We start from the raw sequence: 112,093 nt of genomic DNA on the forward strand, positions 1-112,093 counted from the left end.
CCGTCCGGCGAACCGGCCTAAGCCCCAGCGTCCTAAGGAAGCGCAGAAGAGGCGCCGCTCAGCGGCGGCGCCGTCTCGATGGCCGGTTTATAGGCGGGACCCCTTTCTCCTGTCAACGCGCATTTTGAAAGTTTTTCGACAAAAATGGGTTCTGTCATTATTCCAAGGACTTAGACGAAAGTCGCGGTCTTCGACCCATGGAGAGGGGTTCTCCGAGAACCCTTTTGGCCGCCGGTCCTCAGCCCGGGCCATCCACGTCCATTCCGGATGACTGCCAGAGGCCGGAAAATGGCGGGTCTTCAGGGCTGAGAAGCGGCGTCGCTCAGGGCTTCTGCCAGGAAGGTGCTGAGAGCCGCCACGGCAGCCGAAGCACGGCCCGGCGCCAGATGCAGCGCGATCTCCGAGGCCGGCAGCGCCGGCAGGCCATACTCTGCCCCCAGCAACTGCAAACCGGGACGGGCTGTACCTGCCTTGACCACGGTGAGGGCCACGCCCGAGGCCGCCATCGCCTCGACGGCACCGATGCTCGAAGACGAGAACAGGATGCGCCAGCCCAGGCCGGTCTCGTTCAATGCCGCGAGCGCCCATTCACGAAACATGTTGGGCGCCTTGAGCAGGGCAAGCTGCAAGGGCTCCTCCAACGTGAAGGCGATACGGTCCGAGCAGGCCCAGGCCGTCTGCTCCTTGCGCAGGACCTCGCCGCGCCCGTCCCCCGCCTTCTGGGTCGCGAGCACGAGATCGAACTCCTCGCCGAGGCTGTTCAGGAGATCGCGCGTGAAACCCGTCGTGACCTCGAGCTCGACCTCCGGGTGCGAACGGGCGAAGCGCGCCAGCGTCTCCGGCAGGACGATGGTCGCATAATCATCCATCACCGCGAGCCGGACCCGGCCGCTGACGCTCTGGGCATTGATGACGTCGAGCGCCTCGTCGTGCAGCGCGACGATGCGGCGAGCATAGCCAAGGAACTGTTCGCCCGCGCGCGTGAGGAGAACCTCGTGGGGCGAGCGCTGCAGCAGCGTCTGGCCGGCCAGCTCCTCAAGGCGACGGATCTGGGTGCTGACGGTCGACTGGCTACGGAACAAGGCTGCCGCGGCGCGCGTGAAGCTCTTCAGCTCCGCGACCGTGACGAAGCTACGCAGCAGATCGACGTCGATATTGCGCAGCATGGTGCGACGCCCTCACCTCGTAGCCATCGAGCGAACCGTTATGGCAATTCGGAAACGATCTGTCCTGTAGGCGGGGACGGGAGCTGCCATGCGCGGCACCGATCATGGAAATCGAAGAATTCAATTTTGCCGCAGGGCGTACGGACGATAGCGTGTCGCCCAACGGGACAAATCCGAGCCCGAGACCGGAGACGCCAGACAATGCCTCGCTTGAGATCCGCCACCTCCACCCATGGCCGCAACATGGCCGGCGCCCGCGGCCTGTGGCGCGCCACCGGCATGAAGGACAGCGATTTCGGCAAGCCGATCATCGCGGTAGTCAACTCCTTCACCCAGTTCGTGCCGGGCCATGTCCATCTTCAGGACCTCGGCCAGCTCGTGGCGCGCGAGATCGAGAAGGCCGGCGGCGTTGCCAAGGAGTTCAACACGATCGCGGTCGATGACGGCATCGCCATGGGCCATGACGGCATGCTCTACAGCCTGCCCTCGCGCGAGCTGATCGCCGACAGCGTCGAATACATGGTCAACGCCCATTGCGCCGACGCGATGGTCTGCATCTCCAACTGTGACAAGATCACGCCCGGCATGCTGATGGCCTCGATGCGGCTGAACATCCCGACCGTGTTCGTCTCGGGCGGCCCGATGGAGGCCGGCAAGTTCATCGCCGAGGGCGTGCTGAAGAAGGTCGATCTGGTCGATGCGATGATCGCGGCGGCCGACGACAAGTACACCGACGCCGAGGTCGACGTGATCGAGCGCTCGGCCTGCCCGACCTGCGGCTCCTGCTCTGGCATGTTCACCGCCAATTCGATGAACTGCCTGACCGAGGCGCTCGGCCTCGCGTTGCCGGGCAACGGCTCGACGCTCGCCACCCATGCCGACCGGAAGCGCCTCTTCGTCGAGGCCGGCCACCTGATCGTCGACCTCGCCCGCCGCTATTACGAGCAGGACGACGAAAGCGTGCTGCCGCGCCAAGTCGGCTCGTTCAAGGCGTTCGAGAACGCGATGACGCTCGACATCGCCATGGGCGGCTCGACCAACACGGTGCTGCATCTGCTGGCCGCAGCGCACGAGGCCGAGATCGACTTCACCATGGCCGATATCGACCGGCTCTCGCGCCGCGTGCCCGTGCTCTGCAAGGTCGCGCCCGCCGTTGCCGACGTTCATATGGAAGACGTGCATCGCGCCGGCGGCATCATGGCGATCCTCGGCGAGCTCGACCGCGCCGGCCTGATCGACACCACGCTGCCGACCGTGCACAGCACGACGATGGCGGACGCGCTGGCGCGCTGGGACATCACGCAGACCGAGAGTGAGGCCGTGCGCTCCTTCTATAGCGCCGCGCCCGGCGGTGTGCCGACCCAGACCGCCTTCAGCCAGGATCGGCGCTTCGCCGAACTCGACGCCGACCGCGAGAAAGGCGTCATCCGCAGCGCCGAGCATGCCTATTCCAAGGATGGCGGCTTGGCCGTGCTCTCCGGCAATATCGCGCTCGACGGCTGCATCGTGAAGACGGCGGGCGTCGACGCCTCGATCCTGAAATTCTCCGGCCCGGCCGTGATTTTCGAGAGCCAGGACGCGGCGGTCGAGGGCATCCTCAACCGCAAGGTCAAGGAAGGCGATATCGTGCTGATCCGCTACGAGGGGCCGCGCGGCGGGCCGGGCATGCAGGAAATGCTCTATCCGACGAGCTATCTGAAATCGAAGGGCCTGGGCAAAGCCTGCGCGCTCATCACCGACGGGCGCTTCTCGGGCGGCTCCTCCGGCCTCTCGATCGGCCATGTCTCGCCGGAAGCGGCGGAAGGTGGCGCAATCGGCCTCGTCGAGAGCGGCGACATCATCGCGATCGACATCCCGAACCGCAGCATCTCGCTTAAGGTTTCCGACGAGGAGCTGGCACGTCGCCGCGCCGCGATGGAGGAGAAGGGCAAGGATGCCTGGAAGCCGGCCTCGCCGCGCAAGCGCAAGGTCACCACTGCGCTGAAGGCCTATGCCGCGACGACGACGAGCGCAGCCAAGGGCGCGGTGCGCGTCGTCGATTGACGTCGAGTTGGTTGCCCTGCCAGGGCACCCAACTTTTTTGAAAACGCGTGTCATCCCGGACGCAGCGAAGCGGAGATCCGGGATCCATTCCTGAACCTTCTTCGGAAGCCCTCCGGCATGGATCCCGGGTCTCCCTCCGGTCGCCCGGGATGACTCCGTGGTTCCGGGAACTATGAAAGGTCCCTAGATCGAAATTCCCCAATCGCGCGGCTCGAAAAGACGTTTCTGCCTTTTGCAGAAAAACAGCCGGCGCGACGACAGAATGGCGTTGCCCCGGCAATCGCGATCCGCCTATTGAGCCTGCACTATATTTGAGCAGCCCAATCGGCCGTCATGAGTTCCACTTCCCCTCCTTCTCCCCTGAGCCAGCGCTCGCGCTTCCGGTTCTTCGTGCCGATCCTGGCCGGTGCGACCTGGCGCGACCGCCTGGTCTCCTGCCTTGGTGCGCTCGTCTGCGTCGGCGCGACCGGGCTGATCTGCAGCCTGCTGCTCGGCAACGACCCGCACCTGCCGCTTCTCGTCGCGCCGATGGGCGCTTCCGCGCTGCTCCTCTTCGCGATCCCGTCGAGCCCTCTGGCGCAGCCCTGGCCTATCGTCGGCGGCAATACCGTCTCCGCCCTGATCGGCCTTCTCGTCAGCCGCTATGTGCCGGAGCCCGCGGTGGCGGCTGGCTGCGCGGTGGCGCTTGCGATCGCGGCGATGTCGCTTTTGCGCTGCCTGCACCCGCCGGGTGGAGCGGCCGCCCTGACCGCCGCGCTCGGCGGCCCCGCCGTCGCGGCCTACGGGCTCGGCTTCGCCTTCGTCCCTGTCGGGCTCAACGCGCTCGTGCTGACCCTGCTCGGCGTGGCGTTCCACCGCTTCTCCAGCCATAGCTATCCGCATCGCGCGCCAGCACCGGCGAACACCCACGGCACGAAGGACCCGCCCTCCGGCCAGCGCGTCGGCTTCAACGAGGACGATATCGACGCCGCACTGAGCGATGTCGGAGAGGCCTTCGACATCGACCGCGAGGATCTCGACCGGCTGCTCCGGCGCGTCGAACTCCACGCGCTGGCGCGCAAGCGCGAGCTGCCGCGCTGCGCCGACATCATGTCCCGCGATCTCGTTCGCGTCGACCAGCACGACGATATCGAGACCGCCCGCCGTTTGCTGCTCGACCATGCGATCCGCACCCTGCCCGTCGTCGACCGCGAGAACCGGCTGCTCGGCACGGTCGGCCTGCGTGAGCTGGCCCATCCGGGCCTGCGCGTCCGCGACGTGATGTCCCCTGCGGTGATCGCGCGCCCCGACGAGCCGGCCGTCGATCTCATCGCCGCCCTCACCGATGGCAGCCATCACGCCGTCATCGTCGTGGATGACGGCGAGCGTCTGGTCGGGCTCGTCAGCCAGAGCGATCTGCTGGCGATGCTGCTGCGACCGCTCCGGCGTGAAGCGGCCTGAAAAAAGCGGGTTTCCCCCGGCTGCCATCCTGCTCTAGCCTTGTGGCGGGATATCAACGGAGGAATCCTGATGCGGGCTGCGATCGTCGCCCTGAGCTGCCTTCTGTCGCTGCCGGCGGCAGCCGCAGGCCCTTTCGGCAAGATCGTCGTCGGCAACTGGTCGGGCGGCACCTTCACCAATGACCAGACCGGCGCCTTCTCGCATTGCGCCGTCAGCGCCCGCTACAAGAGCGGGGTGACGATGCTGACCTCGGTGACCGCGCAATTCTCCTGGCTGCTCGGCTTTTCGAAGCCCGAATGGAAGCTGAGAACCGGCGAGACGCTGAAGCTACGGCTCGTCTTCGACCGCAGCTCGACCATCGAGGTGACCGCCAGCATCAAGTCGCCGACGCTTGTCACGATCGCCATGCCGGCGCAGTCCACCCTGATTAATGCTTTCCGGCAGGGGCGCTATCTCGAGCTGGTCGCCAATGACGCGCGCTATACCTTCGCGCTGACCTCGACCGGCGAGATGCTGCCGGCGCTGGTCGAATGCGTGAAGCAGAGCGCCAATGTCCGCGGCCCGGTCTCCCCCGGCGCGCCCGTCAGGGCCCAGACACCGGAAGCCACGGAGAAGGAGCGCGCGGCGCGGGCCGAGAAGAAGGCCCTGCTGGAGAAGACACGCGATCTGATCCGCAGCAAGATGCTGGCCTGCATCGGCCGCGAGGGCGCGCCGATGCTGCTCACGGACGAGAAGGCAGAGGTCGTCGCCAAGGCCGCCATGATCTTCTGCAAGGGCGATGTCGACGCCCTGACCACGGCCACGATCGAGCTGATCGAAACCGAGGACGGCCGGCCGACCAATCGCAACGCCGTGCGTGAAGCCGCCGAAAAGAGGGTGCAGGAGGTGGTCACCGCGCATGTCATCCGCACCCGCGGCGAGATGATCGGCAAGGGGCAGCGGCCCGGCAATCCGGCGCCGAGCCGGCCGACCGACCCGGGGACGCGTCCCTCGCAATCGCTTTGAGCGATGCTCCCACCTGATCGCAGCGACTTTAAACCCCACCTTGTCATTCCGGGGCTTCGCATAGCGAAGAACCCGGAACCCACGACCGGGTGAGCGGCCCGAACGCGGCATGGAATGTCTCACCCAGTCGTGGGTTCCGGATCGGCGCCGCTCGCGCGGCTTGTCCGGAATGACAAAGCGTTTCCCTTAACGAACCCTATGAACGAGAAACGCCGCGCCTCACGGCGCGACGTTCCGGAAACTGTCGCCTGCGGAAGATCAGCTCTTCAGCTTGGTGTTGCACTGGCTCCAGTAGCCGCCGCCCTTCTCGATCCACTTGAGATCGCCATTGGCATTGGTCGCCTTGTTGGCGTTGTACTGATCGACACAGGTCTTGAGGCGCGCCTTGCCAGCGGTCTCGCTCGAATATTTCTGCGAAACCGCCTTCGGGAAGATCGCGGCCTTGGCCTTGCCCGCCGGCATCGCCGCGGGCTTGGCAGCCGACCCGGCCGGCATGGCGGAAGCGGCAGGCTTCGCCGGCTCGGCCGGCATGGCAGCGGCTGCCTCGTCGTCAGCGGCGTCGTCGTCGCCGCACTCGGCCTTGCGGAAGTCGTTCCACTTCTGGCCCTTCAGCGTATTGGCCTTCTTGGCGTCCTGATACTTGACGCTGCATTCCTTCATCGTCAGCGCCGAGGCGGGCGCCACGGAGAAGGAAACGAGCGCGAAGGCCGATGCGGATGCGAGAATGAGAGTCCTGAACATGGCGTTCTCCATGGCAAAGCGTGTTGCCGCCGGTCGGCATGCCACTCCGATTTGCGCCCCGAAGCAAGTCCCCTCCGGCGCGTGAGCAATGCTTCGGACCACAAGATGTTCCTTTTCGGGCAGGCTTTTCATGCCCAGGCGTCGATCGACGGCGCTCGACCCTCGCGGTGTAGCACGCGCCCCTTGCGATATCCCGGCATTTCCCTGCTATATGACGGGCCGCCGAACCGCTGGAGACGACATGGCACGGCCGTCAGACGCCGCAAAGGACCGCGAGCTCATTCGCATTCTCACCGAGAATGCCCGCTTGCCGCTGTCCGAGATCGCCAAGCAGCTCGGCGTCTCCCGGGCGACGGCGCAAGGGCGCCTCAGCCGGCTCGAACGCGACGGGGTGATCGCCGGCTACACCACGATCCTCGGCAAGGCGAACCGGCCGGCGACCACGATCGCGGCACTGATCCTGATTGAGCTGGAGATGAAACAGCAGGGCGGCGTGGTCGCGGCGTTGAAAAAACGCCCGGAAATCGTGCAATGCCACACGCTGAGCGGGCATTTCGATCTCAGCGTCAAGATCGAATGCGAGACCTCCAGCGACCTCGACACGATCATCGACTGGATCGCCGAGATGGAAGGCGTGCGTCGGACGACCTCCTCCGTGATTCTGGCCCGAAAATTCGAACGCTGAGAGCGTCGGCGCCGGCGGAAGGCGGGATTTCCCATCGCATTCGGCCATATCCCATCGAATTGCACCATCATAACGCACTCCTCCGACGATCCGCCCGTTAAAGCCCGCCCGGCTTGCGGCGATGATCCGCGTCGAGGGGGAGGCTCCTGGCCGACCCGACACCCAACCAGGAGATCGCGACATGACCATCCAGAAGCGCATTGCCGTGCTCGGCGCCGGCCAGATCGGCGTCATCATCGCCGGCATGCTGGCCGAGCAGGGCCATCAGGTGACGCTGGCCGACGCTTCCGCGGCGCAGCTCAAGCACGCCGCAGGGGGCCGTTTCGCCACCGAGACCGTCGATGCTTCCAATCTCGATGCGCTGCGCGTCTTCCTGAAAGACCGCGACATCGTCGTCAGCGCCTGCCCCTATTTCCTGAACAAGGGCATCGCCAAGGTCGCGGCCGAGACCAAGACCCATTATTTCGACCTGACCGAGGACGTCGCGACCACTGCCTATATCAAGGAACTCGGCGAGACCTCCGATGTCGCGCTCGTCCCGCAATGCGGCCTGGCCCCGGGCTTCATCTGCATCCTCGGCGCCGACATGGCCGCGCGCTTCGAGAATGTCCGCGCCATCAAGATGCGCGTCGGCGCGCTGCCGCTCTATCCGACCAATGCGCTGCGCTACAACGTGACCTGGTCGGTCGACGGCCTGATCAACGAATACTGCAACCCCTGCGAGATCGTCTTCGACGGCCAGCCGACCCTGGTGCCGGCGCTCGAAGGCATCGAGAGCGTGATGATCGACGGCGTCGCCTACGAGGCCTTCAACACCTCGGGCGGCCTCGGCACGCTGACCGAGACGCTCGCCGGCAAGGTCCGCAACATGAGCTACAAGACGCTGCGCTATCCCGGCCATGCCGAGATCATGAAGCTCCTGCTGCGTGACCTCGATCTCGCCGACGATCGCGAGACGTTGCGCCGCATCCTCACCCACTCCGCGCCCTTCACCCGCAAGGACGTGGTGGTGATCTTCGTGACCGGCGTCGGCGAGCGCAACGGCCGCCTCGAGGAGGAGAGCGTCGTGCTGCGCTATGACGGCAATGACGATCTCGGCGCGATCCAGCTCACCACCGCCGCCGGCTGCGTCGCGATGGTCGAACTCTTCCTCGCCGGCAAGCTGCCCGCCAAAGGCTTCGTGCGCCAGGAAGACGCCGTGCTCGCCGATTTCCTCGCGACCAAGGCCGGTGCCCGGCTGGTCGGCGAAGCCCGCGGCGTCGATGCCGCCGGCCTCGTGCCGAGCGTCGCGATCAAGAGCGCGGCCTGAACGCCCGCGCCCTCACAAGTCAGGCTCTGCCGGTCAGAGCCTGACGCCCAGGCCGCGCAATTCGGCGCGCAGGTCGATGGGCTCGACGAAATGGACGGCCCGCATGCCGGCGGCGCGGGCCCCCACCACGTTCTTCTCGCTGTCGTCGACGAAGATGCAGTCCCCGGCCGTCAGGCCATAGCGATCGAACAGCACCTCGTAGATCGCGCGCTCCGGCTTCAGCATCCGCTCATGGGCGGAGACGACGACGCCGTCGAAGCTCTGCAGGAACGGGAAGCGGATCAGGCATTCGGCCCATTTCTCGCGCGAGAAATTGGTGATGGCATAGACCTTCTCGCCCTGCCCCTTCAGCTCCTCCAGCACGGCGACGCTATCGGCGATGGCATGGGGCACGCTGTCGTGCCAGCTCTCGTCGAAGGCTCGGATCTCGCGCTCCCATTCCGGATGCTGTTTCACCAGAAGCGCGACGCCCTCCTCCCAGCTCCGGCCGCGATCCTGCTCCAGATTCCAGTCGCCGGTGCAGATGTTCTGCATGAACCAGTCGAGCCGCTCCGCCTCCGGGATCAGCGCGCGATAGATCAGCCGCGCATCCCAGCGCAGCAGGACATTGCCGACATCGAAGACGACGGTGGGAGTGCTAGAAGCCATGGCCAAACCCGGTTGAAAGGGCCGGCAGGACAAACCATTCACGCGCTTGTGTCCAGACGTGCAGGACAGCAGCCGACCCCATCGTTTATGCCGGGGTCATGAGCACCCGCACCACGAATACCGCCTTACGAACCTGGCTGCCCTGGACCGACCGGCAGGGCCGGTTCTCCGGCCTGCGGGCTGCGGCCTTCGCTCTGCTCCTCGTGCCGGCACTCATGCTGCTCTACGCCGCCTGGATGCACCAGCTCGGCTCCAAGCCCTGGACGCAGGCGATCCACCAGATCGGGACCTGGACGGTCAGGATCCTCATCGTCACCCTCGCGGTCTCGCCGTTCCGGCGCCTGTTCGACTGGGGCAAGCTGATCGGCATCCGTCGCATGCTCGGCCTTGGCGTCATGGCCTATGCGCTCGGCCATCTCGCGCTCTACTGCATCGACATGGCCTTCGACTGGGGACTGATCGTCTCCGAGATCGTCAAGCGCTTCTACCTGACCATCGGCTTCGTCGCGCTCATCGGCCTCGTTGCGCAGGGCGTGACCTCGACCGACGGCATGATCCGCCGACTCGGCAAGAACTGGCAGCGCCTGCACAATCTCGTCTATCCGATCGCGGTGCTGGCCCTGCTGCATTTCGCGCTGCAATCGAAGATCGACGTCACCGAGCCGGTGCTGATGAGCGGGCTGTTCCTGCTGCTCCTGCTCTATCGCGGCCTGTACCGCTGGAAGCTGCCGGTCTCGGTGCCGGTGCTCGCAGGCGTGTCACTGCTGGCGGGGCTGCTCACGGCCGGGCTGGAAGCGGGCTGGTATGCGGCGACCTCCGGGGTCTCGGCCTGGCTGGTCTTGCAGGCCAATGCCGACATCCTGACCTATCAGGACTATGCCTCGATCCGGCCGGCGCATTGGGTCGTGCTCGCGGGCCTCGCGGTAGCTCTCGGCCATGGCTTGCGTGCTCGAAAAGCCCGCCCGCCGCGGCAGGCTCGTCAGAGCGCGCCCGCTCCGGCGGCGTGAGAGAAAAACTTTCCAAGTTTCGACATCTTCCAGATGGAAAGGGTTTCCCCCTCCAGCACTCATGCTCTAACCCTGTGACATGCCTGACGACCCGCACGCCCAGCCCACGGCCGATGTCGTAGAAGCCGAGCTCGCCTCGGAGGGCATCAAGCCTACCCAGGCGCGGGTCTCGCCCTTCGTCCCGCTGCAGCAGCCGATCTTCCGCGCCGTCTGGTTCGCCAGCCTGGTCTCGAATTTCGGCGGCCTGGTCCAGGCGGTCGGCGCCTCCTGGATGATGGCCTCGATCTCGCCCTCGGCCGAGATGGTGGCGCTGGTCCAGGCCTCGACGACCTTGCCGGTGATGCTGTTCTCGCTGGCGGCCGGGGCCATCGCCGACAATTACGACCGACGCAAGATCCTGCTGACCGCGCAGGTCTTCATGCTGACGGTCTCGATCGGGCTGGCGGTCTGCGCCTGGTTCGGCCTGATCACGCCCTGGCTGCTGCTGACCTTCACCTTCCTGATCGGCTGCGGGACGGCGCTGAACAACCCGGCCTGGCAGTCCTCGGTGGGCGACATGGTCCCGCGCCGCGACGTGCCGGCCGCGGTGACGCTCAACAGCGTCGCCTTCAACATCGCTCGCAGCGTAGGTCCCGCGATCGGCGGCGCGATCGTCGCGGCGGCCGGTGCTGTCGCCGCCTTCATCATCAACGCCTTCAGCTATATCCCGCTCTTGATCGTGCTGGCGCGCTGGTCGCCGCCGAAGGTCGAGCGCCTGCTGCCGCGCGAGACATTGTTCATCGCAATGAGTGCGGGCATCCGCTATGTCGCGATGTCCCCGAATATCCGGACCGTCACGCTGCGCGCCTTCGTCTACGGCTTCGGCGCCATCGTCGGCCTGGCGCTGCTGCCATTGATCGCGCGCGATCTCGTGCGCGGCGGCCCGCTGACCTATGGCGTGCTGCTCGGCGCCTTCGGCGCCGGTGCCGTGGCCGGCGCCTTCATGAGCGCACGCCTGCGCCGGGCGATGAGCACGGAAGCGCTCGTCCGCTCGACCTTCATCGCCTATGCCTGCGGCGTCACGCTGATCGCCTTCAGCAAGACGATCTGGCTGGCGATGGCGGGCCTGTGCGTCTGCGGCGCGTGCTGGGTTCTGGCGCTTTCCACCTTCAACGCCACGGTGCAGCTCTCGGCGCCGCGCTGGGTCGTCGGCCGGGCGCTGGCGATGTACCAGATGGCGACCTTCGGCGGCATGGCGATGGGCAGCTGGGCCTGGGGCCGCTCGGCGCTGCATTTCGGCGTCGAGAAGGCCCTCCTGATGTCGGCGGCGATCCTGCTGGTCGGCGCCGCACTCGGTCTGCGCTATCGCCTGCCGCCGCTCGAGGCCCTTAACCTCGACCCGCTCAGCCGCTGGCGCGAGCCCAAGGTCGCGGTCGATATCGAACCGCGCTCGGGCCCGGTCATCGTCACCATCGAATACATCATCAAGCCCGAGGACGTCGTCGCCTTCCTGACCGCGATGGCGGAGCGCCGGCGCATCCGGCGCCGCGACGGCGCAAGGCACTGGACGTTGCTGCGCGACCTGACCGATCCGACGCTGTGGATCGAGCGCTATGACAGCCCGACCTGGGTCGAATATGTCCGGCAGAACCAGCGCGTCACCCAGGCCGATGCCGAGATCGGCGAGCAGGTCCGCGCGCTGCATAGCGGCCCGAACCCGCCGGTGGTCCACCGCATGATCGAACGGCAGACGGCCTCGCTGCCGCAACTCACGCCGAGCCGGACGCCGACGCTCGCCGACTCGCTCAACGACCCGGCGCGGCCTGCCTGAGGCAACTCGTCATTGCGAGGAGCGTAGCGACGAAGCAATCCAGGGAGACGTCGAGCTCTGCCGCCCCTGGATTGCTTCGCTACGCTCGCAATGACGGGAAAGCGTTGCGCGCTCAGCCGACGATCCAGAGGCCGGCCAGGCCGACCATGCCGACGATGATGCGCCACCAGGCGAAGGGCGCGAAGCCGCGCTTCGAGACGAAATCAAGGAAGCTGCGCACCACGACCAGCGCCGAGATGAAGGCGGCGACGAAACCGACGCCGATCATGACGCCGTCGTCGAAGGTGAGGAACTTGTAGCTCTTCAGCAGATCGTAGGCGAAGGCGCCGGCCATGGTCGGCATCGCCAGGAAGAAGGAGAACTCGGCCGCCGCGCGCTTGCTGGCGCCGAGCAGCATCGCACCGACGATGGTCGAGCCCGAGCGCGAGACGCCGGGCACCATCGCCAGGCACTGGATCAGACCGATCTTGAAATACATCGGCAGCGGGAAGGTGGTGGCGTCGCTGTGCTTCTCCTGCAATTCCAGCTCGTCGACGACGAGCAGGATCAGGCCGCCGGCGATCAGCGTGCAGCAGACGATGAAGGGATTGAACAGCACGGTCTTGATGAAGCCGTGCAGCAATGCGCCGATCACCGCCGCCGGCAGGAAGGCGATGAGCACGCCGATGACGAAGCGGCGAGCCGAAGGGTCGCTGGGGATGCGCAAGGCGATATCGAGCAGGCGGCGGAAATAGACCAGCGTGATCGCCAGGATCGCGCCGAGCTGGACCAGAACCTCGAAGGTCTTGCCGTTGGATTCGAAGCCGAGGAAATGGCCGAGCAGGAGCAGGTGCCCGGTCGAGGAGACCGGCAGGAACTCGGTCAGGCCCTCGACGATGCCGAGGACGAAGGCTTCGATCAGGTTGTGCATGGAAGGCTTTCCTCGCGCGAATCAGGCGGCACGGACGTTCGTCTGCACCAGCCTTCCGCCGGCTTACGCCCAGCTCTTTGCAAATTGGTTACCACTTCGCGAAGCAGCATCGGCAAATTGCGGGCTTCGGCATCGCCGCGGGTTGTGGCGTTTTTCCGGCGTGATTATAGCAAGCCGCCGTCGCCTATCGGGTCGCTGCAAGCCCGGCGGCCCTGCTTCCGTCGCATTTCACCTGCTTCACAGTGCTCATGAGTGCCATGGCGACCCTGTATCATTACCCGCTATGCCCGCATTCGCGTTTCATCCGCCTCGCGCTCAGCGAGTTCGGCATGGAGGCCGAGCTGGTCGAGGAACGCGTCTGGGAGCGCCGACGGGAGTTCATCGAGCTCAATACCGCGGGCACGACACCCGTCTTCCAGGAGCAGAATGGCCTCGCCGTTCCCGGTGCCGGGCCGATCGCGGAATATCTCGACGAGACGCGAGGACTTGCGCTCGGCGATCGCCGCCTGCTGCCGGAAGGGCCTGGCGAGCGTGTCGAGGTGCGCCGCCTGCTCGACTGGTTCAACCTCAAGTTTCATGAGGAGATCACCGGCCCGCTCGTGCTGGAAAAGGTGATGAAGCGGTTCATGAGCCGCGACGATGGCGGCGGTTCGCCCGATATGAGCACGATCCGCGCAGCGCGCGCCAATGTGCGCTATCATCTGCGCTATATCTCCTGGCTGCTGGCCAAGCGGAACTGGCTCGCGGGCGCCCAGATGAGCTATGCCGATCTCGCGGCAGCGGCGCATCTGTCCTGCGTCGACTATCTCGGCGACGTGCCCTGGGAAGAGGATGAGGCGGCTCGCGCATGGTATGCGAGGATCAAGTCGAGACCGAGCTTCCGGCCGCTTCTGAGCGACCGCATACCCGGCATGGCTCCGAGCGCCCATTACGACAATCTGGATTTTTGAAGGCCGAGAAGCTGAAGCGCGCCGTCGCTGATCGGGCGCGCGACGAAGGTTTCGCGGTGATGCGCGTCGCCGGGGCCGATGCGATCCCGCAGGCGCCAGGCCGGCTCGAAGCCTGGCTCGCCAAGGGCTACCAGGGCGAGATGGGCTGGATGGAGGATCGGCGCGAACAACGCGCCGATCCGCGCCAGCTCTGGAGTGAGGTCCGCTCCGTCGTCATGCTCGGCATGAACTATGCCGGCGAAGGCGATCCGCTCGCGATGCTCGCCCAGCCCGACAAGGCGGCGATCTCGCTCTATGCGAGACGGCGCGACTATCACGACGTCATCAAGGGCAAGCTCAAGAGCGTCGCGGGGCTGCTCGCGGCGCGCGGCGGCGCCGACGTCAAGGTCTTCGTCGATACCGCCCCCGTCATGGAGAAGCCGCTGGCGCAGGCGGCGGGGCTCGGCTGGCAAGGCAAGCATACCGTGCTGGTCTCGCGCGAACACGGTTCGTGGCTGCTGTTGGGGGCGATCTACACGACGGCCGAACTGCCGGCGGATGCGGCCGAGCGCGACCATTGCGGCTCCTGCCGGCGCTGCCTCGACATCTGCCCGACCGACGCCTTCCCGGCGCCCTACCAGCTCGATGCGCGCCGCTGCATCGCCTATCTCACGATCGAGCACGCAGGCCATATCGACGCTGCCTTGCGGCCCGGCATCGGCAACCGCGTCTTCGGCTGCGACGATTGCCTCGCGGTTTGCCCCTGGAACAAGTTCGCCGCCGCCGCGCAGGAAACACGGCTCGCGCTCAAGGACGAGCTCGACGGGCTCGACCTTGCTTCGCTTTCCCGGCTCGACGATCCCGCCTTCCGCACGCTCTTCGCGGGCACGCCGGTCAAGCGCACCGGGCGCGACCGATTCCTGCGCAATGTGCAGATCGCGATCGGCAATAGCGGCCGGGCCGAGCTGATCGACAGCGCCCTGGCGCATCTCGCCGATCCCTCGCCGCTGGTCCGCGCCATGGCGGTCTGGGCTTCGGGAAGGCTCGATGCCGACCGCGCCAGAGGGCTCGCCACAGCAGGGCTCGACAACGAAACTGACCCGCAGGTGCGCGCCGAATGGCTCGCGCTCACGCCCCGGACGGAAGACGCCGCATGAACATCCTGATCCTCGGCCTCGGCTATTCCGCCGGGTTCTTCGCGCGCGCCGCGCTGGCGCGGGGCTGGGAGGTCACCGGCACCGTCCGCTCGGCCGAGAGGGCGGCCGAGCTCAGCCGCGAAGGCATCCGGACGTTGGTCTTCGGTGGCTTCGCGGTCTCGTCGGCGCTGGCCAGGGCCGTGGCGGAGGCCGATGCCGTGCTGGTCTCGGTGCAGCCGGCCGAGGACGGCGACCCGGCGCTCGGCCCCTTGCGCGCAGCGCTCATGGCGGCACCGAACCTGCGCTGGATCGGCTATCTCTCGACGATCGGCGTCTATGGCGACCAGGGCGGCGCCTGGATCGACGAAGCCACGCCGCCGGCGCCGACCAATGCCCGCACGCGCCAGCGCGTCGCGATCGAGGAGGCCTGGCTGCAGCTCGGGCGCGACAGCGGCAAGCCGGTGCAGATCTTCCGGCTGTCGGGCATCTACGGCCCCGGCCGCAACGCCATCACCAAGCTGCGCAGCGGCACGGCGAACCGCTTGATCAAGTCGGGACAGGTGTTCAACCGCATCCATGTCGACGACATCGCCGGCGTGCTGATGGCTTCGCTGGCGCAGCCGCGCCAGGGGGCGGTCTACAACGTCACCGACGACGAGCCCGGCCCGCCGCAGGACGTCATCACCTTCGCAGCCGAGCTGGCAGGCCTTGAGCCACCACCGGAAATCCCCTTCGAGCAGGCCAAGCTATCCCCGATGGCGGCGAGCTTTTATGGCGAGAGCAAGCGCGTCTCGAACGCGCTGGTGAAGCGGGAACTGGGTTATGCCTTCCGCTACCCGACCTATCGCGAAGCGCTGCGCGCCCTCGCCGAAGCCGGCGAATAGTCAGGCGGCGCGGCGCGGCGTCTCGCCCCCGTAATAGTCGGCATAACGCTTGTCGATCGCCGAGACCGGCAGCACGACGAGCACGTCGGTCGTGCCGAACTGGTGGTCGATGACGGCGCCGGTGCCGAAGCGGGCACCGATGCGCAGATAACCCTTGATCAGGGGCGGCAGCTGCTTGAGGGCGAGCTTGACGTCGACCATCTCCGGCGGCAGGCGGTCCATGCCGACAAAATGCTCGGCATGCGCGATCGCGGCCCAGTCGCCTTCCGAGCGGGCCTGATGGTGCAGGAAGCTCAGTGGCAGCGCCAGCGCATCGGGATCGGTGCCGTCGAAGGAGGCGCAGCCAAACATCGCATCGATGCGGTGATGCTGCAGATAGGCCCAGATACCGGACCAGAGCAGCTCCACCGTCCGCTTGGTGCGATAGGGCTTCAGGACGCAGGAACGGCCGAGCTCGAGGAAGCGCTGGCCGGGATGGCGCGCCAGCATCGGGCCGAGATCGAACTCGCCTTGCGTATAGAATCCGCCAAGCCGCTCGGCCGCGCTCTGGCGCATCAAACGGTAGGTGCCGACCACCTTGGGCTTGATGCCACCGAAGCGGCCGCGCGCGGCATGATCGATGACGAGGAGATGGTCGCAGGCCTTGTCGAAGCGATCGGCATCGCGGCGGAACATGCGCGAGATCACGTCCGGCTTGGCCGACATCTCCTGATAGAAGACGCGATAGCGCAGGCGCTGCGCCCGCCAGATCTCGCGCGGGCCCCGCGCCAGCCGAACCTCGAGCGAGCCGAGCCGGCCGAGCGTGCCCGACAGCGGCGGCGTCTCATCGACCCCGTCACCGGCACGGCGCATGGCTCCGCCCCTCATCAGCATCGACGGCGCGAATCGCGAGAACGGATTGCCGGCTGACGACCGGCCAGGCAGCGCGTTCTTGCTTCCAGAAACGTGCAGTGCCATCGCTTTTCTCATCTCCTGCCGCTACCGGCATGAGGTAGGCTTGCTCCGATGATCTTACAACTTCGCGACGAAACTGCGTCGGAGCGATGACGGCCGTCAAGCGCTCAGGCTGCCGGCCGCGTTCTGGGACAGGCGCTCCAGCCAGCGCAGCAGGGCCTCGCGCTCCAATGGTTTCGCCAGGCAATCATCCATTCCGGCAGCAAAGGCCGCAGCCCGGTCGGCCGCCGAGACATTGGCCGTGACCGCTACCAAAGGCAGCGTCGCGGCTCGGCCGAGCCGTCGTTCCAGGGCACGGATGGCGCGGGCGCAATCGAGCCCGGTCATCACCGGCATCCGGACATCGAGCAAGGCGAGCGCCAAAGGCGGCGCCGTGCCGGCAAAGCTGGCCTCCACCCGCTTCAAGGCCTCGCCCCCGTCACGCGCCCAGATTGCCGTGCAACCGAAACGCTCCAACGTGCGCGTCGCGAGCAGGGCGTTGATCTCGTTGTCTTCAGCGACCAGCACCGTCAGACCCGCACCCGGCAGGCGCGCGGACGTCGACGCCGGCACCGGCGCCTCGCCGATCGCTGCCGAGCCAGGCGGAAGCCCGGTGCCCAGGCGCTCATAGAGAGAGCGCGTCCGGACCGGCTTGATCAGGAATGCGGAGAAGCCCGCCGCCTGCGGCGACCCGAACTGCCGGCGCGCATGGGGCGAGAGCAGGATCAGGCAATCACGAATGCCCGCCGTCGCAACCGCAGCCGCGAGCTGCTTGGCCGGCTCATCGCCGAGTGCATGGTCGACCAGCACCGCCGTGACCGGCATGTCCCCGGCGAGCTTGACGCGCGCAGCCTCCGCCGTGCCGGCGATGGAGACGGAGGCACCGGTCGCCCGGATCGTTTCGGCCAGGAAGCGCGCGGCGAAGGGAGCCGGCGAGACCAGCAGGACATGCTGCCCCGGCCAGTGCGGAATCCGTGCCTCCGGCGCATCGGTTGCCGCGACCAGCGGCAGGGTGACACGAAAGGTCGCGCCCTCGCCCAATCGACTTTCGGCCCGCACCTCGCCTCCCATCAGGCGCGCGAGGCGGCGAACGATCGCGAGCCCAAGGCCGGTGCCCGTCTGCCGGGCGTCGATGCCAGGGTCGAGCTGCTCGAACTCGCCGAAGATGGTATCGAGCCGGTCGGCCGGGATGCCCGGCCCGGTATCGGCGACGGCGATCTCCAGGCGATCATCGCTGCAGGCCATGCTCAAGCCCACGCCGCCGGCTTCCGTGAACTTCACGGCATTGCCGACGAGGTTCAGCAGGACCTGGCGCAACCGGTCGCGATCGCCGACAAGCCTTGCCGGGAAGTCGGGCGCGACATGGGCTGCGAGCTCGATGCCCTTGGCCTGCGCGCGCGGCGCCATCAGTTCCGCGACGGTCTCGACGAGCTGGGCCGGATCGAAGGGTTCCTCGACCAGTTCGAGCTTGCCGGCCTCGACCTTGGCGAAATCGAGGATGTCGTCGACCAACGCGAGCAAGGCCTCGCCGGAGGTGCGCAGCGCCGCCACGTAGGTCGCCTGCTCCGCATCGGGGCCTGTATCGGTGAGAAGATCGGCCATGCCGAGAATGCCGTTGAGCGGCGTGCGGAATTCGTGGCTGACGGTCGCCAGGAAGCGCGACTTCGCCTCGTTCGCCGCCTCGGCGCGGGCCCGCGCCTCGACCAGCGCATCCTCGCCGGCAATGCGCGCCGAGATGTCGCGGCCGACGCGCTGGATCAGCGTACGCCCGTCAGGCCCGGGAACGACGGTCTCGATCCAGGAGATCCAGCGCTCGCCCTCATAGGTCGCGAGGCATTCGTCGAAGCTGCGGGCGCCGCCTTCCAGCAGCACGAGCGGGCGACTGGCGAGCTGCGGCAGCAGCATCCGGCTGCCGACGAGATCCTGCTCCCCGGCCCCGAACAAGGCGGCGTAGGCCCGGTTGGCATAAACGATCCGCGCGCCGTCGCGCCGGACGATCAGGTCGCCCTGGGCTTCGATCAGGCTGCGATAGCGTTCCTCGCTATCGGCGAGATTCCAGAGCCGGTCGTTGAGAGCCTCGGCATCATGGGCGAGCGAGGCCACCTGCCGGCGGAGGTCACCGCGCTGGCGCAGCAGCCACAGCACGACGCCCGCAACCGGGAGAAGCAAAGCCGCGAAGGCAAGGGCGAACCATGACCAGATCGAAGAAGCCATGCCCTTCGATCTACGCAGTTCGCCTTGAAAAAGCCGCCTGCGAATAGTGCGAATTCGACCGGTCGCGTGGGAGGATCGGTTAACCCTGCCGCCTCAGGCGGCCTGAACGAGGTCCTCCCCGCGCGCCCGGTAGGACAAGGCTTCGGCCAGATGGCGCCGGCCGACCTTCGCCTCCTCATCGAGATCGGCGAGGGTACGGGCAACCTTCAGCACGCGATGATAGGCGCGCGCCGTCAAGCGCAGCGCCTCCGCCGCATCCCGCAGCAGCGCGAGCCCGGCATTGTCCGGCCGCGCAACCTCCTCGATCACCGGCACGGGACAGGCGGCATTGGTCATGACGTGACCGAAGCCGAGGCTCTCGAAGCGCGCCGCCTGAAGCCGGCGGGCCGCACCGACGCGCGCCGCGACCGTCGCCGAGCTCTCGCCTGCGGCAGGGCGAATGAGGTCTGCCGCCGTCACCGCAGGCACATCGATCGCAATGTCGATCCGGTCGAGCAGCGGACCGGACACGCGCGCCTGATATTGGGCCATGCAGCGGTCGTTCGGCTGGCGCCGACAGGCGAAGCCGGGCTCGGTCGCCCGGCCGCAACGGCACGGGTTCATCGCGGCGACGAGCTGGAAGCGCGCGGGGTAGACGACGCGGTGATTGGCGCGGGAGATCAGGACGTCGCCGGTCTCCATCGGCTGGCGCAGGGCATCGAGCGCCTGCGGCTGGAATTCCGGCAGTTCGTCGAGGAAGAGCACGCCGTGATGGGCGAGCGAGACTTCCCCCGGCCGGGCCTGCAAACCGCCGCCGACGAGCGCGGCCATCGAGGCCGAATGGTGCGGAGCCCGGAAGGGCCGCCGGTCGGTCAGGGCACCGTCGGCGAGCTTGCCGGCAACGGACAGGACCATCGAGACCTCGAGCAATTCGCGCGGCGAGAGCGGCGGCAGGATCGAGGGCAGGCGGCTCGCCAGCATCGACTTGCCGGCTCCGGGGGGCCCGTTCATCAGGAGATTATGCCCGCCCGCCGCCGCGATCTCGAGCACGCGCCTTGCGCTTTCCTGGCCCTTGACGTCGGCGAGGTCCGGCAAGGGACCGGCCTGGCGCGCGACCGCCGGTTCGGGCCGGGCCATGACCTGCGTGCCCTTGAAATGATTGGCGAGCTGGATCAGCGAACGCGGCGCCAGGATGTCGATATCGGCCGCCGCCCAGGCCGCCTCCGGGCCGGACCCCGCCGGGCAGATCAGCCCCTGCCCCTTGGCATAAGCTGCGATCGCGGCTGGCAGGACACCCGCAACGGGGGTGGTCGAGCCGTCGAGCGCGAGTTCGCCGAGGACCACGTAGCCGGACAGGGCATCGGCGGGGATCGCCCCGATCGCGGCCATGACGGCGAGCGCGATCGGCAGATCGTAGTGGCTGCCCTCCTTGGGCAGGTCGGCCGGGGCGAGATTGACGGTGACACGCTTGGCCGGCAGCGCAAGCCCCGAGGCGAGGAGCGCGGCGCGGACCCGCTCGCGGCTTTCGGCAACGGCCTTGTCGGGCAGCCCGACCAGCACGAAGGCGACGCCGCCCGGCGCGACCTGGACCTGAACGTCGACGGCGCGCGCCTCGATGCCCTCGAACGCCACCGTCGCGACTCGCGCCACCATCTTGCGCCCCGCTCCCTTACCGCATGGGAAGGCTAGCGAAGCTTCGGCGGCAACGCAAGAACATATCAGGAACTCAACAGATCGAAAAAGGGGAGACGGCGCCTCCTGCGTCTCTCGCTATCACAGGGGCCTGGGCGCGAGGGGCGCCATCACCGACGCGTGACGATGCCGATGGCCGCCTCCGGGCGCCGTCCGAGCCAGAGCAGCGCGAAGCCGAGCAGGAGGGCGACGACGGCCGCCGGCGCCCGCAACACCGTCAACAGCAGCGGGTCCCAGAGCCAGGGGTGAATGTTGCGCTCGATCGTCGACTGGATCAGCGGGTAGCGCTCCTGAACGAGAGCGATCAGCGCCTCGCTGACCGGCATGAAGCGCAATCCGGCATTCGCGATCGAGCGGGCGCCGTCGATCACCAGCGCGACGAAGCCGGCCGCGACGAACAAATAGCCGATCAACCGGAGAAGAAACCTCACCATCCGCTCCCTATCGCAATCCACCCCGGCCATCCACGCCGCGAAACGCGCGGCCGGCGCATCGCTTCGGTGCCCAGATGTGACCATGCCGGCCGCAGATCGCAACCGATGACCCGCGATTTACCGGGATTGTGCAAAACCCTGCATCTCGGCCCTTGAAAGATCACGGGCCGGCAGTCATAAGCAGCGCGCCGGACAGGTGGCCGAGTGGTTGAAGGCGCACGCCTGGAAAGTGTGTATACGGGAAACCGTATCGCGGGTTCGAATCCCGCCCTGTCCGCCATGCATTTCGACACTCAGCATATGTTTCGATTACGGCATCGATAGCTCAGTGTCGTGCTGACCCCAGCGATGACCCGACAGTCGCTCGCGTTCGAAGGTGTTCCGGGGCGGAATCAGCCTCGAGGCAATGCCATTCGGGTTTGCTCCAGAAGCTGGCCCTGGGGCTTCACCACAAGCTCATGCCAGCGGTTCCGGCGCGCGACGTCCGCTCTCGCCGCCATTCGGATGTCAGCCGCCAGCTTGCGTTATTCCCAAAAGCTGGCCGCCGCGAGCGGTCAGGAGCGGATCACCAGATTTGCGCCGAGTTTATCCCGTCATCATCTTCGGCAGGATGGTGACGATCTGCGGGAACGCCGTGATCAGGACCAGCAGCAGCATCAGCACGAAGAAATAAGGAATCGCCGCCTTCGTCACGGCAAGGATGTCCTTGCCGGTGATGCTCTGCAGCACGAACAGGTTGAAGCCGACGGGCGGGGTAATCTGCGCCGCCTCGATCAGGATGACCACGAAGATGCCGAACCAGAGCAGGTCGATGCCCGCCGCCTGCACCATCGGCAGCATCACCGAGGAGGTCAGCACGATGATCGAGATGCCCTCGAGGAAGCAGCCGAGGATCAGCATGAACACGGCCAGCACCGCCAGCAGCGCGTAGGGCGACAGATGCATGGCATCGACCCAGCTCGCCAGCGAGCGGGGAATGTCGACGAAGGCGACGGCGATCGTCAGGCAAGCGGCGCAGGCGATGATGAAGGAGATCATGCAGGAGGTCCGCATGGCCGCCATCAGGCCGTCCATGAAACTCGCGCGCGTCAACCCGCCACCGACGGCCGCCAGGATCAGCGCTCCGATCACGCCGATGGTCGCGGCTTCCGTGGGGGTGGCGATGCCGCCATAGATCGAGCCCACCACCGAGGCAATGAGCAGCGCCACCGGGATCAGGCGCCGCGAGCGGTAGACCTTCTCGAGGAACGGCACCGGCGGCTCGGCCGGCGGCATCTTGTCCGGGTTGAGCAGGCTCCAGATCGCCGTGTAGCCCATGAACAGCGCCATCAGCAGGATGCCGGGCAGGACGCCGGCGATGAACAGCCGCGCGATCGAGACCTCTGCCGTGACGCCATAGACGATCATGATGATCGAGGGCGGGATCAGCAGGCCGAGCGTGCCGGAGCCGGCCAGCGTGCCGATCGTCATGTTGAGCGGATAGCCGCGCTTCTCCAGTTCGGGCACGCTGATCCGGCCGATCGTGGCACAGGTCACAGCCGAGGAACCGGCCACCGCCGCCATGATGCCGCAGCCCAGCACGTTGACATGGAGCAGCCGGCCCGGCAGGCGCGACACCCAGGGCGCGAGCCCTTGGAACATGTCCGCCGACAGCTTCGAACGGAACAGGATCTCGCCCATCCAGATGAAGAGCGGCAGCGAGGTCAGCGCCCAGCCCCAGCTCGAATCCCAGAGCGTGGAGGCGATCAGCGAACCCATCGGCGCGGTGGTGAAGAGCCCCATCATCACCATGCCGACGGTGAGGAGCGAGAGCGCGACCCAGACGCCGCTGGCGAGCAGCAGGAGGAGCGAGCTGGCGAGGACCAGCGAGGCGAGAACGGTCGTGTCCATGATCGGCCCCTATGCCACCGGCCTGTCGAGTTCGACTTCGTCAGGCGCCTCGTAGCGCGGCTTGCCGCCGGCAAGGAGCCAGATCAGCTCGTCGATGAAGGCGATCGCCAGGGCGGCGATGCCGATGGCGACGCCGGTCTGCGGAATCCAGAACGGCATGGCCAGCAGTCCCGGGCTGACATCGTTGAACTCGCGCGATTGCAGCGCCAGCGATGCGACATGCCAGGCGAGGAACGACACGACGACCGTGCCGAGCAGGCAGTTGAAGACCTCGACGCCATGCCGCCAGCCTTGCGGCAGGCGGTCGACGATCAGGTTGATCCGCACATGCCCACCGCGCCGGAAGGTATGGGCGAGGCCGAAGAAGGTCGAGGCCGCCAGGCACAGGCCCGCCACCTCGGTGGCGTCCACAGTGACACCGCGCATGCGCCCCACGATCTGGGCGACGATGGCCAGCCCGATGCCGACCATGAAGGCGGCAGCGATGTAGCCGCACGCTTCATAGAACCTGTCGAGAACTCCGCGTATCACCGGTCACCCCACTGGCCATGATTTGATTGAAAGAGTGGCGCGCGGAAGCCGGTTACTTCAGGCTCTTCTGGTAGGTTTCATAGACGGCCTTCTCCTCGGCCGTGGCGGTGCCCAGCCAGTCGGCGACCATGCCCTTGCCGGCCGCCTCGATCGCATCGAGGATATCCTTCGGAGACTGGGCGATGGTCACGCCATGGCTCTTCAGCACGCCTTCGCGTTCCTCGCCGGCTTTCTTGGAGAGTTCCCAGCCGCGCTTGGTCGCAGCCTCGCCGGCCTCGAGCACCACTTTCTGCGTCGCCGGGTCGAGCTGGCGGAAGGCGCGCTCGTTGACCAGGATCGCGTTCTTGTTGTGCATCGTGCCGGTATAGGTGAAGTGCTTGACGTAGTCCCAGATCTGGACGTCGGTGCCGGTCTGGGCGCTGGTCCAGAGCGACTGGATCATGCCGGTCGAGAAGGCCTGCGGCACCTCGGCGAAAGGCAGGATCAGCGCTTCCATGCCGAGCTTTTCGCCCATGATCTGCGTCTGCTTCGAATAGATGCGCAGCTTCTGGCCCTTCAGGTCGGACAGCCCCTTGAGCTCGGCCTTGGTATAAAAGCCCTGCCCCGGCCAGGCGACATAGGTGATGGCGCGCAGGCCGCTCTTCTTGAACATCGCCTCAAAGAAGGGGGCCTGCGCCTCCGTCAGCTTGGTGGCCTGCTCATAGGTGGTCGCGACACTGGGAATGTTGTCGAGGTTATACATCGCCGCCTCGTTGCCGTAGACGCCGAGGCGGATCTCGCCGATCTGGATCTGGCCGGACTGGACGGCACGCTTGACCGCGTCGAGCTTGATCAGGCTGTCGTTCGAGCGCAGGTCGATCTTGAGCTTGCCGCCGCTCTTCTGCTCGATCTCCTTGATCATCTCCCGGACGTTCTGGGTGAAGAAGCTGCTCTCCGGATAGCCCGAGGCCATGGTCCAGCTCGTTTGGGCGCTGGCGGGAACGGCGAGCCCGAGGCTCACGGCAAGGGCGGCGGAGGCGATCAAAGCTCTGCGGTTCATGGTTCCCCTCGTTCTTGTCGCGCTGCGGAGATATCCACGCGCGTTTGGAGCCGGAGCCGTGCCGAAGCCCGATCGACGGCTAACGATAGTCCACCGCGTTCCGCCGATAGCAGCCAATTGAATTTTGCTGTTTTCGCGATGCATTTTCTTTATCGAGGATATCCCGCCGCTATCCGCTCGCGCGGCTGTGCCGGAAAGAAGCGATGCCGAACTGGACGCTGAAGCAGCTCGAAAGTTTCGTCTGGGTGGCCAAGCTCGGCAGTTTCCGGGCGACGGCCGAGCGCCTGAACACGACCCAGCCAAACATTTCCGTGCGCATCTCGCAGCTCGAATCGGTGCTGGGCGTGCGGCTGTTCCATCGCGATTCCGGCTCGGTCGCGCTGACCCCGATCGGCCATTCGCTGCTCGGCCAGGCCGAGCGGGTGCTGCAGGCGTCGGAGGAGTTCTCGCAGCAATCGATCCGCTCCGACCAGCAGATCGGCATCCTCAGGCTCGGCGTCGCCGAACTCATCGCCCAGACCTGGCTGCGCGACTATCTGCTCGACCTCAGGCAGGTCTTTCCGAATGTCGATGTCGAGCTCCGGGTCGACCTGACGATCAACCTGCGCGAGGAGCTGGTGTCGCGGTCGCTCGATCTGTGCCTGCTGAACGGCCCGATCTCGAACTTCAACATCACCAATGTCGATCTCGGCTCCGTGCCCTATCTCTGGGTGGCCTCGCCGCAGCTCGGGCTCACCGGCGCCGATCTCGCGACCATGGCCTCGCACACGATTCTGACCCATGCCCGCAACACGCGGCATTTCGTCGAGCTCTCGGCGCATTTCCGCGACAACTGGGAGAGGCCGGTCCGGATCGTGCCGTCGAGCAGTCTCGCGGCCAGCCTGCAGATGACCATCGACGGCCTCGGGATCGCGCCGATGTCGCGGACGCTGGTGGAGAAGCTTCTCGACACCGGAGAGCTTGTGGAGTTCCCCTATGAATGGAAGCCCAGCGCTTTGATCTTCACGGCCTCATATGCCCACACGCCTGCCAGCTTCCTGCTCAAGCGGGCAGCCGAACTCGCCAGCGAACGGGCAGCGCGGCATCATCAGGGCGATGCGAGGCGGCCCGCCGAACGCGCCGAGCGTGGATCGAACTGATAAATATCCTTTATCAAATATCATAGATAATAATAATTCGACGACATCGACGGCGCATTCCATCCTCGCCTCATCAGACAACGGAGGCGCTTAAGCCATGTCCATTCTCGGGGCCCGCCTGGGCGTCGATATCGGGGGAACCTTTACGGATGTCGTGCTCGAGCAGGACGGACAGCGGTTCTCGACCAAGGTCCTGACCACGTATACCGCCCCTGAGGATGCGATCATCGAAGGCATGCACCGTGTCTGCGAGAAGGCCGGCATCGCGGCCTCGGCGATCGGGCAGATCATCCATGGCACGACGCTGGCGACCAATGCATTGATCGAGCGGCGCGGCGCCAAGACCGCTCTCATCACCACCGAAGGCTTTCGCGATGTCATCGAGATGCGCACCGAAAGCCGCTTCGAGCAATACGACCTCAATCTGACGCTGCCGGAACCGCTGCTGCCGCGCAACCGCCGCTACACCGTCAAGGAGCGCATGGATGCGCGCGGCAAGGTCCTGATCCCGCTGGATCGCGCCGCCGTCGAGACCCTCGTCGATGAATTGCGTGAAGCCGGCTACGAGAGCGTCGCGGTCGGCCTGCTGCATTCCTATGTGAACGACGCGCATGAGCGCCTGATCCAGGAGGTGCTGACTGAGCGCCTGCCGGGTGCGATGGTCTCGCTCTCCTCGGAAGTCTCGCCGCAGATGCGCGAATACGAGCGCTTCAATACGACGATCGCCAACGCCTTCATCAAGCCGCTGATGAAGAGCTATCTCGTCCGGCTGAAGGGGCGACTGGCAGCCGAGGGCGCCTCCTGCCCGATCTTCCTGATGCATTCGGGCGGCGGCATCATCTCGCTCGAAAGCGCATCGGAGTTTCCGGTGCGCCTCGTCGAATCCGGCCCGGCCGGCGGCGCGGTCTTCGCCGCCGACATCGCCGCGCGGCACGGCCTAAAGAAGGTGCTGTCCTTCGACATGGGCGGCACCACCGCAAAAATCTGCCTGATCAAGAACTACACGCCGAAGACCGCCCGCGTCTTCGAGGTCGCCCGGACCTATCGCTTCAAGAAGGGCTCGGGCATGCCGATCTCGATCCCGGTGATCGACATGGTCGAGATCGGGGCCGGCGGCGGCAGCCTGGCGCATGTCGACTCGATGAACCAGATCCGCGTCGGTCCGGAAAGCGCCGGCTCCGAGCCCGGCCCGGCCTGTTATGGCCGCGGCGGCAAGCGCCCGGCCGTGACCGATGCCGACGTGATCCTCGGCAAGATCGATCCGGACAACTTTGCAGCCGGCACGATCCCCCTCTTCGCCGACCAGTCGGCTGCGGCGCTTGAAGCCGAGATCGGCCGCAAGCTCGGCATGGCGGCCGAGGAAAGTGCCTGGGGCGTCGCCGAGGTCGTCGACGAGAACATGGCCAACGCCGCCCGCGTCCACGCCGTCGAGAATGGCGAGGACCTCTCGGAATACACGATGATCGCCTTCGGCGGCGCTGCACCGCTCCATGCCGGCCGCCTCTGCGAAAAGCTCGGCATCGCCCGTTGCCTCGTGCCCCCCGGAGCCGGCGTCGGCTCGGCCATCGGCTTCCTCAGGGCGCCCTTCAGCTTCGAGGCTAACCGCACGCTGTTCATGCGGCTCGCGCAATTCGATACCGCACGCGTCACCAAACTCTTCGACGAGATGGAAGAGGAAGCGACGCGGGTGGTGCGCTCCTGCGGCTGGGCCGGCGCGATCCAGGCCGAGTACAAGATCTATATGCGCTATGCCGGCCAGGGCTGGGAAATCCCGGTCACGCTGACGCCGGAAGAGGCCCGCGCCGCCGATCCGGCGACCATTCTCCAACGCTTCGAGCACGAATACGCCAATCTCTTCGGCCGCACGGTGAAGGGCCTCGCGGCCGAGATCACCGTCTGGTCGGTCAACGCCCACACGCCGCAGGAGGCGGTTGCTCCGGTCGCGCCGGTCTCGCAGATGCACGACACGCCGGCCGAAAGCAGCCGCTCGGTCTTCGATGCAGGGCTCGGCCGCCGTGTCGAGGCCGAAGCGCATAGCCGCACCGCCCTGCCGGCCGGCAGCCGGATCAGCGGCCCCGGCATCGTCACCGAGGACGAGACCACCATCGTCCTGCCGTCGAGCCGCTTTGCCGTCACGCTGAACGATGGCTGCATCGATATCCGCCTGACCGAAGCCGCGCCCGCCGCTGCTGTCGCTGCGCGCAAGGAGCCCGCCCATGTCTGAGATCTCCAAGGTCGCCCATCAGGTGATGTGGAACCGCCTGATCTCGGTCGTCGAGGAACAGGCGCAGGCGCTGATCCGCACCTCCTTCTCGACCTCGGTGCGCGAGGCCGGCGACCTCTCGGCCGGCGTCTATAACGAGAAGGGCGAGATGCTGGCGCAGGCGGTGACCGGCACACCCGGCCACGTCAACGCCATGGCCGATGCCGTCGCCCATTTCATCCGCCGGATCGGGCGCGAGAACATCGCCGAGAGCGATGTCTACATCACCAACAACCCCTGGGAGGGCACCGGCCACCTGCACGACATCACCGTCGTCAGCCCGTCCTTCCACCAGGGCCGCCATGTCGGCTTCTTCGCCTGCACGGCCCATATCGTCGATATCGGCGGGCGCGGCTTCGGCGCCGATGCCAACTCGGTCTATGAGGAAGGCCTGCATATCCCGATCATGAAGTTCGTCGACCGCGGCACGGTCAACGAGACGCTGGTCACGATCATCCGCGGCAATGTCCGCGAGCCCGACCAGCTCGTCGGCGACATCTATGCGCTGGCGACCTGCAACGAGATCGGCCATCGCCGGCTGGTCGACATGATGGTCGAGTTCAGGCTCGCCGACCTCGCCGGCATCTCCGACTTCATCCTGACCAATTCGCGCCAGGCGACGCTGGACAAGATCGCGGCCCTGCCGCGCGGCGAGGCCCAGGGCCATATGCGGATCGACGGCTACAGCCGGCCGATCGACCTCAAGGTGAAGATCTCGATCGAGCCGGATGGCGTGCTCTGCGACTGGGCCGGCACCTCCGGCGTCGACAAGAACGGCATCAATGTGCCGCTGGTCTATACGAAGGCCTATACCTGCTACGCGCTGAAATGCGCGATCGCGCCGGAAATCCCGAACAATGCGGCGTCGCTGGAGCCGTTCCGCATCACCGCGCCGGAGCACACCATCGTCAACGCCGTCTGGCCGGCGCCGGTGGCGCTGCGCCACATCATCGGCCATGTGGTGCCGGACACGATCTACGACGCGCTCGACAAGCTCCTGCCCGGCCTCGTCCCGGCCGAGGGCGCCGGCAGCCTCTGCAACTTCCAGGTCTCGCTCCGGCCGCGCAGCGACGGCCCCTGGCCGGCCGACCCCGTGCGCGCCGAGGTTCTGACCTTCAACTCCGGCGGCTCGGGCGCACGGCCCGCGCTCGACGGCATGAACGCCACCGCCTTCCCGTCCGGCGTGATGACGATGCCGGTCGAGGCGACCGAGCAGGTCGGCCCGGTGATCGTCTGGCGCAAGGAGCTTCGGCCCGATTCCGGCGGCAAGGGCCAGCATCGCGGCGGCCTCGGCCAGCATATGGAGGTCGGCGCCTGGGAAGGCTACGAGTTCGACATCCAGGCGATGTTCGACCGCGTCCACCATCCCGCCCGCGGCCGGCGCGGCGGTGGCGGCGGCGCGCCCACCACCATCGCGCTCGACGACGGCACGGCGATGAAGGGCAAGGGCAAGCAGTTCGTGCCGCATGGCCGCAAGGTCGTCATGGCCTTCCCCGGCGGGGCAGGCTATGGCGCATCCGCCGAGCGGGCCGCAAGCAGCGTGGAGCGCGACCTCGCCCTGGGCTATGTCTCGGCCGAAGCGGCCCGCGCCGATTACGGCCTGTCCGAGGAGCGGGTGGCCGACGTGCTGGCGACGTCCCGGCGCGGTGAACTGCCCCGTTAGCGGCAGCGGCATGGCGGCCTGCGCAGCGCCGCAGCTTGTCAGCGATCGCCTGTCGATGCCTCACTGCGGCTTTCGGCCCGGATCGCCCGAACCTGGTCGCATCGGCACGACGGGGCCGTCAGACGCGAGGACAGCATGCCGCATTACAACCGCATCCTGATCACCGGCGCGGCCGGGCGCCTGGGCTCGCAGCTTCGCGCCGGCCTTGCTCCGCTTGCGAAGGTGATCCGCCTTGCCGACCGCGAGCCGCTCGGCCCGCTCGCCGCCCATGAGGAGGAGGCGATCTTCGACCTCGCCGACATGGAGGCGACGATCGCCGCGACGGAAGGATGCGATGCCATCGTGCATTTCGGCGGCGCGCCGACCGAACGCGAATGGCAGGTGATCCTCGATTCCAGTATCCGCGGCTCCTATCACATCTACGAGGGCGCGCGGAAACACGGGGTCAGGCGCATCGTCTACGCCTCGTCCGTCCACGCGATCGGCTTCCACGAGATCGGGGCGCATATATCGGTCGATGCGCCGGTCCGCCCCGATTGCCTCTATGGCGTCGGCAAGACCTTCGTGGAGAGCCTCAGCCGGCTCTACTGGGACAAGCACGGCATCGAGACGGCGTGCCTGCGCATCTTCTCGTCCTTCCCGGAGCCGGCCGATCGCCGGATGCTCTGGTCCTATCTGTCCTTCGCCGATTGCGTGCGCCTCGTCACGGCGGCGTTGAGCGCGCCCTATGTCGGGCACACGATCGCCTTCGGCACCTCCGACAACAGCGTGAAGGCCGTGGACAATAGCGGCGCCGGCCATCTCGGCTATCACCCGCAGGACAATTCGGAGCCGTTCCGGGCCAAGGTCGAAGCCAGCGCCCCGGCGCTCGACCCGCTATCGCCCGCGGGGCGCTATCTCGGCGGCAAGTTCTGCGAAATGCCGCATCCGGACGACGAAGCGACAGGCTGAAGTCCATTGCCGTCCAGTCGCGGCAAGCGGCTTCGCTTGCTGCTCGGGCGTTATGCCTGGCCATGGCGTTTGCGGCTGCGCCGGTGGCAGCATCGACATTATACGCGCGGCGCATTGGACAGTTTCGGAACGAATACCCATTTCTTGGGACGTGAGTTCGAAGGAGAGATCCATGGCCGCCTACAGGAAGACAGAAGCTGCAATCGCCAGGCTGTCGCCCGAGGAATATCGGGTCACCCAGCAGAACGGGACCGAGCGTCCCGGAACCGGCGCGCTTCTCGACAACAAGGAAGCCGGCATCTATGTCGACATCGTCTCGGGCGAGCCGCTGTTCGCATCGTCGGACAAATACGAATCGGGCTGCGGATGGCCGAGCTTCACCAAGCCGATCGAACCGGCGAACGTGAACGAGTTGAGTGACGACAGCCACGGCATGGTCCGCACGGAAGTGCGTTCGACCCATGGCGACAGCCATCTCGGCCATGTTTTCCCGGATGGGCCCCGCGATCGCGGTGGCCTGCGTTACTGCATCAACTCGGCCTCGCTGCGCTTTGTGCGACGCGACGAGATGATCGAGCAGGGTTACAAGGACTATCTCGACCAGGTGGAGGATATCTGATGACGACCGAACGCGCTGTTCTCGCCGGGGGCTGCTTCTGGGGCATGCAGGATCTCATCCGCAAGCTGCCCGGCGTGATTTCGACCCGGGTCGGTTACTCCGGCGGCGACGTGCCGAATGCGACCTATCGCCATCACGGCACCCATGCCGAGGCGATCGAGATCACCTTCGATCCCTCGCAGACCAGCTATCGCCGATTGCTCGAATTCTTCTTCCAGATCCACGATCCGACCACGCCCAACCGCCAGGGCAACGACCGCGGCACCAGCTACCGCTCGGCGATCTATTTCAGCGGCGATGAGCAGAAGGCCGTTGCGCTCGATACGATCGCGGACGTCGATGCGTCGGGACTGTGGCCGGGCAAGGTCGTCACCGAAGTCGAGCCGGCCGGTGATTTCTGGGAGGCGGAGCCCGAGCATCAGGATTACCTCGAACGCATTCCGAACGGCTATACCTGCCACTTCATCCGCCCGGACTGGGTGTTGCCGCGCAGGACAGGCGCCGCAGCCTGACGAATCCAGGGCTCTTCGCGTCTGACCGGTTTCGGCTCGACGCGGAGAGCATGATCACCGCAGGCGATCGTTCGACGGACGCCCTGCCCGCCATTTCCTGACTTCGACAGGTCTTGTCCAGCGCCAGCGCCTGCTGACCGGCATGCAGGGCGCCCCTTCGCCCGCGCGTGCTTCTCAAGCCGGCGGCTTGCTCCTACGGTCACCGCAGGACAGACGCGAATCCCGTTCAGGAAGGCTTCCATGGCGCGCCATCACTTCGTTCCGACACGCTACTCGAACGTGCTCGCCACCTTGCCGCCCGTGCTGGAGATCGCCAGCGGCGACAGCGTCGTCACCACCACGCTCGATGCGGCCGGCTTCGGCGGCGACGGCGCGCAGCATGCCCCGCGCGGCAACCCGATGACCGGTCCGTTCTTCGTCACCGGCGCCGAACCCGGCGATGCACTGCTCGTTACCATCGAGCGGATGACGCCGAACCGGAAGACCGGCTGGACCTATTCGCCCTTGGCGCCCGGCGTGCTCGACCCCGGCATGCTGCACGAATTGCCGAAGCGCGAGCGCTATGAATGGGCGATCGACGCGCAGGCCGGCACGGTGAAGCTGCTCGAACCCTCCGCCCGGATCAAGGACTGGAGCTTTCCGCTCGCGCCGATGCTCGGCTGCTTCGGCGTCGCGCCGGAACGTGGCCAGGCGATCTCGACCGCGACCAGCGGCGCCAATGGCGGCAACATGGACTACCGGCTGTTCGGCCCGGGCGCGACGATCGCCTTCCCCGTCTTCGTCGACGGCGCACTGTTCTTCCTGGGTGACGGCCATGCCTGCCAGGGCGATGGCGAGATCGCCGGGACCGGCGTCGAGACCTCGTTCGAGGTCGAATTCTCGGTGAAGCTCGTCAAGAAGCAGGGCCTGCGCTGGCCGCGCTGCGAGACCGAGACCGACCTGCTGGTGATCGCGAGCGGGCGCCCGCTCGACCAGCCGCTGCAATTCGCCACGACGGAATTGCTGCGCTGGGTCGGCGAGGACCTGGGTGTCGACCCGATCGAGGCGAGCCATCTGCTCGGGCAGGCGGTGCGCTATGACATCGCCAATGTCTTCAACCCCGCCTATTGCGTCGCCGCCCGACTGGAGAAGACCGAGCTCACCCGCGCGATGTCGTTCCGCGCCCGTAGCTGAGCGCTCCACCCTTTTCGAAACGCCGACCAAGAAGACCGACCATGTCCGAGAACACCGCCGCCCTGAAGGCCGAGCTGCTTCAGGCGATCGATCAACGCCGCGACGAGATCGTCGCGCTGCTGCAACGCTTCCTGCGCATCAAGAGCGTCAACCCGCCAGGCGACACGCGCGAGGCCGCCGCCTTCGTGCGCGAACTGCTCGATGCCGCCGGCGTGGCGCATCGCACCGAGGCCTTCGTGCCGGAGATGCCGAACATCATCAGCCGCTGGGAGGCCGCAAAGCCCGGGCGCCATCTCATGCTCAACGGCCACATGGACATCTTCCCGGTCACCGACGAGAAGCTCTGGGAGGCCGAGATCATCGACGGCAAGATCATGGGCCGCGGCGCCTCCGACATGAAGACCGGGACGCTCGCCTCGATCCTCGCCTTCTGCCAGCTCTACCCCCACCGCGAGAAACTCAACGGCGCGCTGTCGCTGACGGTGGTCTCGGACGAGCAGTCCGGCGGGCGCTACGGCACCAAGTTCCTGTTCGATGAGTTCGGCGACGAGATGGAGGCCGATTGCTGCCTCAATGGTGAGCCGAGCGGCCTCGCCAATCTGCGTTTCACCGAGAAGGGCACCTTGCGCTTCTCGCTTTCGGCCAAAAGCATCGGCGGCCATGGCGGCTACGCCCACCGGGCGCGCAACCCGATCGCGGATGTGAGCCGGCTCGTGACCGCGATCTATGACCGCTACCATCTCAAGCTCGCTGCGCTGCCGCCGGAGATCGACGCGGTGCTGACCTCGGCGGAGACGATCGCCGCGGCCGATCTCAATCTCGGGAAGGGCGCAGGCGACGTCGCCCGGCGCATCACCGTCAATGTCGGCATCCTGCAGGGCGGGCAGAAGGCGACGCAGATCCCGACGCATTGCATCGCCCATCTCGACATGCGCATCCCGATTGGCTCCGACCGCGACGCGATCCGTGCCGATCTCGAAAAGCTCGCGCGCGAGGCCGATTGCGAGATGGTGGTCAACGAGGATCACAGCTATCCCGCGAGCCTGACCGATCCATTCAGCGAGATGGCGAACATCCTGCGTGGCAATATCCGCGAGCTGCTCGGGCATGATGCGCCGCCGGTCTCCAGCCTCGGCGGCACCGATACCCGCTACTGGCGCTGGCGCGGCGTGCCGGCGCTGATCTGCGGGCCCTCGCCGATCAGCATGGGCACCGACGAGGAGCACGTCACGATCGAGGAAGCGATCGCCGTGATGAAGCTGCATGTCGCCTGCGCGGTCGACTATCTTGGTTCGACGGGAGCGGCTAACTAACCCGACGTCATCCCGGACAAGCCGCGTAGCGGCGCCAATCCGGGATCCATCGGAGGGCTCGACGCTCTACGATGGATCCCGGGGCAGGCCCGGGATGACGGCGCGCGGGAGCAGCGCTTCAACCATTCCAGCGGCGTTCAGTGCTCCGGGACCGGCGCCTCTTCGGCGAGCAGGCCCTCAGCCTTGAGATCGGACCAGAGCGCGGCCGGGACCGGCCGCGCGACGAGGTCGAGATTGCGCGCGACCTCCTGCGGCGTCACCGCACCGAGCACGATCGTCGCGACTGCCGGATGGGCGGCGCAGAAGGCGAGCGCCGCCTGCGGCAGGGCGACGCCATGGCGGGCACAGACCGCCTCGATCCGGGCGACGCGGGCCAGCACCTCCGGCGGCGCCGGCTTGTAGTTGTAGAAGGCGCCGGGTTTGGCGCCGGTGGCGAGAATGCCGGAATTGAAGACGCCGGCCAGCATCACCGCGATCTTCTTCTCCAGCGCCAGCGGCAGGAATTCCGGCAGGGCGCCCTGCTCCAGCAGCGAATAGCGGCCGGCCAGCATCATCACGTCGAAATCGCCCGCACGGGCAAAGCGGACGCACATCTGCGCCTCGTTGACGCCGACGCCGATCGCCTTGACCGCGCCGGACGCGCGCAGCTTTTCCAGCGCTTGATAGGCGCCGTCCATGGCCTCGGCGAAGCGCTGCTCCATCCGCTCGCCATGGGTCCAGACATCGACGTCGTGGATCAGCAGGATGTCGATATGGTCGGTGCCTAGCCTGAGCAGCGACTGCTCGAAGGAGCGCATCGCGCCGTCATAGGAATAGTCGATCACCGCCGGATGCGGCAGGCCGCCGGCATAGCCGGAGCCGTCGCGCTTCGGCTCGCCGGCCTGCATCCAGCGGCCGACCTTGGTCGAGACAATGACGTTCTCACGCGGCACGCTGCGCAAGGCGGCGCCGATGCGGTGCTCGGAGAGGCCGTGGCCGTAGAGCGGCGAGGTGTCGACGAGATTGATGCCGGCGGCGAGTGCGGCACGAACCGTGTCCTGCGCCGTGACCTCGTCGAGATGCCCATAGAGATCGCCGAGCGGCGCGCCGCCGAAGCCGATCAAGCTGGGCGAGAGGCCCGCGAAAGGACGGCCCGGTGGAACAGACCGGTTTATCATGGAAGAATGAGGATCGGCCGGATTCGCCATTGAAGACCGCCAGAGGCAAAAAACTCATACCGATCGGACCACGCCGTCATTGCAAGGAGCGAAGCGACGAAGCAATCCAGGGGGACCGGATGAGAGGTTCAACCCAGTCCTCCTGGATTGCTTCGCTTCGCTCGCAATGACGTCGGGACCAACCGCCGGCCGGCAGAGTTGCGGATCGGCGGCGGGCGGGCAAGCCCGCCACCGATCGCGCTGGCAGATCAGCCGCGCTGGGTCAGGTCGGCCGGCAGGTCGCGGTTGTGGAACTTCTTGAAGACGGTGTTGAGCTCGCCATCGGCGACCTTCTTCTTGATCCAGCCATCGAGCCAGGACTTCAGTTCGGTCTCGCCCTGTGGCAGGGCGATGCCGAGATTGAGCTCCTGCTGCACGAACTTGGTCGCGAGCTTGGCGCCGCTGCGCTTCTCGTTCATCGCGGAGAGCACGGCGGTCTGGGTCGAGACGATATCGACCTGGCCGGAGACGACGGCGGTGATCAGGGTCGCGTCATCCTCGAAGCGGACGATCTCGGCGCCCTTGGAATTCTGCGTCACCATCTGGTCGTTGACCGTGGCGCGGGTGACCGCGATGCGCTTGCCGGTGAGGTCCTTGTAGTCCTTGATCTCGACGCCGTCGGGACCGGCGACGATGATGTTCAAGGTCGCATAGGGCACGGAGAAATCGACCGCCTTCTTGCGCTCGGCGGTGATGCCGAGATTGGCGACGAGGATGTCGGCCTTGCGGGTCTGGATCGTCGGCACGCGCGCGGCATTGGTGATCTCGATCAGCTCGAGCTGGACGCCGAGATCCTTGGCGATGAGCTTGGCGGTCTCGACATCGGAGCCGGTCGGCTTGAGCTGGCCGTCGACGAAGGCGAAGAGCGGCACGCCCATCGCCACCGCGACGCGGATCTTGCCGGCCTTCTTGATGTCGGCGAGCTGATCGGCATGGGCTGCGCTGCCCAGGGCAAGGAAGGCGCCGGCGGTCGCGGCGAGGCTGAGAGCGCTGCGGCGGGTGATCGTGGTCATGGTCGTTTCCCTTTTCGTTGTCGTTATGGTCGTCGGGCGGCCGGACAGCCGCGGGATCGTCAGAGCCCGTTGGCGAGGAATTCCCTGAGCTCGGGGGTCTGAGGATTTGCGAGCATCTCGCCGGCGCCGGTCTCCCAGACCTTGCCGGTGTGCATGAAGATGACGCGGTCGGCGACGCGCCGGGCGAAGGCCATCTCGTGGGTGACGACGAGCATGGTCATGCCGCCCTTCGCCAGGGCCTCCATGACCTTGAGCACCTCGCCGGTGAGATGCGGATCGAGCGCCGAGGTCACCTCGTCGAAGAGCATGACCTTGGGCTCCATCGCCAGCGAGCGGGCAATGGCGACGCGCTGCTGCTGGCCGCCGGAGAGCTGCTCGGGATAGGCGTCGATCTTGTCGGAGAGGCCGACGCGGGCGAGCGCCTCCACGGCGATATGGCGGGCTTCCGCCTGCGGCGTCTTGCGCACGCGCCGGGGGGCCAGCGTGATGTTCTCGGCCACGGTCAGATGCGGGAAGAGATTGTAGCTCTGGAAGACCATGCCGACATCGCGGCGCAAAGCGCGCAGGTCGAGCTGGGGATCGTCGACGCGGCGGCCATGGACCTCGATCTCGCCGGACTGGATCGTCTCCAGCCGGTTGACGCAGCGCAAAGCGGTCGACTTGCCCGAGCCGGAGCGGCCGATGACGGCCACGACCTCGCCCGGCGCCACGTCGAAGGAGACGCCCTTGAGGACCTCCACCTCGCCGAAGCGCTTGTGGACGTCACGCAGGCTGACGGCGGCCGACATTGAGTTTCCTTTCGAGCGCCCGGCTGAGCCGCGACAGCGGGTAGCAGAGCGCGAAATAGAGGGCGCCCGCGATGCCGAAGACGAGGAAGGGCTGGAACAGCGAGTTGTTGATGACCTGGCTGGCGCGGGTCAGCTCGACGAAGCCGACGACCGAGGCGAGCGAGGTGTTCTTGAGCACCTGCACGAGGAAGCCGACCGTCGGCGGCGTCGCGATCCGCATCGCCTGCGGCAGGATGACATCGACCAGCGTCTGCCAGCGCGTCAGGCCGAGGCATTCGGCTGCCTCGCTCTGGGTGCGCGGCACGGACAGGACGCAGCCGCGCCAGATTTCGCCGAGGAAGGCACTGCAATAGATCATCAGCGAGATCGCGGCGGCGAGCAGCGCCGGCAGCTCGATCCCGACGACGGCCAGGCCGAAATAGATCAGGAACAGCACGATCAGCAGCGGCGTGCCCTGGATGATGTCGACATAGATCATCGACACCGCCCTGATCCAGCGGGTGCGCGCCGTGCGCGCCAGCATCACCAGGAAGCCGGCGAGGCTGCCGAGCCCGAAGGCGAGCACGGTCAGCACGACTGTCCAGAGCGTCGCCTGCAAAAGATAGAGGAAGTGAACGAGGGTGAAGCCGCCCATCACACCCTCACAGAGCCGTGCCGAGGCGCCGGCGGCGCGGGAAGATGATCTGGCCGAAACCGTAGAAGGCGAGCTTCAGGAGGACGGCGAGCAGCAGGTAGAGCACCGCGACGACGATGTAGGTCTCGAAGGCGCGGAAGGTGAAGGACTGGATGTTGTTGGCGACCGCCGTCAGCTCCTCGGCCGAGATCTGCGAGGTGATCGAGGAGGCCAGCATCATCAGCACGAACTGGCTGGTCAGCGCTGGATAAACCCGCTCCAGCGCCGGACGCAGGATGACGTCCCAGTAGATCTGCGGCTGGGAGAGGCCGAGCGCCTGCGCCGCCTCGATCTGGCCGGGATGGATCGTGTCCATGCCGGCGCGGACGATCTCGGCGGTATAGGCGCCGACATTGATGACCAGCGTCAGCACCGCGGCAACCAGGATCGGCAGCTTGATGCCGATGCTGGAGAGCCCGAAGAAGATGAAGAAGATCTGGATCAGGTAGGGCGTGTTGCGGATCGTCTCGACATAGAAGCCGCAGAGCCATTGCAGGAATGGCGAGGCGCTGCGCCGGCCGATCGCGCAGAGGATGCCGATCGCCAGCCCGAAGACGAGGGCGAAGGCCGTCATCTGCAGCGTCGTCAATGCGCCGCTCAGGAATTCCGGCCAATGCTCGACGAGGGCGCCGAAATCGAACTTGTAGCGCATCGTCCGGCCCCTCCCCGTCAGCGCGCGAGCCAGCCGCCGTCGACCGGCAGGACGACACCGTGGATATAGGCGGCGGCATCGGAGGCGAGGAACACGGCGGCGCCGCCGAGCTCCTGCGGCTTGCCCCAATGCCCGGCCGGAATGCGCGCGACGATCGCTTCGTTGCGGACGGGATCGGCACGCAGGGCTTCCGTGTTGTTGGTGACGAAATAGCCCGGCGCGATGGCGTTGACGTTGATGCCTTTTGCCGCCCATTCGCAGGCGAGCAATCGCGTCAGCCCGGCAAGCCCGCTTTTTGAGGCCGTATAGGAGGGGATGCGGATGCCGCCCTGGAAGGAGAGCAGCGAGGCGATGTTGATCACCTTGCCGCCCTTGCCGTCGGCGAGCATGCGCTTGGCGACCCCTTGAGTCAGGAAGAAGGTCGACTTCAGATTGACGTCCATCACCGCGTCCCAATCGGCCTCGGTGAAGTCGATGGCGTCGGCGCGGCGGATGATGCCGGCATTGTTGACGAGGATGTCGAGCCGCGAGCCGTCGGCCTTGGCGGCGGCATCGGCCTGCTCGACGATGCCGGCGATCGGCGCCAGCGTGGCGAGATCGGCTGATATCTCATGGAAGGGCCGGCCGGTCTCAGCAACCAGCGCCCTCGTCTGCGCCATGCTGGAACGGCCGACCGCGACGATGCCCGCCCCCGCCTGAGCCATGGCGACCGCAATCGCCTGGCCGAGCCCGGTATTGGCGCCGGTGACGATCGCCGTGCGGCCGGTCAGGTCGAAGGGCGAGGCCATCAACGCAGGTCCCCGGTCGCGACCATGTCCATGTCGGTGTAGTCGACATTGTCACCGCCCATGCCCCAGATGAAGGAATAGGCCTTGGTCCCGACGCCGGAATGGATCGACCAGCCGGGCGAGAGGATCGCCTGCTCGTTGGCGACGACGAGGTGGCGGGTCTCCTGCGGCTCGCCCATCAGGTGGAAGACGCGGGCATCATCCGGCACATCGAAATAGAGATAGATCTCGCAGCGCCGGTCATGGGTGTGCGAGGGCATGGTGTTCCAGATGCTGCCCTCGTCCAGCGTGGTCACGCCCATCACGAGCTGGCAGGTCTCGCAGACACCGGGGATGATGTACTGACGGATCACGCGCTTGTTGGCGGTCGCCTGCTCGCCGAGCGCCAGCGTCTTGGCGTCGGCCTCGCGGATCACCCTGGTCGGGTGCACGGCATGGGCCGGGGTCGAGAGCAGGTAGAACTTGGCCGGATTCGCAGCATCGTCGCTGACGAAGGAGACCTCGCCAGCCTCCTTGCCGATATAGAGGGCATCGCGCCTGGCGAGCGCGTAATCCTTGCCGCCGACCGAGACCTTGCCGGGGCCGCCGACATTGACGATGCCGAGTTCACGGCGCTTCAGGAAGGCGTCGGTGCCGACCGCCTTCGGCGTCGGCAGCACGACCGGCTTGGCCCCCGGCATGGCGCCGCCGACGATGACACGGTCGAGATGGCTGTAGGTCAGCTTGACCTCGCCGGCCACGAACAGCGTCTCGATCAGGAAATGGCGCCTGAGCTCCGCCGTGTCGAAGCCCTTGACGGCCTCGGGATGCGAAACCTGGCGGATGTCGATGGTCATGTCGTCTCCAATCGGGCGACCGGCGGAGCGGCGCGCCGGGGCCGCTCCGAACCGTCGCCCATGTCGAAATAGGGGGTGTTGAGGGCAGCGACCGCATCGAGGTCGTCGAAGAGCTTGCCGAGATGTTCGCCCATGGCATGGGCGGCGGCTTCCGCATCGCCGCGGCGGATCGCTTCGACCACGGCGCCATGCTCGCGCAGCACGCGCTCCATGCGGCCCTGCTGCGGCAGGGTGAGCCGGCGGAAACGGTCCATCTGCAGCTTCACCTGCTGGGTGAAGCGCCAGATGCCGGGATAGCCGGCGAGATCGGCGATGCCGGCATGGAAGGCGTCGTCCGACTGGTGGAAAAGCTCGCGCTCGCCGCGTTCGGCGCGCGCGGCGAGTTCATCCATGATGCGGGCGAGTCCATCGGCCCGGCCGGCGCCGTGTCGGGCGGCGAGCCTCGCGCAGGTCTCCTCCAGCGAACGGCGGATCACCAGCGCCTCGGGCAAGGCCCGGAACGGGATCAGCGAGGCGAAGGTGCCCGATTGCGGGAAGATCGAGACCAGCCCCTCGTCGGCGAGCTTGAGCAGGGCCTCGCGCACCGGCGTGCGGCTAACCGCGTGGGCCTCGGCGATGTCCTTCTCGACGATCGGGGTGCCGGGCGGAATGGCGAGCGAGACGATCTCGGCGCGCAACGCGTCGCGGATCACCGCGGCGGCCGTGCGCCGTCCCGATGAACCCGAACCCGCAGCCATGATGCCGCCGACCGTCAATGCGCGCCCTCCCGAGGCTTTGTTTCACGATTCATATACTAGTATATTAGTTGCGAGCAAGCCGATTTTCGAGACCGTGCGCAAACGCATCAGGGCCGCTGCGGCGGCAGCGGCCCTGATCAATAGCGGTGGGAATGTCGTGCGGGTTCAGGCCCATCTTTATTCTCGCGAAAACACGCCGTCATTCCGGACAAGCCGCGACGCGGCGCCGATCCGGAATTCATCGAAGGGCGCAACGTTCTACGATGGATCCCGGGTCAAGCCCGGGATGACCGCGTGTTTCCGCGTGAAATCAGCACGCTCCAGTCAGTTGAAATCAGGCGCCGACCTTGGCGAGCACGTCGGCGCGCAGGAAGCGCTCGATGAACAGCATGAACAGCACCGAGGGCACGAGCAGGATCAGCGCCGTGATCGAGGCGACCTGGTAGTTGCCGCCCATCGCCGCGCTGTAGAGCAGGAGCGGCAGGGTCGTGACCTGGGGCACGCCAACGAAGAAGGTGCCGGTGAACTCGTCGAGCGATTCCAGGAAAACGAAGATGCCACTGGCGATGATGCCGGGCGCCGCCAAGGGCAGCGTCACCGAGAAGAAGGCCTTGAGCGGCGAGGCACCGATATTGCGGGCGGCGAGCTCGAGATCCTTGTCGACGGCAGCGAAGGCGGCGGCCGCGATCCAGACGGAATAGACGAGGCCGTGCGCAGCATGGACGAGCACGACGGCGAAGACGGTGCCGTTGATCCCCAGCGAATAGAAGACGCGGGCGACGTTGATGTAGATCGCGACCGACGGGAAGGCCTGCGGCAGCAGGAACAGCACCATGAAGAAGGCGCGCGCCGGCAGCTTCAATCGCGCCAGCGCGTAGCCGGCCGGGATCGAAAGCGCGAGCGCGACGAGAACCGTCAGCACCGCGATCCAGACCGAGGTGCCGAGCGAGGCCATGGCGTCGCCGGTCGGGCGGAAGACCTGCTCCCAGTAGCGCGTGCCGTAGACGACCGGCAGCTTGTAGGGCGTGTACCAGCGCTCGGCGACCGACCAGAGCGCCAGGTTGACCAGCGGCCCGATCAGGAAGAAGGCGAAGGCCGCGAGCGCAAAGGCTGCCAGCACCATGCGCAGGCCTGAGACGGCGCGGATCATGGCGCGTTCTCCTTCGCCATGCCGCGCTTGAGATAGATGATCGCTGCGCCAGCCGAGATCAGATAGGTGATGACGCCAAGCGCGTTGGCCGTGGCGTAGTCGCCATAGGCGTTGATGCGAAAGGCCATGTCGACGGTCAGCATGGTCGGCTGCGAGCCCGCGACCATCATCGGCACCGAGAGCACCGAGAGCATCGTCACGAAGGAGAGGACGAGCGCGACGAGGAGCTGCGGCATGACCTGCGGCAGGGCGAGCTCGACGAGGACGCGCATCCGCGATGCCCCGAGATTGCGGCCCGCCTCCAGCGTGGCACGGTCGAGCGCGGCGAGCGCGCCGGCGAGCAGCAGTGCGACGAAGGGCGTCTGCTTCCAGACGAAGGTCGCGATGATGCCGCGCCAATCGAGGAAGCTCATCGCCTGCAGCGGCTCCATCAGCCCGAGCGAGACGAAGGTGTTGTTCATCAGCCCGTTCTTGGCGAGGAAGGTGCGCATGCACTGCGCCGCGACGATGAAGGGGATGAAGAGCGGCCAGCGATAGAGCGCCTTCAGCGTGCCGACGATGTAACGGTTCTCGCCAAGCGTCAGCGTGCCGGCAATGACGATAGCGGCAAGCCCCGTCAGCAGGCAGGAAGACAGAACGATGATGACGGTGAAGACGACGTCGCCGGAATAGAGTTCCCAGGCCTTGCCGAAGGCCTGCAGCGAGAAGCCGCCTTCGGGCCCAGTGAAGGCGGAGATCAGCGAGAAGCAGAGCGGATAGAGAAACAGCGCCGCGACCAGCGCAAGGCCGGGTGCGATCAGCAGCAGGGCAAGATTGCGTTGGGAAAAGCTCATGGCGAGCGGCGCTCTCCGCGATGGGTGGTGACTGGATATCCGGAACCGCGAGGTCATCCCGGACAAGCCGCGTCAGCGGCGCCGATCCGGGATCCATGCCTGAACCGTTCCGGATTGGATCCCGGGACTGCGCTCCGCTGCGCCCGGGATGACACGGTGTTTCTCCGCATCATCCCGTCAGGCGAACCTCAGTTCGCGACCTTCTTCTCGTAGCCCTCGAGGATGTCGTTGAAATAGGGCGCGATCGGGAAGGGCTTGCCGTTCTTGGCGAGCTCGGCCGGGGTGACATCGGTGAAGAGCTTGTCCCAGGCAGCCTTGTCGAGCTTGCCTTCGAGGTTCTTGGCGTCGATGCCCGGATACCAGTTGAACTTCTTGACGATGCCGTCGGCCTGCACCTGCGGCGAGGTCGCAAGCGCGATGAAGGCCTCGGCCAGCTTCTTCTGAGCCGACTTCTCCGGGACCGCGTAATACATCGGCTGGCCGGGCATCCCGGGCGAGACGAGCTTCAGCTTCATGTTCGGCGGCAGCTTGCCGTCGGCCTGCCAGGAATAGAACATGTCGACCCAGACCGGGCCGATCGCGATCTCGCCGCGGTTCAGCATGTCGAGCGTGCCGGCATTGCCGGGGGTGATGACGACATTGGCATTGAAGGCCTTGAGGTCGGCGAAGGCCTTGTCCCAGGTCGTCTTGGTGGCCGCGTCATAGGGGCCCTTCATCAGCTTCTCGGCGTCGCCGCCGAAAGCATAGACCCAGCCGGCGACGAAGGAGACCCCGGACATGCCGCCCTTGATGCCATTATAGCCGAACTGCTTGGGGTTCTTCTTCACCCAGTCGGCGAGTTCCGCGAAAGTCGCCGGCGGCGTCTTGACCATGTCGGCATTGTAGGCGAGCGCGGTCTGCGACTGGAACATCGGGATGACGAAGCCGCTGACATCGGTGCCGAGCGAATTCTTCGCGGAGTCGCTGGTCGCGAGCTTGGCCGACTCGACATTGGCCGTGTATTTGTTGAGCAGGCCTTCCTTGACCATCTGGCCGGCGGCCTTCTGGTGGATGACGAGCACGTCGAAATCGGTCGAGGCCGCACCCTTCTGGGCGTCGAGCTTCTCGTAGATCTTCTGCGAGCCGGCATCGCCCGGGCCGGTGCCGACCGAGACGACCTTCACGCCGGGATGGGCCTTCTCGAACATCGGCCCGAGATAATCCTTGACGTAGTCGACCATGTTCTGGTCGCCGGCGGAGGCGACGTTGAGGGTCTGCGCGGATAGCGGCGATGCCACGATCAGCGCGGCAAGCGAGCAGGCAAGCGTGATGATGCGCATGGGTCTGACTCCCTGTCAGGCGGCGATCCCGGCCTCGGTCGCCGGGAAGATGTGAAGGCGCTGCAGCGGAATGCGCAGCCCAACCTTGGTTCCGAGTTCGTGACGGCCGGTATCGTCGACCGTGATCTGGCGTCCGGCGGCCTCCACCTTGTAGCGGTAGATGCCACCGGGATAGGCGCGCGCGGCGATGGTGCCGGGGACGACGAGATCGCCGCTCGCAGCCACCGCGTCATGCGCGTCGAGACTCGCGACATCGTCGCGGAAATAGGCAAGCGCCTCGCCGTTCGGCAAAGCCGCTCCAGCGGCGTCCGCGAGCGTGGCGCGGGCCGCGTCGGCGGTGATGGAAGCCAGGCCCTCGCTGCGTGCGATCTTGAGCGGCAGGACGTTCTCCGCGCCCATGAAATTGGCGACGAAGGCGCTGGCCGGGCGGTCATAGACCTCCTCGGGCGTGCCGACTTGGGCGACCCGGCCAGCCTGCATGATCACCAGCCGGTCGGCCATGGTCATGGCTTCCTCGCGATCATGGGTGACGTGGACCGCGGTGAGGCCGAGCCGCTGCTGGATGGCGCGGATCTCGTGGCGCATCACCATGCGGATCTTGGCGTCGAGATTGGAGAGCGGCTCGTCGAGCAGAAGGATGCCGGGATCGATCGCGAGCGCCCGGCCGAGCGCGACGCGCTGGCGCTGGCCGCCGGAGAGGGCCGTGACCTTGCGGTCCTCATAGCCGGCAAGGCCGAGAAAGCCCAGCATCTGGCCTACCTTGGCGGCGATCTCCGCCTTGGACTTGCCGCGCAGCTTCAGGCCGTAGCCGATATTCTGGAGCACGGTCATATGCGGCCAGAGCGCATAGGACTGGAAGACCATGGCCATGCCGCGCTTTTCCGGTGGCAGTCCGGCGACATCCTTGCCGCCGACGACGATCGAGCCTTCCTCGACCGGAACGAAACCGGAGAGCGAGCGCAGCAGCGTGGTCTTGCCGCAGCCGGAGGAGCCGAGAAGCGCGGTGAAGCTGCCGGGGGTAAAGTCGAGATCGATGCCGTGCAGCACACGCGTGCCGCCATAGGCGACCTTGAGACCGCGCACGCCGATGGCTGCGCCGCTGCCCGCTCTGGCTTGCGTTTCCGGCTGCAAGGCGCCTACTCCCCCGGTTCTGCTCTTATCGCCTGACAATGGAATATTTCTTCCATCGCCGGCTCAGTTGAAATAAACGTTACGCACGGGGCGCAGTCTATGCAAGAGCTTTGTGAAACTCGGATGACAGTGCGGATTCATTCTCTCTGGCTGATGCCGGCCCCCGCCGACGAAGCGATGCTGGCCGGTATCGTCGGCGACCTGTCCGGCCGCTTCGGCACGCCTCTCTTCGCCCCGCACCTGACATTGCAGGGCGACACCGAGACGACGCCTGTCGCGCTGGAGCGCGCGATCATGGCTGCTGCCAGCGCAATCGAGGACTTCTCGGAACCCGTCTCCATCGTCGAAGGCAGCGATGCCTATTTCCGCTCTTTCTATGCCCGTTTCGCCGTCTCACCAGCATTGGCGAAGCTGAAGCAGGCGCTCGATCCCGAGGGCTTCGCGAGTTTCATGCCGCATGTCTCGCTGCTCTACGGGCCGGTCGAGGCCGCTGCGAAAGCTGCGGCTATCGCCGAGATCGATGCTCGCCTCGCCGGCCGTGCCATCCGCTTCGACCGGATCGGTATCGTGACCTCCGGACAGGACGTGCCGATCGCCGACTGGCAGGTCGTGGCGAGCGCCGCGCTGCGTTCGGCCTGAGCCTTCGAACTATTCCCCGGTCAGCTCGCGATTGCGGCGGCTAACCTCGTCGCTGTAGCGCTTGATCGCATGCGCCTCGCTGAGAATGCCGACGAGGCGGCGGCTGTCGCGATCGGCGACCACGGGCAGTGCCTCGCTTTCGGCCGCCTCGAACAGCTTCAGCGTGTCGCGCACCGACATGTCGGCGAGCAGCATCCGGTCCGGGTTGCGCAGGAGATGGCGCACGGTGCGCGGCGCGGGCTCCGCGGCCGCCTCCTCATCCAGTGCCGGATCGGGCTCGTAGAGCGCACCGGGCGGCACCATGCCGGCATAGGCATCGCCCGCGCCGACGGCGACGAGGTAATTGGTCGATCCCGGCGGATATTTCAGCCGGGCTTCGGCGATGCTGGCATCGGCCGCGATCTTCGGCACCTCGATGCGCATCATGCTGCCGGCGGTGAGATCGCGCATCCAGCCGACATCGTGAGCGCCGCGGATGCTCTCGCCGCGCAGGTGGAAGCGCCAGGTCGCGAAGGAGAAGCCGAAGAGACGCCGCGTCACCAGCGAGGCCGCGCCGGCTGCACCGACGACCGCAAGCGTCAGCTTGAGATCGCCGGTCATCTCGAGCGCGAGCAGCGTCATCGTCATCGGACCGCCGACGACCGAGACCGCGAGCGAACTCATCCCGACCAGCGCAAACAGCGTCTCGTGCCCGGCGAGGTTGGGGAAGGCGAGCGTCAGCACGCCGATGAAGAGGCGGCCTGTCAGCACGCCGAGCAGCAGCGAGGCGAAGAACAGACCGCCGCGAAAGCCCGAGCCGATCGAGACCGAGGAGGCCAGCGCCTTGGCGACGAGCACCAGCGCGAACAGCGTGAGGCTGGCATCGATGCCGAGATAGAGATTGATCGCGCCGTGGCCGGCCGAAAACACGGACGGGTTCCAGACCGCCAGCGCGCCGACGACGAGGCCACCGAAGGCGGGCCGGAGCCAGGTCGGGATCCGCGAGCGCCTGAACCCCGCCTCGACGAAGGCGGCGGCGCGCATCACGACGATGCCGACGAGCCCGCAGGTGGCGCCGAGCATGACGACCAGAGGCAGGTTGGCCACCGTGATCAGTCCGATCGGCGGGACCTCGATCGCGAGGAGCGCGGGTGCAAGCACGCTATGGGTCACGGTCGCCATGAAAGTCGCGGCCATCACCGGCACGAAGGCCGCGATCGAATAGCTGCCCAGGATCAGTTCGAAGGCATAGAAGGCGCCGGTCAGGGGCGCATCGAAGGCGGCACCGATGGCGCCGCCGGCGGCGCAGCCGACCATCAGGCGCATATCCGCGCGGCGCAGGCGCAGCCGCCGGCCGATATGCGAGGCGAGCCCGCTGGCAGCCTGCGTGTAGCCGGCTTCGAGTCCGACCGAGGCGCCCGCGCCGCTGGAGCCCATGGTCTGCAGCGCGACGAAGACGCTGTCGCGGAAGGACATGCGCCCGCCATGCAGGGCATTGGCCTCGATCGGATCGATCGGCTGCTTGCGACGCCGGAAGAACAGCCAGGAGGCGCAGCCGATGACGAGGCCGCCGAGAACCGGCCCTGCGAGCGCGCGCCAGGTCGGGATCGTGGTCGTGATCGAGAGCCGCTGCGTATGCGGCAGCCCGAAGATCACCTCGTGCAGGAGCTGGGTCGTGAACGACATCGCCAGCACCACAAGCCCGGCTAGGACCCCGACCACGCAGGCCAGCACCACGATGCCGATCTCGCTGGAGCGGACGAGCGCGCGCCAGCCCTGCGGCGCATCGCCTGTCCCGGCCGGCGTTTCTGTGGCTTTCACGGTGATCACGGCAAGGCCCGTCAGGCTCGTTCGTCACGTCCGTTCGCGGTCGCATATCGCAGCGGCCGGAACAAGACGGCTCGGCGATAGCAGCCCCGCCCCTGCCGCAGGGCGGTTACGAAATCGGGACTGCCAAGCCCGTCTTGACCCGGTCCATGGCGACAAAGGAGCGGAACTTGCGAATATTGGGATTGGCGAAGAACAGGCGCCGCGTCAGCGCCTCATAGGCCGCCATGCTCGGCACCAGCACGACCAGCATGAAATCGACCTCGCCGGTGACGTAATAGCATTGCTGCACCTCCGGCGCGGCGAGGAAAGCGCTCTTGGCCGCATCGATATCGGGGGCGGTCTCGCTGACCAGTTCGATCTCGACGAAGAGCGTGATCGGATGGCCGAGCGCGGCGGGATCGACCACCGCGACATTGGCGCGGATGACGCCGGTCGCCTCCATGCGACGAATACGACGCTGCACGGCCGGCGCAGAGAGATTCACGCGCTCGCCGATCACCCGCTGCGGCGTGGTGTTGTCCTGCTGGAGGATCGCGAGGATCGCACGGTCGAAAGCGTCGAGTTGATGAGCGGTCGGCTCGGCCATGCCTCATCCCGAGAGAGAAACTTGCAAGGGCAGCGGGTAAATCCAGCGCCTTTTTCACTTGGGATGCAATATCCATTCAGGCAACCCAGCCAGACGAGGCCGCCATGTTCCTGCTCAATCATCATCCGGATTACCGCTCCGCCCCGCATCCGGAGGATGTCGAGACTCTCGGGCCGGCCGGCGCCGACGCGATCACGGCGCATCTGGCCGAGCGGCCGAACCATGTGCCGACGCCGCTGCACAGCCTGCCGGGCCTCGCCGCCGCGCTCGGCATCGGGGCGCTCTTCATCAAGGACGAGGGTCAGCGCCTCGGGCTCGGCAGCTTCAAGGCGCTCGGCGGCGCCTATGCTGTGATCCGACTTGCGCTCGAAGCGGCTTCCGAAAAGCTCGGCCGGCAGTTCGCCGATGCCGACATGAACGATCCCGCTGTCCGCGCGGCGGCGGCCGGCATGACCTTCGCCTGCGCGACCGACGGCAACCATGGACGCTCGGTGGCGCAGGGCGCGCAACTGCTCGGCGCCAAGGCCGTGATCTTCGTGCATGGCGGCGTCAGCGACGAGCGCGTCGCGGCCATCGCCCGCTTCGGCGCCGAGATGATCCGCGTCGACGGCACCTATGACGATTCCGTCGTCGAGGCGGCCCGCGTCGCGACCGAGCGCGGCTGGACCATCGTCTCCGACACCTCCTGGGACGGCTATGAGCGCATCCCGGGGCTGGTCATGCAGGGCTATACCGCGATCGCCCGCGAGGGGTTGGCGCAGATGCCGGAACGGCCGACACATGTCTTCGTGCAGGCCGGCGTCGGCGGCATCGCCGCCGCGCTCGCCGCGCAGATGCAGACGAGCTTTGGCGACGAGCGGCCCTTCTTCACGGTGGTCGAGCCATCCCGCGCTGCCTGCATCTTCGAGGCGGCCAAGAACGGCAGGCCCGGCAAGATCCCGCATGGCGCACCGACCGTGATGGCGATGCTCGAATGCTACGATCCCTCGCCGCTGGCGCTGCGCGTGCTCTACCGCGCGGCGGACGCTTTCATGACGGCAGAGGATTCCGACGCCGTCGAGGCGATGAACCGCCTCGCCCGTCCGAGCGCAGGCGACCCTGCGATCGTCGCCGGCGAAAGCGGCGGAGCGGGATTCGCCGGCTTGCTAGCGGTCTTGCGCGACCCACAGGCCCGTGCGGCGCTGAAGCTCGACAGCAATTCTCGCGTGTTTCTCGTCAATACCGAAGGCGCGACCGATCCGGCGCGCTATGCCGAGCTCGTCGGGCTGAAGCCGGAGGAGGTCGCATGACCCTGCAAGCCACCGAGCGATTGACGCTGCATTCGCAGAGCCATTCGCCCTATGCGCGCAAGACCATCGTCTTCGCGCATGAGGCGGGAATCGTCGAGCGGCTCGCGATCATCGACCAGGAGACGAGCCCGACCAACCGCAACCCCGAGATCTTCGCAGTCAATCCGCTCGGCAAGGTGCCGGTTCTGATCACGCCGGAAGCCGGCGCGATCTTCGACTCGCTGGTGATCTGCGACTATCTCGACGGGCTTCATGGCGGGCGCCGGTTGATCCCGGCCGACGGCAAGGCCCGTTGGCAGGCACTGCGCCTGCATGCGATCGCGCAGGGGCTCTGCGATGCCGGGATCGCGCTGCGCTGGGAAACGCTGCGACGCCCGGAGCACCTGCGCTACCCGCCTCTTCAAGAGGGACAGACGGCCAAGCTCGTGGAGAGCTTCGACGTGCTGGAGCGCAACGAGAGCTTCGATGAGCCCGTGCATATCGGCCATATCGGATTGGCGACGGCGCTCGCCTGGCTGGAGTTCCGCGACCTCCCGGATTTCCGGATCGGACGGCCGAGGCTGGCGCGCTGGTACGAGACGTTCTCGCAGCGCCCCTCGATGCGGGCGACCGCCTATCACGGCGAGACGCAGGACCAGCCGCAGGCACAAGCCATTGCCGGATGAGCCGCTGACGTCGTAGCAGGGCAGCGCGGCCCTTCCGGCTGCGCCGGAGGCCGTGCATGAAGCTTCGTCCCGATACGCTGGCGATGACCGCCGTCCTCGCCATGCTGACGGCGCTAGGGCCCCTCTCGACCGATTTCTACCTGCCTTCCCTGCCGGAGATCGCGCGGGTGATGGAGACCGATGTCGCCGGCGCGCAGGCGACGCTCTCCTCGTTCCTGTTCGGCTTCGCCGCCGGGCAGATCTTCTGGGGGCCGCTCTCCGACAGACTTGGACGCCGGCCGGTGCTGCTCGCGGGCCTTGCTCTCTTCGGGGTCGCGACGCTGGCCTGCGCGTTCGCGCCTTCGATCGGCGCACTGACGCTGGCACGGGCCTTCCAGGCGCTCGGGGCATCGGGCCCGATCGTGCTCGGCCGCGCCATGGTGCGTGATCTCTATGACGGGCCGCGCGCCGGCCGCGAACTCGCCCGGATGGGCATGATCATGGGACTGGTGCCGGCGGTCGCGCCGGTAATCGGCGGCGTGCTGCAGGTCGCCTTCGGCTGGCGTTCGACCTTCCTCGCCTCGCTCGCCTTTGCGCTGGTCCTCGCCATCGTCATCGCCACGCTGATGCCGGAGACCTTGCGGGCGCGCTCGCCGCAGCCCTTGTCCCTCGTCAGCATCTTCAAGGGCTTCGGTACGCTGCTGCACAACCGCGCCTTCCGGGTCTATGTCGCGCTGACGGCGCTGGCCTATGCCGGGCTCTTCGCCTTCATCTCGGGCTCGTCCTTCGTGCTGATCGGCGTCTACGGGCTGACGCCGGTCGAATACGGCTTCTCCTTCGGCTTCGGCGTGCTCGGCTACATCACCGGCACGATCATCGCCCAGCGGCTGGTCGGGCGGCGCGGCATGGACGGGGTCATCGCGATCGGCGTCGCCTGCCTCGCCAGCGGCGGACTTGCCATGCTGGTCGGGGTGCTCACCGGATTCGGCGGGCCTGCCGGCGTCGTCGTGCCGATGGCGCTCTATGCCTGCGGCGTCGGGCTGACCATGCCGCAGGCCCAGGCCTCGGCGATGATGCCCTTCCCCGATCGGGCGGGCGCGGCCTCCTCCTTCAACGGGCTGTGCCAGATGCTGCTCTCGGCCTGCGTCGGGCTGCTCGTCGGGCATCTCCTGAAGAACGCCGCGCTGCCTCTGCCTCTGGTGATGTCGGCGCTGGGCGTCGCTGCCCTCGTCCTGTTCAGCGCGACACGAGGCATCCGGGCGGCGAAGAGCGAGGCAGTGTAGACAACCGTCGGATCGTTTCCGGCCAGGAACGATACCTCTTGTCATTCCGGGGCGCGCCAACGGCGCGAACCCGGAACCCACGACGGGGTGAGACATAAGGTGTTCGGTTGCAGGCGGCTCACCCGGTCGTGGGTTCCGGGTTCTTCGCTACGCGAAGCCCCGGAATGACAAGGCGGCGCGAAGCTCCTCCAGCCCAGCGCCGGCGGCGCCTCGATGTCAGCCGCCGAAAAGACGCTCGAAGAAGTTCTTCTCCTGTGGCGCCGGCGGCACCCAGGCACGGTCGCTGGTCGGCGGGGGCGCCTCCGGCTGGCGGGCATCGGCAACCGGCGCGCCCAGATCGAGCGGCCGCGGCGCGCCCTGCCAGAAGCCACCGGGCAACGGAATCGGCTGCGCTCCGGCATGGGCGGCCTTCATGTACTTGCCCCAGATTTCGCCGGGCAGGCCGCTGCCGGTGACGCGCTTCATCTTCGAATTGTCGTCGTTGCCGACCCAGACGGCGGTAACGAGCTTGGCGGTGAAGCCGACGAACCACGCGTCGCCGTAATCCTGCGTCGTGCCGGACTTGCCGCCGACCTGCCAGCCCGGGATGTTGAACTTGCTGCCGGTGCCGCCGTTCATCACGCCGGTGAACATCGTATCCATCATCGCGAGATATTGCGGCTGGATGACCTGGCCGAGGCTCGTTGCCTTGCGGGCATACACGACCTTGCCAGTGGTCTGGCGCACCTCTCGGATGACATAGGGCAGCACCGACTGGCCGCCATTGGCGAAGGTCGCATAGGCCGCGGTCATCTCCAGCGGCGTCACCTCCGAGGTGCCGAGCGCCAGCGACAGGTTCGGCTGCAGGGCCGAGGTGATGCCGAGGCGCTGGGCGGTGCGGACGACCTCCTTGGGTGTCACCTCCTGGATCAGCCGAGCGGCGACCGTGTTGAGCGAATGCTGCATCGCCGTCGCCAACGTCACCGGGCCGCGATACTTGCGCGAATAATTCTCCGGCTCCCAGCCCTTGATCGAGACCGGGGCGTCGTCGCGGATGGTGTCCGGCGTCAGGCCCTTCTCCATCGCCGTGAGATAGACGAGGGGCTTGAAGGACGAGCCTGGCTGGCGGCGCGCCGCCGTGGCGCGGTTGAACTGGCTCTTCGTATAGTCGCGGCCCCCGATCAGGGCGCGGATCGCCCCGTCGGGCGCGAGCGAGACAACCGCGCCCTGCGACGCGTTCAGCTTGGCGCCCTGCGCAGACAGCGCATCGACCAGGATCGTCTCGGCCGACGCCTGCAATTTCGAATCGATCGTGGTGAGGACGGTGACATCGCCGTCGACCGCGCCGATGAAGTCGTCGAGCACGTCCATGACGTAGTCGGCGGCGTAGTTGACGGAGCCCGCCCCGACGCGCTCCGGCACCTCGGCCGGCGCCGTCAGCGCGGTCTTGGCCGCATCCTGCGTGATGAAGCCCTGGTCGGCCATCGCGGCGATGACGAGCTGGGCGCGCTTCTCGGCCGCCTCGGGATTGCGGTTGGGCGCCAGGCGCGACGGCGCCTGGACGAGGCCGGCGAGCATCGCCGCCTCCGCGATCGTCACCGAGCGCGCCGACTTGTTGAAATAGCGCTGCGCGGCAGCCTCGACGCCATAGGCGCCGGAACCGAAATAGACGCGGTTCAGGTAGAGCTCGAGGATCTGGTCCTTGGTGTAGGTGCGCTCCAGCCAGAGCGCCAGGATCGCCTCCTGGATCTTGCGGGCGGCGGTACGCTCCTGCGTCAGGAACAGGTTCTTGGCGAGCTGCTGGGTCAGGGTCGAGCCGCCCTGCGCCACGCCGCGTCCGCGCAGGTTGGTGACGAGCGCGCGGGTGATGCCGATCGGGTCGATGCCGAAATGCTCGTAGAAGCGCCGGTCCTCGATCGCGACGAAGGCCCGCGGCAGATAGGGCGGGATCTCGCCGATGGTGACGGTGCGCCCGCCGGTCTCGCCGCGATTGGCGAGGAGCGAGCCGTCGGCGGCGAGGATCGCGATGTTCGGCGGCCGCTTCGGCACGGTGAGCTGGTCGATCGGCGGCAATTGCGAGGCGTGATAGGCGATGAGCCCGCCAAGGCCGATGACGCACCAGAGGCCGAGCACCATCGTCCAGTAGAACAGCCCGCCGAGGAACGAGCGGCGGCGATGCCGGCCACGACGCTTGCCCCCACCGCCGCCACCGCTACGCTTGCTGCCACGCTTGGGCGGGTTGCGGAGCTGCCGGCTGGGCTCGGGCTGTGCCGGAGCGTTCCGGAAACGCGAGGGGCGATCGTCTGGAGAAAGGCGCATGTCACCGTCCACATGGCCTTCGCCACGCTCATATCCAAAGGAGGGCTCGCGCCGCTCGCCTCGTGCAATCCGGTCGTTCATCCTGCCCCGTTTTCGGCCGCCATGCCGCATCGCAATGCGGTCAGGTCACACAGGATTCAAACATGGCGCTTTTAAGGGTTCGTAAAGCGTGCAGTGCGGCGGCAGAGACACAGCCGTCGCGCAAACGTGATCGAACTTGCAAACACGCAAACGGAATCGTCATCTTCCGGGATATTGCGCAAAATCAGGGGGCTCGCCTAGAACCCGAAGCCGGAACACCTGAGCCATCAGCAGCTATCCCCAACCAAGGACCACCGCATGCAGTTTCTGTCGCGCTTCCAGCCCTATGCACTCGGCCTGCTTCGCATCTTCGCCGCGCTGAGCTTCATCTCGCACGGCACGCAGAAGCTGTTCGGCTTCCCCGCTGCTCCGTCCTGGGGTCTGCCCTCCGCCATGAGCCTGCCCTGGACCGCCGGCGTGATCGAGATCGTCGGCGGCGCGCTCGTCCTCGTCGGCTTCTTCACCCGGCCGGCCGCCTTCGTTCTCTCCGGACTGATGGCCGTCGCCTACTGGATGGCTCATGGCTCGAAGGGCTTCTACCCGCTACTGAACGGCGGCGAGGCGGCGATGCTGTTCTGCTTCATCTTCCTCTACATCGCGACTGCCGGTCCCGGCGCATTCGCGCTCGATTCCCGCAAGAACTGACATCCGGCGGCGCATAACGACGAAAGGCCCGCTTCCTCACGGAAGCGGGCCTTTTTTTTCATGCCTGAAGCAGGCGGATCAGACCGCCGCGGAGATCCAGCGCGAGAGATCGCTCTTGGGGGCAGCGCCGACCTTCTGGGAAGCGAGCTTGCCGTCCTTGAACAGCATCAGGGTCGGGATCGAGCGGATGCCGAACTGGGCCGGAATCTGCTGATTTTCGTCGACATTCATCTTGACGATCTTGACCTTGCCGCCGAGCTCGGTCGCGATTTCCTCGAGCGCCGGGCCGATCATGCGGCAGGGACCGCACCATTCCGCCCAGAAATCCACCACGACCGGCTCGGACGACTTCAGGACATCGGCCTCGAAGCTCGCGTCGGTTACCTTGCTCGTTGCCATGACTGGCTGCCTTTCGAATCCATGGGCGGCATCGTCGCCCTTCGCCAGCGAAGCTATGAACGCCGGCCCCTCCGGTCAAGGCGCGTGCACCGCAGGGCGGAGGTGAAGCCGGCGCGTCACGACCCGCCCGAGACCAGGCTCGCCCCGACATTGATCGCCATCGCCAGGATCGAGGTATTGAAGACGAAGGCCAGGACCGAATGCACGAGCACGACGCCGCGCGCGCGGCGCGTGGTCACGCCGACATCCGAGGTCTGCGAGGTGCAGCCGATCGTGCAGGAAAAATACAGGAAATCGACATAGTCCGGCAGGCCGCTGCCGGGAAAATCGAGGCAGGGCTCGGTCTTGCCGCCGCGATAATAGATGCCGGCATAGTGCAGGGTGAAGAAGGCGTGCAGCAACGTCCAGGAACACAGGATCGTGACGCCGCCGAGCGCGAGATGGGCGCCGCGCTCAGCCGCCGGCACCGCCCCGATGCCGGTGAGCTGGACCGCGATGGCCGCAAGGCTTGCCGTCGCCGCGAGGCAGGATATGACGAGGATGGCGACGGCACCCTCGTCCTGCTGCTCCGCCCGCGCCCGGATCTGATCGACCGTCTCCGTGAACATCGTCGCCGCCAGCAGGCCGAGATAAAGGACGGCGCCAGCATCCCAGGCGACCAGCAGGCGCGTCGCCCAGCGCCAGTCGCCCGGCAACAGCATGGCGAGCGAGGCTCCCGCCGCCAGAGAGATCAACAGACGCGGGCGCAGGGCGAGGGAATGCGGCACGAATTTCATGGCGGGAACGCCCCCTGGGCGGAAGCGGGGCTCGCGGCGGCCGCCAGGGTCGCAAGCGCGGCGTCGAGGCGGCCGGCATCCAGTTCAAAACAGGCGAGGCTCGCCGTATAGATCACCAGCGCCCGTACCTCCCGCCCCGGATAGATCTCCCGCATCAGCGCGGCATAGGCGGCAAGCTGGGCGATCGTGGTGGCCGGGATCGCATCGAGCTCGCGCGGTGGCCGGGCCGTGGTCTTGAAATCGGCGACGACGACGCTTTCGGCGGTCACCGCCAGCCGATCGATCCGCCCCGAGACGGCCCGCGCCTCGCCATCCGCGAGGCGGATCGAACCCGCGACGGGTACTTCCGCCAGGGCATCCGGGGCGAAGAGCCCGGCCAGCGCCGGAGCGGCCAGCAGATGCAGGGCGTCCGTGACGATGGTTGCCCGCCTTTTGGGCGGCAGGGCTCCGCCGCGCGCCTGCGCCAGGGCCTCAGCCGTCGCCGGACGGCGCGCCTCGGGAACGCCCGGCAGGACCTGCAGGAGCAAATGCGCCAGCCGGCCGGCCGCCGCGGCCGCGGCAAGGAAAGGACCGTCGCCCGGCCGCTCCTCGCCATCGGCCGCAGCCAGCGCGCCCGACGGCTTCAGCGGCGGCAAGGGCTCGGCCTCGCGCGCGACCCGCTCGGACAGCCAAGGCGGGACGAGAAGGGAAGCCGGCCCGCCCTCTGGCCGGGACTTCGCCTCCGCTTGCGACGGCGCCGAGACCATGAAGCGCAGCGTCGTCGCTTCACCCTCGCCCAGAAGCTTCAGGCCGGCTTCCGATTGCATCAGGCCCTGTTCGATCATCGCGTACCAGCTGCCCGCCGGCGCCTCGCCCTTGGGCTGCGCGCCACAGACGATCAGGCGATCCTCGGCGCGGGTCATCGCGACATAAAGCAGGCGGTGGTGCTCCTCGACCATCTGCGCGACCACCACGGCCTTGGCATCGGTGGTGGCCCTGACGTCCTCGGCAGACGCCGGCGGCCAGAGTGGCACGAGCTCGCCCCGCGGCGTCGGCACAGCCAATATCTTCGGCAGGCGCCTCGCACCGGGCTCAGGCCCGAGATCGGCGAGGATGACGATCTTCGCCTCCAGCCCCTTCGAACCATGCACGGTCATGACACGGACCTCGCCGGCGCTGGCCGAGAGATCGCGCTTCACATCGGCGGCGCTGCCGGCGACATGCTGGAGGAACCCGGCGAGCGAAGGGCCATAGCGGCGCTCGTGATCGAGTGCGGCGTTGAGGAAGGCGTCGAGCGCATCGCCGGACTCGGCGCCCAGCCGGGCAAGGGCGAGGTTGCGTCCACCGCCGGGGCCGAGCAGATCGGCGAAGAAACGGAACGGACCGCAACGCCCCGCCTCGCGCGTCCAGTGGGCGAGCTTCGCCTCGGCGGCGGCGTAGCGCGGCTCTTCCGCTGCGGCTTCTTGTAGAGCGGCGCGCAGCGAGCCCTTGCGACCGGGCGCGAGGCGCAGGAGATCGTCGTCGTCGAGATCGATCAGCGGCGTCTTGAGCGCGGTGGCGAGCGTCAGGTCATCGTCGGGCAGCAGCAGGGCGCGGCCGAGCACGACGAGATCCTCCACAGCCGGGTGCTCGGCCAGCGTCAAACGATCGCGGCCGGCAACGGGGACGCCGGCATCCTTGAGCGCCTTGACGATCGCCTCGAACAGCGCGCCGCGCTGGCGCAGCAGGATCATGACGTCGCCGGCCGCGAAGGGATGACCGAGATCGTCGCGGCCAGCGTCGTGCCAGCGCCGCAAGGTGCGGGCGATGCGCTCGGCGAGCTTCACCGTGCCGCTGCGCCGCTCGGGCGCGTCGACCGGCGTGGTCCAGGCATCGGGCGGCTCGCCGGTATCGTTGGCGGCGAGCGGCCAGATATCGACAGTTCCCGGCGCATTGCGGCGCACCGTGTCGTGGATTTCCGGGCGCGTCGCGCCGTCGAAGACGAGGCCGCGCGCGTGCTCCGGCAAGGCGAAGACGGCATCGACCGCCTGCATGATGTCGGGCGCCGAGCGGAAGGAGGTATTCAGGCTGATCGCCTCGAAATCCCGCTTCGCCGCCCGAATGCGCCTCTCCAGCGCCCGGCGCTCCTCGCCGAAGACGGCGGGTGCGGCTCCCTGGAAGCCGTAGATCGACTGCTTCTCGTCGCCGACGACGAAGATGGTACGCGGCTTCGCCCGGAGATCGTCCCCGCCCGTGAACTCTTCCGCCAGTTTGCGCAGGATCGCCCATTGCGCCTCGCCGGTGTCCTGCGCCTCGTCGAGCAGGATGTGGTCGATGCCGGCATCGAGCTTGTAGAGCACCCAGGCGGCCTCGACCCGCTCCAGCAGCGAGCGCGTGCGCGCGATCAGGTCGTCATAATCGAGCAGCGAGCGCAGGTTCTTCTGGCGCTGGTAGGACGCGAGCATGCGCGTCACCAGCAGGGCGAGCGCCGCGCTGCGGTCGCGGATCGCGACGGCGTTCAACTGCTCGGCGGCGCCGAGCAGGAGGGTGGCGAGGTCCTCCAGCGCCAACAGCAAGGCGCCGTCGAATTCGGATTTGCCCTTGCCGCGGATATTGGCGTTGATCGTGCCCTCGGCCGTGATGAAGCCGCGCCGGCAGAAGCCGACGGGGTCGCCGTCATCCTGCCCGGCGAGCAGGGTGCGCAGGTTTGCCGCGAAATTCTGGCGCGTGGCGCTGCCCGCCTGAAGCGCCTCAATCAGGGCCCGCAACCCCGGCAACGCCGCCAGATCGGCGCGGAAGCGGGTCCTGATCGCGTCGGCCGGCAGATCCGGCGGGATACCGAGGAAGGCGGCGATGCCGGCCTTCACGGCCTCGGGATCGCGGGCGCGGCCGTTCTCGTCGCTGAACAGCGCGCGCTGGCGCAGCGCCTCCTGAAACATCGTCTCGAAACTGTCCTGCGCCGCGAGCCTCGCAAGGAGATCGAGTGCACGCGCTTCCGGGCCGTTCGGTTCGGCAGCCACGAGGGCGAGCAGTTCGCGGCGTGCGGCGCGCAGCATCTCGGCCTGCGCCAGATCGTCGGCGACCTCGAAGCGCGGCGGCACATTCGCCTCGAACGGGGCTGCCTGAAGCACGCGGGTGCAAAAGGCGTGGATCGTCTCGATGCGCAGGCCGCCCGGCGTCTCCAGCGCCTGCGCGAAGAGGCGGCGCGCCTTGGCGCGCTCGGCGATCGTCGGCGTGCTACCGGTGAGCTTCGTCAGCTCGCGGCCGAGCGCCTCGTCCGAGAGCGTCGCCCAGGCACTCAGCGCCTTGAAGATGCGGTTCGCCATGTTGGCGGCGGCCGCCTTGGTATAGGTGATGCAGAGCATCCGGCCGGGCGTGACATCGTCGAGCAGCAGCCTGAGCACACGGTTGACCAGCACATGGGTCTTGCCCGAGCCGGCATTGGCCGAGACCCAGGCGGAGAGGCCGGGATCGGCCGCCTGCGCCTGGCGCTGGTTGGTCAGCGACGGGACGATCCAGCCGGGCTTCATGCCTCGCCCCCTTCGTCACCGCCGGGCGCCGCCGACCATTCCTTGACGCGGGCCAAATGATCGTAGGGGCTGGCATAGCGGATATAGTCGGGCGCGCGGCGCGAGACGAAGGGCTCGCGGCCCGAGCGCAAGGCATCCAGATATTCGAGCAGGCGTTCGAGATGGCGCGCAGCGACATCGGCCAGGGACTCGTCGCCGAACTTGAGCGGCGCGCTCGTACCCCAGCCCTTGGGATCGTGGTGGAGCTTGACATAGAGCACGTCATCGACCGGCAAAGGCCCGGCCAGCCCCTTGAAGCCGGCGCGCGCCGCCAGATCGGCTTCCAGCGTCAATTGCGGGGCAAAGCCCTTCTCGACCTGCTTCTTGGAGGGCGGCGCCCCCGTCTTGAAATCGACGATGCGCAGCGAAGGCGTGCGCGTCAGCTCGATCCGGTCGGCCTTGCCGCTCAAGCGGAATTCGCTGCCATCGGCGAGCGGGAAGCTCGCGGCCGTGAAGAGTTCGACGCCGATACGGCCGATATCGCTGCGGCGGCCCTCCTCCCAGCGGATGAAATGGCCGGCCGTCAGCAGGAAGCGCGGCCACCAGAAAGCCTTGACCTCGGGCACGTCGTCATAGGCGCGGAAAAGCCGCGTGCCGATCTCGACCAGCGGCCCCATCGCATTGGCCGGCAGGCCTTCGGGATAGGTCTTGGTGAATTCCTCGACGATGCCATGCAGCAGCTTGCCGCGATCCTGCGCGGTCGGGTCCGCCACGAGATCATCGAGCGCGTCGAGCTTCAGGATCTTGCGGGCATGGATCTGATAGGGGTCGCGATAGAGCGTCTCCACCTCGGTGACGCTGAGCGAGAGCGGCTGAAGATCGCGCGGGGGGCGCGGCGCCGGGCGGCCGATCGGTTTAGCGTCAGCAGGAGCGCTGAGGACGCCGGCCAAACCCCGCAGCTTCGCGCCCTCGTCGACGGCTTCCGCCCAGACCGGCTGTGGCGTCACCGCCTGCAGGCGCTGCCAGAAGCGCGAGGCGATGGTCTCGGCCTCGCCGGCCTTGCGCGGGCGCGTCAGCGTCACCTGCCGCGCCAGCGCCGCCATGACGAAATCATGCGCGGTCTGGCCGACGCGCCGCTCCGGCGGCGACAGGCCGAGCTCGGCCCGCATCGGCCGGTTGATGAAGGAATCGGTCGTGGTCTGCGGTGGCCAGACGGTCTCGTTCAGGCCTCCGAGCACGACATGATCGGCCTCGAGCAGGCGTGCTTCGAGCAGACCCCAGATCGCGACGCGCGGATGGCCCGGCGACCCCCGCTTCACCACGGTCTCCGCCAGCAGGCCGTCGAGGATGCCGACGAAATCCCGCGCCGTGCCGCCCGCCGGCATGATGGCCTCAGTGGCGGCGAGATCGTCGAAGAGCCCGGAGAGCGCCTCGCCATCCGGGCCGACGAAGGCGAGCGGGGTGCCCGCCTCGCTCATGCTGAAAACGGTGACAGCTTCGCGCGCCGCGGCGACGACGGCGGCCAATGACGGCACGTCGGCACTGAACGCATCGCGCAAGGATGCGCTTGCTGACCCGAGCGCGTGCAGCACCTTGGCCGCGGCAGCCTGATCCTCGGCGACCAATCGCTTGCGCGGCTGCGGAACATGCCCGCTTTTGCGGATCGCCTCCCAGTTTGCGAGCGCGACTTCCAGCCCCGGCATCCCCCGGCCCACCGCCTGGCCACGCCATGTCCCGATATCGAGCGCGGCAGCGCCGTGTGTCAGCGCCGCGCGGCCAAGCCCCAGCCGGCAGAGCGGATGGGCGAGCAGCGGCACAAGCGCGACCGGCGCCATCTCGGCCAGCACGGCATCGAGGATCAGGCGCAGCAGCGAGCCCGCCGGCCAACGCCCGAGCGGCAGGCCGGCGGAATCGTCGACCTCCACGCCCCAGCGCCTGAGCTCGACGGCGACGCGCTCGGCGAGGCCGCGATCCGGCGTCACCAGGGCCGCATGGGCGCCCGGCCGCTCCAGCGTCTCGCGCAGGGCGATGGCGACGATCAGCGCCTCCTCGCGCTCATCGGCGGCCTCGACGACGCGCAAGCCCTGGAAGCCCTCCGCCGCCATCGGCTCGGGGACGCGCGCGCCAAGATCGGACCAGAGCTCGGTGACCGAGGCCGGCAGCATCGCCTCGCGCAGCAGCGCGGCGCGGGCCTCACGCGCGGCATCGGGAAGCGCCAGCTCACGAACATCGTCGCGATCCGCTTCGAGCGTCCCCATCAGATGATGCAGGGCGGCCTGCGGATGCGAATGGGCCGGCTCCTTCGCGATCGCATCCCAGGCGCGAGCCTCCAGTCCGAGATCGATACCGGGCAGAACCACCGCCCCGTTCGGGAGCCGGGCGATGGTCGCGAGCAGCCGCGCTGTGGCTGGAACCGTGCCGGTCGAGCCGGCGGCGACAATCGGCCCGCTCGCCCCGCCGCCGACCAGCCTGTCGCGCTCGGCCGCAAGCATGCGGTTGCGGAAGGCGGCGGGGTCACAGGCGCCGCGCTCGGCCAGGATTTCGGGCCAGGCCTCGCCGAGAATGGCAAGAAAGCCCGCATTGAGCTGCCAGACGCGATCGAAACGGGCGGCATCGAGCGATGCGAGCCGTTCGACCGATACGCCTTCGGTCTGCATCTGGTCGAGCAGGGCGGCGAGATCGCCGGCGAGCCCATAGGCCTCGGCCAGCGTCGCCGGCACCAGTGCCGGCTCGGCCGGATCGAGCTTGAGATGGCTGCGATTGGCGCTGCGGCCCCAGGCATCGACCAGCCGCGTCAGCAGCATGCGGCGTTCGAGCGGGGCGATCGGCGAGACGCGCTCTTCTGCCCAGGCGCCGGCGCCGATCAGCGCCGTTTCGGCTTCGTCGACATCGCCGAGCGGGACGATGCGCGGCAGCAGCAGCGGCCGCCCGCCGAGCTTTCCGGCGAGGATCGCGGCGAAGGCGCGGGCGGCGCGGCGCGTCGGCAGGTAGAGCGTTGTGCGGGCCATTGCGGCAGGGTCGGCGGGGTCGTGGACCGGCCCCAGCCGCCCGTCGAGCATCGCCTGCGCCAGCACCTCCAGAAAGGGCGCGCCGGCCGGGATGCTGAACAGGTTGAGCTCAGGCATCGACCGGCTGGGCGGTGGCGAAGGCGGCCTCGGCCGGCGCGATCGCGTCGGGCGTGCCGACATGCAGCCAGCGGCCTTCCAGCCGTTCGCCGAACAGGCGGCCGCGCGCGATGGCACGGTCGAACAACAGGTTGAGCGAGAACGGCCCTTCCGGCGTATCGGCGAAGAGCTCCGGCTTCAGGATCGCGACGCCGGCATAGATGTGAGGCGCGCTCGCGGCGCTGCCGCGGCGGGACAGGCGGGCGTCATCGGCCAGGACAAAATCGCCGGCGCCATCGAAGCCAAGGCTGGTTTCGCGATCGGCGAGCAGCAGCAGCATGTCCATCCGACCGGGGTCCCAGGCGGCCGCCATCGCCTTCATCGCGGGCCGGCCGGTCTCGCGCCAGAGCGCATCCGAATTGACGTGGAAGAAGGGCGCGGCACCCAGCAATGGCAGCGCTTTCCGGACGCCGCCGCCGGTCTCCAGCAGCTCCGCGCGCTCGTCCGAGATGGTGATGCGGGGGCGGATGCGATCCACGAGATGCGCCTCGACCTGCCCGGCGAGATGGTGGACGTTGACGACCGCTTCCTCGACGCCGGCCTCGGCCAGCCGGTCGAGCATATGGTCGAGCATCGCCTTGCCGCCGATCCTGACCAGCGGCTTCGGCAGCGTGTCGGTGATCGGGCGCATGCGCTGACCAAGCCCGGCCGCCAGCACCATCGCCCGGCGGATCGGCGGCGAAGCGGTTGTGGTCACGCGAATCTCCGTAGTGATCGGCTTGAGACTAGAGCGGATTGCGATCGGATACCAACGGCGCTCGCGTCTGTCTCACCGTCATTGCGAGCGTAGCGAAGCAATCCAGGGGCGGCAGAGCGCTACGTCCTCCTGGATTGCTTCGGAGCTTGCGCTCCTCGCAATGACGGTCAGTCAGGTCACAGATTGCTTTCATCTGCCGCGCCGGTCTCGAACAGCTTCGGCATATGCGCCTGATACCAGGCCTTCAGCTCTTCGAGCGCGGGATGCTCGAGGTTGCGGCGCAGATAGCCTTCGACGCGCGGCAGATGCTTCAGATAGTCGGGCTTGCCGTCGCGCTTGTCGAGCCGGGCGAAGATGCCGGCGATCTTGGTGTTGCGCTGGGCGCCGAGGATCGCATAGGCGCGGGCGAAACCGGCGAGATCGAAATCGGGGGCATCGCCGCGTCGCGCCGCGCCATAGGCCGCGAGCAAGCGCAGTTCCAGCGAGGCGGGAACGTCGATGCGGGCATCCTGGCCAAGCGAGACCAGATCATAGGCGGGATGGCCGAGCACCGCGTCCTGGAAGTCGATCAGGCCGAGTTTGGCATGGCCCTCGCGCTTTTCCAGCCAGATCAGGTTGGGCGAGTGCACATCGCGCATCGTCCAGGTCTGCGGCGCCGCGAGGATCTCGTCGAAGAGCCTGCTCCAGATGCGGGCGAATTCGGCCTGGGTGACGGCCGGAAGCGTCACGCCGGCGATATGCGGCGCATACCATTCGAGGATCAGCTCGGTCTCGATGGCGAGTGCCTGGCGGTCGTATTCCGGCAATGTATGGTCGCGCCCCTCCGCCACCGGCAGGATCGTCGGCAGGGTATGGCGATGCAGGTCGGCAAGGAGTTGTGCCGCGGCCTCGTAGCGCTCGGCGATCGGGCGGCGCTCGGCGTCGACGACGCCCTCACCACCCAGGTCCTCGATCACCAGCAGGCCGGTCGCCAGATCCTGCGCCAGGATCTCCGGCGCCGAATAGCCGAGCGAACGCAGGCCGCGATCCATCGCGACGAAGGCCTCGATCGTCTCGGCGAGATGGGCGAGCGCGCTATAGGGCTTGCCGAGCCGGACCGGGGGACCGTCGGGCCGCGGCGGCGAGATCATCAGCACCGCGGTCTCGCCGTTCGGCCGGGTCAGGCGCTCATAGGCGCGCGTCGAGGCGTCGCCGAGCATGAAATCGCGGCGGGCCTCGCCCCAGCCGGCATTATCGAGGAGACGGCGCGATGCCACCGCAATGGCCACGCGCTGCTTCCAGAGGACCCCGCCCGAGAGATCGGCGATGCGGCCGGTTTCCGGATTGTCTGGGTCGACATCGAGCACGATGTCGATGCGGCGGGCCGCCGGCAGGCGCGTGCCGGCCCGGTCAGGCCACTCGACCAGCATGATCAGGCGATCGATATCCTCGACCAGCCCGATATCGTCGAGTTCGTCGGGCGAACGCACGCGGTAAAGATCGGCATGCAGCACCGTGCCATGCGTCGTCTCGTAGCTCTGGACCAGCGTGAAGGTCGGGCTCGGCGCCTCCAGCGCGGGGTCATCGGCGAGTTCGCGCAGGATGGCGCGCGCCAGGAACGACTTGCCGGAACCGAGATGGCCGGAGAGCGCGACGATGTCGCCGGGCTTGAGGATGGCAGCAATATCGGCAGCGAGGCGCAGCGTCGCCGCTTCGTCCGCCAGCGAGAGCCGGTGCGTGCCGGCCTTGCGGGCTTCTTCGCTCATTCGGCGGCATCCGAAAGCGGCACGCCCTGCGCCGGGAAGACGGCCGTCACCCGCGTGCCGCGGCCGGGCGCGGAATCGAGTTCGACATGGCCGCCATGCAGCTCGACGATCGAGCGGACGATGGACAATCCCAGCCCGACGCCGCGATGGCTGGAGCCGAGCGAATGGCTCTCGAAGCGCTCGAACACCTTTTCCACCACCTCGGCCGGGATGCCACGGCCCTGATCGACAACTGTGATGCGGATGTCCCCGCCTGTGCGCGTCGCGTTCACCGTCACGGTCTGGCCGGCGGAGGAGAAGCCGATGGCATTGGAGAGCAGGTTGAACAGTACCTGGCGCAGGCGCTTGCCGTCGGCACGCAGCGGGCCGGTGCGCGGATCGATCTCGACCTTGAGGTCGAGCTTGGTGTCGGTCAGCCGGTCGTGCAGCCCGGCCGCTGCCTGGGCGATGGTGTCGGCGACGTCGACATCCTGGATTTCGAGCGTCAGCGCGCCGTTGTCGATGGTGGCGAGATCGAGGATGTCGTTGATGATCGCGAGCAGCGCGCCGGAGGAGCGGACGATATGGGAGGTGTAGTCGCGCTGCTTGTCGTTGAGCGCGCCGACCGTCTCGGTGCCGAGCAATTGCGCGAAGCCGATGATGTTGGTCAGCGGCGAGCGCAGTTCGTAGGAGACGTGGTGGACGAAATCCTCGCGCAGCCGCGAGATCGTCTCCAGCGCCTCGTTCTTCTCGGTCAGCGCCCGCTCGACATTCACGCTGGCCGTGACGTCGGCGAAGGAGATCAGCGTCGCGCCGTCCGGCAGGGGAGCCGCGGCCATGTCGAGCACCGTGCCGTCGCGCCGCTCGATGCGGCTGCTGTAATCCTCGCGCGCATCGCGCACGCCGGTGACGACGCTGTGCAATTCGCTCCAGACCTCGTCCTGCGGGAAGAGCGGCCGGCAGAGCCGGATGACCTCGTCGATATGCGGCGCGCTGGCCGCGAGATCGCCGCCCTGGATGCGCCAGGACTGGGCGAAGGCCGGGTTGGAGAGCTTGAGCCGCCCGTCCGAGCCGAACACGGCGACCCCTTCGCGCAGTGAGTCGAGCGTCTCGCGCTGGGTGCGGGACAGGGCGTTGAAGCGGGATTCCAGCGTGAAGCGCTCGGTCACGTCGTCATAGAGATAGGTGACGCCGCCCTGCGGATTGGGGCTGGCGACGACATGGACGGTGCGCCCGTCCGGCAGGTACCACCAGTCCTCGCTGGCGCGCGTCGCGGTATAGGCGGCCTGTGCCGCAGCCTTCCAGCTGCGGTAGTCGCCGAGCTCGGGCAGGCGCCGCTCGGCGCGCAGCTTGTCGAGAATCTCGCCATCGGTCGGCTGGCCGTCGAGGAAGCCCGCTTCCAGCGACCAGAGCGCATCGAAGCCGGAATTGCGGTAGACCAGACGCTGGGTGCCGTCGAAGACGGCGACCGCCGTCTTGAGCCGGTCGAGCGTGCGGACATGGGCGTCCATCTGGCGCTGGAGATCGGCCCGGACCGCCTCGAGCTCGCTCATGTCGGTGGCGAAGCCGGCATAGCCGGTCGCGGTCGGCAATTCCATGATGTCGAGCGTGCGTCGCTGCCCGGAGACCACGGCCGGTGCCCGCAGGGCGAAGGTCGCGCCTTCCCGGCGCGCCCGCGAGGCGGCATCGCGCTCGGTGCGGTCGAGCAGTTCGAGACCGTTCTTCGCGACGACAGCCGGATCGGCAGCCTCGACCGCCCGCGCATAGGCGGCGTTGACCCAGGTGAGGCGGCCATCGGCATTGCGCATCCAGGCGGGATGCGGCAGCCCGGCAAGCAGGCTCGAAAGCGCCGCATGGCCCACGGTGACGCGTTCGAGCTCGCCGCGCAGGGTCATGACCTCGGCCCGCTCGCCCGTGACCTCGCGGAAGCGGATCACCGCGCGCCCGGCGACGGGCCGGCCCTCGACGTCGATGAAAGGCCCCGCCTTGCTGCGGAGCGTGAAATTGAAGGCTTCGCCGCGCTGCTTGAGCGCATCGGTCGCCAGTTCCAGGCGTTTGGCGTCGACCGGCGGCGCCCAGCTGCCATAAGCCAAGGCGAGCGTCGCACCGGGAGCCCCGAGGAAGCCGCTGTCGCCCTCGAAGATGGGCTCGGCATCGCGGCCCTTCCAGCTCACCACCACCTGCGGATCGGCCGCGAGCAGGATGGAGAGCCGTTCCTGGTGGCTGCGTGCCGCTTCGAGATCGGCCGCGAGCTTGGCCTCGCGCTTCTGCCAGCGCGTCCGCTCCCGCACATAGATCAGCGATGTCGTCGTGGCGAAGACGGTCAGGCCCGCCAGAATCAGCGACAATCCGCCGGAGCTCAGGGTGTCGAAGGGTGCGGGCGCCAGCCATTCGCTGCGCGCCATGGTCGGAACGGTGACCGCCGCCGCCAGCGCGGGCAGCAATGCGCGCGGTCGCCAGCCGCCATCTCGCTCCTGTCGCCTCGCCCGTGCCATCCTTACGTCCGTTGTCTCTCCGGCGGCCCTGAGCCGCCCTATCCATCGGGCCCGTCGGAATCGGCCGGGGGAGCTGGCAGGGCTGCCATCTCCGGAGGGGCCGATCCACGCTCGCCACCACGCCAATCACGTCAGAGCTTTCGACCCGGCCCGCGCATCGCGGCGACCGAATCAGTCCCACTCTAATCATCGCTGGAGTCCGTCAGGAAGTGCTTAATGGCAGGTAAATCGTTCGATTTGCCGACCGAGCCGGCTCATTGCCGGCGATCGTCAAGCAGTAGACGCCGTTGGCCGACGAGGCACAATTTGTAGTAGCTCGGGGTCTGATTCCCGGAAGGCACAGACATGAAAAAAGGCCCGGCTGATGCCGGGCCTCGCGATGGTCAGCGCTTGAGCGCGTGTCAGTAGCGGTAGAGCTCCGGCTTGAACGGGCCGGTCGCGGGGAGGCCGAGATACTTCGCCTGCGCGTCGTTGAGCACGGTCAGCTTGGCGCCGACCTTGGCCAGATGCAGCGCCGCGACCTTCTCGTCGAGATGCTTCGGCAGCGTGTAGACCTTGTTCTCGTACTTGGCGTGGTGGTTCCAGAGTTCGACCTGGGCCAGCGTCTGGTTCGAGAACGAGCAGGACATCACGAAGGACGGATGGCCGGTCGCGTTGCCGAGGTTCACCAGGCGGCCTTCCGAGAGCAGGATGATGCGCTTGCCGTCGGGGAACTCGATCTCGTCGACCTGCGGCTTGACGTTATCCCACTTGAAGTTCTTCAGGCCGGCGACCTGAATCTCCGAGTCGAAATGGCCGATATTGCAGACGATGGCGCGGTGCTTCATCGCGCGCATATGCTCGACGGTGATGACGTCGAGGTTGCCGGTGGCGGTCACGAAGATGTCGGCGCGCGGAGCCGCGTCCTCCATGGTGACGACCTCATAGCCCTCCATCGCCGCCTGCAGGGCGCAGATCGGATCGATCTCGGTGACCAGCACGCGGCAGCCGGCCTGGCGCAGCGAAGCGGCCGAGCCCTTGCCGACGTCGCCATAGCCGGCGACGGCCGCGACCTTGCCCGACATCATGACGTCGGTGCCGCGGCGGATGGCGTCGACCAGCGACTCGCGGCAGCCATAGAGGTTGTCGAACTTCGACTTGGTGACGCTGTCGTTGACGTTGATCGCCGGGAAGGGCATGCGGCCGGCCTTGGCCAGCTCGTACAGGCGGTGCACGCCCGTCGTGGTCTCTTCCGAGACGCCCTTGATGGCGGCGCGGGTCTTGGTGAACCAGCCCGGATTGGCCTTGAGCTCGCGCTTGATCAGCTTGAAGAAGATCGTCTCTTCCTCATTGCCCGGCTTGTCCAGGAACTCCGCCTTGCCGGCCTCGGCCTCGGCGCCGAGGATGATCAGCATGGTCAGATCGCCGCCGTCGTCGAGGATCATGTTCGGCGTGCCGCCGTCACCCCAGGTCGCGGTCTTCAGCACGTATTCCCAGTACTCTTCCAGCGTCTCGCCCTTGATCGCGAAGACGGGGGTTCCGGTCGCGGCGATCGCGGCGGCGGCATGGTCCTGGGTCGAGAAGATGTTGCAGGACGACCAGCGCACGTCGGCGCCGAGATCCTTCAGGGTCTCGATCAGCACGGCGGTCTGGATGGTCATGTGTAGGCAGCCGGCGATGCGGGCGCCCTTGAGCGGGAACTTGCCCTTGTGCTCGGCGCGGATCGCCATCAGGCCCGGCATCTCGTCCTGGGCCATGTTGATTTCCTTGCGGCCGTAATCCGCAAGCGAGATGTCCTTGACGATGTAATCCGACACGGGTGGCTCCAATCGCTCAGCCTGAATGATGGCGCGCTCTCTAGCAGCGCAGGGAGCGAATGGCAATCAAAGATATAAAGATGTCTTTATATGCACCCAAACCCGTCAATGCGGTTCGGTCTTGCACCCTATCCCAGGGCTTTCCATCGCTGCCAAATTCACCGTTTGCGGAAGCGCCCTGGAAGCGTCGAGAACTTCAATCCCCAGCAAGCGCCCCTCGGCATCGAAATCCAACACGATGCCGGGCCGAACCTCGATGCTCTCCGAAACGGCACTGGAACCGAAATAGAGATAGAAGGCGTCGACCTCTGGATCGTAGGTGGTTTTCATTCCCCCTCGCCGAACCTGTCGGCGATGAGGGCCGCGAGCGCGTCGAGGGCCGGTTTCGCCTCGGTGCCCTTCGCGACGATGGTGATCGTCGAGCCGATGCCGGCGCCCAGCGTCAGAACGCCCATGATCGAGGTCGCGCCGACCGTCTCGCCGCAGCGGCTGACCGTGATGTCAGCCTCGTAGCGGGCGGCGCATTGCACGAATTTCGCCGTGGCGCGGGCGTGCAGCCCCTTCTTGTTGACGATCTGGAATTCACCGTAGAGGGCCCCGGCGGGAATTTCGACTTCGGGGCAATCGCAGTCTTCGTCCATCCGCCCCTCTCGGCGCCGTTACTTGCCGGCCAACACGCGGCTGGCGACGGTGATGTATTTCCGGCCCGCATCCTGCGCGCTGGTGACGGCTTCGTCGAGGGTCTTCTCCTCGCGCACGCTGGCGAGCTTGATCAGCATCGGCAGGTTGACGCCCGCGACGACGTCAATGCGGCCGGGCTCCATCACCGAGATCGCCAGGTTCGAGGGCGTGCCGCCGAACATGTCGGTCAGGATGATGACGCCACGGTCGGTCTCGACCTGCTCGACGGCGGCGATGATGTCGCGGCGTCGGCTTTCCATGTCGTCATCGGGAGCGATGGCGATGGTCGCGAGGTTCTTTTGGGGGCCGACGACGTGTTCGAGCGCAGCGCGGAACTCCGTCGCCAAATGCCCATGCGTCACGAGGACCAGTCCGATCATTCAATCCAGCACCGGCGAGCGCCGTCGGGCGCCCGGACAAGGTCGCGGGTTATGCGGCAGACGCGAGATATGCGCAAGCCATCGGCCGTCAAACTTGTCGAAATCGTGGTTAGCGGCCGGCGTCTGTGAATAAGTCGAGCGCGTTCAACGCAAGCCTCTCGTCGCCGGCGCGACCCGTTATGCGCAAGCGAGGGAGATCGATGCCTGCGAGGTTGTCGACGAGATCCTCGGGTTCGGGCATCCGCGCCGGCTCCTCGGCCGCCAGATCGACGACGAGCCTGATCACGACCGCTCCGGTGTGGGGTTCAGGCGTCAGGCCGAGGCCGCGCCGCTCGACGATGCCCTCCAGCGGCGCCACCGGCCGCGCCACCAGCCGATCGCCGGTCGCAACGAGTTCCGCCCGGTCATCGGCGACCAGCCGGGCGAAGCGCCCGGTCTGTCCGGCGAGCGCGATCAGGGCCAGCGCGAGCGTCGACTTGCCGCTTCCCGAAGCGCCGCGGATCAGGATGCCGGCCTCGCCGACGGCCACGACGGTCGCATGGATACGGGTTCGCGGGCGCTGCCTCGCTGCCATCTCGCCGTCAGGCTGCATGAGCGTAAGCCGCCGGCAGGCAGACGATGAAGCGGGCCCCGAGGCGCTGCGCCTCGCCATCCGGGCCGACCGGCCCCAGCCGGTTCTCGGCCCGGATCGAGCCGCGATGGGCTTCGATGATCTGACGCGAGATCGACAGGCCGAGGCCGGAATTCTGGCCGAACCCCTCGTTCGGGCGGTCGGTGTAGAAGCGCTCGAAGATGCGCTCCAGCGCATGCGGCTCGATGCCCGGCCCCTCGTCCTCGACGGTGATGAGCACGTCGTTGGCGACGCGCGAGAGCATGACCTTCACCGGTTTGTCGGGCGGCGAGAAGGAGCGGGCGTTGTCGATCAGGTTGACCAGAACCTGGCCGATGCGGGAATCATGGCCGAGCACGAGGAAGGCATCGTCGCCCAGGCGCTGGTTGCGGCGATCGCTGCCCAGCTCGATCAGGGCACGGCCTTCGCGGCGCGTCTCGTTCTGGATCGTCACAACGGCCTCCAGAACCTGGCTGACATCGACCGGGGCGGAATCGTTGCGGGCGAGCTCGGCATCGAGCCGCGAGGCATCGGAGATATCCGAGATCAGCCGGTCGAGCCGGCGGACATCGTGCTGGATCACGGCCATCAGGCGCCCGCGCGAATCCTCGTTGCGGGCGCGGGGCAGGGTCTCGACGGCGCTGCGCAGCGAAGTCAGAGGATTCTTCAGCTCGTGGGCGACGTCGGCCGCGAAGCTCTCGATCGCCTCGATGCGGCTGTAGAGCGCCTTGGTCATGTCGCGCAGCGTGCCGGACAGGTGGCCGATCTCGTCGTGGCGGCTGCTGAAATCCGGAATCTGCTCGCGCGACTTGACGCCGCGCCGCACGCGCTGGGCGGCATCCGCGAGCTTGCGGATCGGCTCGGCAATGGTGCCCGCCAGCAGGATCGAGAGCACGATCATCACGCCGGCAGCGACCGCGAAGACCTGGAAGATCGCGAAGCGCTCGGCAGCGATCACCGCATCGATGTCGCCGCCTTGCGTGGAGAGCAGCAGCGCGCCCTTCACGGTGCGGAAGCGCTGCACGGGCACCGCCACCGAAACGATGGTCTGGCCGCGGGTATTGACGCGTACGACGCTCGCCGGCGCGCCGTTCAGGGCGCGGGCGACCTCCGGATAGGACTTGCCGTTGGCGTTCTCGAAATCGTCATAGGTCGGGACATCGGCCTTGCCGAGCCGGTTGCGCAGCATGTTCCAGGTGCGCTCCAGCAGCGGCGGCTCGTCGGGCTCGCCGACACGCGGCAGATCGAGGCGCAGCACGTCGCCGCGCGAATACAGGCTGCGCGAGTCGATGGTGAGCATGCCGTCCTTGTCGTAGACCCGGGCCCGGGTCTTGGTCGGCGTCACCAGCCGGCGCAGCAGCGGCGCGACCTTCTCGGGATTGATCGAGAAATCGAGCGGGTCCTCGGCGATGCCGGCGCTCTCGCCGGCCTGGAGCTGCAGCAGCTTGTCCGGATCGATGGTGATCGTGTCGATCTCGACCGTGGCGGAGGCCGCGATCGCGCCGGCGATGATCTCGCCCTGGGTCAGCAGGCTCTGGACGCGCGCCTCGATCAATCCCTCGCGGAACTGATTGAGATAGAGGAAGCCGATCAGCAGCGCGACCAGTCCGCCGAGATTGAGGACGAGGATGCGCCGCGTCAGGCTGGAGGCGGCGCGCAGCGAAACGGCACGCGCCAGGCGCCGCCACGCGATGCCGGTGCGGCGACGCAGCACGGCACGCCAGCCGTCCGGCGGCGTTGACGCCCTCGCCTCGTTGTCGACGGTTGCCATGGCTGCGGCTTGCTTTCCGCTCTGGATGAAGGCGGCGGCGAATCCGCGCGCCGCCCTCCTTGCCTCAGGTTTCCTTGAAGCGATAGCCCACGCCGTAGAGCGTCTCGATCATGTCGAAATCGGCATCGACCTGATTGAACTTCTTGCGCAGGCGCTTGATGTGGCTGTCGATGGTGCGGTCATCGACATAGACCTCGTCATCATAGGCCGCGTCCATCAGGGCATTGCGGCTCTTCACCACGCCGGGACGCTGCGCCAGCGACTGCAGGATCAGGAACTCGGTGACGGTGAGCGTCACCGGCTCGCCGCGCCAGGTGCAGGTATGGCGCTCGGGATCCATGCGCAGCAGGCCGCGCTCCAGCGCCTTGGCGTCCTCGGTGCGGGGGGCGGCAGTCGCATCCTTGGCGCCGGCGCGGCGCAGGATCGCCTTGACGCGCTCGACCAGCAGGCGCTGCGAGAACGGCTTCCGGATGAAGTCGTCGGCACCCATCTTCAGGCCGAAGAGCTCGTCGATCTCCTCGTCCTTCGAGGTCAGGAAGATCACCGGGAGATCGGATTTCTGGCGCAGGCGGCGCAGCAGCTCCATGCCGTCCATGCGCGGCATCTTGATGTCGAAGATCGCGAGATCCGGCGGGTTCTGCTTCAGCCCGTCGAGGGCCGAGGCACCGTCGGTATAGGTCAGGATGCGATAGCCCTCGGCCTCGAGGGCGATCGAAACCGACGTCAGGATGTTGCGGTCGTCGTCGACCAGCGCAATCGTTGGCATAAGGCCTTCGTCTCTTTTTCTCGTTGCAATATACGGGCTCCCCTCTCGCGGGAGAGAGGCCAAAGCATGGCGGCAATCTAGCCGGAGCGGGGCGATTTGCCTATGTCCCCGTATGACAAGCCGGAAATCGCAAGGAGGTTCCATGGCCAGGGATGTCAAGGACGTGATTCAGCCGATGGACGAAGCCGTCCGCGCGGAGGCCAGGGGCCTGCTGCGCGAGGCGCGTTCCGCCGCGCTCGCCACGCTCGGCCCGGATGGCCATCCCTCCGCGAGCCTGGTCGGGCTCGCCACCGATATCCAGGGCACCCCGATCATCCTGATCTCGGGGCTGGCCGCCCATACCGCCAACATTGCCAACGATCCGCGCGCCTCACTGCTGATCTCGCCCGGCGGGAAGGGCGACCCGCTCGCCCATGCGCGGATCACGCTGAAGGTCCGCGCCCGCAAGATCGAACGCGAGACGGAAGAAGGCGCGCGCATCCGCCGGCGCTATCTCGCACGCCAGCCGAAATCGGCGCTCTATGCCGATTTCCCGGATTTCAGCTTCTTCGCCCTCGATATCGAGGGCGCGAGCCTCAATGGCGGCTTCGCCCGCGCCTTTGCGCCGTCGCCGGCCGATCTCATGAGCGATCCGGCCCATGCCGCCGCCCTTGCCGAGATAGAGGCGGGCGCCGTCGCTCACATGAACGAGGACCACGCCGATGCAATCGGCCTCTATGCCACGCGATTGCTCGGGGCGAAGGCCGGCGATTGGCGGGCCATCGGGCTCGATCCGGACGGGCTCGACATGGCGCTCGGCAGCGCGGTGCTGCGCCTGCCTTTCCCAACCTCTGTGGACGGCCCCGGCGGCCTGCGGCGCATCCTTGCCGAACTGGCAGCGCAGGCGCGATCCCAAGCGACCTGACATTCCGCGAACCGCTGGCATGCCGGCCCCGGCGAAGACACGCGGCCATTTACCACAGGTTGAAATTCAATCGATTTAGAAAACCTCGCGGCGACGCCGCGCATTTTCAATGACTTGAGCGAGGCGACGCATCGCCTTAAAGAGCATCGTGGTCGCAAGGCCTCGCCTTCGACGCTGGGCCCCGCCACCGGCCCCGGCGCATTCGTGAAGACAACGGGCCGCCCGCAGCATGGCCGGCCCCCGGAGGAATTCAGTGGACACGATCGGTCAGTTCAACGCCGCCCATGGTGCCGAAGGCTTCGGCTTCCGCAAGCTCAAGGCCGTGCACTGGAACCTGGAAGCGCCGCAGCTCTACGAGGAGGCGCTGCACCGCGGCGAATCCCAGCTCGCCCGCGGCGGCGCGCTCTGCGCCGATACCGGCAGCCATACCGGCCGCTCGCCCAAGGACAAGTTCACGGTGCGCGACGCGCTGACCGAGAACACGGTCTGGTGGGACAACAACCAGGCGATGAGCCCAGAGCATTTCGAGACGCTGCTGGCCGATTTCCTGACCCATGCCGAAGGCAAGGAACTGTTCGCGCAGGACCTCTATGGCGGCGCCGACCCCGTCCACCGCGTCAAGGCCCGCGTCTTCACCGAGATGGCCTGGCATTCGCTGTTCATCCGCAACCTGCTGATCCGGCCGCCGCGCGACGAGATCGACGCCTATGTGCCGGAGATGACGATCGTCGACCTGCCGAGCTTCAAGGCCGACCCGAAGCGCCATGGCTGCCGCAGCGAGACCGTCGTCGCCATCGACTTCACCCGCAAGATCGTGCTGATCGGCGGCTCGGCCTATGCCGGCGAGATGAAGAAATCGGTCTTCACCTATCTGAACTACGTCCTGCCGACCAAGGGCGTGGTGCCGATGCACTGCTCGGCCAATGTCGGCCCGAAGGACGATTCCGCGATCTTCTTCGGCCTGTCCGGCACCGGCAAGACCACGCTCTCGGCCGATCCCGAGCGCACGCTGATCGGCGACGACGAGCATGGCTGGTCGAAGGACGGCATCTTCAATTTCGAGGGCGGCTGCTACGCCAAGACGATCCGCCTCTCGGCCGAGGCCGAGCCGATGATCCACGCGGCGTCGCTGCGCTTCGGCACGGTGCTCGAGAACACCGTCATGGACCCGCTGACGCGCGAGGTCGATTTCGACGACCAGAGCAAGACCGAGAACACCCGCTCGGCCTATCCGCTCGACTTCATCCCGAACGCCTCGCGCACCGGCCGCGCCGGCATCCCGAAGAACATCGTGATGCTGACCGCCGACGCCTTCGGCGTGATGCCGCCGATCGCCAAGCTGACCCCGGCAGAGGCGATGTATCACTTCCTCTCCGGCTACACCGCCAAGGTCGCCGGCACGGAGCGTGGGCTGACCGGCGTCGAGCCGGAATTCTCGACCTGCTTCGGCTCGCCCTTCCTGCCGCGCCACCCGTCGGAATACGCCAACCTGCTGCGCGACTTCATCGACAAGCATCATGTCGATTGCTGGCTGGTCAACACCGGCTGGACCGGCGGCCAGTACGGCACCGGCCGGCGCATGCCGATCCGCGTGACCCGCCGCCTGCTCTCGGCCGCGCTCGACGGCTCGCTCAACCGCGCCGATTTCCGCCGCGACCCCTATTTCGGCTTCGCGGTGCCGAGCTCGGTGCCCGGCGTCGAGCCGCATATCCTCTACCCCGTGAAGACCTGGGCCGACAAAGCCGCCTTCGCCGAGACCGCGAAGAACCTCGTCGGCATGTTCGCCAAGAACTTCGCCAAGTTCGAGGACCATGTCGACGACGCCGTGAAGGCGGCGGCGCCGACGAACTACCTCGCGGCCTAACGCCAAGCCTCCAGGCTGTGTTACGAGAGGCGGCCATGGGCCGCCTCTTTTTCATTGTGCTGAAGCTTTTCCTCACCCTCGTCATTCTCGGCGCCGCGACCTGGGGCGTGGGCTTCCTGCTGTTTCGCCTGTCAGGCGCGGCCGCCATCGTCGGCGCGATCGGGTTCGGCCTCGCGGCGCTCGCCGGGCTCGTCGGCATCTGGACTGGTGATGCACGCCTGCCGCTCGGCTTCGCGACGGTCTTCGTCGGCCTCATCTCCTGGTGGAGCAGCTTCCAGCCCTCGCATGAGCGCGACTGGATTCCCGAGCTCGCGCGGCTGCCGAGCATCGCGCGCGCGGGCGAGATGCTGACCGTCTCCAACCTGCGCGATTTCCGCTGGCGCACGGAGGAGGACTACGACCAGCGCTGGGAGACGCGGCACTATAACCTAGCAGCCGTCACCGGCGCCGATGCCTTCCTGACCTACTGGTCCGGCGAGGCGATCGCGCATCTGATGATCAGCTTCACTTTTTCCGATTCGGTGCCGCTCACCATCTCGATCGAGGTCCGGCGCGAAAAGGGCGAGGACTGGTCGGCGCTGGCCGGCTTCTTCCGCAGCTATGAGATGGCCTATGTCGCGGCCGACGAGCGCGACATCGTGGGCTTGCGCACCCATGCGCGGCGCGAGGATGCAAGGCTCTTCCGGCTCAGCGCCTCGGCCACCCAGGCCCGCGACCTGCTCGTCGCCTATATCGCGGATATCAACGACCTCGCCGCCAAGCCGCGCTGGTACAACACGCTGACGACCAATTGCACGACGGTGGTCTACCATCTCGTCAGCAGCGTCGCGCCGGGCTGGACATTCTCGCTGCCGCTTGATCCGCGCGTGCTGCTCTCAGGTTACCTGCCGGGCTATCTCCAGCAGATCGGCGCGATCCGGCAGGATATCCCCCTGGAGGAGCTGGTCCGGCGCGCCCGCATCGGCGATCATGCCCGCACGCTCTCGCTCGACGATCCGCAGTTCTCGGCGAAGATCCGCGAGGGCGTTCCGACAGGGCGGCCGTAACCTCGGCTGTCATCCCGTGCGCGCCGCGGCGCGAAGTGCCGCTGCGCAGACACGGGACCGCGTGCAGGATAGGGCGCCTTCTCCGGAACGCGCGCAGAAGAGGCGCCCCTTCCGTCGGGCGGTCCCGTGTCTGCGCAGCAGCATTTGCATGCTGCAGCGCGCACGGGATGACACCTATCGGAAGAACAGCAGTGTCTGCACCACGAAGAGCGGGATCAGGATTGCGCCCGACCAGAGCATGTAGCCGAAGAACGACGGCATCTTCACCTTCCGGTCCTTGGCGATGGCGTAGACCATGAAGTTCGGGGCGTTGCCGATATAGCTGTTGGCGCCCATGAAGACCGCGCCAGCCGAGATCGCCGTCAGCGTCAGCGCCCCCGTCGTCATCAGCGCCTTGGGATCGCCGCCCGCCAGCTCGAAGAAGACGAGATAGGTCGGGGCATTGTCGAGGAAGGACGAGAGCGCGCCGGTCAGCCAGAAATAGGCGGTGACATTGGCGCTACCGTCGGCATTGGTGACGAGCCCGACCAGCGGCGCGAAGGCGCCGCTTTTGCCGGCCTGCAGCATCGCCAGCACGGGGATGATGCAGATGAAGATGCCGGCGAAGAGCTTGGCGACTTCCCTGATCGGACCCCACGAGAATTCGTTGCCGGCGCGGACCGGGCCCGGCGTGAGCTTGAGCGAAAGGCCAGCGAGCACAAGCAGGACGACGTCGCGCAGCAGGTTCTGGCCCTCGACGGCGACACCATGGATGGTGAAGGCCACGCCCGGCTTCCAGTTCGCCGACATCAGGATCGCGGCGATGACGCCGGCCAGCAACAGGATATTGACCTTGCCCCAGAGCTTGATGGCGCGATCCGGCGTCGGGTCCTTGAGCTTCGGAAAGCCCCCCTCCTTGCGGAAGAACCAACTGTCGAGCGCGTAGAACAGCGCCAGCAGCACCACGACCGCGAAAGCCGTCTCCGGCAGCAGATGCGTCGTCGTCCAGAAGAAATCGACGCCGCGCAGGAAGCCGAGGAAGAGCGGCGGGTCGCCGAGCGGGGTCAGCGAACCGCCGATATTCGAGACCAGGAAGATGAAGAACACGACGACATGGACGTTGAAACGCCGGTCGTCATTGGCGCGCAGCACCGGCCGGATCATGATGATCGAGGCGCCGGTCGTGCCGACGAAGCTTGCGAGCACCGTGCCGATCGCCAGCAGCACCGTATTGGTCGCCGGCGTGCCGTGCAGGTTGCCCGAGATCAGGATGCCGCCCGCGATGGTGAACAGCGCGAAGAGCAGGATGATGAAGGGGATGTAGTCGAGCAGCGCGGTGTGCAGCAGCGCCCCCAGAGCCGGATCGACGCCGCGCAGCAGAAACAGCGGCACCAGCGTCAGCAAGGCCCAGAACGCGGCGAACTTGCCATAGTGATGCTCCCAGAGATGCGGGAACAGCACCGGGCCGAGCGCGATCGAGAGCAGCATGCCGGCGAAGGGCAGAGCCCAGCCGACACCCATGCTCGCGCCACCGATATCGCCTGCCGCCCAGGCGGCACCGGGCATCGCCACGAGCGCAAGCGACGTCGTTGCGATCAGCCGGCCGGCGAACCCCATCACGGCGCGCGCCCTTACGGCTTCGGCGGCGGGCCGATGACCGGCGGCGCGTTGAGGTCGAAACCGCCCGGCAGGCCCGTGCCGCCGAGGCCGGGGATCTGGATCGAGTCGAACTGCTTGTCGATCGCCTTCTGGTCGAGCTGAATCGCGGAGGCCTTGTAGTGCATCACCATGCTCGGGAAGAGCACGACGAGCGCGACCATGATGCACTGGATCACCACGAAGGGCACCGCACCCCAGTAGATCTGGCCGGTGGTGACGGGCTCCATCATCCTGCCGGTGACGCGATCCTTGTAGGCGTTCTTCGGCGCGACCGAGCGCAGGAAGAACAGGGCGAAGCCGAAGGGCGGGTGCATGAACGAGGTCTGCATGTTCACCCCGAGGATGACACCGAACCAGATCAGGTCGATGCCGAGCTTTTCCGCCGCGGGTCCGAGCAGCGGCACGATGATGAAGGCCAGCTCGAAGAAGTCGAGGAAGAAGGCGAGCAGGAAGACCATCACGTTGACGACGATCAGGAAGCCCGTCGCGCCGCCCGGCAGGCCGACCAGCAGATGCTCGACCCAGAGATGGCCGTTGACGCCGTAGAAGGTCAGCGAGAAGACGCGCGCACCGACCAGGATGAAGAGCACGAAGGCCGAGAGCTTGGCGGTCGATTCCGTCGCCTGTTTCAGCAGATCGAAGGTCATGCGCTTCTTGCCGTAGGCGAGCAGGATCGCACCCGCAGCACCCATCGCGCCGCCCTCCGTCGGTGTGGCGACACCGATGAAGATGGTGCCGAGCACCAGGAAGATCAGCGCCAGCGGCGGCACCATCACGAAGACGACCTGCTCGGCCATGCGCGAGAGCAACCCGAGGCCGAGGAACTTGTTGACCAGCGCGATGACGAAGGAGATCGCCACCATCAGCGACATCGTCAGCACGACGAAATCGGCGCCCGCCTGCAGCTTGGTGAAGAGCTTCATGTAGGCATAGGCGAGGACGAGCGAGATGACCGCGACGACAAGCAGCGACAGACGGCGGGTCTTACCATCGGCATCCCGCAGGGTCTGCGCCTCCGGCGGCAGGCCGGGCGCGCGGTTGGGATAGACGATCGTTATCAGGAAGACATAGCCCGCATACATCGAGGCCAGCACGAGGCCGGGAATGAAGGCGCCCTCGTACATGTCGCCGACCGAGCGGCCGAGCTGGTCGGCGAGCACGATCAGGACGAGCGAGGGCGGGATGATCTGGGCGAGCGTGCCGGAGGCCGCGATGACACCCGACGCAAGGCGCCGGTCATAGCCGTAGCGCAGCATGATCGGCAGCGAGATCAGGCCCATCGAGATCACGGAAGCCGCGACGACGCCGGTGGTCGCTGCGAGCAGCGCGCCGACGAAGATCACCGCATAGGCCAGGCCGCCGCGGATCGGCCCGAAGAGCTGGCCGATGGTGTCGAGCAGGTCCTCCGCCATGCCGGAGCGTTCGAGGATCAGCCCCATGAAGGTGAAGAACGGCACCGCCAGCAGCACGTCGTTGTTCATCGTGCCGTAGATGCGCTCCGGCAGCGCCTGCAGGAAGTTCTCCTGGAACAGGCCGAGCTCGATACCGATCAGCGCGAAGAGCAGGCCGTTGGCGGCGAGCGCGAAGGCAACCGGATAGCCGAGCAGCAGGAACACGACGAGGGCGGCGAACATCACCGGCGCCATGTTGACGCGCAGGAAATCGCCGACACCGCCGCCTGCCGCAAGGGCGTCACCGGTATGAAGGCCGAAGAAGGCAAGGAGCGTGAGCGCGAGCAGCAGGCCGGCGACGCGCGGAAGGCGATGAGCGTGCATGGGAGGATTCCGGACTTCTTGCGGGCCGCTCACGTGGCGAGGCCCTGTTCCTTGGCTTGGTCGAGCAGGCGCTGGGCTTCCGCCTCGGCGGCGGCCGCGTGGCCAAGCGCCGCGTCGTGATCCTCCAGATCGCCACGCATGATCGCGATCTGCTTGATGATCTCGGAAACACCCTGGAAGGTCAGCATCACGAAGCCGATGACGACGAGCCCCTTGGCCGGCCATTGCGGCAGGCCGCCAGCCGAGAGCGACTGCTCATTGATCGCGTAGGAGCGCATGAAGAACGGCCAGGAATGATAGGTGATCAGCAGGCAGAACGGCATCAGGAAGAGCACATGGCCGATGAGCTCGATCCATTGCCGCACGCGCTGCGGCAGCATGCTGTTCACGATGTCGATGCGGATGTGCTCCTTCACCTGCATCGTCCAGGACGCGCACATCAGGAAGACGGCGCCGAACAGCATCCATTGCAGCTCGAGCCAGGCATTCGACGAGACGTTGAAGACCTTGCGGATGATCGCATTGATCGCCGCCACGAGGACCGCGACGAGGATCAGCCAGGCGATCTTTTTGCCGATCTGGCTGTTGACCGCGTCGATGACCCGGCTGATGGCAAGGAGACCCTTCACATTCCCGCTCCCGTGAGGGCGCAATTCTGCGCCGTTTCCGCCCCTTTGTCGGCAGGATCGGTATAGGAGGGATGCGCGCCACGCAAGACGGTACGGGTCTTATCCATTGGACGAAAGGCGCAGGGCGCGACTGCCTGTTTTCGCGTCAGCAGATGGCGGGAGAGCGTCGTCGGCGGCGAAGCGAATAATCGTTATGTTCGCATTCATCTTCGGAGAACATTATTCTCCCCGCTGCTTCCACCCCATCGATTCGAGGCGCAGATGTGCCGCTTCCTCGCCTATTCCGGCGTTCCCGTTTTCCTCGAGGACTTTGTCGCCTCGCCCTGCCATTCGCTGATCCACCAGTCGCTCCATGCCGAGGAAGCCAAGACCGGCACCAATGGCGACGGCTTCGGCGTCGGCTGGTATGGCGAACGGCCCGAGCCCGGCCAGTACCGTGAGGTCAGGCCCGCCTGGTCGGACGAGAACCTGCTCTCGATCGCGCGGCAGGTGCGCTCGCATCTGTTCTTCGCCCATGTCCGGGCCGCGACCGGCACCGCGACGACGCGCGCGAACTGCCACCCCTTCGTCCATGGCCGCTATCTCTTCATGCATAACGGCCAGATCGGCGGCTACGGCACGATCCGCCGGCGGCTGGAGGCGCTGATCCCGGATTCGCTCTATGGCGCCCGTGCCGGCACCACCGACTCGGAAGCGCTGTTCCTGCTAGCCCTGTCTCATCTGACGGAGGGCATGGCACCGGGCGACGCGCTGGCAGCGGCGCTCCGCGACGCGTTTTCTCTGATGGAGCAAGCCGGCGTGCGCGAGCCCTTGCGTTGCGCTGCGGCACTCGCCGATGGCGACGGCATCCACGCGATCCGCTGGTCCTCGGACGCCAAGCCGCCGAGCCTCTATGTCTGCGAGCGGCCGGACAGCGTCGTCGTCGCCTCCGAGCCGGTCGATGCCGCCCGCGAATGCTGGCAAGCCCTGCCCTGCAATACGCTGGTCACGGTGCAGGGCGGCACGGTGACCTTCTCGCCCTTCGAGATCACGCTGAAACAGGCGGCCTGAGCCGGCCTCAGTCCGCGCGCTTCAAGGCGCGGCCGGGCAGGACCGCCATGCACCGCGCGCCCTGACGCGCTCCCGGTTGCGTTCCTACGTCGAGAGCCTAGCCTTGCCCTCCAGCGAGGCTCTCTCCGCGAAAGGCACGGACGATGAAGAAGGGTTCCGATCTTCTGGTCGAGGCGCTCGAGAACGAGGGCGTCGATCGCGTCTTCGGCGTTCCCGGCGAGGAAAATCTCGACGTCGTCGAATCCCTGCGGAAGTCGAAGATCGAGCTGGTGCTGACGCGGCACGAGCAGGCCGCCGCCTTCATGGCGGCCACGCATGGGCGCCTGACGGGCAGGCCCGGCGTCTGCATCGCGACGCTCGGCCCGGGCGCGCTCAATTTCTCGACCGGCGCGGCCTATGCCCATCTCGGCGCGATGCCGATGATCCTCATCACCGGGCAGAAGCCGATCATGACCGCCAAGCAGGCGCGCTTCCAGATTGTCGACGTCGTCGCCTCGATGCGCCCGCTGACCAAGATGACCCGCCAGATCGTCAGCCCCGCCAGCATTCCCTCGGTGGTGCGCGACGCCTTCCGCGTCGCGATGGAAGAGCGGCCGGGCCCGGTCCATCTCGAACTGCCCGAGGACGTCGCGGCCGAGGAGATCGAGGACGTCCCGCTGATCCCGGTCCATCCGCTCGACCGACCGATCGCGCCGGCCGTCTCGCTCGATCGCGCGGCTGAGATGATCCTCGCCGCCAAGCGCCCGCTGGTGATGATCGGCGCCGCCGGCAACCGGCCGCGCCTCGTCGAGCCGCTCTCGGCTGCCGTGCGGCGGATCGGTCTGCCCTTCTTCAACACGCAGATGGGCAAGGGCGCCGTCACCGGCGGCTCGAACCTCTATTTCGGCACCGCCGCGCTCTCCGAGGGCGACTATGTCCATGAGGCGGTCGCGGCGGCGGACCTGATCATCGCGGTCGGCCACGACACGATCGAGAAGCCGCCCTTCCTGATGCGCCAAGCCGGTGGGCCGAAGGTGGTCCATCTCGGCTTCCAGTCGGCCAACGTCGAACAGGTCTATCATCCCGATGCCGAGGTGATCGGCGATATCGGGGTCACCATGACCGGCCTCGCCGACCGGCTGGAAGGCAAATTGCCCGAGCAGAAGCAGACGCTTGAACTGCGCCAGAAGATCCTGGCCAAAATCAATGCCCGCGCCGAGGAGGACCGCTTCCCGGTGACGCCGCAGCGGCTCGTCCATGACGTGCGCGCGGTGATGCCGGAGGACGGCATGGTCTGCCTCGACAACGGCATGTACAAGATCTGGTTCGCACGGAACTACCGCACCCATGTCGCCAACACGCTGCTGCTCGACAATGCGCTGGCGACGATGGGCGCTGGCCTGCCCTCCGCGATGATGGCGGCGATGCTGTATCCCGAACGGCGCGTCATGGCCGTCTGCGGCGATGGCGGCTTCATGATGAACTCGCAGGAGATGGAGACGGCGGTCCGGCTCGGGCTCAACCTCGTCGTGCTCGTCCTCAATGACGGCGCCTATGGCATGATCCGCTGGAAGCAGGCCGTCGACCAGTTCCCCGACTACGGCATGACCTTCGGCAATCCGGACTTCGTCCGCTACGCCGAGGCCTACGGCGCCAAGGGCTCGCGCGTGACCTCTGCCGAGGCGCTGGTGCCGACGCTGGAAGCCGCCTTCAAGGGCGGCGGCGTCCATCTCGTCGACTGCCCGATCGACTATTCCGAGAACACCCGCGTCCTCGTCGAGGAACTCAGGAACAAGGTGCCGGACGTCGATCTCGCCTGATCCGCCGGCCTCATCGAGACTTCAAGGAGACGACCATGCTCCAGGTTGTGCAAGCCTATGACCGCGCGCCGATCACCGAGATCGAGACCGATGACGAGGCCGCGCTCGAACGCAAGCTTAAGGCGGCTGAGGCCGTTTTCAGGGATCGCGACAACTGGCTGAAGCCGCATCAGCGCATCGCGATCCTGCGCAAGCTCGCCGGCCTCCTCGAAGCAAGGCGCGATCATTTCGCCATGCAGATCGCGCGCGAGGGCGGCAAGCCGCTGCCGGACGCGATCGTCGAGGCGAACCGGGCGGTCGACGGCGTCTACAACGCCGCCGAGGAACTCCGGAACTTCGCCGGGCGCGAAATCCCGATGGGGCTCTCGGCCGCGGCGGCCGATCGCTGGGCCTTCACCACCAAGGAGCCGATCGGCATCGTCGCGGCGATCTCGGCCTTCAACCACCCGCTCAACCTGATCGTGCATCAGGTCGCGCCGGCGATCGCGGTCGGCTGCCCGGTCATCGTCAAGCCGGCCGGCACGACGCCGCTCTCCTGCATCGATTTCGTCAAGCTGGTGCATGAGGCCGGGCTGCCGGAGGCCTGGTGCCAGACATTCGTGCCCTTGGAGACCGCGCTGGCGGAGAAATTCGCCACCGACCCGCGCATCGCCTTCCTGAGCTTCATCGGCTCGGCCAAGGTCGGCTGGTATCTGCATTCCAAGCTCGCCCATGGCGCCCGCTCGGCACTGGAGCATGGCGGGGTCGCGCCGGCGATCGTCGACAAGAGCGCCGATCTCGCGGGGATCATCGAGCCGATCGTGAAGGGCGGTTACTACCATGCCGGCCAGGTCTGCGTGTCGACGCAGCGGATCTATGTCCATGACGCGATCATCAACGACTTCACCGAGCGGCTGGTCGCCCGCGTGAAGAAGCTGCGCACCGGCGATCCGACGCTCGCCGATACCGAAGTCGGCCCGCTGATCATCCCGAAGGAGGCCGACCGCGTCGCTTCCTGGATCGACGAGGCCGTGAAGGGCGGTGCGAGGCTTGCGACCGGCGGCAAGCGCCTGTCGGAGACGACGCTGGAGCCGACGGTGTTGATCGATCCCGATCCGGAAGCCCGCATCTCCAGCGAGGAGGTGTTCGGCCCGGTCGTCGCGATCTACCGCTACAGCAAGCTCGACGACGCGATCGCGCGGGCGAATTCGCTGCCCGTCGCCTTCCAGGCCAGCATTTTCGCGCAGGACATCGATGTCGCGATGCGGGCGGCGAACCGGCTCGACGCTTCTGCGGTGATGGTCAACGACCCGACCAGCTTCCGCGTCGACTGGATGCCCTTCGCCGGCCGGCGCGTCTCGGGCTACGGCACCGGCGGCATCCCCTACACGATGCATGACATGACGCAGGAGAAGATGATCCTGCTGAAGCGCCGCTGACGGGCGCGCGCCCGTTCCGTCATGGTCGGGCTTGTCCCGACCATCCACGTCTCTGTTCGTGCAGTGCGGTGTTCAAGACGTGGATGCTCGCCACAAGGGCGAGCATGACGAGAAGGCGCGGTTGAGCCATGCTTTAGGGCAGTATCCGCCGCAAGATCAGTATCTTACGATCATTCTAAACTGTCAGGATTTGATTGACCCCTGCGCTGCGCCTGCCTAGGCACGGACTGTCTGCGCCGCGAATAGCCTGATCGCGACGTGCAACCGGACCGGGTTCGCCGTGATCGTACCGTTTCTCATCATGCTCCGCGAAGGCATCGAGGCCGCGCTGATCGTCGGCATCGTCGCGAGCTATCTGGTCAGGAGCGGGCGGCGCGAATGGCTGCCGGCGCTCTGGATCGGGGTCGGCCTCGCCTGTGCCGTCAGCCTCGCGGCGGGGGCTGCACTCGACATCATCGTTGGCGAACTGCCCCAGCGCGGGCAGGAACTGTTCGAGGCCGTGATCGGCCTGATCGCGGCGGCGATGCTGACCTCGATGGTGTTCTGGATGCGCAAGGCGGCGCGCTCGATCAAGGGCGAATTGCAGGCCGGCGTCGATGCCGCGCTTTCCGGCACCCATCAGGGGCTCGCGCTGGTCGGCCTCGCCTTCCTCGCCGTGGTCCGCGAGGGGCTGGAATCCGTCTTCTTCCTGCTCGCCATCTTCCAGCAGAACAGCGGCTGGGCGCCGGCGATCGGAGCCGGACTTGGCATCGGATTGGCGAGCATTATCGGTTACGCCATCTACGCGCTCGGGGTGAAGCTCAACCTGCGCAGCTTCTTCCGCTGGACCGGCATACTGATCCTGTTCGTCGCTGCCGGGCTGGTGGCGAATGCGGTGCGCTCCCTGCATGAAGCCGGTCTCTGGAACCATCTCCAGCAGAGCGTCTACGATCTCGGCACGGTGCTGCCGGCCGACAGCGCGCTCGGTGCGATCCTCTCCGGCTTCTTCGGCTACCAGGAACGGGCGGTGCTCGGCGAGGTCATCGCCTATCTCGCCTTCCTAATCCCGATGCTCGCCCTGTTTCTGGCCGGCGGCCGCGAGGGGCAGACGGTAGCGGCGCCGCGCCTCGAAACGCAGCGCTCGCCACGCCTGAAGCTCGCCGGCATCGCCACGCTGCTGCTGGTGTGTGGCGGTGTCTCCGCCTTCATCTACGCCGCCGGCAGCGGTGCGCGGCGCGGTGCCGCGGCCGGCACGACCGATGTCGCCATCGCGATCACCGACCGGACCTGCCAGCCGGCGACGCTGACGCTCCCCGCCGGGAAGACCAGCTTCGTGGTGAGCAATCGCGGCGAGCGTGTGCTGGAATGGGAGATCCTCGATGGCGTCATGGTGCTGGAAGAGCGCGAGAACATCGCGCCCGGCCAATCGCGGCGGCTGACGACGCAGCTCCACCCCGGCGAATACGCCATCACCTGCGGCTTGCTCAGTGCCCCGCGCGGCCGCCTGATCGTGCAGGCTTCGACGACGCAGCCACGCCCAGCGTTGACGCTGATGGACATGGTCGGCCCCGCCGCCGAGTATCGCGCCGTCCTCAGCGAACGCTCGGCTGCGCTCGGGACGGCGCTCGATACGCTCGAACAAGCGCAGGGCGCCGGCGACGCGCAAGCCGCGGGCAAGGCCCGTCGTGAGGCTGCTGCGCTGCTACCCGCCTTGCACCCGGCCACGGCCGGCGATGCCGAACTCGACATTCTTTTCAGCAAGTTGCAGGCGGCCCTTGCCGAGGATGCGGCCAATGTCGCATCCGGGATAAAGCCGGCCGCCGAGGCTTTCCGCAGCGCGCTCGCCCAACGCACCGTCCTGCCGGATACGATGCTGGCCGGCGCGATCAGCCTGTTGTCGTCTCCTGACAGCGAAACCGCCTCGCCCGAGGATGTCGCCGCCGCGCGCGATATCGCAAAACTGCTGCTGCCGTTGACCGTACGCGTCGACCCCGAACTGGCGGGGCGTATCCGGAGCGATCTCGTCGCCCTGCCCGACGATGCCAAGCCGGGTGGTGCGCGGCAAGCGCTGGCCGAGGACCTCTCGGCCATGCGCAAGGCGCTCGCTTTGCCCGAAGCGGAGCGCAAGTCATGACCAAGCCGACCAACCCCTTCACCCCCTCGCGACGCGCGCTCCTGACTGGCGGCGCAGTCGCCCTCGGTAACGCCTCGCTGGCGCAGGCAGCAACCGAACCGGTCCAGAACCCCGCGGCAGCGCCGGAAAGCGGCACGACCGCACAGCGCCAGCCGTTCCACGGCCTTCATCAATCCGGCATCGTCACGCCGCGCCCAGCCACCGGCCTGGTCGCCGCCTTCGACGTCACCGCGACCTCGCTCGACGAACTCGAACGGCTGTTCCGGCTGCTCAGCGAGCGCATCGCCTTCCTGATGCAGGGCGGGCCGGCCCCGACCGCCGATCCGGGCTTTCCGCCGCCCGACAGCGGCATCCTCGGCCCGGTCATCGCGCCCGACAACCTGACCGTCACCGTGGCGCTCGGCGCCTCGCTCTTCGACGAGCGTTTCGGACTCGGCCCGCTCAAGCCGAAGCATCTCCAGCGGATGAAGCGCTTCCGCAACGACGCGCTCGACGGCGCGCTCTGCCATGGCGACCTCTTGCTGCAATTCTGCGCCAACACCGCCGACACCAGCATCCATGCGCTGCGCGACATCCTGAAGAACGCGCCGGACCTTCTGCTGCTGCGCTGGAAGCAGGAGGGCACGGTGCCGATGCTCAAGCCGAAGCGGGGCGAGCCGGCGGAGAGCGCCCGCAATCTGCTCGGCTTCCGCGACGGCACCGCCAATCCCGATGCCGCCGACACGGCGCTGATGGACCATCTCGTCTGGGTGCAATCGGGCTCCGACGAGCCCGATTGGGCCGCGAACGGCAGCTATCAGGTCGTCAGGATCATCCGGAATTTCGTCGAGCGTTGGGACCGCACACCGCTTGGCGAGCAGGAAGCGATCATGGGCCGCGAGAAGGCGAGCGGTGCGCCCTTCGGCGGCAAGCGCGAATATGACGAGCCGGTCTATGCCGACGACCCCGAGGGCAAGCGCACCAGACTCGATGCCCATATCCGGCTCGCCAATCCGCGCCGGCCGGAGACGGAAGGCAGCCGGATGCTGCGCCGGCCGTTCAACTACTCGAACGGCGTCACCCGCGCCGGGCAGCTCGACATGGGCCTGCTCTTCATCTGCTTCCAGCAGGACCTCGAGCGCAGCTTCATCGCCGTGCAGAAACGCCTCGATGGCGAACCGCTGGAGGAATACATCAAGCCCGTCGGCGGCGGCTATTTCTTCGCCCTGCCCGGCGTGCCGGATGGCGGGAGCTATCTCGGCGCCGGTCTGATCCGGGCCGCGCGCGGCATCACACCCGCCTCGAAGACCTCTTCCCCCCGCAAGACAGGAGATTGATATGAGCTTGCGTCTCGCAGGGCTGGCCGAAGCCAGCCTGATCGCCGTGATGACCGCCGGATCGGCGCTGGCCGCCTCGCCGCTCGACCTCGTGGCGCCGGTCGCCGAATACAAGCTCTATGTCTCGAAAGGCGTCGACCAGCTGGTGAAGGACACCAAAACCTTCACCGATGCGGTCAAGGCCGGCGACCTCGCCAAGGCGAAGGCGCTCTATGCGCCAACGCGCGTCTCCTACGAGATGATCGAGCCCGTCGCCGAATTGTTCAGCGATCTCGACGGCAAGATCGACGCGCGCGCCGACGACCATGAGAAGAAGGAGGAGGACCCGGAATTCACCGGTTTCCACCGCATCGAATACGGGCTCTTCGCCAAGAACAGCACGGAAGGGCTTAGCTCCTTCGCCGACAAGCTCATCGCCGATGTCACCGAATTGCAGAGCCGCATCAAGGGCCTGACGGTTCCGCCGGACAAGATGGTCGGTGGCGCGGCGGCGTTGATCGAGGAGGTCGCGGCGACCAAGATCTCCGGCGAGGAAGACCGCTACAGCCATACCGATCTCTGGGACTTCCAGGCCAATGTCGACGGCGCCAAGAAGATCGTCGACCTGCTGCGGCCACTGGTCGTCAAGGAAGACAAGGCGCTGGCCGGCAAGATCGACGCCAATTTCGCGACGGTCGACAAGACGCTGGCCAAGTACAAGCTCAAGGACGGCGGCTTCGAAACCTATGACAAGCTGAGCGAGGCCGACCGCAAGGCCCTGGCTGCCATGATCACGACGCTGGCGGAAGACCTGTCGAAGCTGCGCGGCGTGCTCGGCCTCGGCTGACATCAACCGGTTACGCGAGCGCGCCACTCGACAGGGGGGAGCCGATGCGCCATGGACGGCGCATCGGCGTCTGACGCCCATCGAAATCCCATGAACGGATCGCCAGCATGACCGCCTCCTCCGCCAATGCTCCCGCGTCCCAGGGCCGCATCGCCCTGCTCGGAGCGCCGATCGAGGTCGGCGCCTCGCGCCGCGGCGCCCTGATGGGTCCGGCTGGCCTGCGCACCGCCGGCCTCGCCGGCGTGCTGGAAAGCCTCGGCTACACGGTCAGCGACCATGGCGACATCCTGCCGCGCGACCTGAAGCCGGTCGACGGCCCGGCCCCGGCCAATGCCCGCTTCTACAACGAGATCGCCGCCTGGATGCGTGCGCTCAGCGCCCGCGCCTACGAGATCGCCCGCTCCGGCGACACGCCGATCTTCCTCGGCGGCGACCACAGCCTGTCGATGGGCTCGGTCAACGGCGTCGCCCGCCACTGGCAGGAGCAGGGCCGCAAGCTCTTCGTGCTCTGGCTCGACGCCCATGCCGATTTCAACATGCCGGCGATCTCGCCTTCCGGGAACATGCACGGCATGTCCTCGGCCTTCCTCTGCGGCGAGGCCGGGCTCGACGACCTGCTGGGCAGCGAGCCGCGCGCCTCGATCGCCTATGAACAGCTCAGCCTGTTCGGTATCCGCTCAATCGACCCGCTGGAGAAGGCCGCGGTGAAGGCGCGCGGCGTCGACATCGCCGACATGCGCGCCATCGACGAGCACGGCGTCGGCGTCCTGATCCGCCAGGTCATCGAGAAGGTGCGCGCGGCCAATGGCGTCCTGCATGTCTCCTTCGACGTCGATTTCCTCGATCCGCCGCTGGCGCCGGGCGTCGGCACCACCGTCCCGGGCGGCGCGACCTATCGCGAGGCGCACCTGGTGATGGAGCTCCTGCACGATTCCGGGCTGGTGCGCTCGATGGATATCGTCGAGCTCAATCCCTTCCTCGACGATCGCGGCCAGACGGCCCGCCTCGCGGTCGAGCTCGCCGGCAGCCTGTTCGGCCAGCAAATCACCGACCGGCAGACTCCGTCGAACGCGATCGGCGCGGCCTAAATCGCACCACTCGTCATTGCGAGCGCAGCGAAGCAATCCAGGGGTCTGGGTTGAACGGTTCAGCCCGGTCTCCCTGGATTGCTTCGTCGCTTCGCTCCTCGCAATGACGGCAAGGCGGTCTGGGCGCAGTCCAACGAAAGCCGATCTTCATCCTTGCATGATAGAGGCGGTTCCGTCGGCTTGTCAGTCGATGGAACGGAATCGGGCATGAAGATCGCGCTCGTCGGCACGGGGTTCGTCGCCGACTACTACATGACGACGCTGGCGAACCATCCGGCGCTCGCTCTCGCGGGCGTGTGGGATCGCGACGCCGCGCGGCTCGAAGCCTTCCGCGCCTTCCACAATGTCCCGGCCTATCCGGATCTCGATACCCTGCTGGTCGACCCCGCAGTGCAGATCATCGTCAATCTGACGACGCCGGAGAGCCATTACGAGATCACGAGCCGCGCGCTCGCAGCCGGCAAGCATGTCTATTGCGAGAAACCGCTGGCGATGGAGCTGGAGCAGGCCGAAGCGCTGGTGGCGCAGGCGAAAGGCTCCGGTCTGACGTTGGCCACTGCCCCCGCCAACGGGCTCAGCGACACGCATCGCCTCGTCGAAGATACCTTGCGCTCCGGCCGGATCGGGGTGCCGCGATTGGTCTATGCCGCGATGGAGGACGGCCCGGTCTTCCGTGACAAATGGGCAAGCTGGCGCTCGCGTTCGGGGGCGCCCTGGCCCGGACTGCACGAGTTCGAGATCGGCTGCACGCTGGAGCATGCCGGTTACGCGCTGTCCTGGCTGGTGACGCTGTTCGGCCCGGTCGAAAGCCTGACCGCCTTCTCCGCCGTGACCTTCTCAGACAAGGGGCCGGGCACCGAACGGATCACGATGGCACCGGATTTCTCCGTGGGGTGCCTGGTCTTCCACTCGGGCGTCGTCGCAAGGCTGACCAACGGGCTTGCCGCGCCCCGCGACCGCTCGCTACAGGTCTTCGCCGAGAAGGGCTCGCTGACGGTGCGCGACCTCTGGGACAATCGCTCCGTGGTCCATGTCGAGGAGACCGGTGCGCCGCGACCATGGCTCGGGCGCATTCTGACGCGGGCCGAAGCCAAGCTCGGGCGCGCACTGCCGTGGACGCCGACGCCGGGGCGCAAGCTGACCTATCCGGCAGCGCCAACGAGCAAGGTCCTGCCCGGGTACCCCTCGCAGATCGATTTCATGCGCGGCGTGGCGGATCAGGCCGAGGCGATCAGGCGCGGCGAGGCACCACGCTTCTCGGGCGGGCTCGCCCTGCACATCACCGAACTCGCACTCGCCCTCAACAATGCCCGCGACCTGGCCCAGCCCTACAGGCCGCGCTCGCGCTTCTGACCGGCGTCGAGGCCGGGCCTCTCAGCTCACCGTCCGGAACTGCTCGCGTTGAGCGAACAGCGAGGCGGTTCCACCGGTATGGATGATGCAGGCCGGCTCGCCCTGTGGAAGCGCGCCATTGACGACAAGCTCGAGGAAACCGGCGCAGGTCTTGGCCGTGTAGATATGCTCGACCAGGATGCCCTCGGTGCGGGCAAAGGCGACAATCGCCGCTTCCGACTCGGGCGTCGGAACGCCCCAGCCGCCGCCGAGATGGGCCATGTGATAGTGCAGCGGAGCCTCGTCGAGTCCGCCGACCGCCAGGCCACTCTGCTGGCCGATGCCCTCGTAGATTCGGCGGATGCGCTCCTCCAGCTCCGCCTGCCCGTATTCGACGCTGACGAGATGGACGTGGAAGGGGTGGCCGAGCATGGCATTGCCGAAGATGAAGCCCGCTTCCGTCGGCCCCATCGAGCCCGCCAGGAAGACATGGCGGAGTGGCACCGATTCGTGCTGCGACTGTTCATGCAGTTCGAAAGCGGCGAGGGCATAGCCGAGCGCGCCGAGAACGGCATCGCCGACAATATAGGGCGCCCGCCCCTGCCGTTTCAGCTCCGTGGCAGCCGCCTTCATCGCCGCACCACGCTCGTCCTCATCGACCGGGCCGATGAAGCGGGTTTCTGCGCCGAACAACCGGTTGAGGAAGGAGCGCTCGCGATTCGCAGGGCTGTCCTCGGCATTGTGGATGATCACGCAGTCCAGCCCCGCCATCGCCGCGGCGGCAGCGGTGAGACGGCAGAGATTGGACGTCGCCCCGCCCGCGACGAGAACGATGTCGGCGCTCTGGTGCAGGGCGGCGCCGAGCCAGAATTCGAGGCTGCGCAGCTTGTTCCCGCCGAGCCCGATCTCCATCAGGTCGTCGCGCTTCATGTAGAGGCCGGGTCGCCCGAGCCTCCGCTCGAAGCCGGAGAGGCGCTGCAGCGGCGTCGGCGCCTTGACGAGGTCGTAGCGTGGCTCGCGCAGGATGCGCTGCAAATCCGCCATCAGCTCACAGCCCCCTGATCGCGCCTACGGCAAACCCGGCATCACGCCGACCGCTTCTTGCGATCGTCCTTGCGCTGATCCGGCTCGGCCACCGACTTGGACGACCGCGCGAGCGTCTTGATCGCCAGGGGCGGCTTGCCCGACTTTTCCGAAATGACCTGATCCTGCTCCATGATGGCCGTGCGGGCCGGTTCATCGCCGTCCAGGCCGCCGAGCAAGGCCGTCGGAACGCGCCGGTTCGAGGTCCGCGAGCCGTCCTCGTAGACGACATCGAACATGGTGAACTCGGTATCGAGGGCTTTCGATTTCGTGCGCTTGGCCATTCCTGCTTCCTTGTCCGGAGCGTGCAACCGGGTGGCTCTCACGCTGACGCTCGCACGGCAAGCTGCCTGGATGATTCGCGGCTTCCAGCGGAGCAAAGGCACGCGCCAATGTGTCGATGAGGCGAGAGGGAGGGAGCGCTTGCCCGACTCCGTCGCTCGGGCTCAGCCGATCCGCGATATGCGGCAGAGCTTGGACGAATCAGGCCAGGCGCGGCGATGATCTTCCATCACGCTTTCAGCCGGCCCCGGACCGTTCGCAATTTGGGGAGCGCCGAAGCGTCGATCCGGAACGAACCAAGCCTGCCGTTCGCGGATGAAAGAGATTTGGTGGAGCCAGGCGGAATCGAACCGCCGACCTCTTGAATGCCATTCAAGCGCTCTCCCAACTGAGCTATGGCCCCACTCGCGATGATCGGCTTGGGGACCGATCACCAACCGGATTTTGGTACCCGCCTCGGCGGTTCCGTCCGGGCCGCCCGGCGGCGACGAAGCGCTCTATAGGCGGCTCGGGCGGAAGACACAAGCGCCTAATGTCGCTTTGTCGTCATCTTTTTCAGGGGCGAGGAATCAGTTGTCCTCGTCGCCCTCGATGTCGCCATCGATCAGGTCGGCGACGTCGTCGTCGCCTTCCTCATCTTCCTCGAGGAAGGTGTTGTCGTCCTCGTCGTCGCCGACGTCCTCGACCTCGATATCGTCCTCACTGGTGACGACGGCTTCCTTCTCCGACGCCTCGGCATCGGCCTCGTCGAGCGAAACGATCTCGACGGCGCTGTCGGCGGCCTCGGTCTCGTCCTCCTCGTCGGCCTCAGGCTTCGGCGCCGGTGCGGCCTTGGCCTGCGGCTCGAAGATCGCCCGGGGATAAGCCTGCCCCGTATAGGGCGAGACGATCGGATCCTTGTTCAGGTCGTAGAATTTGCGCCCCGTGACCGGGCAAACGCGCTTCGTTCCGAGTTCCGGTTTCGCCACTGCGTCGGACCTTCAACTATCATGTTCTGAAAAGCAGGCGCGTCCGTTAGTCGGGGCGAGCGATGCTGTCAAATACTGATTTGCAGGGAGCGTCAAACCCGACGCCCGAAGCGACGGTTTCGCGCACCGCGCCGCGCGCGTCTTGGCGCGCCGCGCGCGACCATGCTACGGCCTTGCGCGCATTCCTTATTCGGCCCGCTTGCAGAGACCGCGCCCCGTGTCCCACGACCATGAACCCGTTCCCGTCACCGCTCGCGCAGGCGGCCCGCTCAAGGGCCGCGTCCGCGTGCCCGGCGACAAGTCGATCTCGCACCGGGCGATGATCTTCGGCCTGCTGGCGATCGGCGAGACCAGGGTCACCGGCCTGCTCGAGGGCGAGGACGTGATGCGCACCGCCGCCGCCGCCCGCGCGCTCGGCGCCATCGTCCATCATGACGGCCCGGGCGCCTGGCGCGTGCAGGGCGTCGGCGTCGGCGGCCTGCGCGAACCGGCCGACGTGCTGGATTTCGGCAATGCCGGCACCGGCTCGCGCCTGATGATGGGCGTCTGCGGCTCGCATCCGATCACCACAACCTTCGACGGCGACGCCTCGCTGCGCAAGCGGCCGATGCGGCGCATCCTCGACCCGCTCGAGCAGATGGGCACCACCGTCGTCTCGCAGCAGGAGGGCGGGCGCGTCCCATTGACGCTGCGCGGGCCGAAGGAGGCGATCCCGATCGTCTATCGCCCGCCGGTCGCCTCGGCGCAGATCAAGTCGGCCGTGCTGCTCGCCGCACTCGCGGCGCCCGGCGAGACCACAGTGATCGAGGCGGAAGCGACCCGCGACCATACCGAGAAGATGCTGGCGCATTTCGGCGCCGAGATCACGGTGACGCAAGAGGGCGAACATGGCCGGCGCATCGTGCTGAAGGGCCAGCCGGAATTGAAGGCGGCGCCGATCGTCGTGCCGGCTGACCCGTCCTCGGCGGCCTTCCCGCTGGTGGCGGGGCTGATCGTGCCGGGCTCGGACATTCTGATCGAGAGCGTGATGACCAATCCGCTGCGCTCAGGGCTGCTCACCACGCTGCGCGAGATGGGCGCCGACATCACCGTCGAGCGCGAGGCCAACGAGGGCGGCGAGACGGTCTGCGACCTGCGCGTGCGCGCCTCCGGCCTGAAGGGCGTGACGGTGCCGTCGGAGCGGGCGCCGGCGATGATAGACGAATATCCGGTGCTGGCAGTGGCCGCCTCCTTCGCCACGGGCACGACGCGGATGCGTGGCCTGCAGGAACTGCGCGTCAAGGAATCCGACCGCCTCGCCGCGGTCGAGGCAGGGCTCAAGGCCGCCGGGGTGACCTGCCGGATCGAGGGCGACGACCTGATCGTCGAGGGCTCGGGCGGCGGACCGGTGCGTGGTGGCGGGCCGATCGCGACCCATCTCGACCACCGCATCGCGATGAGTTTCCTCGTCCTGGGGCTGGCGACGCGCGAGCCGGTCGTGGTCGATGACGGCGCCATGATCGCGACGAGCTTCCCGAGCTTCATCCCGCTGATGAACGGCCTCGGAGGCCAGATCGGATGAGCGCGGCGGCGCGGCCCGGCCGCCTCGTCATCGCCGTCGACGGCCCGGCCGCGTCCGGCAAGGGCACGCTCGCGCGCCGGCTCGCGACGCATTACGGCCTGCCCTATCTCGATACCGGCCTGCTTTACCGGATGGTGGCGCGCGCCATGCTCGATGCCGGCCACGACATCCACGATGCCGCAGCGGCCGAAGCCATCGTCGGCAGCTTCGACGAGACCGCCTTCCCGGAGGAGCGGCTGCGCGGCCGCGAGATCGGCGAAGCGGCTTCCGTGGTCGCGGCGATGCCGCCTGTACGCGCCGGCCTGCTCACCCGGCAGCGGCGCTTCGCAGCCCAACCCGGCGGCGCCGTGCTCGACGGCCGCGATATCGGCACGGTGATCTGCCCTGAAGCGCCGGCCAAGCTCTTCGTGACGGCGACACCGGAAGTGCGCGCCGCGCGCCGGCACAAGGAACTGGTCGGACGCGGCGAGGCCGTCACCCTCGACGGCATCCTCGCCGATATCCGCCGGCGCGATGCCCGCGATTCGGGCCGCAGCGACGCGCCGCTCAAGGCGGCCGAGGATGCTGTGGTGCTCGACACCTCGGCGCTGACCGTCGAGGAGGCCGCCGCTGCGGCGATCGGCATCGTCGAGGGCCGGCGCGCCGCCTGAGCGCACCGCTCGCGAATTTGCTATCGAACAGGCGCCCTCAGCCGGATTTTCAGGCTTGGCGGGTGTCTCGCCCAAGCGCACACTCTCCCATCGCGACAACGCGACGGAGGTGGCGATGCGGCGCTGGCTGTACGGTCTCTCATGTCTGGCAGCAGCGGCGCTCTGGCAGCCCGCCCTGCCCCGAGCCCAGACGGCTGCGCCACCACCCGAGGAGGTCGATGTCGCGCTCGTGCTGGCGGTCGACGTCTCCTATTCGATGGATCTCGACGAGCTCGCCTTGCAGCGCAACGGCTATATCGAGGCCTTCCGCTCGAAACAGCTGCACGACGCTATCAACAAGGGCGCGATCGGCAAGATCGCTGTGACCTATTTCGAATGGGCCGGCGGGAGCTTCCAGTTCGTCGTCCGGCCCTGGAAGGTGATCGACGGGCCCGCCGCGGCCATGGCCTTCGCCGAGGAGCTGGGCGAGGCGCCGACCCGGCGCGGCCGGCGCACCTCGATCTCCGGCGCGATCGATCTCGGCGTGCAATTGCTGGAACAGTCGAACGTGACGGCGATGCGGCGCGTCATCGACATCTCCGGCGACGGTGCCAACAATGACGGGCGCCCGGTCACCACGGCGCGCGACGAGGCCGGTGCCAAGGGCATCGCCATCAACGGCCTGCCGGTGATGCTGAAGCAGGCCGGCTATTTCGACATCGACAATCTCGACACCTACTACACCGACTGCGTCATCACCGGCATCGGCGCCTTCGTCATCCCGATCCGCGAGAAGAGCCAATTCGTCGAGGCGACGAAGACGAAGCTGCTGCGCGAGATCGCCGAGGCGCCGGCCGATGCGACGGTCCAGAAGGCGCAGTCCGGCAATATCGCGACCTGCCTCGCCGGCGAGCGGCAATGGCGCGACCGGATGGGGAATTGAGAGGAGCCGCCACCTCCCTTCTCCCCTTGCGGGAGAAGGTGGCTCGGCGCAGCCGAGGCGGATGCGGGGTCGCGCGACGCGCATCGTTGGCGCAGCAGCGACCTTCCGAACCTGCGCGACCCCTCATCCGCCTGCCGGCACCTTCTCCCGCAAGGGGAGAAGGGAGATCACGAATCCCGGCCGCATGTTGATTTATGTCCCGCGCGGCTTCGCCCGCGTCGTCGGCAGCGCGGCGGCGGGGTCGTCCGGCCAGAGATGGCGGGGATAGCGGCCCTTCATCTCGGATTTCACCGCAGCCCATGAGCCGCGCCAGAAGCCGGGCAAATCGCGCGTGACCTGGATCGGGCGGTGTGCCGGTGAGAGCAATTCCAGCACCAGCGGCACGCGCCCGCCGGCCAAAGCCGGATGGATCGCGAGGCCGTAGAGTTCCTGCACGCGCACCGAGATTGTCGGGCCGGCCTCGGCGGCATAGTCGACCGCGAACGAGGAACCGGTCGGCGCGGTGAAATGGGTCGGGGCCTCCTGATCGAGCCGGCGCTTCATTTCCCAGGGCAGGAGGCCCGCCAGCGCCGAATCGAGATCGGACGCTTGAATCGCGGCGAGCGAGGCGCGGCCGACGAGATGCGGCGCCAGCCAGAGTTCCGGCTCCTGCGACAAGCCTTCATCGGAGAGATCGGGCCAACCGGCTTCCGGTTCGGCCTTGCGCAGGAAGGCGGCCCGCTCGCGCAACTGGTTCTGCCCCCTGGTCCAGGGCAGGAGATTGATGCCGAGCGCGGCGATGCCTTTGGCCAGCGCCTCGGCATTTTCGGGCGTATCCGCAACCGACAGCGGCCTTTCCGAGAGCGAGAGCGCGCCATAGCGGCGCACGGCCCGGGCGCGCAGGGCGCGGGCGGCACGGTCGAAGCTCGCCTCCTCGCGCTCCGCGATGGCGAAGGGCGCGAGGCCTCGGGAAACGAGCGTCGCGATCTCCGCTTCGTTGAGCGTTGCGGCGGCCATGATACGGGCCTGCTGGGCCGCGCCGGTCATCTCCGCGACAACGATATAGGGATCGCGCGCCAAGCGCTGCGAGGCTTCCAGCGCGCCGCCGCGGCCATTGGCGAGGAGATATTGGCCGGAGCCGGGCGTGCGCGCCTTGGCGACGCGATCCGGATAGGCGAAGGCAAGCAGAAGACCGGGTGAGAGGGTTTCGCCGCCCGAAGCCTGATCCTTGCCAACGCTGCGCTCGGCAGTTCGTGCCCAGCCTTCGGCGAGGCGGCGCATGTCGCCGGCCCGGCCACCGCGCTCGCGGCCGTAGCGTTCCAGTCGTTCGGCAAGATCGATCACATCGCCGCCGAGACCGCGCTCGACCAGCACGGCGGCGAGATCGGCAGCAGCGTCAACCTGTCCGAAGCGGGCGGCAGCGACGACCATGCGGGCGAGTCGCGGCGGCAAGGGCAGGGCCTGCAAGGCGCGTCCATCAGGCGTGATGCGGCCATCGGCATCGAGCGCGCCGATATTGCCCAGCAAAGCACGGGCTTCCTTGAGGGCCGGCGCGGGGGGCGGATCGAGGAACGCAAGGGTCGTCGGGTCGCCCACGCCCCAGGCGGCGCAGTCGAGCAATAATGGGCTCAGATCGGCCGAGAGGATTTCCGGTCTTGCGAAGGCTTCGAGCGCGCCGGTCGCGGCCTCCTCCCAGAGCCGGTAGCACACGCCCGGCTCGGTGCGGCCGGCGCGGCCCTGGCGCTGATCGGCGGCGGCGCGGCTGACACGGCGGGTCTCCAATCGGGTCACGCCGATATCGGGCTCGTAGACCGGGACGCGGGCGAGGCCGGAATCGATGACGACGCGCACGCCCTCGATCGTCAGCGAGGTCTCGGCGATGGCCGTCGCGAGCACGATCTTGCGCCTGCCGGCGGGTGCCGGCAGCACGGCGCGGTCCTGCTCGCGCTGGTCGAGCGCGCCATAGAGCGGTGCGATCTCGACGGCCGGATCGCGCAGTCTTTCGCGCAGGCGCTCCTCGACGCGGCGGATCTCGCCCTGGCCGGGCAGGAAGACAAGCAGCGAGCCCGGCTGCTCGTTGAGCGCCAGCAGGATCGTCTCGGTGACCTGATCCTCGATGCGCTTCAGTGGGTCGCGGCTGCGATAGCGCGTCTCGATGGGATAGGCGCGGCCCTCGCTCTCGATCACCGGGGCATCGCCGAGCAATCTCGCGACGCGGGCGCCATCCAGCGTCGCGGACATCACGAGGAGGCGCAGGTCCTCGCGCAGGCCGCCCTGCGCATCGAGCGTCAGCGCCAACCCGAAATCGGCATCGAGCGAGCGCTCGTGGAACTCGTCGAAGAGCACAGCCGCGACGCCGTCCAGCGCGGGATCGTCGAGGATCATGCGGGCGAAGACGCCCTCGGTGACAACCTCGATCCGCGTCTTCGGGCCGATCTTCGAGCCCAGGCGCACGCGCAGGCCTACGGTATCGCCGACGCGCTCACCCAGCGTCTGCGCCATCCGGTTCGCCGCGCCGCGGGCCGCGAGACGGCGCGGTTCGAGCACGATCAGCTTGCCGCCTTTCGTCCAGGGCTCGTCGAGCAGGGCGAGCGGCACGCGCGTGGTCTTGCCGGCGCCGGGCGGGGCCACCAGAACGACGTTCGGCCGCGCCCTCAAGGCGGCAGCGAGACGCCCAAGAACGGCGTCGATCGGGAGGGCTGTGTCGAAGGCGCGCATGCCCGGCCGATGTGGCGCAGGCTTGGCCTTCGCGCAAGCCACTCGCCAGCCGCCGCGTGTCATGCTAACCGCTGCGGCATGACTGAGACCGGCCAGACCCGCATCCAGAACCGCTTCCAGGCCTGCGCCCGCGAGGGCCGGGCGGCGCTCGTGACATTCGTCACCGCCGGCGACCCGGATTTCGACACCTCCAGCGCGATCCTCGCAGCCCTGCCCGGAGCCGGCGCCGACGTGATCGAGCTCGGCGTACCCTTCACCGACCCGATGGCGGACGGCATTCCCGTCCAGCTCGCCGGCCAGCGCGCGCTCAAGGCCGGGCAGACGCTGCGCAAGACGCTCGCCATGGTCGAGAGTTTCCGCAAGGCCGGCCATGACACGCCGATCGTGCTGATGGGCTATTACAATCCGATCTGGGCCTATGGCGTCGAAGCCTTCCTGACCGATGCCCGCCGCGTCGGCATCGACGGGCTGATCGTCGTCGATCTGCCGCCGGAAGAGGATGAGGAGCTCTGCCTGCCGGCGCTGAAGGCCGGCGTCTCCTTCATCCGCCTGGCGACGCCGACGACCGATGACAAGCGCCTGCCCAAGGTCCTGCAGAACACCTCCGGCTTCGTCTACTACGTCTCGGTGACCGGCGTGACCGGTGGCGCCATCGCCGATTACGGCGCGGTCGGCGACGCCGTCACCCGGATCAAGCGCCATACCGACCTGCCGGTGGCGGTCGGCTTCGGCGTCAAGACCGCAGCGGATGCCGCCACCATCGCCAGGAGCGCGGACGGCGTCGTCGTCGGCTCGGCCCTTGTCGAGCGGGTCCGCCTTTCGCTCGATGACCAGGGCAAGGCCACGGAAAAGACGGTTTCGGCTGTCACCTCGCTGGTCAGCGAACTCGCCCAGGGCATCCGCTCCGTCGCCAAGGCGGCCTGAGCCCGGTTTCATGCGACGGTCGCGCCGCTTGCCCATCGGCCGGTGCGACCTATTTCAGGCCTGACGGCGCGCAAGCGCTGATAAGCCCATCAGGGATTCATCCGATGAACTGGATTTCCGAAGTCGTCCGGCCGCGCATCAAGACGCTGTTCAAGCGCGAGAGCCCCGAGAACCTCTGGATCAAGTGCCCCGATTCCGGGCAGATGGTGTTCCACAAGGATGTCGAGGCCAATGCCTACGTCATCCCCGGCTCCGAGCACCACATGCGCGTCACCGCGCCGGAGCGGCTGCGGCTGACCTTCGACGACGGCAAATGGCTCGACGTCGCGCTGCCGGACGTTGCGATCGATCCGCTGAAGTTCCGCGACGAGAAGCGCTATGTCGACCGGCTCAAGGACGCCCGCGCCAAGACCGGGGCGCAGGACGCCTTCAAGATCGGCTATGGCCGGGTCAAGGGCCTGCCGATGACGCTGGCGGTGCAGGATTTCCACTTCATGGGCGGCTCGCTGGGCATGGCCGCGGGCGAAGCCTTCGTCAAAGGCGCCGAGACCGCGCTCGACAAGAAGACACCCTACGTTGTCTTCGCCGCCTCGGGCGGGGCGCGCATGCAGGAAGGCATCCTCTCGCTGATGCAGTTGCCGCGCACGACCGTCGCGGTCAGGCGCCTGCGGGCGGCGGGCCTGCCCTATTTCGTGGTGCTGACCAATCCGACGACCGGCGGCGTCACCGCCTCCTACGCCATGCTGGGCGACATCCACATCGCCGAGCCCGGCGCGCTGATCGGCTTCGCCGGCCCGCGCGTGATCGAGCAGACCATCCGCGAAAAGCTGCCGGAGGGCTTCCAGCGCTCGGAATATCTCAGGGATCACGGCATGGTCGACATGGTCGTGCATCGCCGCGAGCTGCCGGAGACCCTGGCCCGGCTCGGCCGCCTGCTGACGAAGCAGCCGGCCGCGAAGGAAGAGGCGGAGCCCGCGCGCCCGGTGGCCGAGGCGGTCTGAGGCGATCCGAGAGAGTTCACGGCTGGGGGCCGTTACGTCATGGGGTCTTCCGACGCCTTGCTCGCGCGCTTCATGGCGCTGCATCCCAAGCTGATCGATCTCTCGCTCGGCCGTATCCTGACCCTGCTCGAACGACTCGGCGATCCCCAGAAGAAGCTGCCGCCGGTGATCCATGTCGCCGGCACCAACGGCAAGGGCTCGACCATCGCCTTCATGCGGGCGATCCTCGAGGCAGCCGGGCTGTCGGTCCATGTCTACACCTCGCCCCATCTGGTGCGCTTCCATGAGCGCATCCGGCTGGGCGCCCCCGGCGGCGGGCGCTTCGTCCCCGAGGACAAGCTGGTCGAGGCGCTGGAGCGCTGCGAGGCCGTCAATGCCGGCGATCCCATCACCTTCTTCGAGATGACGACGACGGCAGGCCTCCTGCTCTTCGCCGAGCATCCGGCCGATGTCCTGCTGCTGGAAGTCGGGCTCGGCGGGCGTTTCGACGCGACCAATGTCATCGCTCACCCGGCCTGCACGGTGGTGACGCCGGTCTCGCTCGATCATTCCGAATATCTCGGCGACACCGTCACCAAGATCGCCGGCGAGAAGGCCGGCATCTTCAAGCGCGGCGCCCCAGCCGTGATCGCACCGCAGGAACCGGAGCCGACCGCGGTTCTGGAAGCCGCGGCCGAGCGTGCCGGCGCCTCGAAGATCCTGATCGGCGCGCAGGATTTCAATGTCCATGAGGCCGGCGGGCGATTGGTCTACGAGGATCAGGACGGGTTGCTCGACCTGCCGCTGCCGCGCTTGTCCGGCCGCCACCAGCACATCAATGCCGGCACGGCGATCGCGGCCTTGCGCGCTGCGGGCTATGGCGCCCTGCCGGCGCGCGCCTTCGAGGACGGCATGCGCAATGCCGACTGGCCGGCCCGGTTGCAGCGCCTGTCGCGCGGTGCGCTGGCCGAGATCGTGCCGGAGCGCGCCGAGCTCTGGCTCGATGGCGGCCATAATCCCGATGGCGGGCGGGTGCTCGCGCAGGCGATGGCCGACCTCGCCGACCGCAATCCGGCACCACTGGTGATGATCGCCGGTCTGCTCTCGACCAAGGACGCCGCCGCGACGCTCGGTCATTTCAAGGGGCTGGCGCAGGCGCTCTACGCCGTGCCGATCCAGAATTCGCTGGCGGCGCGCCCGGCCGAGGAGGTTGCCGAGGCCGCCCGCAATGCCGGGCTCGTCGCCGAGGTCTCAAGCTCGGTCGAGCAGGCCCTGCGGACGATCGCGGCACATGACTGGCCGGCGCCGCCGCGTATCCTGATCTGCGGCTCGCTCTATCTCGCCGGCGAAGTGCTCTCGGCCAACGGTACGCTGCCGACCTGACCCGACGATGTTTCGACCTGCCTAGCCATCGGGGAAGGCCATGTCACGGGAGGAAGGCATCATGCAGCGCAGCTTCGGAGCATCAGGCCCGACCGTCCCGTCGATCGGCCAGGGCAGCTGGTACAGCGAGCAGGGCGACCGGCGCGAGGCGATCGCCGCCTTCCGGCGCGGGCTCGATCTCGGACTGAAGCATATCGACACGGCCGAGATGTATGGCGATGGCCGCTCGGAAGCCCTGATCGGCGAAGCCATTGCCGGCCGGCGCGACGAGGTCTTCCTGGTCTCGAAGGTGCTGCCGCACAACGCCTCGCGCCGCGGCGTGCAGGCCGCCTGCGAGCGCTCGCTGCAGCATCTGAAGACCGACCGGCTCGATTGCTACCTGCTGCATTGGCGCGGCCCGCATCCGCTGGAAGAGACCTTCGCCGCCTTCGAGGCGCTGCAACAGGCCGGCAAGATCCTGTCCTGGGGCGTCAGCAATTTCGACGAGGACGATCTCGACGAAGCCCTCGATGCCGCAGGCCCCGGCAAGATCGCCTGCAATCAGGTGCTCTACCATCTGCGCGAGCGCGCCATCGAGCATGCGGTGATCCCGTGTTGCGAGCGGAATGGTGTCGCCGTCGTCGCCTACAGCCCCTTCGGCCATGACGATTTCCCGGCCGCCGGCAGCGCACCGGGCAAGGTTCTGAGCGAGATCGCCGCCAGCCATGGCGCCACGCCCCGTCAGGTCGCGCTCGCGTTCCTGACACGGCGCCAAAGCGTCTTCGCGATCCCGAAGGCCGGCCACGTCGCCCATGTCGAGGACAATGCCGGCGCGCTGAACCTGGCGCTGTCCGAAGCCGAGATCACCCGGATCGACGCCGCCTTTCCGCGCGGCCGCAAGCCCGCCTCGCTGCCGATGATCTGAGCCGCCGGAAACCACGTTCCGCCTTCCGGCTTTACAAGCCGGGGCCGTCGGCGCTTTCCTAGAGTCAAGGGCGGCGGCCATCAGAGCTCGACAACGCCTCATTCAGCAGCTTGCGTCTTTCGGAGTGAGTGTGATGCGTCGCGTTCTCGGCATCCTGGCCGTCCTCATCCTGTCGGCCTTTGCCGGCACCGCCCATGCCGGCGTCAGCGTCAACGTCGACATCGTCGCCCAGCGCATGACGGTGACCACGACCGATGGCGAGGTCTACGACTGGAAGATCTCCTCCGGCCGCAAGGGCTTCCGCTCGCCCAACGGGGTTTACCGGCCGACCCGGCTGGAGAAGAACTGGTACTCGCGCAAATATGGCGGGGCGATGCCCCATGCCGTGTTCTTCCGCGGCGGCTACGCGATCCATGGTACCGGGGCCGTCGGCGCGCTCGGCCGCCCGGCCTCGCATGGCTGCATCCGGCTGCATCCCGCCAACGCCGCCAAGCTGTTCGCCCTGGTGAAGAAGCATGGCTCCAGCCAGACCCGGATCGCGCTGCACGGCGCCGCACCCGACAATCTCTCGCGCTTCGCCAAGGCCTCCTCGCCGTCGAAGGCCAAGCTCGCGAAGACGACCTCGTCCAAGCACAAGCTCGCGAAGGCCGGCTCGTCCAAGCACAAGATCGCCAAGGCGAAGCATCGCAGCCAGGCCACGACCATCGCGCAGCAACGCCGCGGCGGTGATTGGGAAGCGGCGCGCGGCCAGATCCTGCTGCGCCCCGCCCTGCCGGCCGGCGCCTATGGCTACCAGCCCTATTATCCGAGCGGCTACGGCTGGCGCTGAGCGTCAGATCGCCTCGGGCGCAATCCTGAGCCAGCCTTCCAGCGTCTCGCCCGGCGCCAGACGCTTGAGCGGTGCGGCGGCACGCGCCGCCGGTTCGCTCGGCGCGCCGATCGCGTGGCTCTGCGGCTCGACGCAGAGGAAATCCGCACCGGCCGGCGCCCAGACGACCGGGCAGTCGAGATTGCCGCTCGCGGTGAGCGTGATGGCCAGGCCGGTCGAGGGCGTCTCGATCCGGGCCGTGCCGCCCCAGCCGAGGAAGCTCCAGGCGGTCACGGTCTCGGCGCGGAAGGAATGCGTCTCGGCATAGGGGCCGCCATCGGCGAAAGCCTGCTGACCGGTGGCGCGGAAGGCCTCGCCGAAGACCAGCGCGCCCTGGCTGCGCATCACGAGGCTCGTATCGGCGGCACAGGGAAACCAGGGGTGGTGGCCGATGCCGAACGGTAGTGCCGTCCGCGCCTCGTTGGTGATCGCCAGCCGGATGGTCATACCGGCCTCGTCGAGACTGACCTCCTGCCGCGCCCGGTAGCGATAAGGGTCTGCCCCCTCCATACGGCGATGTTCGAGGACGGTATGGCCGCGGTCATACCGCAGGACATCCCAGGCCGCCTGCCAGCCGAAGCCGTGGATGGCGCCGCCGGGATCGTTCTGCGGGACGAGGAAGCGCTGCTCGCCATCATCGACGACGCAGCCGAAGGCGCGGTTGGCGAAAGGCAGCAGCGCCCAGGTCCCGAAGAAATTCGGCGAAGCCGTGTCCGGCTGCCGCCCGGCCGGTGGATAAAGTAGGTCGTGACGACGCCCGTCCGGCCCGCGCCAGCCCAAAGAGGAGACGATCCCGCCCGCCTCGGGAGAGATGGCGGCGTCGAGGGTTCCCGCCTGCAGTTCGAGCATCCGGCTTGTCCGATTCGTTCCCGCACCCAAGGCCAGCAGGGTTGCCGCGAAGGCCGGCCATAGACAAGGCCTCCCGCGCCGGCCCTTGACCCGATGGAATGCGGCGGAGACAGTCGCCGGCCTTGGATCACTGCGCGTCCTATCGGACGTGCAGTGATCCATATATTTGCTGTCGCATCGGATCCTGCCATGCCCAAACCTCTGATCGCGCTCGACTGGGGCACGACCCGCGCGCGCGCCTTCCTGATCTCGGAGACGGGGGAGGTGCTGGAGCGGCGCATCGCCGATCGCGGCATCCAGTCGATTCCGGCGGGCGGCTATCCTGAAGCCTTTGCCGAGCTCGCCGGCGATTTCCGGAAGGACGCGCCCGATGCCGCGATCGTGCTCGCCGGCATGGTCGGCAGCCGCAACGGCTGGGTCGAGGCGCGCTATGTCGCCTGCCCGGCCTCGCCTGCCGAAATCGCGGCCGCCGCGATCCAGGTCGCGCTCGATGCCGGGACGACCGCCACCATCCTGCCGGGCCTGAGCTGCGACGACGGCGCCTTCGACGTGATGCGCGGCGAGGAGACCCTGATCGTCGGCCTCGGCCTGAGCGACGGTATCGCCTGCCTGCCCGGCACCCATTCGAAATGGGCCGAGATCAGGCAGGGGCGCATCACCCGCTTCGCCAGCTTCATGACCGGCGAAATCTACGGGCTGCTGCGCAACGACTCGATCCTCGCCCGGCTCGCCGAAGCGCCTTCGGACGCCGACACGGCTGATGGCGCCGCGCGCGGCCGCATCGCTGCCGGCCGGCTGGGCGGGCTGCTCAACACGGCCTTCGCCGCCCGTACCGAAGTGCTCGCCGGCCGGATGGCGGGTGGTGCGGTCGGCCCCTATCTCTCGGCGCTGCTGGTCGGGCAGGAGATCGCCGGGGCCGAGGCGCTGTTCGGCCATGGCGGCGAAATCCATCTCGTCGCGGACGGGGCCTTGGCCGAAAGCTACGGCGCCGGCTTGCAGGCGCGGGGACATGCCATTCAACTCGTCACGCCTGAGGCGGCCTTCGTCGCCGGCGTGAGGCGGCTCGCGGCGGATCTTCCGGCATGATCGTTGTCTTCGGCTCCATCAATATCGACCTCGTCACACCGGTCGAGCGCCTGCCGGGACCGGGCGAGACCGTGCTCGGACCGGGCTATGCCCTGCATCCGGGCGGCAAGGGCGCCAACCAGGCGCTTGCGGCGCGCCGCGCCGGTGCGGATGTCGTGCTCGTCGGCGCGGCCGGACGAGATCGATTCAGCGATGCCGCGCTGGCACTGCTCGCCGCCGACGGCGTCGATCTCGATCATGTCGCACAGGTCGAGGAGCCGACCGGCGCCGCCTTCATCGCGACGGATCGAGAGGGCGCCAACCAGATCATCGTCGCAGCCGGCGCCAATGCCGTTGTGCGGCCGGACGCCTTGCGGCAGCTCGAGCTTGCGGCGGAGGATATCCTGCTCCTGCAACGCGAGGTTCCCGAGGCTGCCTGCCTGGAGGCCGCCCGCGCGATGAAGCGGGCCGGCGGGCGCGTGATCCTCAACCTCGCCCCCGCCGAGGCGCCGTCGCCCGCGCTGCTGGAGCAGCTCGACATGCTGATCGTCAACGAGCACGAAGCGGTGGTGCTGGCACAGGCGCTCGGATGGCCGGACCGTGATCCCGACGCCATCGCGCGCCGGCTCGACCAGGAGCGGCAGATCGCCACGATCGCGACGCTAGGGGCCGCCGGGGCCGTCGCCTGGATCGACGGCATCCGCCATCGCCTCGCAGCGCCACAGGTCGCGGTCGTCGACACGGTCGCGGCCGGCGACAGCTTCACCGGCGCCTTCGCCGCAGCCCTCGCGGCCGGGAAAAGCATGGCGGCGGCGCTGCGCGACGGGCTCGCCGCCGGCTCGCTTGCCTGCACCCGGCCGGGCGCCCAGCCGAGCATCCCCCGCGCAGCCGAGATCGCGGCATTGGCCGCCACGCTTGCAAACGGACCAGGCCGGTAAGCCTCGATTAAGCGTGTCGGCAATCGGGCAACCGTCCCCGCCCCGCTTGCACGCAAATGCGTGCAAGCTCTTCACGCTTTGTCAGGGCTCGGTTGCGCATCGTGGACGGGCTGTGGAAGGGTTGGGGAGCGCCGTGACGACACCACCGCTGACCTGGGCCTTGAGCGTCGCCGGTGTCGCGATCGCCGGAGCGCTGTCCTATACGCAGTTTCTCGCCCCGCGCATGGCGGACGAGGCGCCTTCCGCGGCCATAGCCGCGACGGAACAGAAAGCGCCCGGACCCCGCATGCCCTCGACGCTCGCCGTCGCGGCCGATTATCGCGGGCACTATATCGTGCACCCCTCGGTCGACAACTACCGCATCAAGATGATGGTCGATACCGGTGCCAGCATCGTGGCATTGACGGCTGCCGATGCCCGCGCGCTCGGAGTCAGGAACGATGCCTCGTCGCGCAAGATCGTGCTCAGCACCGCCAACGGTACGGTCACCGGCTTCCGGACCGTCCTGCGGGAAATCCGGCTCGGCGATATCGTCGTGCGGAATGTCGATGCCGTCGTCCTGCCCGAACGCGCGCTCTCGATGAGCCTGCTCGGGAATTCCTTCCTCAGCAAGCTGCAGGGCTACGAGGTCCAGACCGGGCGCATGGTGCTCCGCGGTTAGGGCATTTCTGAGCGAAATAGACACCGGTTCGCGTCAAGAACCGAAGGTCCGCGTCGGCGAATATATGCAAAGACCTGCAACATCGGGCAGCGCCGGCCAGGCGCGAAGCGCAACGCTTCTCCTGCCGGCATTATCGCCCGATCGTCAGTTGTAGAGCGGGCAAGGATTGGTGCCGGTCCGCACCACCTGTTCGATATTGTTGGTGCCGCCAGCCACGCCGTTACGCGGGCGTGCATAGATCGGGCTGTCGCCGAGCGTGAAGGATTTGGTCAGGACATAACCGACGATGGGCGTGTATTCGTAGCTCGCGCGCGCCATGATGACGGAGGTGCCCGGAACCCGGTAGGTGTCGGGAATGGTGATCGAGGTTCCCCGGGCCGGTGCAGTGCCATCGCGCGGCTCGCTCCAGCAGACCTTCGCAACGCCCGCCGGATCGATGACGACACTGGCGATCACCATCGTGACCTTGTCGCTGTCATACGGCATCAGGATCGACCGCGCAGCATTGAAGATGTTCTGGACATCCGCGGACGAAACCGACTGGACGCGCGCCGTGAGATCGCTGAGAGCCGAGGTCAATTGGGTCACCTTGCGGTTGACCATCACGAGCTGCACCACATCCACCATCCCCGTATAGGTGATGAGCATCACCGGCAGCAGCAGGGCGAACTCGACCGCAGCCACGCCGTCCCGATCGCGGCAGAAGCGGCGCCAAATACGGAGACCTGTCTTTTTCGGCATGTCCATCATTCCCGATCAAGAACCTGCCGGAGGAGGGGTCGCGCCCGACGAGACGAAGGGCTCGGCCCGGAAAGCCATGCTCACGACGATGCCCCGCCGGCCCGATCCGGCGGGCTTGATATTGGCCAGCGCGGAGGAAGCCCAGCTCGTCAGGAAGAGCTTGTAGTCGAGCACCGCGCGCACGACGACGATGTCGTTGCCCTGCGGCTGGACGTAGGTGAAGCCGGAGGTGTCGAGGCTCCCGCCCGCAAGCGGATCGCCTGCGGATGCCGTGGAGCCGAAACTGTCGTAGACCCGCACGTCGACGTAAAGTTTCGAGCAGTCGATCAATCCCAACGGCGCGAGTTCACAGATATTGTCGCGGAATTTCTTCGCGTTCACCGCGCCGGTCGAGCCGGTATAGAGGGTTCGCGACTGCCCCGTGACCAGGGAGCGGGAGACCTGCGACAGCGACTCTTCCAGGACCTGGCTGGTCCAGAACATCAAGGCCGTCTCGAAGATGGCGAAGAGGATCATCAGGAACGGCACGACAACGAACGCGAACTCTACGGCAGTCGCCCCGTCCTGGGAGCGGCGGAAGCGCCGGAGCAGCGGGCGACAGACGCCGCGGCGCGGCAACCCGTTCTTCGGCAAGGGCGTCTTTTTCGGTCGGTCGAACATCCGTTTGCCCCATCGAGCTTCGGCCCAGGCCAGAAATCTCTACGGCAAAAGAATTTCAGATCGGTTAGGGCCGTCGCCGGCCAGCCGAAATCGGCGTGAAGCTTTCGCTAACCATGGGTTCGGCGCGTAACGGAGGTCTCGCGCGCGTACCTGCTAAGCTTCCGCCCCAGAACGGCGACCTTTCCCGGGAACCTAGCGCCGGGTTCGAGCCGCCGCCCTATTTCTTCGGGCCCCCGGTCGCGAGCATGTTGCGCGCGGCGGCCTGCCCGGCGACGCCGGCAAAGTAATCCTTCGCATCGCCCATCTGGACCGAGGGCTGGCAATCCGGACTGCAGGCGTAGCTTTCGCGATCCATGCCCCGCTGGACCGTCAGGACCGCGTCGGAGGCGGAACCGACCCGAACCATTGATTCAGCCAGCAGCGTCCCGCTGGCATCCAGCGCGATCAGGTTGGTCACGCCGAAGCTCTTGCCGGTGACGATCATGACGCCGTTGCGCTGCATGGAGACATCGGCGATGGCCGGATTGCCGACGACGACCGTCTGAGCCTTCTCCGGGAGCCGCACGACCTTGGCGTGGTCGACCATGACGACCACGCTCTCGGATGGCGCGCGCGGCGCGGCGTGAGCAGCACCAGCGCCGCACAGGATGATCGCGAGGCTTGTCGCGGCCACCCGGCGCGTAAGCCGGCGGCACCCTTCAGGAGCACGGATGATCAACATGGCGGCGCCTCAAGCTCTGCGACCGTGCCAATAAAGCGGAAAATGATGAATCAAATCCTAAGCGCGCGACGAATAGCGATTTCACGCCGCGAGGCACAACTTGTCGCAACGGAACAGCGACCGACGTCAGCGTCGATTGCCGAACGTCTCAAAAATAAATCAACGAAACAGGATCGGTTAAACACCCTGTTTACCGATAAAATCGCGCACGTCTGGCTTTATTCATAAGCTCACTGCGGTCTTAAGCCTGCTAAATCGAGCGTTAACCACAGAAAAAACCGGGCAGGAAACTAGCCAATTCTTCGATCCGTTTAACCGATCAGCAAGGCGAGCGGGCTAATGTCGTTCCTGTCGCTGACCGAAGCCACCTCAGAGCACAGGCAGCCGTCAAACCGTGGTGTAAAGGAGATCCAGCATGACCAATCTTTTCGCTCGCTTCGTCAAGGACGAGTCCGGCGCTACCGCCATCGAGTACGGCCTGATCGCGGCCCTGATCGCCGTCGGCATCATCATCGCCGCCACCAATCTCGGCACCGAGCTCAGCAGCATCTTCCAGCGTATTGCGGACAAGCTGCAGAACACCACGGTCTCCTGATCGTCGGTACCTTACCGGAATATCGGCAAACGCCCCGGTCAACCCGGGGCGTTTTTCTTTTCATGCTGCGTTTTATGCGGTCGCCGTAAGGGTTTGGTGAGGCATTTGCGGCATCATCGTTCCGTAGCGGAGGAAGTGTCATGACCCTGCCCCACATCGTCATGCTCGGCGTGTTTCCCTTCGCCATGGCCTATGCCGCCGCCAGCGACCTGGTCTCGATGACGATCTCGAACCGGCTCTGCCTGTTCCTTGTCGCGGGTTTCGCGGTCTGCTGCGTCCTGTTCGGCCTGAGCCCGGCCGCAATCGGCTGGCATCTCGCAGCGGGTGGGCTTGTCCTTGTGATCGCCTTCGGCCTGTTCGCCGCCGGATGGATCGGCGGCGGCGACGCCAAGCTCGTTGCCGCGACCGCGCTCTGGTTCGGCTTCGACCAGTTGATGCCCTACCTGCTCATGGCGGCCTTCCTCGGCGGCCTGCTGACCATCCTCGTCCTGCGGCTGCGATCGCGCCCGCTGCCGGCCTTCGCCGAGAACTGGAGCTGGATGCGCCGGCTGCACGCCGCCAACGAGGGCGTCCCCTACGGCATCGCGCTGGCCTTCGCCGCGCTCTTGGTGCTGCCGGATACGATGATCTGGCACGCTGCGATCGGCGTCTGAAAAGCGCCGCGGACGT

At 67.3% G+C, this 112,093-nt stretch carries 98 protein-coding genes, 2 tRNA genes and 1 pseudogene; 49 read left to right on the plus strand and 52 right to left on the minus strand.

Annotated elements, in window-relative coordinates; all coding sequences use genetic code 11:
* Positions 1–299 precede the first annotated feature (299 nt).
* Complete coding sequence (locus ACWIEX_RS20565; RefSeq protein ID WP_454034824.1) at positions 300–1,166, minus strand: LysR substrate-binding domain-containing protein; 867 nt, start codon at positions 1,164–1,166, stop codon at positions 300–302.
* A gap of 201 nt (positions 1,167–1,367) precedes the next feature.
* Here ACWIEX_RS20565 and ilvD point away from each other — a divergent pair, with 201 nt between their 5' ends.
* The 3 genes from ilvD to ACWIEX_RS20580 all read left to right on the plus strand — a co-directional run bounded on the left by ilvD (position 1,368) and on the right by ACWIEX_RS20580 (position 5,654).
* Positions 1,368–3,209: a dihydroxy-acid dehydratase gene (gene ilvD / locus ACWIEX_RS20570; protein ID WP_454034825.1), complete on the plus strand. Its 1,842-nt coding sequence runs from the start codon at positions 1,368–1,370 to the stop codon at positions 3,207–3,209.
* A gap of 333 nt (positions 3,210–3,542) precedes the next feature.
* Positions 3,543–4,649, plus strand: a complete 1,107-nt coding sequence (locus ACWIEX_RS20575) for an HPP family protein (RefSeq protein ID WP_454034826.1) — start codon at positions 3,543–3,545, stop codon at positions 4,647–4,649.
* A 69-nt stretch (positions 4,650–4,718) separates the two neighbouring features.
* Complete coding sequence (locus ACWIEX_RS20580) at positions 4,719–5,654, plus strand: hypothetical protein (RefSeq protein ID WP_454034827.1); 936 nt, start codon at positions 4,719–4,721, stop codon at positions 5,652–5,654.
* A 258-nt stretch (positions 5,655–5,912) separates the two neighbouring features.
* On the opposite strand, the gene ACWIEX_RS20585 is transcribed toward ACWIEX_RS20580, so the two are convergent.
* The gene (locus ACWIEX_RS20585) at positions 5,913–6,395 is read right to left on the minus strand and encodes a hypothetical protein (protein WP_454034828.1); all 483 of its coding nucleotides are present in this window, start codon (positions 6,393–6,395) and stop codon (positions 5,913–5,915) included.
* 241 nt (positions 6,396–6,636) lie between these two features.
* Between ACWIEX_RS20585 and ACWIEX_RS20590 the strand changes: the two genes are divergently transcribed.
* Together ACWIEX_RS20590 and ACWIEX_RS20595 are read left to right on the plus strand one after the other, a co-directional pair.
* A complete protein-coding gene (locus ACWIEX_RS20590; protein WP_454034829.1) occupies positions 6,637–7,080 on the plus strand; it encodes an Lrp/AsnC family transcriptional regulator in 444 nt (147 codons plus the stop codon).
* A 181-nt stretch (positions 7,081–7,261) separates the two neighbouring features.
* Positions 7,262–8,389 (plus strand): saccharopine dehydrogenase family protein, encoded by a 1,128-nt coding sequence (locus ACWIEX_RS20595; protein WP_454034830.1) that lies wholly within the window; start codon positions 7,262–7,264, stop codon positions 8,387–8,389.
* A gap of 33 nt (positions 8,390–8,422) precedes the next feature.
* Here ACWIEX_RS20595 and ACWIEX_RS20600 read toward each other — a convergent pair whose 3' ends face one another.
* The gene (locus ACWIEX_RS20600; RefSeq protein WP_454034831.1) at positions 8,423–9,037 is read right to left on the minus strand and encodes an HAD family hydrolase; all 615 of its coding nucleotides are present in this window, start codon (positions 9,035–9,037) and stop codon (positions 8,423–8,425) included.
* A gap of 98 nt (positions 9,038–9,135) precedes the next feature.
* On the opposite strand from ACWIEX_RS20600, the gene ACWIEX_RS20605 reads away from it, so the two are divergent.
* Both ACWIEX_RS20605 and ACWIEX_RS20610 read left to right on the plus strand, forming a co-directional pair.
* Positions 9,136–10,044 carry a protein-methionine-sulfoxide reductase heme-binding subunit MsrQ gene (locus ACWIEX_RS20605; RefSeq protein WP_454034832.1) on the plus strand — a complete coding sequence of 303 codons (909 nt, stop codon included), beginning with the start codon at positions 9,136–9,138 and terminating at the stop codon, positions 10,042–10,044.
* Positions 10,045–10,123: 79 nt separating this feature from the next.
* Entirely contained in the window at positions 10,124–11,854 is a 1,731-nt protein-coding gene (locus tag ACWIEX_RS20610; RefSeq protein ID WP_454034833.1) for an MFS transporter, read from the plus strand.
* A 112-nt stretch (positions 11,855–11,966) separates the two neighbouring features.
* On the opposite strand, the gene ACWIEX_RS20615 is transcribed toward ACWIEX_RS20610, so the two are convergent.
* Positions 11,967–12,764 carry an undecaprenyl-diphosphate phosphatase gene (locus tag ACWIEX_RS20615; RefSeq protein ID WP_454034834.1) on the minus strand — a complete coding sequence of 266 codons (798 nt, stop codon included), beginning with the start codon at positions 12,762–12,764 and terminating at the stop codon, positions 11,967–11,969.
* Between the two features lie 257 nt (positions 12,765–13,021).
* Here ACWIEX_RS20615 and ACWIEX_RS20620 point away from each other — a divergent pair, with 257 nt between their 5' ends.
* From ACWIEX_RS20620 to ACWIEX_RS20630, 3 genes are read left to right on the plus strand one after another with little or no spacing between them, the layout of a single operon-like run.
* Entirely contained in the window at positions 13,022–13,714 is a 693-nt protein-coding gene (locus tag ACWIEX_RS20620) for a glutathione S-transferase family protein (protein ID WP_454034835.1), read from the plus strand.
* A complete protein-coding gene (queG, locus tag ACWIEX_RS20625; RefSeq protein ID WP_454034836.1) occupies positions 13,711–14,850 on the plus strand; it encodes a tRNA epoxyqueuosine(34) reductase QueG in 1,140 nt (379 codons plus the stop codon). The genes ACWIEX_RS20620 and queG overlap by 4 nt, the downstream gene beginning before the upstream one ends.
* Positions 14,847–15,713 carry an SDR family oxidoreductase gene (locus tag ACWIEX_RS20630; protein WP_454034837.1) on the plus strand — a complete coding sequence of 289 codons (867 nt, stop codon included), beginning with the start codon at positions 14,847–14,849 and terminating at the stop codon, positions 15,711–15,713. The genes queG and ACWIEX_RS20630 overlap by 4 nt, the downstream gene beginning before the upstream one ends.
* Here ACWIEX_RS20630 and olsB read toward each other — a convergent pair whose 3' ends face one another.
* From olsB to ACWIEX_RS20650, 4 genes are all read right to left on the minus strand, one after another.
* Positions 15,714–16,586: a l-ornithine N(alpha)-acyltransferase gene (gene olsB / locus ACWIEX_RS20635; protein ID WP_454035258.1), complete on the minus strand. Its 873-nt coding sequence runs from the start codon at positions 16,584–16,586 to the stop codon at positions 15,714–15,716.
* Between the two features lie 180 nt (positions 16,587–16,766).
* Entirely contained in the window at positions 16,767–18,860 is a 2,094-nt protein-coding gene (locus ACWIEX_RS20640; RefSeq protein ID WP_454034838.1) for an ATP-binding protein, read from the minus strand.
* 93 nt (positions 18,861–18,953) lie between these two features.
* Positions 18,954–20,492: a YifB family Mg chelatase-like AAA ATPase gene (locus ACWIEX_RS20645; protein ID WP_454034839.1), complete on the minus strand. Its 1,539-nt coding sequence runs from the start codon at positions 20,490–20,492 to the stop codon at positions 18,954–18,956.
* Positions 20,493–20,641: 149 nt separating this feature from the next.
* Positions 20,642–20,962, minus strand: coding sequence for a hypothetical protein (locus ACWIEX_RS20650; RefSeq protein ID WP_454034840.1), 321 nt, complete (start codon positions 20,960–20,962; stop codon positions 20,642–20,644).
* A 193-nt stretch (positions 20,963–21,155) separates the two neighbouring features.
* On the opposite strand from ACWIEX_RS20650, the gene ACWIEX_RS20655 reads away from it, so the two are divergent.
* Positions 21,156–21,245 (plus strand) — tRNA-Ser (locus ACWIEX_RS20655).
* 305 nt (positions 21,246–21,550) lie between these two features.
* On the opposite strand, the gene ACWIEX_RS20660 is transcribed toward ACWIEX_RS20655, so the two are convergent.
* The 3 genes from ACWIEX_RS20660 to ACWIEX_RS20670 are packed head-to-tail and all read right to left on the minus strand — an operon-like array spanning position 21,551 to position 24,425.
* Positions 21,551–22,855: a TRAP transporter large permease gene (locus tag ACWIEX_RS20660; protein WP_454034841.1), complete on the minus strand. Its 1,305-nt coding sequence runs from the start codon at positions 22,853–22,855 to the stop codon at positions 21,551–21,553.
* Between the two features lie 9 nt (positions 22,856–22,864).
* Positions 22,865–23,386 (minus strand): TRAP transporter small permease, encoded by a 522-nt coding sequence (locus tag ACWIEX_RS20665; protein WP_454034842.1) that lies wholly within the window; start codon positions 23,384–23,386, stop codon positions 22,865–22,867.
* Between the two features lie 52 nt (positions 23,387–23,438).
* Complete coding sequence (locus ACWIEX_RS20670) at positions 23,439–24,425, minus strand: TRAP transporter substrate-binding protein (RefSeq protein ID WP_454034843.1); 987 nt, start codon at positions 24,423–24,425, stop codon at positions 23,439–23,441.
* Positions 24,426–24,628: 203 nt separating this feature from the next.
* On the opposite strand from ACWIEX_RS20670, the gene ACWIEX_RS20675 reads away from it, so the two are divergent.
* From ACWIEX_RS20675 to ACWIEX_RS20710, 8 genes are all read left to right on the plus strand, one after another.
* Complete coding sequence (locus ACWIEX_RS20675) at positions 24,629–25,564, plus strand: LysR family transcriptional regulator (RefSeq protein ID WP_454034844.1); 936 nt, start codon at positions 24,629–24,631, stop codon at positions 25,562–25,564.
* A 97-nt stretch (positions 25,565–25,661) separates the two neighbouring features.
* A complete protein-coding gene (locus ACWIEX_RS20680; protein WP_454034845.1) occupies positions 25,662–27,788 on the plus strand; it encodes a hydantoinase/oxoprolinase family protein in 2,127 nt (708 codons plus the stop codon).
* A complete protein-coding gene (locus ACWIEX_RS20685; protein ID WP_454034846.1) occupies positions 27,781–29,490 on the plus strand; it encodes a hydantoinase B/oxoprolinase family protein in 1,710 nt (569 codons plus the stop codon). Before ACWIEX_RS20680 ends, ACWIEX_RS20685 begins: the two co-directional genes overlap by 8 nt.
* A 135-nt stretch (positions 29,491–29,625) precedes the next feature.
* The gene (locus ACWIEX_RS20690; protein WP_454034847.1) at positions 29,626–30,441 is read left to right on the plus strand and encodes an NAD-dependent epimerase/dehydratase family protein; all 816 of its coding nucleotides are present in this window, start codon (positions 29,626–29,628) and stop codon (positions 30,439–30,441) included.
* Between the two features lie 172 nt (positions 30,442–30,613).
* The gene (gene msrB / locus ACWIEX_RS20695) at positions 30,614–31,060 is read left to right on the plus strand and encodes a peptide-methionine (R)-S-oxide reductase MsrB (RefSeq protein WP_454034848.1); all 447 of its coding nucleotides are present in this window, start codon (positions 30,614–30,616) and stop codon (positions 31,058–31,060) included.
* Positions 31,060–31,572, plus strand: coding sequence for a peptide-methionine (S)-S-oxide reductase MsrA (gene msrA / locus ACWIEX_RS20700; RefSeq protein ID WP_454034849.1), 513 nt, complete (start codon positions 31,060–31,062; stop codon positions 31,570–31,572). Before msrB ends, msrA begins: the two co-directional genes overlap by 1 nt.
* Positions 31,573–31,812: 240 nt before the next feature.
* The gene (locus ACWIEX_RS20705; protein WP_454034850.1) at positions 31,813–32,745 is read left to right on the plus strand and encodes an acetamidase/formamidase family protein; all 933 of its coding nucleotides are present in this window, start codon (positions 31,813–31,815) and stop codon (positions 32,743–32,745) included.
* Between the two features lie 41 nt (positions 32,746–32,786).
* Positions 32,787–34,058 (plus strand): M20/M25/M40 family metallo-hydrolase, encoded by a 1,272-nt coding sequence (locus ACWIEX_RS20710; protein WP_454034851.1) that lies wholly within the window; start codon positions 32,787–32,789, stop codon positions 34,056–34,058.
* 137 nt (positions 34,059–34,195) lie between these two features.
* Here ACWIEX_RS20710 and ACWIEX_RS20715 read toward each other — a convergent pair whose 3' ends face one another.
* From ACWIEX_RS20715 to ACWIEX_RS20770, 12 genes are all read right to left on the minus strand, one after another.
* On the minus strand, positions 34,196–35,215 hold the full coding sequence (locus tag ACWIEX_RS20715; RefSeq protein ID WP_454034852.1) for an aldo/keto reductase: 1,020 nt from the start codon (positions 35,213–35,215) through the stop codon (positions 34,196–34,198).
* A 248-nt stretch (positions 35,216–35,463) separates the two neighbouring features.
* Complete coding sequence (locus tag ACWIEX_RS20720) at positions 35,464–36,267, minus strand: transporter substrate-binding domain-containing protein (RefSeq protein WP_454034853.1); 804 nt, start codon at positions 36,265–36,267, stop codon at positions 35,464–35,466.
* Between the two features lie 59 nt (positions 36,268–36,326).
* The gene (locus ACWIEX_RS20725; RefSeq protein ID WP_061971808.1) at positions 36,327–37,055 is read right to left on the minus strand and encodes an amino acid ABC transporter ATP-binding protein; all 729 of its coding nucleotides are present in this window, start codon (positions 37,053–37,055) and stop codon (positions 36,327–36,329) included.
* The gene (locus tag ACWIEX_RS20730; RefSeq protein WP_454034854.1) at positions 37,030–37,689 is read right to left on the minus strand and encodes an amino acid ABC transporter permease; all 660 of its coding nucleotides are present in this window, start codon (positions 37,687–37,689) and stop codon (positions 37,030–37,032) included. The genes ACWIEX_RS20725 and ACWIEX_RS20730 overlap by 26 nt, the downstream gene beginning before the upstream one ends.
* A 7-nt stretch (positions 37,690–37,696) precedes the next feature.
* Positions 37,697–38,380 carry an amino acid ABC transporter permease gene (locus tag ACWIEX_RS20735; protein ID WP_454034855.1) on the minus strand — a complete coding sequence of 228 codons (684 nt, stop codon included), beginning with the start codon at positions 38,378–38,380 and terminating at the stop codon, positions 37,697–37,699.
* A 17-nt stretch (positions 38,381–38,397) separates the two neighbouring features.
* Complete coding sequence (gene kduD / locus ACWIEX_RS20740; RefSeq protein ID WP_454034856.1) at positions 38,398–39,168, minus strand: 2-dehydro-3-deoxy-D-gluconate 5-dehydrogenase KduD; 771 nt, start codon at positions 39,166–39,168, stop codon at positions 38,398–38,400.
* Positions 39,168–40,004, minus strand: coding sequence for a 5-dehydro-4-deoxy-D-glucuronate isomerase (gene kduI / locus ACWIEX_RS20745; protein ID WP_454034857.1), 837 nt, complete (start codon positions 40,002–40,004; stop codon positions 39,168–39,170). The genes kduD and kduI overlap by 1 nt, the downstream gene beginning before the upstream one ends.
* Positions 40,001–40,741 carry a GntR family transcriptional regulator gene (locus ACWIEX_RS20750; RefSeq protein ID WP_454034858.1) on the minus strand — a complete coding sequence of 247 codons (741 nt, stop codon included), beginning with the start codon at positions 40,739–40,741 and terminating at the stop codon, positions 40,001–40,003. Before ACWIEX_RS20750 ends, kduI begins: the two co-directional genes overlap by 4 nt.
* Before the next feature lie 334 nt (positions 40,742–41,075).
* The gene (locus ACWIEX_RS20755) at positions 41,076–41,891 is read right to left on the minus strand and encodes an ABC transporter permease (protein WP_061971798.1); all 816 of its coding nucleotides are present in this window, start codon (positions 41,889–41,891) and stop codon (positions 41,076–41,078) included.
* Positions 41,888–42,724: an ABC transporter permease gene (locus tag ACWIEX_RS20760; RefSeq protein WP_454034859.1), complete on the minus strand. Its 837-nt coding sequence runs from the start codon at positions 42,722–42,724 to the stop codon at positions 41,888–41,890. Before ACWIEX_RS20760 ends, ACWIEX_RS20755 begins: the two co-directional genes overlap by 4 nt.
* Positions 42,725–42,912: 188 nt before the next feature.
* The gene (locus ACWIEX_RS20765) at positions 42,913–44,043 is read right to left on the minus strand and encodes an ABC transporter substrate-binding protein (protein ID WP_454034860.1); all 1,131 of its coding nucleotides are present in this window, start codon (positions 44,041–44,043) and stop codon (positions 42,913–42,915) included.
* 15 nt (positions 44,044–44,058) lie between these two features.
* The gene (locus tag ACWIEX_RS20770; protein WP_454034861.1) at positions 44,059–45,174 is read right to left on the minus strand and encodes an ABC transporter ATP-binding protein; all 1,116 of its coding nucleotides are present in this window, start codon (positions 45,172–45,174) and stop codon (positions 44,059–44,061) included.
* A gap of 123 nt (positions 45,175–45,297) precedes the next feature.
* On the opposite strand from ACWIEX_RS20770, the gene ACWIEX_RS20775 reads away from it, so the two are divergent.
* On the plus strand, positions 45,298–45,813 hold the full coding sequence (locus ACWIEX_RS20775; protein WP_454034862.1) for a haloacid dehalogenase: 516 nt from the start codon (positions 45,298–45,300) through the stop codon (positions 45,811–45,813).
* 9 nt (positions 45,814–45,822) lie between these two features.
* Here the strand turns inward: ACWIEX_RS20775 and ACWIEX_RS20780 are convergent, their stop codons facing one another.
* Entirely contained in the window at positions 45,823–47,613 is a 1,791-nt protein-coding gene (locus ACWIEX_RS20780) for a chloride channel protein (protein ID WP_454034863.1), read from the minus strand.
* Between the two features lie 115 nt (positions 47,614–47,728).
* Positions 47,729–48,208, minus strand: a complete 480-nt coding sequence (locus ACWIEX_RS20785; RefSeq protein WP_454034864.1) for an Lrp/AsnC family transcriptional regulator — start codon at positions 48,206–48,208, stop codon at positions 47,729–47,731.
* A 104-nt stretch (positions 48,209–48,312) separates the two neighbouring features.
* Here ACWIEX_RS20785 and ACWIEX_RS20790 point away from each other — a divergent pair, with 104 nt between their 5' ends.
* The 3 genes from ACWIEX_RS20790 to ACWIEX_RS20800 are packed head-to-tail and all read left to right on the plus strand — an operon-like array spanning position 48,313 to position 51,424.
* On the plus strand, positions 48,313–49,497 hold the full coding sequence (locus tag ACWIEX_RS20790) for a diaminopropionate ammonia-lyase (protein ID WP_454034865.1): 1,185 nt from the start codon (positions 48,313–48,315) through the stop codon (positions 49,495–49,497).
* On the plus strand, positions 49,494–50,162 hold the full coding sequence (locus ACWIEX_RS20795; RefSeq protein ID WP_454034866.1) for a glutathione S-transferase family protein: 669 nt from the start codon (positions 49,494–49,496) through the stop codon (positions 50,160–50,162). The genes ACWIEX_RS20790 and ACWIEX_RS20795 overlap by 4 nt, the downstream gene beginning before the upstream one ends.
* A gap of 56 nt (positions 50,163–50,218) precedes the next feature.
* The gene (locus ACWIEX_RS20800; protein WP_454034867.1) at positions 50,219–51,424 is read left to right on the plus strand and encodes a multidrug effflux MFS transporter; all 1,206 of its coding nucleotides are present in this window, start codon (positions 50,219–50,221) and stop codon (positions 51,422–51,424) included.
* Between the two features lie 216 nt (positions 51,425–51,640).
* Here ACWIEX_RS20800 and ACWIEX_RS20805 read toward each other — a convergent pair whose 3' ends face one another.
* On the minus strand, positions 51,641–53,803 hold the full coding sequence (locus tag ACWIEX_RS20805) for a transglycosylase domain-containing protein (protein ID WP_454034868.1): 2,163 nt from the start codon (positions 53,801–53,803) through the stop codon (positions 51,641–51,643).
* Between the two features lie 258 nt (positions 53,804–54,061).
* Here ACWIEX_RS20805 and ACWIEX_RS20810 point away from each other — a divergent pair, with 258 nt between their 5' ends.
* Positions 54,062–54,448, plus strand: a complete 387-nt coding sequence (locus tag ACWIEX_RS20810) for a DoxX family protein (protein ID WP_061971783.1) — start codon at positions 54,062–54,064, stop codon at positions 54,446–54,448.
* A gap of 78 nt (positions 54,449–54,526) precedes the next feature.
* Here the strand turns inward: ACWIEX_RS20810 and trxA are convergent, their stop codons facing one another.
* From trxA to ACWIEX_RS20880, 14 genes are all read right to left on the minus strand, one after another.
* Positions 54,527–54,847 carry a thioredoxin gene (gene trxA, locus ACWIEX_RS20815; RefSeq protein ID WP_061971781.1) on the minus strand — a complete coding sequence of 107 codons (321 nt, stop codon included), beginning with the start codon at positions 54,845–54,847 and terminating at the stop codon, positions 54,527–54,529.
* A 116-nt stretch (positions 54,848–54,963) separates the two neighbouring features.
* Positions 54,964–55,623 (minus strand): DUF1345 domain-containing protein, encoded by a 660-nt coding sequence (locus tag ACWIEX_RS20820; RefSeq protein WP_454034869.1) that lies wholly within the window; start codon positions 55,621–55,623, stop codon positions 54,964–54,966.
* The gene (gene addA, locus ACWIEX_RS20825) at positions 55,620–59,111 is read right to left on the minus strand and encodes a double-strand break repair helicase AddA (protein ID WP_454034870.1); all 3,492 of its coding nucleotides are present in this window, start codon (positions 59,109–59,111) and stop codon (positions 55,620–55,622) included. Before addA ends, ACWIEX_RS20820 begins: the two co-directional genes overlap by 4 nt.
* The gene (addB, locus tag ACWIEX_RS20830; protein WP_454034871.1) at positions 59,108–62,215 is read right to left on the minus strand and encodes a double-strand break repair protein AddB; all 3,108 of its coding nucleotides are present in this window, start codon (positions 62,213–62,215) and stop codon (positions 59,108–59,110) included. The genes addA and addB overlap by 4 nt, the downstream gene beginning before the upstream one ends.
* Complete coding sequence (locus ACWIEX_RS20835) at positions 62,208–62,915, minus strand: nucleotidyltransferase family protein (RefSeq protein WP_454035259.1); 708 nt, start codon at positions 62,913–62,915, stop codon at positions 62,208–62,210. The genes addB and ACWIEX_RS20835 overlap by 8 nt, the downstream gene beginning before the upstream one ends.
* A 212-nt stretch (positions 62,916–63,127) precedes the next feature.
* Positions 63,128–64,696 carry a tRNA (adenosine(37)-N6)-threonylcarbamoyltransferase complex ATPase subunit type 1 TsaE gene (gene tsaE / locus ACWIEX_RS20840; protein WP_454034872.1) on the minus strand — a complete coding sequence of 523 codons (1,569 nt, stop codon included), beginning with the start codon at positions 64,694–64,696 and terminating at the stop codon, positions 63,128–63,130.
* Positions 64,693–67,170 (minus strand): sensor histidine kinase, encoded by a 2,478-nt coding sequence (locus ACWIEX_RS20845; RefSeq protein ID WP_454034873.1) that lies wholly within the window; start codon positions 67,168–67,170, stop codon positions 64,693–64,695. The genes tsaE and ACWIEX_RS20845 overlap by 4 nt, the downstream gene beginning before the upstream one ends.
* Before the next feature lie 401 nt (positions 67,171–67,571).
* Complete coding sequence (gene ahcY, locus ACWIEX_RS20850; RefSeq protein ID WP_454034874.1) at positions 67,572–68,978, minus strand: adenosylhomocysteinase; 1,407 nt, start codon at positions 68,976–68,978, stop codon at positions 67,572–67,574.
* Between the two features lie 93 nt (positions 68,979–69,071).
* The gene (locus ACWIEX_RS20855) at positions 69,072–69,296 is read right to left on the minus strand and encodes a DUF2283 domain-containing protein (RefSeq protein WP_454034875.1); all 225 of its coding nucleotides are present in this window, start codon (positions 69,294–69,296) and stop codon (positions 69,072–69,074) included.
* Complete coding sequence (locus tag ACWIEX_RS20860; RefSeq protein WP_454034876.1) at positions 69,293–69,607, minus strand: HPr family phosphocarrier protein; 315 nt, start codon at positions 69,605–69,607, stop codon at positions 69,293–69,295. Before ACWIEX_RS20860 ends, ACWIEX_RS20855 begins: the two co-directional genes overlap by 4 nt.
* A gap of 18 nt (positions 69,608–69,625) precedes the next feature.
* Positions 69,626–70,027, minus strand: a complete 402-nt coding sequence (locus ACWIEX_RS20865; protein WP_061971766.1) for a PTS sugar transporter subunit IIA — start codon at positions 70,025–70,027, stop codon at positions 69,626–69,628.
* Positions 70,028–70,136: 109 nt separating this feature from the next.
* Positions 70,137–70,601: an HPr kinase/phosphorylase gene (locus ACWIEX_RS20870; RefSeq protein ID WP_454034877.1), complete on the minus strand. Its 465-nt coding sequence runs from the start codon at positions 70,599–70,601 to the stop codon at positions 70,137–70,139.
* 7 nt (positions 70,602–70,608) lie between these two features.
* Positions 70,609–72,408, minus strand: a complete 1,800-nt coding sequence (locus ACWIEX_RS20875) for a stimulus-sensing domain-containing protein (protein ID WP_454034878.1) — start codon at positions 72,406–72,408, stop codon at positions 70,609–70,611.
* Positions 72,409–72,472: 64 nt separating this feature from the next.
* Positions 72,473–73,174, minus strand: coding sequence for a response regulator (locus tag ACWIEX_RS20880; RefSeq protein ID WP_454034879.1), 702 nt, complete (start codon positions 73,172–73,174; stop codon positions 72,473–72,475).
* 142 nt (positions 73,175–73,316) lie between these two features.
* Between ACWIEX_RS20880 and ACWIEX_RS20885 the strand changes: the two genes are divergently transcribed.
* From ACWIEX_RS20885 to ACWIEX_RS20895, 3 genes are all read left to right on the plus strand, one after another.
* Positions 73,317–74,078, plus strand: coding sequence for a HugZ family pyridoxamine 5'-phosphate oxidase (locus ACWIEX_RS20885; protein WP_454034880.1), 762 nt, complete (start codon positions 73,317–73,319; stop codon positions 74,076–74,078).
* A gap of 229 nt (positions 74,079–74,307) precedes the next feature.
* Positions 74,308–75,942 carry a phosphoenolpyruvate carboxykinase gene (locus ACWIEX_RS20890; RefSeq protein ID WP_454034881.1) on the plus strand — a complete coding sequence of 545 codons (1,635 nt, stop codon included), beginning with the start codon at positions 74,308–74,310 and terminating at the stop codon, positions 75,940–75,942.
* Positions 75,943–75,977: 35 nt separating this feature from the next.
* The gene (locus ACWIEX_RS20895) at positions 75,978–76,988 is read left to right on the plus strand and encodes an Lnb N-terminal periplasmic domain-containing protein (RefSeq protein ID WP_454034882.1); all 1,011 of its coding nucleotides are present in this window, start codon (positions 75,978–75,980) and stop codon (positions 76,986–76,988) included.
* A gap of 174 nt (positions 76,989–77,162) precedes the next feature.
* On the opposite strand, the gene ACWIEX_RS20900 is transcribed toward ACWIEX_RS20895, so the two are convergent.
* From ACWIEX_RS20900 to ACWIEX_RS20910, 3 genes are all read right to left on the minus strand, one after another.
* Entirely contained in the window at positions 77,163–78,584 is a 1,422-nt protein-coding gene (locus ACWIEX_RS20900) for a sodium:proton antiporter (protein WP_454035260.1), read from the minus strand.
* A 14-nt stretch (positions 78,585–78,598) separates the two neighbouring features.
* Positions 78,599–80,272 carry a TRAP transporter large permease gene (locus ACWIEX_RS20905; RefSeq protein ID WP_454035261.1) on the minus strand — a complete coding sequence of 558 codons (1,674 nt, stop codon included), beginning with the start codon at positions 80,270–80,272 and terminating at the stop codon, positions 78,599–78,601.
* Positions 80,273–80,430: 158 nt separating this feature from the next.
* Complete coding sequence (locus ACWIEX_RS20910) at positions 80,431–81,030, minus strand: TRAP transporter small permease subunit (RefSeq protein ID WP_454034883.1); 600 nt, start codon at positions 81,028–81,030, stop codon at positions 80,431–80,433.
* A gap of 261 nt (positions 81,031–81,291) precedes the next feature.
* On the opposite strand from ACWIEX_RS20910, the gene ACWIEX_RS20915 reads away from it, so the two are divergent.
* From ACWIEX_RS20915 to ACWIEX_RS20955, 9 genes and pseudogenes are all read left to right on the plus strand, one after another.
* A complete protein-coding gene (locus ACWIEX_RS20915) occupies positions 81,292–82,080 on the plus strand; it encodes a class II glutamine amidotransferase (RefSeq protein ID WP_454034884.1) in 789 nt (262 codons plus the stop codon).
* Between the two features lie 143 nt (positions 82,081–82,223).
* Positions 82,224–83,879, plus strand: a complete 1,656-nt coding sequence (locus ACWIEX_RS20920; protein WP_454034885.1) for an acetolactate synthase large subunit — start codon at positions 82,224–82,226, stop codon at positions 83,877–83,879.
* 35 nt (positions 83,880–83,914) lie between these two features.
* Positions 83,915–85,297: an aldehyde dehydrogenase family protein gene (locus ACWIEX_RS20925; protein WP_454034886.1), complete on the plus strand. Its 1,383-nt coding sequence runs from the start codon at positions 83,915–83,917 to the stop codon at positions 85,295–85,297.
* A 280-nt stretch (positions 85,298–85,577) separates the two neighbouring features.
* Positions 85,578–86,402: pseudogene (gene efeU, locus ACWIEX_RS20930) on the plus strand (iron uptake transporter permease EfeU); the annotation flags it as partial.
* A gap of 57 nt (positions 86,403–86,459) precedes the next feature.
* A complete protein-coding gene (locus ACWIEX_RS20935) occupies positions 86,460–87,410 on the plus strand; it encodes a cupredoxin domain-containing protein (RefSeq protein ID WP_454035262.1) in 951 nt (316 codons plus the stop codon).
* The gene (gene efeB, locus ACWIEX_RS20940) at positions 87,407–88,726 is read left to right on the plus strand and encodes an iron uptake transporter deferrochelatase/peroxidase subunit (RefSeq protein WP_454034887.1); all 1,320 of its coding nucleotides are present in this window, start codon (positions 87,407–87,409) and stop codon (positions 88,724–88,726) included. The genes ACWIEX_RS20935 and efeB overlap by 4 nt, the downstream gene beginning before the upstream one ends.
* Before the next feature lies 1 nt (position 88,727).
* Complete coding sequence (gene efeO, locus ACWIEX_RS20945) at positions 88,728–89,552, plus strand: iron uptake system protein EfeO (RefSeq protein ID WP_454034888.1); 825 nt, start codon at positions 88,728–88,730, stop codon at positions 89,550–89,552.
* A 107-nt stretch (positions 89,553–89,659) separates the two neighbouring features.
* Positions 89,660–90,640 carry an arginase gene (gene rocF / locus ACWIEX_RS20950; protein WP_454034889.1) on the plus strand — a complete coding sequence of 327 codons (981 nt, stop codon included), beginning with the start codon at positions 89,660–89,662 and terminating at the stop codon, positions 90,638–90,640.
* Positions 90,641–90,847: 207 nt separating this feature from the next.
* Positions 90,848–91,993: a Gfo/Idh/MocA family protein gene (locus ACWIEX_RS20955; protein WP_454034890.1), complete on the plus strand. Its 1,146-nt coding sequence runs from the start codon at positions 90,848–90,850 to the stop codon at positions 91,991–91,993.
* A gap of 21 nt (positions 91,994–92,014) precedes the next feature.
* Here ACWIEX_RS20955 and ACWIEX_RS20960 read toward each other — a convergent pair whose 3' ends face one another.
* From ACWIEX_RS20960 to ACWIEX_RS20975, 4 genes are all read right to left on the minus strand, one after another.
* A complete protein-coding gene (locus tag ACWIEX_RS20960) occupies positions 92,015–93,016 on the minus strand; it encodes a pyridoxal-phosphate dependent enzyme (RefSeq protein ID WP_454034891.1) in 1,002 nt (333 codons plus the stop codon).
* Between the two features lie 41 nt (positions 93,017–93,057).
* Positions 93,058–93,339, minus strand: coding sequence for a hypothetical protein (locus ACWIEX_RS20965; RefSeq protein ID WP_454035263.1), 282 nt, complete (start codon positions 93,337–93,339; stop codon positions 93,058–93,060).
* Positions 93,340–93,664: 325 nt separating this feature from the next.
* Positions 93,665–93,740, minus strand: a tRNA-Ala gene (locus ACWIEX_RS20970).
* Between the two features lie 166 nt (positions 93,741–93,906).
* Positions 93,907–94,305: a TIGR02300 family protein gene (locus tag ACWIEX_RS20975; RefSeq protein WP_454034892.1), complete on the minus strand. Its 399-nt coding sequence runs from the start codon at positions 94,303–94,305 to the stop codon at positions 93,907–93,909.
* Positions 94,306–94,522: 217 nt separating this feature from the next.
* Between ACWIEX_RS20975 and aroA the strand changes: the two genes are divergently transcribed.
* The 3 genes from aroA to ACWIEX_RS20990 all read left to right on the plus strand — a co-directional run bounded on the left by aroA (position 94,523) and on the right by ACWIEX_RS20990 (position 97,438).
* The gene (gene aroA, locus ACWIEX_RS20980; RefSeq protein WP_454034893.1) at positions 94,523–95,866 is read left to right on the plus strand and encodes a 3-phosphoshikimate 1-carboxyvinyltransferase; all 1,344 of its coding nucleotides are present in this window, start codon (positions 94,523–94,525) and stop codon (positions 95,864–95,866) included.
* Positions 95,863–96,516, plus strand: a complete 654-nt coding sequence (gene cmk / locus ACWIEX_RS20985; protein WP_454034894.1) for a (d)CMP kinase — start codon at positions 95,863–95,865, stop codon at positions 96,514–96,516. Before aroA ends, cmk begins: the two co-directional genes overlap by 4 nt.
* A gap of 115 nt (positions 96,517–96,631) precedes the next feature.
* Positions 96,632–97,438 carry a DUF1194 domain-containing protein gene (locus tag ACWIEX_RS20990; protein WP_454034895.1) on the plus strand — a complete coding sequence of 269 codons (807 nt, stop codon included), beginning with the start codon at positions 96,632–96,634 and terminating at the stop codon, positions 97,436–97,438.
* Positions 97,439–97,630: 192 nt separating this feature from the next.
* Here ACWIEX_RS20990 and hrpB read toward each other — a convergent pair whose 3' ends face one another.
* The gene (hrpB, locus tag ACWIEX_RS20995; protein ID WP_454034896.1) at positions 97,631–100,135 is read right to left on the minus strand and encodes an ATP-dependent helicase HrpB; all 2,505 of its coding nucleotides are present in this window, start codon (positions 100,133–100,135) and stop codon (positions 97,631–97,633) included.
* A gap of 78 nt (positions 100,136–100,213) precedes the next feature.
* On the opposite strand from hrpB, the gene trpA reads away from it, so the two are divergent.
* From trpA to ACWIEX_RS21020, 5 genes are all read left to right on the plus strand, one after another.
* Positions 100,214–101,059, plus strand: a complete 846-nt coding sequence (gene trpA, locus ACWIEX_RS21000) for a tryptophan synthase subunit alpha (protein ID WP_454034897.1) — start codon at positions 100,214–100,216, stop codon at positions 101,057–101,059.
* 104 nt (positions 101,060–101,163) lie between these two features.
* On the plus strand, positions 101,164–102,060 hold the full coding sequence (gene accD / locus ACWIEX_RS21005) for an acetyl-CoA carboxylase, carboxyltransferase subunit beta (protein WP_454034898.1): 897 nt from the start codon (positions 101,164–101,166) through the stop codon (positions 102,058–102,060).
* A gap of 39 nt (positions 102,061–102,099) precedes the next feature.
* Entirely contained in the window at positions 102,100–103,422 is a 1,323-nt protein-coding gene (locus ACWIEX_RS21010; RefSeq protein WP_454034899.1) for a bifunctional folylpolyglutamate synthase/dihydrofolate synthase, read from the plus strand.
* A 61-nt stretch (positions 103,423–103,483) separates the two neighbouring features.
* Complete coding sequence (locus ACWIEX_RS21015; protein ID WP_454034900.1) at positions 103,484–104,326, plus strand: aldo/keto reductase; 843 nt, start codon at positions 103,484–103,486, stop codon at positions 104,324–104,326.
* Positions 104,327–104,459: 133 nt separating this feature from the next.
* The gene (locus ACWIEX_RS21020) at positions 104,460–105,155 is read left to right on the plus strand and encodes a L,D-transpeptidase (protein WP_454034901.1); all 696 of its coding nucleotides are present in this window, start codon (positions 104,460–104,462) and stop codon (positions 105,153–105,155) included.
* Between the two features lie 3 nt (positions 105,156–105,158).
* Here ACWIEX_RS21020 and ACWIEX_RS21025 read toward each other — a convergent pair whose 3' ends face one another.
* Positions 105,159–106,043 carry an aldose epimerase family protein gene (locus ACWIEX_RS21025; RefSeq protein ID WP_454034902.1) on the minus strand — a complete coding sequence of 295 codons (885 nt, stop codon included), beginning with the start codon at positions 106,041–106,043 and terminating at the stop codon, positions 105,159–105,161.
* A 189-nt stretch (positions 106,044–106,232) separates the two neighbouring features.
* Here ACWIEX_RS21025 and ACWIEX_RS21030 point away from each other — a divergent pair, with 189 nt between their 5' ends.
* The 3 genes from ACWIEX_RS21030 to ACWIEX_RS21040 all read left to right on the plus strand — a co-directional run bounded on the left by ACWIEX_RS21030 (position 106,233) and on the right by ACWIEX_RS21040 (position 108,707).
* Positions 106,233–107,129 carry a 2-dehydro-3-deoxygalactonokinase gene (locus ACWIEX_RS21030; protein ID WP_454034903.1) on the plus strand — a complete coding sequence of 299 codons (897 nt, stop codon included), beginning with the start codon at positions 106,233–106,235 and terminating at the stop codon, positions 107,127–107,129.
* Entirely contained in the window at positions 107,126–108,046 is a 921-nt protein-coding gene (locus tag ACWIEX_RS21035; RefSeq protein ID WP_454034904.1) for a ribokinase, read from the plus strand. Before ACWIEX_RS21030 ends, ACWIEX_RS21035 begins: the two co-directional genes overlap by 4 nt.
* A 133-nt stretch (positions 108,047–108,179) precedes the next feature.
* Positions 108,180–108,707 carry a retropepsin-like aspartic protease family protein gene (locus ACWIEX_RS21040; RefSeq protein ID WP_454034905.1) on the plus strand — a complete coding sequence of 176 codons (528 nt, stop codon included), beginning with the start codon at positions 108,180–108,182 and terminating at the stop codon, positions 108,705–108,707.
* Positions 108,708–108,851: 144 nt separating this feature from the next.
* Here the strand turns inward: ACWIEX_RS21040 and ACWIEX_RS21045 are convergent, their stop codons facing one another.
* From ACWIEX_RS21045 to ACWIEX_RS21055, 3 genes are all read right to left on the minus strand, one after another.
* Positions 108,852–109,457 (minus strand): TadE/TadG family type IV pilus assembly protein, encoded by a 606-nt coding sequence (locus tag ACWIEX_RS21045; RefSeq protein WP_454034906.1) that lies wholly within the window; start codon positions 109,455–109,457, stop codon positions 108,852–108,854.
* Positions 109,458–109,463: 6 nt separating this feature from the next.
* Positions 109,464–110,081, minus strand: a complete 618-nt coding sequence (locus tag ACWIEX_RS21050; protein WP_454034907.1) for a TadE/TadG family type IV pilus assembly protein — start codon at positions 110,079–110,081, stop codon at positions 109,464–109,466.
* Positions 110,082–110,325: 244 nt separating this feature from the next.
* On the minus strand, positions 110,326–110,829 hold the full coding sequence (locus ACWIEX_RS21055; RefSeq protein WP_454034908.1) for a pilus assembly protein N-terminal domain-containing protein: 504 nt from the start codon (positions 110,827–110,829) through the stop codon (positions 110,326–110,328).
* 415 nt (positions 110,830–111,244) lie between these two features.
* Here ACWIEX_RS21055 and ACWIEX_RS21060 point away from each other — a divergent pair, with 415 nt between their 5' ends.
* Together ACWIEX_RS21060 and ACWIEX_RS21065 are read left to right on the plus strand one after the other, a co-directional pair.
* Positions 111,245–111,424: a Flp family type IVb pilin gene (locus ACWIEX_RS21060; protein ID WP_061971708.1), complete on the plus strand. Its 180-nt coding sequence runs from the start codon at positions 111,245–111,247 to the stop codon at positions 111,422–111,424.
* A 140-nt stretch (positions 111,425–111,564) separates the two neighbouring features.
* Positions 111,565–112,077 (plus strand): A24 family peptidase, encoded by a 513-nt coding sequence (locus ACWIEX_RS21065; RefSeq protein WP_454034909.1) that lies wholly within the window; start codon positions 111,565–111,567, stop codon positions 112,075–112,077.
* The last annotated feature ends 16 nt before the right edge of the window (positions 112,078–112,093 follow it).

Source organism: Allobosea sp. NPDC055353 (assembly GCF_053644975.1).

What these genes read in the sequence shown, in the direction of transcription:
- ACWIEX_RS20565 (WP_454034824.1), bottom strand. Translation starts at nt 1,166, where the DNA reads ATGCTGCGCAATATCGACGTCGATCTGCTGCGTAGCTTCGTCACGGTC.
- ilvD (WP_454034825.1), top strand. Translation starts at nt 1,368, where the DNA reads ATGCCTCGCTTGAGATCCGCCACCTCCACCCATGGCCGCAACATGGCC.
- ACWIEX_RS20575 (WP_454034826.1), top strand. Translation starts at nt 3,543, where the DNA reads ATGAGTTCCACTTCCCCTCCTTCTCCCCTGAGCCAGCGCTCGCGCTTC.
- ACWIEX_RS20580 (WP_454034827.1), top strand. Translation starts at nt 4,719, where the DNA reads ATGCGGGCTGCGATCGTCGCCCTGAGCTGCCTTCTGTCGCTGCCGGCG.
- ACWIEX_RS20585 (WP_454034828.1), bottom strand. Translation starts at nt 6,395, where the DNA reads ATGTTCAGGACTCTCATTCTCGCATCCGCATCGGCCTTCGCGCTCGTT.
- ACWIEX_RS20590 (WP_454034829.1), top strand. Translation starts at nt 6,637, where the DNA reads ATGGCACGGCCGTCAGACGCCGCAAAGGACCGCGAGCTCATTCGCATT.
- ACWIEX_RS20595 (WP_454034830.1), top strand. Translation starts at nt 7,262, where the DNA reads ATGACCATCCAGAAGCGCATTGCCGTGCTCGGCGCCGGCCAGATCGGC.
- ACWIEX_RS20600 (WP_454034831.1), bottom strand. Translation starts at nt 9,037, where the DNA reads ATGGCTTCTAGCACTCCCACCGTCGTCTTCGATGTCGGCAATGTCCTG.
- ACWIEX_RS20605 (WP_454034832.1), top strand. Translation starts at nt 9,136, where the DNA reads ATGAGCACCCGCACCACGAATACCGCCTTACGAACCTGGCTGCCCTGG.
- ACWIEX_RS20610 (WP_454034833.1), top strand. Translation starts at nt 10,124, where the DNA reads ATGCCTGACGACCCGCACGCCCAGCCCACGGCCGATGTCGTAGAAGCC.
- ACWIEX_RS20615 (WP_454034834.1), bottom strand. Translation starts at nt 12,764, where the DNA reads ATGCACAACCTGATCGAAGCCTTCGTCCTCGGCATCGTCGAGGGCCTG.
- ACWIEX_RS20620 (WP_454034835.1), top strand. Translation starts at nt 13,022, where the DNA reads ATGGCGACCCTGTATCATTACCCGCTATGCCCGCATTCGCGTTTCATC.
- ACWIEX_RS20630 (WP_454034837.1), top strand. Translation starts at nt 14,847, where the DNA reads ATGAACATCCTGATCCTCGGCCTCGGCTATTCCGCCGGGTTCTTCGCG.
- olsB (WP_454035258.1), bottom strand. Translation starts at nt 16,586, where the DNA reads ATGCTGATGAGGGGCGGAGCCATGCGCCGTGCCGGTGACGGGGTCGAT.
- ACWIEX_RS20640 (WP_454034838.1), bottom strand. Translation starts at nt 18,860, where the DNA reads ATGGCTTCTTCGATCTGGTCATGGTTCGCCCTTGCCTTCGCGGCTTTG.
- ACWIEX_RS20645 (WP_454034839.1), bottom strand. Translation starts at nt 20,492, where the DNA reads ATGGTGGCGCGAGTCGCGACGGTGGCGTTCGAGGGCATCGAGGCGCGC.
- ACWIEX_RS20660 (WP_454034841.1), bottom strand. Translation starts at nt 22,855, where the DNA reads ATGGACACGACCGTTCTCGCCTCGCTGGTCCTCGCCAGCTCGCTCCTC.
- ACWIEX_RS20670 (WP_454034843.1), bottom strand. Translation starts at nt 24,425, where the DNA reads ATGAACCGCAGAGCTTTGATCGCCTCCGCCGCCCTTGCCGTGAGCCTC.
- ACWIEX_RS20675 (WP_454034844.1), top strand. Translation starts at nt 24,629, where the DNA reads ATGCCGAACTGGACGCTGAAGCAGCTCGAAAGTTTCGTCTGGGTGGCC.
- ACWIEX_RS20680 (WP_454034845.1), top strand. Translation starts at nt 25,662, where the DNA reads ATGTCCATTCTCGGGGCCCGCCTGGGCGTCGATATCGGGGGAACCTTT.
- ACWIEX_RS20685 (WP_454034846.1), top strand. Translation starts at nt 27,781, where the DNA reads ATGTCTGAGATCTCCAAGGTCGCCCATCAGGTGATGTGGAACCGCCTG.
- ACWIEX_RS20690 (WP_454034847.1), top strand. Translation starts at nt 29,626, where the DNA reads ATGCCGCATTACAACCGCATCCTGATCACCGGCGCGGCCGGGCGCCTG.
- msrB (WP_454034848.1), top strand. Translation starts at nt 30,614, where the DNA reads ATGGCCGCCTACAGGAAGACAGAAGCTGCAATCGCCAGGCTGTCGCCC.
- msrA (WP_454034849.1), top strand. Translation starts at nt 31,060, where the DNA reads ATGACGACCGAACGCGCTGTTCTCGCCGGGGGCTGCTTCTGGGGCATG.
- ACWIEX_RS20705 (WP_454034850.1), top strand. Translation starts at nt 31,813, where the DNA reads ATGGCGCGCCATCACTTCGTTCCGACACGCTACTCGAACGTGCTCGCC.
- ACWIEX_RS20710 (WP_454034851.1), top strand. Translation starts at nt 32,787, where the DNA reads ATGTCCGAGAACACCGCCGCCCTGAAGGCCGAGCTGCTTCAGGCGATC.
- ACWIEX_RS20715 (WP_454034852.1), bottom strand. Translation starts at nt 35,215, where the DNA reads ATGATAAACCGGTCTGTTCCACCGGGCCGTCCTTTCGCGGGCCTCTCG.
- ACWIEX_RS20720 (WP_454034853.1), bottom strand. Translation starts at nt 36,267, where the DNA reads ATGACCACGATCACCCGCCGCAGCGCTCTCAGCCTCGCCGCGACCGCC.
- ACWIEX_RS20725 (WP_061971808.1), bottom strand. Translation starts at nt 37,055, where the DNA reads ATGTCGGCCGCCGTCAGCCTGCGTGACGTCCACAAGCGCTTCGGCGAG.
- ACWIEX_RS20730 (WP_454034854.1), bottom strand. Translation starts at nt 37,689, where the DNA reads ATGGGCGGCTTCACCCTCGTTCACTTCCTCTATCTTTTGCAGGCGACG.
- ACWIEX_RS20735 (WP_454034855.1), bottom strand. Translation starts at nt 38,380, where the DNA reads ATGCGCTACAAGTTCGATTTCGGCGCCCTCGTCGAGCATTGGCCGGAA.
- kduD (WP_454034856.1), bottom strand. Translation starts at nt 39,168, where the DNA reads ATGGCCTCGCCCTTCGACCTGACCGGCCGCACGGCGATCGTCACCGGC.
- kduI (WP_454034857.1), bottom strand. Translation starts at nt 40,004, where the DNA reads ATGACCATCGACATCCGCCAGGTTTCGCATCCCGAGGCCGTCAAGGGC.
- ACWIEX_RS20750 (WP_454034858.1), bottom strand. Translation starts at nt 40,741, where the DNA reads ATGGCTGCGGGTTCGGGTTCATCGGGACGGCGCACGGCCGCCGCGGTG.
- ACWIEX_RS20755 (WP_061971798.1), bottom strand. Translation starts at nt 41,891, where the DNA reads ATGATCCGCGCCGTCTCAGGCCTGCGCATGGTGCTGGCAGCCTTTGCG.
- ACWIEX_RS20760 (WP_454034859.1), bottom strand. Translation starts at nt 42,724, where the DNA reads ATGAGCTTTTCCCAACGCAATCTTGCCCTGCTGCTGATCGCACCCGGC.
- ACWIEX_RS20765 (WP_454034860.1), bottom strand. Translation starts at nt 44,043, where the DNA reads ATGCGCATCATCACGCTTGCCTGCTCGCTTGCCGCGCTGATCGTGGCA.
- ACWIEX_RS20775 (WP_454034862.1), top strand. Translation starts at nt 45,298, where the DNA reads ATGACAGTGCGGATTCATTCTCTCTGGCTGATGCCGGCCCCCGCCGAC.
- ACWIEX_RS20785 (WP_454034864.1), bottom strand. Translation starts at nt 48,208, where the DNA reads ATGGCCGAGCCGACCGCTCATCAACTCGACGCTTTCGACCGTGCGATC.
- ACWIEX_RS20790 (WP_454034865.1), top strand. Translation starts at nt 48,313, where the DNA reads ATGTTCCTGCTCAATCATCATCCGGATTACCGCTCCGCCCCGCATCCG.
- ACWIEX_RS20795 (WP_454034866.1), top strand. Translation starts at nt 49,494, where the DNA reads ATGACCCTGCAAGCCACCGAGCGATTGACGCTGCATTCGCAGAGCCAT.
- ACWIEX_RS20800 (WP_454034867.1), top strand. Translation starts at nt 50,219, where the DNA reads ATGAAGCTTCGTCCCGATACGCTGGCGATGACCGCCGTCCTCGCCATG.
- ACWIEX_RS20805 (WP_454034868.1), bottom strand. Translation starts at nt 53,803, where the DNA reads ATGAACGACCGGATTGCACGAGGCGAGCGGCGCGAGCCCTCCTTTGGA.
- ACWIEX_RS20810 (WP_061971783.1), top strand. Translation starts at nt 54,062, where the DNA reads ATGCAGTTTCTGTCGCGCTTCCAGCCCTATGCACTCGGCCTGCTTCGC.
- trxA (WP_061971781.1), bottom strand. Translation starts at nt 54,847, where the DNA reads ATGGCAACGAGCAAGGTAACCGACGCGAGCTTCGAGGCCGATGTCCTG.
- ACWIEX_RS20820 (WP_454034869.1), bottom strand. Translation starts at nt 55,623, where the DNA reads ATGAAATTCGTGCCGCATTCCCTCGCCCTGCGCCCGCGTCTGTTGATC.
- addA (WP_454034870.1), bottom strand. Translation starts at nt 59,111, where the DNA reads ATGAAGCCCGGCTGGATCGTCCCGTCGCTGACCAACCAGCGCCAGGCG.
- addB (WP_454034871.1), bottom strand. Translation starts at nt 62,215, where the DNA reads ATGCCTGAGCTCAACCTGTTCAGCATCCCGGCCGGCGCGCCCTTTCTG.
- ACWIEX_RS20835 (WP_454035259.1), bottom strand. Translation starts at nt 62,915, where the DNA reads ATGGTGCTGGCGGCCGGGCTTGGTCAGCGCATGCGCCCGATCACCGAC.
- tsaE (WP_454034872.1), bottom strand. Translation starts at nt 64,696, where the DNA reads ATGAGCGAAGAAGCCCGCAAGGCCGGCACGCACCGGCTCTCGCTGGCG.
- ACWIEX_RS20845 (WP_454034873.1), bottom strand. Translation starts at nt 67,170, where the DNA reads ATGGCACGGGCGAGGCGACAGGAGCGAGATGGCGGCTGGCGACCGCGC.
- ACWIEX_RS20855 (WP_454034875.1), bottom strand. Translation starts at nt 69,296, where the DNA reads ATGAAAACCACCTACGATCCAGAGGTCGACGCCTTCTATCTCTATTTC.
- ACWIEX_RS20860 (WP_454034876.1), bottom strand. Translation starts at nt 69,607, where the DNA reads ATGGACGAAGACTGCGATTGCCCCGAAGTCGAAATTCCCGCCGGGGCC.
- ACWIEX_RS20865 (WP_061971766.1), bottom strand. Translation starts at nt 70,027, where the DNA reads ATGATCGGACTGGTCCTCGTGACGCATGGGCATTTGGCGACGGAGTTC.
- ACWIEX_RS20870 (WP_454034877.1), bottom strand. Translation starts at nt 70,601, where the DNA reads ATGGCAGCGAGGCAGCGCCCGCGAACCCGTATCCATGCGACCGTCGTG.
- ACWIEX_RS20875 (WP_454034878.1), bottom strand. Translation starts at nt 72,408, where the DNA reads ATGGCAACCGTCGACAACGAGGCGAGGGCGTCAACGCCGCCGGACGGC.
- ACWIEX_RS20880 (WP_454034879.1), bottom strand. Translation starts at nt 73,174, where the DNA reads ATGCCAACGATTGCGCTGGTCGACGACGACCGCAACATCCTGACGTCG.
- ACWIEX_RS20885 (WP_454034880.1), top strand. Translation starts at nt 73,317, where the DNA reads ATGGCCAGGGATGTCAAGGACGTGATTCAGCCGATGGACGAAGCCGTC.
- ACWIEX_RS20890 (WP_454034881.1), top strand. Translation starts at nt 74,308, where the DNA reads ATGGCCGGCCCCCGGAGGAATTCAGTGGACACGATCGGTCAGTTCAAC.
- ACWIEX_RS20895 (WP_454034882.1), top strand. Translation starts at nt 75,978, where the DNA reads ATGGGCCGCCTCTTTTTCATTGTGCTGAAGCTTTTCCTCACCCTCGTC.
- ACWIEX_RS20900 (WP_454035260.1), bottom strand. Translation starts at nt 78,584, where the DNA reads ATGGGGTTCGCCGGCCGGCTGATCGCAACGACGTCGCTTGCGCTCGTG.
- ACWIEX_RS20905 (WP_454035261.1), bottom strand. Translation starts at nt 80,272, where the DNA reads ATGGCGCCGGTGATGTTCGCCGCCCTCGTCGTGTTCCTGCTGCTCGGC.
- ACWIEX_RS20915 (WP_454034884.1), top strand. Translation starts at nt 81,292, where the DNA reads ATGTGCCGCTTCCTCGCCTATTCCGGCGTTCCCGTTTTCCTCGAGGAC.
- ACWIEX_RS20920 (WP_454034885.1), top strand. Translation starts at nt 82,224, where the DNA reads ATGAAGAAGGGTTCCGATCTTCTGGTCGAGGCGCTCGAGAACGAGGGC.
- ACWIEX_RS20925 (WP_454034886.1), top strand. Translation starts at nt 83,915, where the DNA reads ATGCTCCAGGTTGTGCAAGCCTATGACCGCGCGCCGATCACCGAGATC.
- efeB (WP_454034887.1), top strand. Translation starts at nt 87,407, where the DNA reads ATGACCAAGCCGACCAACCCCTTCACCCCCTCGCGACGCGCGCTCCTG.
- efeO (WP_454034888.1), top strand. Translation starts at nt 88,728, where the DNA reads ATGAGCTTGCGTCTCGCAGGGCTGGCCGAAGCCAGCCTGATCGCCGTG.
- rocF (WP_454034889.1), top strand. Translation starts at nt 89,660, where the DNA reads ATGACCGCCTCCTCCGCCAATGCTCCCGCGTCCCAGGGCCGCATCGCC.
- ACWIEX_RS20955 (WP_454034890.1), top strand. Translation starts at nt 90,848, where the DNA reads ATGAAGATCGCGCTCGTCGGCACGGGGTTCGTCGCCGACTACTACATG.
- ACWIEX_RS20960 (WP_454034891.1), bottom strand. Translation starts at nt 93,016, where the DNA reads ATGGCGGATTTGCAGCGCATCCTGCGCGAGCCACGCTACGACCTCGTC.
- ACWIEX_RS20965 (WP_454035263.1), bottom strand. Translation starts at nt 93,339, where the DNA reads ATGGCCAAGCGCACGAAATCGAAAGCCCTCGATACCGAGTTCACCATG.
- cmk (WP_454034894.1), top strand. Translation starts at nt 95,863, where the DNA reads ATGAGCGCGGCGGCGCGGCCCGGCCGCCTCGTCATCGCCGTCGACGGC.
- ACWIEX_RS20990 (WP_454034895.1), top strand. Translation starts at nt 96,632, where the DNA reads ATGCGGCGCTGGCTGTACGGTCTCTCATGTCTGGCAGCAGCGGCGCTC.
- hrpB (WP_454034896.1), bottom strand. Translation starts at nt 100,135, where the DNA reads ATGCGCGCCTTCGACACAGCCCTCCCGATCGACGCCGTTCTTGGGCGT.
- trpA (WP_454034897.1), top strand. Translation starts at nt 100,214, where the DNA reads ATGACTGAGACCGGCCAGACCCGCATCCAGAACCGCTTCCAGGCCTGC.
- accD (WP_454034898.1), top strand. Translation starts at nt 101,164, where the DNA reads ATGAACTGGATTTCCGAAGTCGTCCGGCCGCGCATCAAGACGCTGTTC.
- ACWIEX_RS21010 (WP_454034899.1), top strand. Translation starts at nt 102,100, where the DNA reads ATGGGGTCTTCCGACGCCTTGCTCGCGCGCTTCATGGCGCTGCATCCC.
- ACWIEX_RS21015 (WP_454034900.1), top strand. Translation starts at nt 103,484, where the DNA reads ATGCAGCGCAGCTTCGGAGCATCAGGCCCGACCGTCCCGTCGATCGGC.
- ACWIEX_RS21020 (WP_454034901.1), top strand. Translation starts at nt 104,460, where the DNA reads ATGCGTCGCGTTCTCGGCATCCTGGCCGTCCTCATCCTGTCGGCCTTT.
- ACWIEX_RS21025 (WP_454034902.1), bottom strand. Translation starts at nt 106,043, where the DNA reads ATGCTCGAACTGCAGGCGGGAACCCTCGACGCCGCCATCTCTCCCGAG.
- ACWIEX_RS21030 (WP_454034903.1), top strand. Translation starts at nt 106,233, where the DNA reads ATGCCCAAACCTCTGATCGCGCTCGACTGGGGCACGACCCGCGCGCGC.
- ACWIEX_RS21035 (WP_454034904.1), top strand. Translation starts at nt 107,126, where the DNA reads ATGATCGTTGTCTTCGGCTCCATCAATATCGACCTCGTCACACCGGTC.
- ACWIEX_RS21045 (WP_454034906.1), bottom strand. Translation starts at nt 109,457, where the DNA reads ATGATGGACATGCCGAAAAAGACAGGTCTCCGTATTTGGCGCCGCTTC.
- ACWIEX_RS21055 (WP_454034908.1), bottom strand. Translation starts at nt 110,829, where the DNA reads ATGTTGATCATCCGTGCTCCTGAAGGGTGCCGCCGGCTTACGCGCCGG.
- ACWIEX_RS21060 (WP_061971708.1), top strand. Translation starts at nt 111,245, where the DNA reads ATGACCAATCTTTTCGCTCGCTTCGTCAAGGACGAGTCCGGCGCTACC.
- ACWIEX_RS21065 (WP_454034909.1), top strand. Translation starts at nt 111,565, where the DNA reads ATGACCCTGCCCCACATCGTCATGCTCGGCGTGTTTCCCTTCGCCATG.